The sequence below is a fragment of the Virgibacillus sp. Bac330 genome (assembly GCF_003667845.1).
Classification (GTDB): domain Bacteria; phylum Bacillota; class Bacilli; order Bacillales; family Amphibacillaceae; genus Virgibacillus; species Virgibacillus chiguensis.
Genome location: NZ_CP033048.1, coordinates 2,941,240 through 3,056,582, shown reverse-complemented (window position 1 = coordinate 3,056,582; position 115,343 = coordinate 2,941,240). Strand labels below are relative to the sequence as shown.

Genomic DNA, 115,343 nt, shown 5'->3' with positions numbered 1-115,343 from the left:
ATAACGTTCCTGTGGGCTAACGCTCTTTAGGTCGCGTTCGATATCGAATAATTGATTACAAAAGTCTAAGCCTTCTTTCGCTTTTACCGCTGTAGTGGTCGAAGATTCGGGAAGCGATTGTAATGCTTCTGTGAATTTACGACGTGCATGCGCCCAGCAACCAATCAGTACGACATTCTTTATTCCATTATAACCAGGGTAACCGTCTACTGTTAAGTAGCCCTGATATCCCTGTAGGAATCGTCGTGGATGTTTGGATGCTCTTGTTTGCTGGTACTCATACAAAATGATTGGCACATCCGTGTGTCCAGAGCGATACAGCCACATATACGAATTGGAAGTAGCTTTTCTACCTGGTTCAGATAAAACTTGTACAACTGTTTCATCTGCATGTATGGTATCCAATTCTAATAGGGCGGTATGCATCTCTTTGTAAATGAGTGTAAGCCAAGTGGTCGCACCATATATGACCCAATTAGCTAGTGTTTGACGTGGAATAAAGACGCCAAATCGTTCGAATTGCTTCTCTTGGCGATACAACGGCATTCCTTCCACGTATTTTTGCGACATCGTATAGGCCATGGCGGAAGGAGAGGCTAAACTCCCTGGAAACACAGGCGCTGGCATTTTAGCTGTTTGAATAGGCGTTTGTATCTCATGTTGTTCACAATGACGACAGCTATAGACGTACTGGACATGTTCCACCACTTTCACCTGCGCAGGAATAACCTTTAATTCTTTACGCACTTGCGTGCTCATTTCATGCAGTTCACCAGCGCAACACGAACACACCTGTTCCTCAGCAGGTAAACGGTATTCTACCGTTTCCGTAGGCAGGTTGTCTAATTGCTCCTTGCGTTGCCCTTTTTGCTTCTTGCGTTTATATGTAATCGTCTCCACCGTAGGCTCTTCATGGTTGGAATCCGAAGTGTCCTCTACCTCGTTAAAAAGAGACAGTTGGTCAGAATTGGTCTTCTCGCTAGAAGAGCCGAATTTTTGTTGTTGAAGCAATCTAAATTGTTCTTCATACCATTTTAATTTTGCTTCTAACTCTTCTTTTTCCAACTCTAGCTTTTCGTTGAGCTCTTGATAATATTCCATTGTTTTCTTGTTTGTTTCCGCTGTTTTATCCATAAAATTAGTATACGAAAAAGAACCCGACTTGCCTAGTCGAATTCCCGTATTTCTATATTTCAATTTTTTATAGAATCGTGCGCGCTAGTACTTCTCTGTGTGCTTGGTGCTGGTTCATCGACATACCATCCAACAACCAGCGAAATTGACATGGGCTAATAGATATAGGCGTTAAGTCTTTATCGGATGGCCATTGAAATGTTCCTTTTTCAAGCCGACGATAATACAGCCAAAATCCGTTGACTTCCCATTGCAGTATTTTTAACTTATCACGCTTTCGGTTACAAAATACAAACAGGCAAGGAGAAAAAGGGTCTAAATCGAAGCATTCTATCACAATGGCAGCAAGTCCATCAATCGATTTACGCATATCTGTGCTACCGCAAGCTAAATACACTTTTTCAAATGGCATATTCATGAACGTGATTACTTCCCTAAAACATGAATAATATCCGAGAGTAAGTTCATATCCGTTCCTGATCGCACTTCAATGGAGGTAGAACCAACGTGAATAAAGATCGGTTCTTTCTCGTGAGGTGGTACAAGTGGAGAATCACCCATTTGAACGGTTAGCCATTGTGTTTCCCTGGATGCGCTTTTCTTGATGGAAGTTTTGCCGTGCTCACGAAATTGTTGCACCCAATAATACATCTGATGCGTTTTAATTTCTTTCCCTCGGCACCATTCAGATATACTTTGTCCGCTTTCTTTCCAGGCATCATACCGCGCTTTCCATTCTATTCGCTTGTCTTTTAGGGTCATCGCATAACCTCCTAATTTATTTTCTAAGAAGATTATCACATAGATGCCCTGTGATTGTTATGTGTATTTTATTTTACGCTTACGTATAAAAGAATTACAAGATATTGTGGAGCGTTCAAACACATATATTTATAATTTTAACACTGTGGAAGGCGTTTCTGGCTATATGGAAAAATCCACACAAGAATCAGTTAGTATATTTTTATTTTTATCAATATTAATTATTATTTTTGCTTCATCATTAGTAATTATTAATACTTTGGGATTTATTAGAAGGAATATAAGAAATTTTAGTATTCATATTTTTTGCGGGGCGACCAAGAAAGATATTGCACTACGGATTTTTTTACAAATATTTATTGTTTGGTTACTTTCTTTTATTATTTCTCTAATAATATCCAATCAAACTTTTATTGTATTAGGTGTTTCAGGAGTGATTTTATTACTTTGCTTAGGAGCATGTCTGCCTAGCTTTATTACACTTTTTAAACTTCAAATAAGCGATATATTAAGGAGAAAAGAATAAATGATTGAGCTAAAAGGTATTTCAAAGGTATATAACAAATCTAAACCTAACGAAGTGAATGCTCTACAAAACATTAATTTAAAAATAGAGGCAGAAAGCATGCTAGCAATTATGGGCCCATCAGGTTCGGGGAAATCTACGCTACTTAATATATTAGGTTGCCTAGACGTTCCAACCGCAGGCACATATAAGTTAAATGATCAAGAAATACAATCTTTAAGTCAAGGGAAATTAGCTGCTAAACGAAATCGGCATTTCGGTTTTGTCGTACAGGACTTTGCACTAATAGAAGAATATACAGTTATAAAAAACGTGGAAATTCCGCTTCATTATAGTAAAAACAAAGCCAATAAAAAAGAAAGAATATTAACTTTGCTTGATACGCTTGGTATGAAGGAAAAAGCGTCTGAATATGCATATGATTTATCGGGTGGACAACGGCAGCGTGTAGCAATTGCGCGCGCATTAATTAATAATCCAGATATTATTTTAGCAGATGAGCCGACAGGTGCATTAGATCAAGAAATGGGCGAGCAAGTATTATCTATTTTTAAAAGGATAAATAAAGAACAGAATAAAACTGTTTTAATCGTAACACATGACGACAAGATTGCGAAACAATGTGAGGGAATAGTAAATATAGTAGACGGAAAAATATATTGAAGTTTATGCAAAGCTTAGGTTTCTCACCCGAAAAGGTGTGAAATCATTTTATGCACGACATTTCAATTATTAGAGAAATCACTGTGTCTATTATTGAGTAGGAGTAGTAGGAGGAGAGCTAGAAACCTTTTCGTATCAAGGGTTTTTGGCTCTCTTTGATTTTTCATTGCACACCGTAAAATGAACAACATCAACAGTATATTTAGAAAAAAAACCGTCAACCAATGCATAATATGCAGTTGAAGACAGTTCAATGTGATTTATATCTATGATTCTGCTGTTTGTCAGTCTGTAAGTGATATATTATTTTTGGAGTGCAATAAGCGAAGTCCATTTAAAATGACGACTAAAGTACTGCCTTCATGGATGATGACACTGATTGCGATATCCGTTAATCCAAGAAAACTCACCACAACTAAAAAGGCAACAACGGACATGGAAAATATAATGTTTTGCCAAATCACCCGGTTCATTTTTCTAGAAATGCGGTGAGCATTTACGAGTTTCGATAGATCGTTTTTCATTAAAGCTAAATCAGATACTTCTACTGCAACATCCGTCCCATCGCCCATCGCAATACCAACATCGGCGTTAACTAAAGCAGGCGCATCATTCACACCGTCACCAACCATACCGACAATTCCATAGTTTTCTTTCTGCGAATTAATGATGTTTGCTTTATCATCTGGCATAACATTCGCAATGACTTCATCTATACCTAGCTTTTTCGCAACGGCTTTACCTGTCATTTCAGAATCACCCGTAATAAGAGTGGTGTGGATATGGAGGCTTTTGAAGTAATCAATTGTTTTTTTCGCTTCTTTATTAGGAATATCCATTAAAGCAATAATCCCAATTACCTTTTCATTTTCAGCTACATATACCACTGTCTTACCTTCAGAGGCCCATTCATCATTTAAATCTGCGATGTCATTTGGTACATTATGAAAAGAAGTTGGTTTCCCAATGCGATAATTATTTTGATTATAATCTCCGGTTAACCCTTTACCAATTTGATTTGTGATGTCAATGTCTAGTTTATTTTGAACAGTAAATTTATCTAAAATTGCGTTAGCTAAAGGGTGGTTAGATCCTCTTTCTAGAGCAACTACAATATCAATGATATATGCTTTATCTATGGAGTCTGAGAAGAAGTAATTGGTAACTTGCGGTTTTCCTCTTGTTAAAGTGCCTGTTTTATCAAAAGCGATGGCATTAATATTTGCGAGTTGTGAGAGATAAGACGCTCCTTTTGAAAGTACACCACGTTTGGCGAGGTTTGACGTAGCGGACAGTGTGACTGACACAGTTGCAGCAGCAAGTGCGCACGGTGCTGATGCTACTAATAAGACAAGTCCTCGATAGGTACTTTCATACCATGACCAATCCAATAGGAATGGTGCCATTACTATAACTAACAGTATGGCAATTAAAACGAAATTAACATACTTTGGCTCGAATTTTTGAATAATGCTAGCAGCTTTTGTTTGATTATTTTGGTTTTGATTTACGAGTTGCAGAATTTTTGAGAAAACCGTGTCTTTCTCTTCTTTTGTTACTTCCATAGTAAAAGTTCCTGTACCGTTGATGGTACTGCCGAATACTTCGTCACCTTTTGACTTTTCTTTAGGTATACTTTCACCGTTTATGGATGATTCATCAATAGAAGTGCTACCAGATAATATTTTTCCATCAATAGGTACTTGATCCCCATTTAATACTTGTAAACGGTCTCCAACTTTTAAGTCGCTAACTTCAACGAAGGTGGTATTCCCACTATCATCCATTAATCGCGCAGTGGTTGGGTTCATTTCAAGTAATTTGGTGATTTCTCTTTTACTCCGTCCTTCAGCATAATCTTCTAGAAAATGCGCACCAGAGAAAATAAGAATCAATAATGTCCCTTCCCAAAATTCGCCCAATAAGGATGCACCTAAAGCAGCTAAACCCATGAGGATGTGGGAATTCGGTGTAAATCTTCTTTTACGTTTCGTATTTTCAATTGTCTCACCGATACCTTCAATAATAACGACATGGTACCCTGCGATGATTGTCGCAGTCGAAAAAAGAATATTTTGCAGCAATAGATAATCATCGTTTAGAAATAAAGGGATAACTGCCACGATCAAGCCAATAAAATAAAGAATAATTGGTGCTTTCCCGTGATCATGATCGTGAGTGTGGCTGTGTTCATCGTTATGATGATGATGTGCGTGATTTTTTTTCATTTAAAATTCCTCCTTCTGCCTCTCGTTAAAAATAAATCAATCGCTTTTTGCATAAATAATTTTAGATTGTTGAAGGTGCATTCATATGATTAATCATTCATATGAATGTAATTACATATTAACACATGCACGAATCATGTCAATACAAGTTTATAAAAAAACCTTATACGATAATCAAATATCGTATAAGGGAGGGTTCTTCATGGTTAAATTTTATTTTTGAATCGTTTTTTGGTGATTTTTTATAGCGTAAGAAAGCATAGGCCTAATATAACAACGTGACAGAATAAGCCACGTCCGACTCGAGCGCCCAGTAACTAGGCGACTTCACTAATCGCTTTAAGATAGGTCATCATCGGTTCGTGCCACTAAAACAGGGGGTGTGCCGCCAACGTCACCATTTCCCTATTTTTAGTCGCTTGATTTGATTCCTAAATCTTCTCACGCTATGTTGCTAACCGGGCACTTGCGCTTTTACCAAGCTTACAATTATTCAGTATCCGTATCTTCTTTAATATGAGCGAATACTTGATCTAAAATTTCATAAATGTGATTATCGTCTGGAAAATAAACGACTGATTTTCCTTCTCTTCTTGATTGGATTAATCGATGGTCTTTTAATATTTTTAATTGATGAGAAGCATTTGATTGTTCAATACCAATATGGTTTACAATGGTTGAAACATTAGCTTCTGCTTTAGAAAGTAAATGAAGTATAGAGAGCCTTGTTTCGTCTCCTAAGATTTTAAACAAACGAGCGGAGTTGTGGATCATTTCTTTATCGTCCATGGTTATATCCCTTCTTATCATACATAATATGGATTATACTTTTTATACTATCATGTTTGAAAAAATAATAGAAATAATGGAACTACACATTGTTTCCTCTTCTTCATATTAATCATCTTCCGGGATATGCTGGAAGAATAGAGTAGGGAGTAGTAACACAATGAATAAAAAAAAGCTTCTCATTTAGAAGAATAACGTATCAAACCCCACTTATCATGGGGCAGGAAGAAGCATAATAATAGTAAAGTTTATCATATACAATATGGAAAAGCCAATGTTGCATTGTTGTATATAAGAATTTAAGAGGGAAGTAATATATGATTCAATAGCAGTATAAAAAATAAAACGTAATAATTACTATTTACAAATCGAAATCGTTACGATATAATCGCTAATGAATTTAAAGGAGGAGAAGAAATGTTTAAAAAGTATAAAGGTTTATTCATCCTATTTTTGCTAATTTTCGTAATAACTGCATGTTCCCAAGGCGAGGAAGGCAAAAAAAGTAAAGCAAGTGATGACTCCAAGAGTTCAGAAAAAGATATAACTTTGTTTACTACTGTGTACCCTCTTCAGTATTTTGCTGAACAAATTGCAGGGGATGAAGCTATCGTTGAATCTATTTTACCGCCGGGGTCAAATCCTCATCATTATGAACCAAGCTCAAAAGAAATAGTACAAATTGCTGAAGCAGATGCTTTTATCTATAACGGAGCAGGCTTAGAACCTTATGCCAAACAAATCTCAGATACGATACAATCGGAAGACATAAAAATAGTGGAAGCTTCCAAAGGGATAGATTTTATAGAGCATGCTCACGAACATGGAGAAGAAGATAGTCATGCTCATGATCATGAAGGTGATGTAGAAAGTGATCATGCGCATGAACATGAGGGGGAAGATGACCACACGGATGGAGACGGACATGTTGAACATGACCACGGAGATAAAGATCCGCATGTTTGGTTAGATCCAATCCGCTCTATCCAGTTAGCTGAGAAGATAAAGGATGTCCTTGTAGAACTTCAACCTGATTCTAAAGAGACATTTAATAGAAACTTTTCTGAGCTAAAAGAAAAACTTGAAAACCTAGATAAAGCGTTTCGAGACAAACTTCAGGATTTACCAGGAAATGAGATTATTGTATCGCATGCTGCTTATGGATACTGGGAGCATTCTTATCATCTTAAGCAAATTCCTATATCTGGCTTAAGTCCAACAAATGAGCCGTCACAAAAAGAGTTGAAACATATTGTAGAAACTGCGGAGAACCATGGATTGAAATATGTGTTCTTTGAGCAGAATGTAACGCCTAAAGTAGCAGATGTTGTTCGCGAGGAAGTGAATGCGGAAGCTTTACGTATCCATAATTTATCTGTTTTAACAGAAGAAGATTTACAAAATGATGAGGATTACTTTACACTCATGCAATCTAATTTAGAGGCCTTAACAAAAGCATTATCGGATTCTACGGCAGTTTCTGATGAACCTGGCAAAGTGGAAGAGAACGAACATGAGCATCACGATCATAGTCATGCTCATGATGAATAAATGTTGAAGGGAATTATTACTTGTTGATAAAAAAATAACCTTTTTTCAATCACCATGTATTTCAGTATGCTTAACTATATAAAACAAAAAGGATAAAAGCATGTAAAAGTTGTTTTATAATTTAGATTGTGTCTTTGCTCTAAATGGAAATAGAGTGTAAAATACCTTATGCAAGAGAAAGCATATCATACCGCGAACGAAAGAAATTGTCTTAAATCGTGATAGAACAATAAAAAGCAATGAATGTTATGAAGAATGTTAAATGTTAACTAGAAGCAACGTTGCTGGCATTACGCCAGCAACGTTGCTTCTTTTAACCACTATAGGAAAGAAAAAACTGTTCGATCAACAACTTTACAGACATTCATTGGTTAATTTTCGTAACTAGATGTAAATAGGTAGCGAATGTAGGTGCTGTTATTATTTAGTTGGATTTCTTAACCACACCTTCTATTAGCAGTGGAAGGATACAGCACCTTATTTCATTGTAGATATATATTAATCCGTTTTTCCGTTTTCTTTTCGAAAAAACTGCCAATAAGCTGAGTAAGGAATCATCGTTCCAATGAGCAAAAAATATTTATTAACGATAATATCTGCTTCTCCTTGCGCGTTAAAATGAATGGGAATTTCTTGAGGTAAAAACAAACAAATAACGAATATAACGATAAACATGCTTAGAAAAACGACAATATCTTTTAATTTCATCCTATTTCCCATCCTTTCATTTAAATATATGTTGCTTTGCAAGCTTTTTGATACATAATGGCTGAGGCGACGATCATAACAACGGCAATTCCCCATAACAGAGGTTGTAGAGGGAAGGGTAAAATCCAGTGAAGCATAATAGGTCCGACAACTGTTAACATGCTAATTAAACTAGTTATAATTACTGGTAGGCTCTGTTTTACAATGATCATCTCATTGTCCCAAGTGAAGTTCGGGTATTTTTTATTCACAAAGAGCCCCAGTGTAATTGAAAATAGAGAAAATGCTATAGGAATAAGTAATGTGCTAATGATTTGCAATGTGTCCATTTGGACCCGGGTTGTAAAAGCTAGAATGGCAAGACAATATGCAATAGCATGCAATGTTAGATTCATAGCCAGCTTACTATTTAAAATCTTTTTAATAGATACGGGTGAACTTTGCACGATCCAAATGTTTCTCCCCTCCAAAGAAATAGCGAATGCAGCAGGACAACTTAGTGAGAGCATAGCGGATATAATTATTGGTCCATATATAGAAAGAAAGTGATGTATATTATCCATACGGATATATTTTCCTAATTGCTCGGGGGATGCAAAGATTAGAAAAATGCTGAAAACGGACAGCAATATAACACCAAGCCCAGCGTTTAGTACAGCTGTGTAAGAATGGAAAAATTGTGAGACTTCTTTTCGATAAAGCGCAACGAAAGGCGACCTATGTTTTAGCACTTTTTTCTCGTTTGACCTATATTTGGAAGATGTGCTTGCAATGTCGTTGAGCGACCTGAACTGTGCTGAAACAAATTTTATAAACAGGTAGAATACAACAGTTGATATTCCAATAAAGCTCGCCAAACGAATGGGGGCGGAAATGCTTGAATGATCTAGAAAAAAAACTGCTGGAGGATACAGTTTGGTAATTTGATTTGCAAGCATAACTCCTATATTTGTAATTCCTTCTCCCGAATGCATATTAACATTCGCCACATATACTATTAGTCCAAGGCTTATAAAGGAGAATAGAACGGCAAAAATGTTACGGTTTTTAAAAAAAGAGCCGATGTATACCATGCATAATCCAAGCAATGAAGCAATGCACATTGGAATGAAAGGAACAAAGAACAAGGAAATAACATATAGCGTAAAGGGAAAAATATCAAAAGGTGTGTGTAACATCCACACAACGCCGCCAGAAGTCATAAATGCAAAAGCAACTAAGAAGTTGAGTACATACATAAAAAGGAATTTACTACTAATAATTTCACTGTGTTTGATAGGTGCTGCTAACAATAAATCTAAATCGTGACTTCCGTATAAAATCCCATTCGAACGAAGAGCGGTTAAAAATAATATGGCAAAACTTGATACAGAAACCATATAAGCAGGTATGAAATCTTGCTTTCCTAATTCTACTAAGGCGAGCGCAGTAAACCAATTGTACGTACAGAGTAAAAACAGGAGGGTTACAACACCAAATGCTAATGTGATCGCTGTCTTCTTTTTCTGTCCGGATTGTTTCATTTCATTAAGCGCTAAATAGTTAATGATTTGAATTCGGAATAGCAAATAAGTTTTACTCATATGTTTTGTACCTCCATAAAGAAAGCTTCTAATGATTGATTGCCTTTAACAGTTTCAGTAGGACCGCTTGCTATTAATTTACCATGATGAATAAGGGCAATTTTGTTACATAGTTTTTCTGCAACATCAAGAACATGCGTTGAGAAGAAGATTGCTCCACCGTTTGCTACACATTCTTGCATAACTTGTTTTAATAAGTAAGATGCTTTTGGGTCCAGTCCAATAAATGGTTCATCTAAAATGAAAAGTTTTGGTTGATGAACTAAAGCAGAAATAATGGCAGTTCGTTGCTTCATCCCGTGTGAATAGGAAGATATAACATGGTTAAGGGCTGGTGTCATTGCAAATAAATCACTATATTTTTGAACTCGTTGTTTTCGCTTAGAAGTGGGTACGTTGTATAAATCGGCAATGAAGTTAATGTATTGATACCCAGTTAGATGTTCATATAAATTTGGATGATCAGGAATATATGCAATTTTAGATTTGCAGGTCAGCGGTTCTTTTATAATAGAATGCCCATCGATGAAGATTTCTCCTTGGTTAATATTGTGAATGCCTACTACTGCTTTAATCGTTGTCGTTTTCCCTGATCCGTTGCCTCCGATAAAACCAAAAATATCCCCTTTGTCCACTGTAAGTGTTAATTGATTAACGGCCTTCTTCTTACTTTTATAGATTTTCGTGAGATTTTTTATTTCTAAGATAGCCATAAATTTTGCTCCTCCTTATACTGACACTTTGTCAGTTTGGTTGTAAAGAATAACCAATGGTAGGGAACCATTGGTTTCTAACACTATAGTAAAGTAACATCTTTTTTAGGGTTATTATAAGAATAACTACGGCAATTGTCATAAAGACGGGCGTTTTAGACTAAAAAATCTTTGTTTTCGCCCCTAATGTTTGCTCTAATAAATTTTTGTATGCTTCCAAGTACAGCAATTTTTTATCGTTAGGCAACGTACTTGTGTCGATGGAAACGAATACATATCCATTGATAAGAAAAGAGGCTGTTTCCTTTGGTTGGGGTACATGAAAAACCCCTTCTGACATTCCTTGCTCCATAATATGAGTTAAATAAGTTGTGAGTATCTCAGAAATTTTATGAGCAAAACGATCCATCAAATAGCGATTTTGTTCCAAATCGATGATACTTTGTAATGCAATCATATCAACTGTTGCTTTGTCTGGCGTAATTAAAGTAGCTTGTATAAAGGAGCGAATCTTTTCAATTGCTGATGTGTCACTATAAGTGACCTTATATAATTGTCCTACCATTGGTTCTGAATATCTTTCTACTAAGTGATAAAGGATAGCTTCTTTGTCTTTGAAGTGATAGTATAGTAACCCTCTAGATATGTTAGCTTTGTCTATAATGTCTTGTGTTGTCGTTTTTAAAAACCCTTTTTTCACAAAAAGATGCAATGCAGCTTCCATGATCTCTGCTTTGCGAATTTCAGGATCTTTAACATCTCGCATTTTTTCACCTCTTTGATGGTTAGTATACGGATTAACTGACAAATTGTCAATTGTGTTTTTTTGAAAGATCCTTGGTGCCATAGTCTGGCTTGGCAGGATCAGTTTCAATTAGATGAGGAAAAATTTTAGGTTGTAACGGTGTTGCTACCGAAATACGTTAGTAATTACCTTGCTTGGTTTCAGGCATTAGAAAGCATTCAACATCACAAAATGAAGTTATTATGAATGACTTAATGATCAGAGTGTATTTAATGAAAAATCGGAAAAATATGATACGATTAGATAAACTAAATTTGTGATGAAACATGTAACGGCAGGGAATAGAATAAAGAAGATGAAAGGAATTTAAGAAAAGAGGAGGGGGAAGCGTTGGATGTATTACGCTGGGCGGGTATTGGTTTTATAATAATCGGCTTTGTTGTTCTCATGTCTATGAAAAAAGGTATGGAAAGTAAGCTCGCTTTTATAACAGCAAATAAGGAAAACGAGGAAAGTTCAACAAAAGCTCAATCCATCATTTGGTGGATAGTGAGTACGACAGTTTGGGGAGTAGTAAGTATAATTGTTGTTGTTTGGTCGTTTCATAATTACGTTGGGTAACGATCGGTTTCCAATGTACGTAAACGAACGAATAAAATGAAGAAAATGATACGAAGAATTATTCGCAGATATAACTTGATAACTACTAAACGCTTACCTACGAAGGAAGAAAATCAATTTGCTCTTGCAGCAATTAAATGAAAAAGAGTACATCATATTTTGTTTTATCGAACAAAAAACAAAAATAATAATATAATGTTCGTGTTTGGTTGACATGTGTCGGAAAAAATCGTATGATAATCCTGTGTTAATTAAATAGAGGCGTATAATTTGAGGATATGGCTCAAAGTTTCTACCAGACTGCCGTAAATAGTCTGACTACGCAAGAGATATATGTGATCACAGGATAAGCAAATGGATGGTTCTATTTGAATATCTCTGTGAATGAAACAAGCTCTTGGGTGCAGACCTGAGGGCTTTTTTCGTTTTTATGTCTATTTTATGCATATTTTATTGGATTAAAGTCAATGGAAACTTATCAAATGGATATAAGTTGCTGGCAGACTACCATTTTAAGAAATAGAAAGCTAGAAACTGAACAAGTCGTTTAAGCCCAATTTTCGTCGTCTAGGAAATTATAAAATTTTGCAGCTGTAAATAAACTTACTAAGTTATTTAGCCACGTCCGGCGCAAGCGCCCAGCAACTAGGCGACTTCACTCCATTGCCTTATGATAAGTCATCATTGGTTCGTTCTAAATAGGAAGGCCGACTAAAGACGGGCTTGCCGGAGGGCACCGGCATACTCCTGTTGCAGGAGCATGTTTCCTAAAACTTTCGTTGCTTCGTTCCAGTCGCTACGTTGCTAAACGGGCGCCCCGAGCTTTTGTTCTAAGAGATCTATAGGTCGTATCCAAGAAGTACTAGCACTCAGTGGAGGATAAAATAACTTCTACTAATTCAAGACGCACTTTATGGAAAGTTCATCTAGTAGTAATAAGGTAATCAACTTAACGTATTGCGCAGTTGGCATTACTACAACAAATGCTTGCAGTACGAGCAGACAAAATGAGAGGGGAAACATCATGAAAAAGTATTTTAGATTTGACGAACTGGGTACGAATTACCGTACGGAGTTTATGGCGGGGTTAACAACCTTTCTAGCAATGGCTTATATTTTATTCGTTAATCCGTCCACATTAGCATTAGTCGGAATTGAAGACTTGCCTAGTGGAGTGACTCGTATGGATCAGGACGCTGTATTTGCCGCAACAGCAATTGCTGCAGCGATTGGTTCTTTATTTATGGGTCTGATTGCAAAATATCCGATTGCACTAGCTCCGGGAATGGGATTAAATGCATTTTTTGCTTATACAGTAGTATTAGGATATGGCATACCTTGGGAAACAGCCCTAAGTGGTGTATTGGCCTCAGGACTTATTTTTATTGTGTTAACACTAACTGGGCTACGTGAAAAAATTATTAATGCTATTCCAGCGAATTTAAAAATGGCTGTAGGTGCAGGGATTGGCTTTTTCATCGCTTTTATCGGTTTTCAAAACTCGGGTATCATTGTAGCTAATGAAGCGACATTACTTGGGTTAGGTGATTTAACTTCACCAACCGTACTTTTAGCTGTTTTTGGCTTAGTGATATCGATTATTTTAATGACGATTGGCATTCGTGGTGGTATTTTTTACGGAATGATTATTACTGCTATCGTCGGAATGGTTGTTGGTTTAATTACCCCACCATCAGGCGTGGATGGGATTGTAAGCAATGTTCCTAGCTTGGCACCTACCTTTGGACAAGCGTTTGTGAATTTTGGTGATATTTTTACATTGCAAATGCTGGTCGTTATTTTAACGTTCTTATTTGTTGATTTCTTTGATACGGCAGGTACATTAGTTGCCGTTGCGAACCAAGCAGGGCTTATGAAGGATAATAAGCTACCACGGGCTGGGAAAGCCTTGTTTGCTGACTCGGCAGCTACAGTAGCGGGTGCAACATTAGGCACCTCGACAACGACAGCTTATGTGGAATCAACGGCTGGTGTTGGAGCTGGTGGACGAACAGGGTTTACAGCCGTAGTTACCGCTATGTTTTTCTTACTCGCACTATTCTTTTCACCATTATTAAGTGTCGTAACAGCAGAAGTAACGGCTCCTGCATTAATCATCGTTGGTGTATTAATGTCTTCTGCATTAAAGAATATTGAATGGGATCAATTTGAAATTGCTGTTCCGGCATTTTTGATTGTCATTGCGATGCCATTGACATATAGTATCGCGACAGGAATTGCCATTGGATTTATCTTCTACCCAATTACGATGCTGTTAAAAGGGCGAGCTAAAGAAGTTCATCCTGTCATGTATTTCTTATTTGTGATATTTGTATTATATTTTATGTTCTTAAGTTAGAAAATTAGAGAAGAAAGAGAAAATGCCTTTCCACTTGGGAAAGGCATTTTCTACATCGATAGGAAACACGGAATGATCTGCTACCATTATGAAAATCATTACCTCAACTAAGCGCGTTTTGTAGATAACAAATCATTAAATTGTTTCAAGCTAGCAAGCTTACACCTAAAAGAATAGAAGTGTCAAATTGCTTGTTCTAGTAGTGTTAAAAGACGTAAAACTTCATCGGAAGCAGTAGCAAGTTGCTTGAAATAGCTTTTCGCTTCTGTGCGTTCTCCTTGTTCATAGCTTTGCACGGCTAACTTTGCATAATGATGTACTTGGCGATGTGGTTCCTCCAACTGGTGGAAGATAGAATTTTCTTTAAGATAGGACGGTAAATTTCCATAATACCACTCACCAAGCCGGCATGCTTGATGCGAAGCGACTTGGTTAGAATCAATTTCTTCTAAATCAAGTAGCATGTTATATACACGCCATTTCCAAAGCAAATGATCGGTTTTTGCTGCTTTTAATATATCTTTTGCGTGAAAACGAATACTATCAAAAAATGTCAGGCGATATGCATCCATCTGTTTGCTTAACTCTAAAATGATTTTAGCTGTTTCTTTGGCGACACCTTGGGTTGCATTCCCCATGTCAAACATAGCCGCGTTTCGATCAGCAATTTCGGTTACTGCTGATGTTTGTTCTTCTGTCATCGCCGCAATTTGTGAGGTGGAACCGTTAATGGCCTGTATAGCTGCTATAATATGTTCCAGTTCTTGCTCGCCAGCTTGTGATTCTGACACTGTAAGTTGCATACGTGTTTCCGTGTTATCCATTTCTGTTGTAACATCGCTAGCTACTTGTTGTAGTGACTCCATATTTTGCTTAATTTGTATTGTTTGTTCTTTTGTATGTTCTGCCAGTTTGCGAACCTCTTGAGCGACGACGGAAAAACCTTTCCCATGTTCACCTGCGCGTGCAGCTTCGATACTTGCATTTAAAGCGAGTAAGTTTGTTTGCTCTGTAATATCTTCAATGACATTTACAAAAGAATGAGTTTGCTTTATTTCTTCATTTAAACTTCTTATTTGCGTGGCTACCTCTTTATAAACCTCGCCCATTTGGTTCATATCTTCAAGTGCTCCATGGATTACTTGTTTACTTTTATTTACAGAAACAACCGCTTCATCTGTTTCTTCAGCTACTTTGGTAGCATGTTCAGCTACTTCATTAACAGAAGCACTGACTTCTTCGGTAGCAGATGTTACATTGTGGCTTTCTTCGACAATGCTTTCCATTTGGTTAATTAATTGCTCTGTCGAATCTAACGTCGTCACACCATGAAGTAACTCTGAAATTTGACCTAGAAAGGATTTAAATGTTTCTTCGATATGTGCTTGTACGATAAGTTGCTGATCGAAGGCAGTCAATTTTTGTATAGCGAGCGACAATGGTATGGTTTGTTTTTGTTTGCGGCGTGGTTGTTCTAGTAATAAAGAAATGATGTGATGAGTGAGTAAATGGTGGACAGCGATGTATTGTTCCACAGGTATATGTAACTGACTGAGTTGTTTACCTATTTCCATACGAGAGCGTATGTAATTATCATCCACAGTTGCTTTTAACAGTTCTTCTACATACGTTTCAACAATGGTTTCTAATTGTTGCTGTGAAATGGATTGCTTATTTTGGTCTGAAATAGATTCAAAATAATTGTAAACGACAGAAATACATTCTTGCTTATGTGGTGATAGGATGGGTGCGGCTTGTCTTACTAAATCTAGTGTCTCTTCTGTTATTCCCATTAGCTTTCTATGTATAGAGCTGTTTTCCAGCTGATTTGTTTTATTCGGTATCGTTTTTGTATGCAAAGCTGTTCCTCCTATTGGTAATGAAATTTTGCCACATGTTTACGTTTAGTTAGCCTCATTAAATTTTTTTGCACATAGGAAAGCATAGAAGCTTAAAGGTTTATAGTATAAGAAAAACTGCGCCTTTCGCCATAAGGACTTTGGCGACAAGCCAAGTTTTTCAAATGGAAATAGCTAATTTATGAAGCTGGTAAGCGATAACAAACTGTAAAAAATTCAATAAAATCGGGCTTTCAACCCGTGGGTATTTTTCCTCCCTCGTTCCTGGTATCTAATTGAGTATGTTCTAAAGGCTGTTCAAAGTAGCTGTTATCTTCCATTTAGAATGGAGCTAACTTGTGTGGAGTAGAGTAATATTTTGGTAACATGTAGGTCTTAACAAAAATAATAGTTCTTATTACCTTAAATGTCAACAAAAAATAGACATTTAGAACTAGTTAATACGAAATAGGGTGGAGTCTAATAATGAAAACAGATTGCCATACTTTTTTTAACGAGTATGGCAATCTGTTTTGCGCTTTAGGATGCATAAAATGGACAGGCTTATCGTATAAGAAAAACGTAACTTTCCTCATAGGAACCTGGCGATAAGCTAAGTTTTTCTAAGCTTTGTCATGTATATACGTTTCTTTTCCGTATGGAAGCAAGTGGTAAATTGTAATTAAAATGGTACCAATGAAAGCAATGATTCCCATGAAATTGTATAAGGCATTTCCACTAAAGGTATCAATCATGGCACCTCCAATTAAGGAACCAATAATCCCTGATACACCAAAGAATGTTGCAAAGAAAACAAGATGTCCCGTTGATTGTAATATTTTAGGAACAAGTCGTGATATATAGTTAAATGAAGCTAAATAGAACGTACCAAAAGTTAATCCGTGCATAAACTGTAAACTAATGATGTGCCAAGGGTTATCTGCTGCCCCATAAATAAACCAGCGAATACTATATAAAATCCCAGCAATAATAACGAATACGAGTGGGTGATATTTTCTGAACCAGTAGCCAGCGGTAGCAAAGACAAGCGCCTCGGTAAGTACGCCGACAAACCAAGCCACTCCAACTAAACCTTCACTTCCACCTAGTTGCTCAATATACAAACCAATAAAACTATCATTTGCTCGGTGCGTCACACTTAAAAACATGATGAAGAAAAGAAAAATAAGAAAAGGTTTACTCTTAATGAGCAAACTGACATCCCTTAATTTTACAGGCTCTGACGTTACGTTAACGTCCACTAGCTTAAAACTAACAATAAATGCCAATACCCCGAAAAATAAGTAAGGAATAATCATATACTGAATGCCGGCTCTTGTAAGGATTTCTCCAATAACAAGCGAAGAAGTAGCAAAACCAATTGAACCCCATAAACGTATCGTTCCGAATGAAACGCCAAGATCATGGGCTCTTCGTTGTGCAAGACTATCCCCTAGTGCACCAATAGGAGTTACGAAAAAATAAAATATAGCTCCAACAATGAGTATTGGTAGTAGTGTATTCATTTGAAAAAAGATCACACTCATGACTAGTAAGCCGATGAGACAGACTTGAATAACACGTTTTACCGTTTTATATTTATCACTCATATATCCCCAAAACGGTTGCGCTACAATAGAAGCTAAAGGACCAACTGCTAGTACATATCCAATTTCTGTACCATCCAGTCCTTTGTATTTTAAATACAAAGGTAAATAACTAAGAATAATCGTATTCGTAGCATGGAAAGCAAATAACAACATTTTTAAAGGTGTTAACGATGGTTGATTTGACAAATATCTCTCTCCTAACTTTAGAAAAAAAATTGGCTTATCGCCCAGTCTTATGGCCACATAAACCCAAAAAATCATATACTTCTCTATCGTGTAAATTGTAATGCCATACAAATAGAACTTCCAAAAATGAAATAGAAAACAGGGAAGTTATCGTCGATTACTGGCTTAGCGGTATGTTAGATCGAGTGGGTGATCACACATGTGAAAATAATGAAGAACTACTAAAATGTGCTACCGTTACCGTGTGAATAGTAGGACATATTTTATCTGTTTGTTCATTGCCTATGATCTCCACACTTGGTTAATAAATGCATCCCTACCAGATTTGGCGCGATCTTCTTCGTAGGCAACTGTATTTTTTCGATAAAAGTTTTGATGGTATGCTTCAGCTGGATAAAAAGCCGTAGCTGGCAAAATTTGCGTAACAATCGGGTTAGAAAATTTTCCGCTCTCTTCAAGATGTAATTTGGAGGATTCTGCTGCTATTTTTTGGTTTTCATTATGATAAAAAATAGCAGTTCGATAGGAGTCACCTCGATCATGGAATTGTCCTCCGTCATCGGTAGGGTCAATTTGCTGCCAGTATATGTTCAATATGGTTTCATAGGATAAAACATTTGGATCGTAAATAATTTCAACTGCTTCATAGTGCCCCGTTTTGCCTTGTTTTACTTCTTCATATGTCGGGTTTTCCGTATGACCACCTGTATATCCAGAAATAACACTGTCTACGCCATTCCATTGGTCAAACGGCTTTACCATACACCAAAAGCATCCGCCAGCAAAGGTTGCTCGTTGTTTTTTCTTCATGAAAGAATCCCTCGCTTTTCATAAGGAAGTTTGCAAGTTAGTTTATTTTTATTAGAATAAAGATACTATAACATATTTTGCTAGTAGGTGACAGAATGGCAGAACCATATATTCATAAATTATTTCATAGGAAAAAACTAGATCAGCAAAATCAAGAAGAAAAGGGGGCTATGGCTTATGTAAATGAAGAGGTGAACGGTTCTATTTATGTAACAGATCAAGGGTTAACGCTGGAGAAAGACGGAGATAAAGCATTGTTTGTTTACCCGTGGAAACATTATTATGATTGGGCTGACGTCTATGAATTAGACACGATGCAAATAGGAGATATTGGGGAAAATCTATCTGTCTTAGAGATGGATGAGTACGCGGTGTCCATCGGAGATACCTATCGACTAGGGGAGGCGATCGTTCAAGTTAGCCAACCTTATTTACCATCTTGGAAGTTAGCGAGGCATTTGCAAATAGATGATTTTGCATTACAAATGCAACAAAGTGGTCGTACAGGGTGGTATTTTCGCATTCTTCAAGCAGGGAACATACAAGCAGAACAAGATATGGAATTAATTGATCGTCCCTACCCGCAATGGTCGATTGCTGCATGCAATGAGGCAATGCACAAGTTTAAAGAAGATTTACGTTTAGCAGACGATTTATTACAGTGTGACGTGCTAGGGAGTATGTGGAAAAATATGCTAAAAAAAAGATTGCGGGGCATTCCGTTACGAACTAAAAGGCGTCTATTTGGCCCTGAATAAGAGTAAGCTTGGCGGTGTTTCGTTTACAGCTTAGAAAGCTTAGCTCTTCTCGGCGGGAAAAGCGCCGTCGCTTTTCTAATCCGATCGTATCGTGTAAACAAATTGAATTTTACTATTGATACGTTCATTTGAGGCTATATATCTATAAAACCGCTAATCAGTGGGTAATGCATTCCATACTGAAAAGCGGTTTTTTCCGTAATTCGTACATTTAGGAATTTTCCAATACATGAACATGAACGCGATTTTTTCTGCTTGTTTCGGAAATAAGGCGATGCAATTGGATATAGACAAGGCCATTTTTGTAAGTTGCTTTTATTTTATCGGAACGAACTGGAAAGGGAAGGGTTATTTTTCTTTCAAATACACCGTGTAGAATTTCTTCTTTCACTACTGTTCCATAAGAATGGTCAATATCAATGGAACCTTTTAATTCCAATGTAGTATAGTCTACGTAAACATCGAGCTTTTCCAAATCACTTAGTCCGGGAACACTTGCAATACAAAATAATTCATGGTCAGTTTGATAAATGTTTATTTGTGGTATTGTAGGTTTTATAAGTCCTTCAAACTCGTTCCAAAAACTATCACCGAAAAAATGATCCATATTCTTTTTCCAATCGGACATTTGCTGAAAAGGATCCATACACGTATCACCTCGTTTTATCCTGGCCATCTACGTATGTAATGGATAGCCAAATTTTTTTAGCGGATATAAGGTGCTGTAAGACTTTTGCTTCAAGAAAAGGAAGGTATAATGGAAATAGGGAAAACAGCACCTACATCTTCCATTCATTTAGAGGCGCCTTTAGGACGTCCCCGTAGTTGCTTAACAACCTATGGGGATAGGGGAGGAAACCACACCCTCACGGATGGAAGGTCCGCTTTATTTGTTACTAAATGAGTAGTAAGGGACAGTTTGCAGCCTGAAAAATCCTAGGTTCAAGTCACTACATGATAGCCTATGCTGTCGTTAGTTCGATGTGCATGTCATGTTTGTAAAATACGCATGAAAATAAAAATATTTCATAAATATGAGAAATGAGGTAAGCTTAAAGAGTGAGTTGAAAAAGGGTTGATGAGTTGATATGTATACTGTTGTCAATGGATTAGTCTCATTGGCTTCAAGCAAACAGATGAGACCATAAGTACATGTAAATCATCGAACTTTGAAACATCCTCTTAAATCAAGGTATGGGAGGGCTTGATGTTGTTAAGTAATGCCATCGTTATGGTTGTTATTATTTTAGTTATTAATATCGTATACGTATCCTTATCTACTGTACGCATGATTTTAACATTAAAAGGAAGGCGTTACATTGCTGCCTTCGTTAGTATGTTTGAAATTGTTATTTATGTACTTGGTCTCGGGCTTGTACTAGATAACTTAAATGAAATTCAAAATTTAATTGCTTATGCCATCGGTTTTGGAATAGGTGTTATTTGTGGTTCCATGATTGAAGAAAAGCTAGCGCTAGGATATATTACCGTCAATGTGATTTCATCAAATCCAGATATCGCTTTTACGAAACAATTACGGGATAAAGGCTATGGTGTTACAAGCTGGTTTGCTTACGGGATGGAAGGTGATCGTTTATCCATGCAAATCTTAACCCCTCGTAAGTATGAGTTGAAACTCTATGAAACCATTAAACAAATTGATCCGAAAGCGTTTATCATTGCTTATGAACCGAAGCAAATACATGGCGGATTTTGGGTGAAACAAGTGCGAAAAGGTCGGTTAATGAATCCGAAAAAACGTACGGAAGAAGAGAGAAAACACCAGCAGGTAAAAGCAGATGACCAAGGAGAATTACACAAATAAAGCAAAGAATAATGTATAATCGTAAAATAATGGTAAAAACCGAACGTTATTTTTGTTTTAATAAGTAATGTTCGTTATTTTATTGACAGTAAGACAATATATTGTTATTCTTAAATCGACAATAAAACAACGGAACCTCATATAAAACTGAGAATATGGCTCAGAAGTCTCTACCCAGCACCGTAAATGACTGGACTATGAGGGAAGTAGGATCGTGCTATGCTTAACGAAGGCACGTCTGTTTCCATATATATTGAAACAGATTTATTCTCTTCTCTTATAACTATGAGAGTAGAAATAAATCTGTTTTTTGTTTTACATTATAGGGAGTATACGCTCTCTAACGTTTTGCAGGATAACAAAAATGGTCGCTGTCGATAAAGACTTGGTAACGGTTTTTAGGAAATTAGTTGACGCAAAGATCATTACATGTAATTGGTTTATGTTATTTATTCAAGGAATTATCGCATAAGAAATTAGAAACAAGGTGGTTGAAATCATGATAGGGGTAATTATGGGCAGTATTTCTGATTGGGAAACGATGAAGCATGCTTGTGATGTATTAGATCAACTGCAACTTCCATATGAAAAGGAAATTATGTCCGCTCATCGGACACCAGACGATATGTTTACTTATGCCAAGTCAGCTAGGGAGCGAGGGATCAAAGTAATTATTGCTGGTGCTGGGGGTGCAGCTCATTTACCAGGAATGGTAGCATCACAAACGAATTTGCCTGTCATTGGAGTTCCGGTTCAGAGCAAAGCGTTACAAGGGCTTGATTCGCTTTTATCGATTGTACAAATGCCAGGTGGTGTTCCGACAGCAACGGTTGCGATTGGAAAAGCTGGAGCGAAAAATGCAGGGATACTTGCAGCGCAAATGATAGGTGCGTTTGATGATAAAGTAGCTAGTAGATTGGAAGATTTTCGCAATGATATGAAGCAGGCTGTTGCAGAAATGAGGGATGAACTTGCAAACAAATAACCTTATCTTACCTCCAAAAACGATTGGAATTATTGGTGGCGGACAACTTGGTCGCATGATGGCGATAGCAGCTAAATATATGGGATATCGTATTGCAGTGCTTGACCCAACTGCTGACTGTCCGACAGCGCAGGTTGCTGATCATTCGATTGTTGCCCACTATGACGATATGGATGCAATTAAAGAATTAGCGAATGTATCGGATGTTGTTACGTACGAGTTTGAAAATGTGAATTTACAAGCAGCGGCTTTTTTAGAACAACAAGGTAAGCTCCCACAAGGCGCTTATGCCTTAGAAGTGACGCAAAATCGCGAAAAAGAAAAAACAGTGATGCGCGAGCTTGATTTACCAGTAGCTGATTTTGTTATTGTGAGAAATGGAGAGGAATGTTTACGAGCGTTACAAGATATTTCCTTTCCTGTAGTGATTAAAACGTGTAGTGGGGGATATGATGGCAAAGGTCAGTTAAAAATAGAGGATGAATCAGACATTGATACAGCTTGTCAGTTTGCTGATAAGTACCGACATTGTATTATAGAGCAGTGGGTACGTTTTGATAAAGAGATATCCGTCATTTTTACTCGTTCGCAGGCTGGGGAAATTACTTTTTTCCCTATTGCAGAAAATGAACATCGCCAGCATATTTTATACCAGACATCTGTACCAGCTACGGTTTCGACAGAAGTAGAGAAGCTTGCGATCCAGGCGGTAGAAAAGCTAGCGCATCATATGCATATCGTTGGAACCTTTGCGGTGGAACTATTTGTTCAAGGTGATTCTATTTATATGAACGAATTGGCACCACGACCACATAATTCGGGACATTATACGATAGAAGCATGTAATGTTTCTCAATTTATGCAACATATTCGTGCGATTTGTGGTATGCCGTTACTAGAAGTAAACCTTCTACAATCTGCTATCATGGTCAATGTTTTAGGGCAAGATCTAGAGCATGTTATGCAGTGCTTACCGAAAGCAACAGCAGGCTTTGTTCATTTGTATGGAAAAGAAGCAGCGAAAGCCCAACGGAAAATGGGGCATATTACTTTTACTAGCGATACGTTACAGAACGTACACCAGCAAATGAAGACATTTTGGGAGGCAAAATAGATGATAGAACGTTATACAAGAGAAGAAATGGGAGCTATTTGGACGGAAGAAAATAAATTTAAAGCATGGTTAGAAGTTGAACTATTAGCGTGTGAAGCATGGAGTGAATTAGGTGTAATCCCAAAAGAGGATGTGCAACAATTACGTGCGAAAGCATCGTTTGATATGGACCGCATTTATGACATAGAACAAGAAACTCGCCACGATGTTGTTGCTTTTACAAGAGCAGTATCCGAAACATTAGGAACCGAGAAGAAATGGGTGCACTACGGTTTAACCTCTACCGACGTTGTTGATACGGCACTATCGTACTTAGTGAAGCAAGCAAATACGATTATTCGTCAAGATTTACATGCGTTTATTGAAATTTTGCAACAAAAAGCGATCGAACATAAACATACGGTTATGATGGGAAGAACGCACGGTGTTCATGCGGAGCCGACAACTTTTGGATTAAAACTAGCACTTTGGTACGAAGAAATGAAACGAAATTTGGACCGATTTGAAGCAGCAGCAACTTCCATCGAATTTGGTAAATTGTCTGGAGCTGTAGGTACATATGCAAATATTGATCCATATGTGGAACAGTATGTATGTAAAAAATTAGGTTTAGCGCCTGCACCTGTGTCTACACAGACATTGCAGCGAGACCGTCATGCTGCTTATATCGCTACATTGGCTTTAATTGCTACATCCATTGAAAAGTTTGCAACAGAAATTCGTGGTTTACAAAAAACGGAAACACGAGAAGTAGAGGAGCGTTTTGCAAAAGGTCAAAAAGGTTCTTCCGCAATGCCGCATAAGCGAAACCCGATCGGTTCCGAAAATATGACTGGTATGGCAAGAGTGCTTCGTGGATATGTGACAACAGCTTATGAAAATGTTGCATTGTGGCATGAACGAGATATTTCCCACTCTTCTGCGGAAAGAGTTATTTTACCAGACGCGACCATTGCACTTAACTATATGCTCAACCGCTTTAGTACGATCGTAAAAAATTTAACGGTCTTCCCTGAAAACATGAAGCGTAACATCGACAAAACGCATGGCGTTATATTTTCACAGCGTGTATTACTTATTTTAATTGACAAAGGAATGAGTCGAGAAGCTGCTTACGATACAGTACAGCCAAAAGCGATGCAAGCATGGGAGACAGGAACACATTTTAAGCAGCTTGTGCAGGAAGATAAAACAATTACGGCGCATTTATCGCAACCTGAGATAGAGAATTGCTTTGATTATACGTACCATTTAAAGAATGTGGATCAAATCTTTGAAAAAATTGGCTTAGCGTGAGGTGGATAACATGAAGGGTGCCTTACTTTATGAAGGGAAGGCAAAGCAAGTATATGAAGCAAAAGATGCAACTGGAAAGCTCATCCTTTCCTATAAAAATGATGCAACGGCATTTAATGGTGAAAAAAAATCAGTATTTCCAGGTAAAGGTCGCTTGAACAACGAAATAGCAGCACATATTTTCTCTATGCTACAGGATCAAGGAGTAAAGACACATTTCATCGAGCGTTTAAATGAAACAGAACAGCTCGTTTGGCAAACGGAAATTATTCCGCTTGAGATTGTCGTTCGTAATGTTGCCGCTGGCAGCATTACGAAGCGCCTTGGGATTGAAGAAAAAACGGTCTTGGAACCGCCAATTGTGGAATTGTTTTATAAAGATGATGCGCTAGGTGATCCGTTAATTAATGATGAGCATGCATTACTCGTTGGGTCTATTACACAAGCTGAATTGCAGGAAATTAAAACAAAAGCGCTAGCGATTAACATCCATTTGCAGCATATTTTTCAAGCTATTCGTATTCAATTAGTGGATTTTAAGTTAGAATTTGGCAGGCTCGCATGTGGCTCCATCGTGCTTGCAGATGAAGTTTCCCCAGATACGTGTAGACTTTGGGATGTCGCAACATTTGAAAAATTGGATAAAGATGTCTTTCGTCAAGGAACGGGTGACCTGCTCACTGTTTATGAAGAAATATTAAACCGACTGGAGGAGCAAAAATGAAAAAAATAAAGGTGCATATTACGCTTAAAGAAGGGGTGCTGGACCCACAAGGAAAAGCTATTCAACAATCTTTACATGCGTTAGGTTACGAAGAAGTAGAGGAAGCGCGAGTGGGGAAAATGATTGAGCTACAAGTAGAGGAAGGACCTCATATAGAAGCTCGTATTAAAGAAATGTGCGATAAATTATTAGCGAATCCGGTCATTGAAAATTATCAAGTTACGTTGGAGGAGGCTGTTCAGTCGTGAAATTTGCTGTCATCGCCTTTCCTGGTTCAAACTGCGATCGAGATATGTACAGGGCAGTAGCAAACGTTTTAGGAGCAGATGCTGATCTATTATGGTATGAAACTGCTAATCTAGATAACTATGATGCCATTCTTCTTCCTGGCGGCTTTTCTTATGGAGACTACTTGCGTACAGGGGCAATTGCAGCAACGTCAAATGTGATGCAACAAGTGAAAAAACACGCCGCAAAAGGTAAGCCTGTACTAGGTGTTTGTAACGGTTTCCAAATTTTAACAGAATCTGAGTTGCTTCCGGGGGCATTATTGCGCAATAAAAATCTTTCGTTTATGTGTCATCAAGAAGTGCTAACGGTAAAGAACAATCAAACGATGTTTACAACGGCATATAATGAAGGAGAAACAATTCAATTACCCATTGCGCACGGGGAAGGAAATTATTACTGTGATGAAACGACATTGCAAGAATTAATAGAACATAAGCAAATTGTGTTTACCTATCAAAATAATCCCAATGGCTCTATAGAGAATATTGCTGGAATTGTCAATAGAGAAGGGAATGTTCTTGGAATGATGCCGCACCCAGAGCGTGCTGTGGAACAATTGTTAGGCAGTGCGGATGGCTTACGTTTATTTCAGTCATTGATTCATAATTGGAGGGAAACTTATGTTGCAAACGCATGAAATAAGCCCAGAGCAAATTGAAAATGAAGCGCTTTATAAAGAAATGGGTTTAAATGATGAAGAATACAAGATGGTGAAGCATATTTTACAGCGCAGACCGAATTATACGGAAACAGGGGTTTTTTCCGTCATGTGGTCCGAGCATTGTAGCTATAAATCGTCTAAACCATTATTGAAAAAGTTCCCAACGAAAGCCCCGCATGTGTTGCAAGGTCCTGGAGAGGGAGCAGGGATTATTGATATTGGCGATGAGCAGGCTGTTGTTTTTAAAGTTGAAAGTCATAATCACCCGTCTGCAGTCGAACCGTATCAGGGTGCCGCAACAGGCGTTGGTGGCATTATTCGTGATGTCTTCTCTATGGGCGCACGTCCGATTGCTCTCTTGAATTCGCTGCGGTTTGGTCCATTAACAAATGAACGGACGAAATACTTATTTTCCGGTGTTGTTGACGGTATCGCAGGATATGGGAATTGTGTCGGTGTTCCAACAGTTGGTGGGGAAGTGCAATTTGATGACTGTTATCAGGAGAATCCATTAGTAAATGCCATGTGTGTCGGTTTAATAAAGCATGACGATATTCAAAAAGGGGTTGCCGCTGGTGTGGGGAATACGGTCCTTTATGCTGGAGCGCCAACAGGTCGGGATGGTATTCATGGTGCGACATTTGCCTCCGATGATTTGGCAGAGGATTCATTAAAAGATCGTCCTGCAGTACAAGTTGGCGATCCATTTATGGAAAAATTACTGATTGAAGCATGTTTAGAAGTAATCCAGTCAGATGCGCTCGTAGGCATGCAAGATATGGGTGCTGCTGGTTTAACCTCTTCTGCTAGTGAAATGGCTAGTAAAGCTGGGACAGGTTTGGAGATGAATTTAGATCATGTACCACAAAGAGAAGCAAATATGACAGCGTATGAACTAATGCTTTCTGAATCACAAGAACGGATGTTGCTCGTGGTTAAAAAAGGACGTGAACAGGAAATTATCGAAGTATTCCGAAAATATGGCTTGCAGGCAGTAGCAGTTGGTGAAGTCATTGAGGAAAAGACCTTTCGTATTTTCCAACATGGCAAATTGATGGCTAATATTCCAGTTGACGCATTAGCGGAAGAAGCTCCAGTGTATCATTTACCTGCTAAAGAAGCTGCTTATTTCCAAGCTTTTCAACAAATGAAGCAAGAAGTGCCAGTTGTTAAAGATCATGCACACATGTTCAAGCAACTGTTACAGCAACCGACGATCGCTTCTAAAGAATGGGTTTATGATCAGTACGATTCTATGGTGCAAACAAATACAGTCGTTTCACCAGGTTCTGATGCAGCGGTAGTGCGTATTCAAGGTACGAATAAATCGTTAGCAATAACAACGGATTGTAATTCTCGATACATTTATTTAGATCCTGAAACAGGTGGAAAAATTGCCGTTGCAGAAGCGGCTCGTAACATTATTTGTTCAGGTGCTAAGCCACTCGGGTTAACAGATGGATTGAACTTTGGCAACCCAACGAATCCTGAAGTGTTTTGGCAAATGGAAAAAAGCGTGGAAGGCATGGTAGCTGCTTGTGAAACGTTAGATACGCCTGTAATTAGTGGAAATGTATCCTTGTATAACCAGTCAGGCGGAAAGGCGATTTTTCCGACTCCTGTGGTAGGGATGGTTGGGCTACATGAATCACTGGATCATATTACGTCGAGTTTCTTTCAACAAGCAGGAGATCGTATTTATGTTATTGGAGAAACGGCGTGCGATTTTGGGGGTAGTGAGCTACAGCGACTTATGCAAGGAAAGTATGCAGGAAAAGCACCGCAAATAAACTTAGACGTCGAGAAAAAACGGCAAGATCAGCTATTAACAGCAATCCAACAAGGGGTCGTATCATCAGCACATGACGTTGCTGAAGGTGGTTTGGCGGTCGCTTTAGCGGAAAGCCTGTTTGCTGAGCATACATTGGGGGCGACTGTACAGTTATCTGGTGACCCGACAGTGATGTTATTTAGTGAAACACAGTCTCGATTCCTTGTAACTGTTCCAGAAAATAAACAAGAAAATTTTGTGCATATCGTGGAAGATGCCGTTGAGATTGGGGAAGTTACAACGGATGAGCAGCTTACGATTTCTATCAATGAGCAGGAATATGTGTCTGAATCTGTTGCTTTATTACAAGCACAATGGAAAGGAGCCATTCCATGCATGCTGAAGACAAAGGCATAAGGGAAGAATGTGGCGTGTTCGGTATCTGGGGGCATGAAAAAGCGGCAGAACTGACGTATTACGGGTTACATTCCATGCAACATCGTGGTCAAGAAGGTGCTGGTATCGTTGTCAGTGATGGACAGCAATTAAAAGTGCATAAAGATGTCGGATTAGTGAATGATGTTTTTAAGCATGCAGATTTTTCAATGTTACAAGGTGATGTAGCGATTGGACATGTCCGTTATTCGACACAAGGTGCTAAAACGGTAGAGAATGTGCAACCCTTATTGTTCCATTCCCAAAAAGGGAGTATGGCGCTTGCGCATAATGGCAATCTAATGAATGCCTATGCTTTGCGAGCAGAATTAGAAGAAGAAGGAAGCATATTGCAAACTTCATCCGATACAGAAGTATTGGCACATTTAATCAAACGTAATGGGAACCAAGTGTCGAAGGTTTCCATTACAGAAGCATTAAATCAAGTACAAGGTGCCTATGCCTATTTAATTTTGACGGAAAAGCAGCTGTTTGTTGCGCTAGACCCGCACGGGATTCGTCCATTATCGATTGGTAGATTAGGAGATGCTTATGTCGTTGCTTCGGAAACATGCGCATTCGGGCAGATTGGCGCCACATTTGAACGGGAAGTATTACCAGGTGAGCTCATTACGATTGACGATCATGGTCTTACGTCGACACGATTTGCTATGCGAGAACAACGAAAAATGTGTGCCATGGAATATGTGTATTTATCCCGACCAGATAGCGATGTAAATTTAGTAAATGTGCATGCGTCAAGGAAAAACATGGGTATGGAGCTTGCCAAAGAAGCTCCGGCAGATGCAGATATCGTTGTTGGCGTGCCTGACTCTAGTACATCAGCTGCGATTGGTTACGCTGAGGAAAGTGGGCTTCCATATGAGATGGGGATTATTAAAAACCGTTATGTTGGTAGAACTTTTATTCAACCTTCCCAAGAATTACGAGAGCAAGGGGTGAAGCTTAAGCTATCCCCAGTTCGAAGTATTATTGAAGGAAAACGAGTCGTTATGATTGATGATTCCATCGTCCGTGGCACAACGAGTAAGCGGATTGTGCATATGTTAAAAGACGCTGGTGCAAAAGAAGTGCATGTGCGAATTGCTTCACCGTCTATTCAACATCCTTGCTACTACGGGATTGACATGTCGACAAGAAAAGAGTTAATTGCAGCAAATTATGAACAAGATAAAATAAGAGAAATCATTGGCGGAGATAGTCTAGCGTATTTGTCAGAGGCAGGTATGGAAAAAGCAATCTTAAAAGATAAGACGATCCATCAAGGCGTTTGTACAGCGTGTATGACTGGTAAATATCCGCTCTCCATAGAATCGGACAAACAAGTGTCTCCTTTTATTTCCCTATAGGAAAGTATAGGTTTAAAGGTTTAGAGGATAAGAAAAAAGATAGCCTCTGTCATGAAATAATTAAGGTTAGAGTGAAGGCTTATGCAGCATTAACTTTAGATGATAGAAAAGGAGAAGTGACCATAGTGGCAAATGTATATAAACAAGCTGGCGTAGACGTTGAGAAAGGCTACGAAGCTGTGGAACGAATGAAAAAGCATATCGAGCGAACGAATAAAAAGGAAGTGCTAGGTGGGATTGGTGCATTTGCCGGTCTGTTTGATCTGTCAGGCTTTTCCTACGAACAGCCAGTACTTGTATCAGGAACAGATGGGGTAGGAACAAAATTGAAGCTTGCGTTTGCTATGGATCAGCATCGTACCATTGGAATTGATGTTGTGGCGATGTGCGTCAATGATATTGTTGCTCAAGGGGCAAAACCACTCTTTTTCCTTGATTATATTGCTTGTGGAAAAAATGATCCGAAGCAAATAGAACAAATTGTAGCTGGGATTGCAGAAGGTTGTGTTCAGGCAGATGCAGCTTTAATCGGTGGAGAGACAGCTGAAATGCCAGGGATGTATCAAGCTGGTGAATATGATTTAGCTGGCTTTACCGTTGGCATTGCCGAGAAAAAAGAACTCATTACAGGAGAAAACATCCAATCCGGAGACGCTATTATCGGATTGCTATCAAGTGGTATACATTCTAATGGCTATTCGCTCGTGCGTAAGTTAACGACCGATTTAGCTTTTGATCAATCTTATAGTTTACGTGAACCTCTAGGAGAAGCATTACTTACGCCAACACGTATTTATGCGAAGTCGATACAAAGCGTTTTAAAAACAGGGTATATCAAAGGTGTAGCTCATATTACAGGTGGAGGTTTTTACGAAAACTTCCCACGCATGGTACCAGAAAATCTAGGAGTGGATATTGATACAAAGGCGTGGGACATACCAGAAATTTTTCCGTTTTTACAACAACAAGGAAAGATTGCGACAGAGGAAATGTTCGGTGTGTTTAATATGGGAATCGGGATGGCAATCGTTGTTGCAAAACAGCATGTGTCAGAAGTTATGGATCACTTAGAAACAGCAGGGGAGAAGGCCTCTATTATTGGTTCGGTGACGGAACAAAAAGGAGTGCACATACGTTTATGAGTCGGGTGAAGGCAGCCGTATTTGCTTCCGGGGCAGGCAGTAATTTTCAAGCCATGCTTGACGAAAGTGACTTGGCTTGTGAGATCGTTTTATTAATCTGTGACAGACCTGGGGCAGCCGTCATAGAAAGAGCAAGGCAACATCAAATTCCTGTCTATCAGTTCGACCCGAAGCAATATGCCACGAAAGAAGCGTATGAAAGAGAATTGGTGACTGTATTAAAAAAAGCGCGTGTAGAGTGGATTTTTTTAGCAGGATATATGCGTATTGTAGGTTCCTATTTACTACATGCGTATCAAGGTAAAATCGTGAATATCCACCCTTCGTTGTTGCCCGATTTCCCTGGGAAAGATGCGATTACGCAAGCTTTTGCAGCGAAAGTGGACAAAACAGGGGTAACCATTCATTTTATCGATGAAGGTATTGATACAGGACCGATCATCGCTCAACAAACAGTCAATATGTATCCAGATGATACGATTCGTTCATTAACAAAACGCATCCAGCAAGTCGAGCATAAGCTATATCCAAAAATAATTAGACAATTAGTACAAAATGAGGGAGAACTATGAAAAAACGAGCATTAATAAGTGTATATGACAAAGAAGGAATTACATCGTTTGCAAATGAATTAGTCCAGGCAGGATATGAGATTATTTCAACAGGTGGAACGCTCCATACATTACAAGCAGCTCATATTCCAGCAACTGCTGTGGAAAATATAACTGCTTTTCCAGAAATATTAGATGGTCGGGTTAAAACATTGCATCCAAACATTCATGGTGGATTACTTGCAAAACGGGGGAACAAAGCACATCTGCAAGAGCTTGAAGTGAATGCTATTACGCCAATTGATCTTGTTGTTGTTAACCTTTACCCCTTTAAGGAGACGGTAACGAACGAAGCTGCTTCTCATGAGGAAATCATTGAAAATATTGATATTGGTGGCCCTTCAATGTTGCGATCAGCGGCTAAAAATTATCAGGCGGTAACCGTGGTTGTTGATCCAACCGATTACGAAAGCGTACTCCAAGCATTGCAAACTGGTGAAGTTACGTTAGAACAACGTCAGCAGTTAGCTGCGAAAGTATTCCAACATACAGCAGCATATGATGCACTTATTGCCTCATACTTTACAGAAAGCACTGGAGAAGCATTTCCAGAACAGTATACGATTACATATGAAAAGGTACAGACGCTACGTTACGGAGAAAATCCACACCAAGCAGCTGCTTTTTATAAGCAACCGGTTACGAAACAGCAAGGATTGGCTACAAGTGAACAATTGCATGGGAAGGAGCTTTCCTATAACAACATCCAAGATGCGAATGCGGCTTTAGAGATTTTGGCAGAATACAACGCACCTACAGCTGTTGCGGTAAAACATATGAACCCATGTGGAATTGGAACGGCAGATACGCTTGCAAAAGCATTTGCACATGCGTATGCGGCAGACCCTGTTTCCATATTTGGAGGAATTGTTGCTTGCAATCAAATAGTAGATAAGGAAACGGCGCTGCAGTTAAGCGACATCTTTTTAGAAATTGTCATCGCACCAGATTTTACAGAAGAAGCACTACAAATATTAACAGAGAAGAAAAATATTCGTCTGATGAAATTACCTCGACAAGCAGATAAAGTAATCGAAAACAAATATACATCGGTTGTTGGTGGTATGTTAATTCAAACGAAAGATGAGGAACAAATTACAGCCTCCGATGTTACTGTTGCTACGAAACGAGAGCCCACGGAAAAAGAGAAGGAGCAATTACTCTTGGCGTGGAAGGCAGTCAAACATGTGAAATCCAATGCGATTGTGTTGGCAAAAGAGAATCGAACGGTCGGTATTGGTGCAGGACAAATGAATCGAGTTGGCGCTGCAAACATTGCCATTGAGCAAGCGAAAGAGCATGCAGTAGGAGCAGTTATGGCTTCGGATGCATTTTTTCCTATGCCAGACACGGTGGAAGCCGCTGCAAAAGCAGGAATTACTGCTATTATTCAGCCAGGCGGTTCCAAGCGCGATCAAGATTCTATTGATGTATGTAACCAATATGGGATTGCAATGATTTTTACGGGCATACGTCATTTCAAACATTAATTTTGGAGAGGAGCTTTTCGTTTCATGAACATTCTAGTCATTGGTCGTGGCGGTAGAGAGCATAGTATTGTAATGAAATTAAGGGAAAGTGGACAGGTTACTCAATTATATGTAGCTCCAGGAAATGGCGGAATGGTAGAGCAAGCTACTTGTGTCTCTATTGATGAAATGGATACCCAAGGGTTAATCGATTTTGCTAAGGAAAAGGCAATTGATTTAACAATTGTCGGTCCCGAAAATCCATTAAATAAAGGCATTGCGAACGCTTTTCAAAGAGAAGGATTACGTATCTTTGCTCCAACAAAAGAAGCTGCTCTCCTTGAAGGAAGCAAGCAATTTGCGAAACAATTTATGGACAAATATCATATACCAACTGCTGTTCACGAAACATTTACAGATGTAAATAAAGCAAAAGCATATATTGAATTAAAAGGAGCCCCTATTGTCATTAAAGCGGATGGGCTTGCTGCCGGTAAGGGAGTTGTTGTAGCTGAAACGAAACAAGCTGCATTTGCCGCTGTAGAAGAAATGTTAGTCGAAAAAACGTTTGCCGACGCAGGGACAACCATTGTTATAGAAGAATTTTTACAAGGAAAAGAATTCTCCTTAATGGCTTTTGTTTATCACGATCAAGTGTATCCGATGGTTCCTGCTCGTGATCATAAACGCGCCTTTGATTTTGATCAAGGACCGAATACTGGCGGAATGGGTGCTTTTGCGCCGGTACCAGACGTAACGCAAGCAGACTTGGACTATACGTATAAACATGTTTTACAGCCTACAGTGAACGGACTTATAGAAGAAGGAAGGCCATTTATCGGTGTGCTTTATGCAGGACTCATGAAAACGGAAACTGGCCCAAAAGTGATTGAATTTAACACTCGATTTGGTGATCCAGAAACGCAAGTTGTTTTGCCATTGTTAAAAAATGATTTGGCACAAGTATGTGTAGATGTAATAGATGGTATGGATCCGAAGCTTGAATGGGAGCAAAAAGCTTGTGTCGGTGTCGTCGTAGCTGCTAGTGGTTATCCAAATGAGTATGAAAAAGGAATAGACATTCCCGCATTGCCAGCTACGCCTGCGGAGATTGTCCATGCAGGCACAAAACAAATTGGTGAACGGATGGTGACAAACGGTGGTCGTATTTTAGTATCGGCAGCTGTAGCGGATACCCTTGATGAAGCGGCTTCGTTTGCTTATGAGCCTCTCCAAGTGTTCAAAGATAGAGATGAATTCTTTTATCGAACGGACATTGGGAAATAGATAGCTGGTCATGTTGAAGAATGGTTCTACACATCAGAAATGATGGTGGAGCCTTTTCTTTTTTCTTTTCACTATAGGAAAGGTAAGATTCATATTTTATAGTATAAGCAAAACGATGAGTGCTTTTCATCAGAAAGACTTTGGGTATTCTTTGCGCTTTATGCCTAAGGCTATTTTATTACAACACTTAAATAATAATGAACGTTTACAAAATTGAAACAATATAGCATGTGAAAATATGGTAAAATGAAGTGCAGTTAACCATCTTTGTGTAAGGTAAGAAGTTCGTCAGTTAAAGGCGTATGTGTCTGTCACGGATTTAGAAGTAGTTATCTAAGCTAACATCAACCGAAAGTAAGGCGTTACCAATGAATCATGGTATTTTTTTCCTTTTTACTTGTTCCTATACTAGATACATGTTAATGTACAAGAAAGCGTGTGTCACTTTTTTATACTATAGAAAAGCAAAGGCTTTCTCCAAGACACGTAGCGATACGCCAAGTTGTTCTAATCGTATAAGCAAAAAGCAGACTCGTTATGGAGAATGAACGACAAAAAATCTTTGCTTCATGCTGAAAATACAAACACTTAAATAACTTATTGGTTTACAACAGATGAAATGATACTGCCTGGTGTTTAAATAACCACGCATTGAAACTTCAGATAATAAAAGCAAATGTTACGTTTATGGGGGAGATGTTCATGTTACGAAATGGATTTTATTGGAGGAACCGTGAGATGAGGCAGCATGTCAGAGTCGTCGATGGAGAAGTAGCTCCAACGATCGTGCTAGAAAACGCGACTTACTTGAATGCGTATACGAAACAATGGGTAGAATCCAATATTTGGATGTATGAAGATCGGATTGTTTATGTTGGGGAGCAAATGCCAGCTAATTTACACGATACAGAGATTGTAGATTGTACAGGGAAGTATGTCGTTTCAGGTTATATTGAGCCACATGCCCACCCCTTTCAATTGTATAATCCGGAACAATTGGCATGGCACGCAGCTAAGACAGGCACAACAACATTAATCAATGACAATTTATTATGGTTATTTATGTTGAATAAAAAGAAAGCGTTTTCGATTTTGGAGGAGTTTAGCAAGCACCCTGTGTCTATGTATTGGTGGGCTCGATTTGATCCGCAGACGGAGTTGCAGGGGGAGCATGGTTTATTTCAGACAGAAGATGTTTTATCGTGGGTAAAACATCCTGCCGTCGTTCAGGGTGGCGAACTCACTTCCTGGCCAGACCTTCTAGCAGGTGACGATATTTTATTATATTGGATTCAAGAAACGAAAAATCAGCGTAAGCCTGTGGAAGGACATTTCCCAGGGGCTTCTGAACGGACCTTAACAAAAATGAAACTACTTGGTGTTAATGCGGATCATGAATCGATTTCTGGAGAAGAGATTTTACGGCGTCTACGACTAGGCTATCATGTAGGGTTGCGTTATTCATCGATTCGCCCCGATTTACCAAATTTAATAGAGGAAATGCTTGCAGCAGGGTTGACAACCTTTGAAAATTTAACCTTTACAACAGATGGAGCGACACCTGCTTTTTATGAAACAGGGCTTATTAATCAGTGTATCGACATTGCTATAAAAAAAGGAATACCTATTGAAGAAGCTTATTTAATGGGCAGTTTCTACGCTGCCAAGCATTTACGAATGGAAGAACAGCTAGGAAGTATTACACCGGGTCGATTTGCCCATATTAATATTTTAACAGAAAAAGATAATCCTCATCCAGAGAGTGTGCTGTCAAAAGGAAAATGGATTGTAAAACATGGCGAACAGCAAAAAATGCAAGCCCAAATCCCGTGGTCAAAATATCACATCAAGCCACTAGATTTAGATTGGGAAATAAGCTATAAAGAATTACAATTTTCCGTTCCAATCGGTTTGGAAATGGTCAACGATGTAATTATGACGCCATATCCAATTGAAGTGGATATAACCGTTGAAGAACTTCCTGCCGAAACAACGGATTCTTTTTTAGTTTTACTTGATCGACATGGCAAATGGCGTGTGAATACGACGTTACGGGGGTTTACGAATGAGCTAGGTGCTATCGCAAGCTCTTATTCCGTGTCTGGTGATTTTGTATTTATTGGAAAACGAAAAAGCGATTTGTTACTTGCTGGTAAACGTATAAAAGAGTTAGGCGGGGGGATTGTTATTGCTCATCATGGAGAAATATTATTAGAAATTCCGCTCCAACTTGGTGGGATGATGTATGCTGGAGCGATGGACGAACTGATTAAACAGGAAAAAGAATTAAAACAGATTTTACAATCATTTGGGTATCCATTTTCTGACCCTGTGTATTCGATATTTTTCTTATCCTCTACGCATTTACCTTATGTGCGTATTACGCCGCAGGGAATTATAGATGTGAAGCAAAAGGAACTCCTATTCCCTGCAACGATGTGTTAGCGTATAATCAACGAGGCAGCTTGTCAGGTAAAAGAAGCAGTGTCTACGTATTAAAAATTAGAAAAAATCATAAACAAACGCACTGCGGTAAGCTCGGGACTTCATTTTACTGTAGGAAAGCAAAAAAGTTTAAAGGTTTATAGTATAAGAAAAACTGCGGCTTCCGCCATAAGACATGGCGATAAGCCAAGTTTTTCTTATAAGTGTAATACAGTGCTGACCAAACTTTTTATAGGGTAAGAAGTGGCATTACTCGTATTGGGAGCATATGATAAGGCCCTTCCAAGTATGTAATATGAAAAAGGCAATCGAAGGAGGAAATAGTATGCGAAAAGTTTTATTCATAGTAGTTATCATAGCAATTGTTTTTATTGCAGGTTGTAAAGATGAAGGGGATGTGGGGAAGGACAACGAAAAAGATGATGATAAAAATGCTGCATATGCTTTGACGGGTCTTTCTGCCGATGGATCAACAGATAACAGAATGGTTGCTGTCATGGTAAATAATCATCCGAAAGCAAGGCCGCAAACGGGTTTATCACAAGCAGATATTGTTTTCGAAATGCTAGCTGAAGGGAATATTACGCGGTTTCTAGCGCTTTACCAAAGTGAGCTACCTGATGTTATTGGCCCTGTTCGCAGTGCGCGGGAGTATTATTTTGATTTAGCCCAAGGGTATAATGCTATTTACGTGCATCACGGCGCTGCTGATTTTATTAATCAAAAGATAAAAGATAAAGGAATTGACCATCTGAATGGCTCGCTTTATGATAATGATGGTAACTTATTTAAACGAGAGACTTTTCGTAAAGCGCCTCATAACTCGTATTTACAAACCGATGCGATATATGAAATAGCGGAAGATAAAGGGTATGATGTAACTGCTACATATGAATCATTGCCATTTCTAGAAACGGATGCTGAAATTGCTGGTTCTCCTGCACCAAAGGTTACCGTTAGTTATGCAAATAATTCAAATGAAATGATACAATATATATTTAAAGAGGACAGTGGAACGTATAAGCGCTATAATGGAGAGCAGCAAACTGTAGAAATGGATACGGAAGAGCCAATTGAAATAAATAATGTATTCATTATCGAAGCAAGTCATCAAGTAATTGACCAAGAGGGACGCCGCGCAATTGATTTAGAATCCGGCGGTGAGGCTTATTTATTACAAAATGGTGTGATGCAAGAGGTACAATGGGAAAATCGAGCGGGCAGAATCATCCCCGTAAAGAATAGTAAGGAAGTACCGTTTGTTCCGGGGAAAACATGGATTAATGTTATTCCTCAACAACCTGGATTGCAAGACATTGTAACGATATCAAGTGATTAATGGGGAGGAGGCCGAGATGTGCAAATTGATAAATTACGTGGACAACATTTAGATGAACTATTTGAAGCTATCCTATCATTAAAAGATAAAGAAGAATGCTACCGCTTTTTTGATGATATAGCAACAATGTCTGAAATTCAATCGCTGTCACAGCGCCTGCAAGTAGCTAAAATGTTAACACAAGGTGCTACGTATAATGCGATTGAAGAAAAGACAAATGCTTCAACGGCTACTATTTCACGCGTACGGAGATGTATTAATTACGGAAGTGATGGTTATAAAATCGTGCTTGATCGGATCATGGAAGATAAATAGGTACCATTTTATAGAAAAATTCGTCACCATTTTTTGGTGGCGTCTTTTATTGCGCTTTAGGAAAAAACAGCCCTCTTTCCAAATAGGATAAGTACGTATAATAAATTTCATGCTATGGGATAACCAAATAACCGAATAAGCCCCGTCCGGCTCCAAAGCCCAGCAACTAGGCGACTTCACTCCATTGCCCTAAGCGAAGTCATCATCGGTTCGTTCTAAATAGGAAGGCCGACTAAAGACGGGCTTGCCGGAGGGCGCCGGCATACTCCTGTTGCAGGAGCATGAATCCTAAAACTTTCGTTGCTTCGTTTCAGTCGCTACGTTGCTAAACGGGCGCTTGCGCCTTTGTTCATTCCATAAAGGTTTTTTGGTATAATGAACTAACGGATAAACAATATGGAGGATTTGAATCGTGACTACGTTATTAAAGCAATGGAAACACATATTTAAGCTTGATCCAGCAAAAGAAATAACGGATGAGGATTTAGAGAAAATATGCGAGTCTGGTACAGATGCAATTATCGTTGGTGGTACGGATAATATTACCTTAGACAACGTATTAGATTTACTATCCCGCATTCGTCGATATACAGTGCCTTGTATTTTAGAAATATCATCCATGGATGCCATTACGCCAGGATTTGATTATTATTATATTCCCATGGTGCTCAATTCAAAAGAGAAAAAATGGATGATGGATATGCAACATCAGGCCATTAAAGATTATGTAGATATGATGGAGTTTAGCGAAATTTTCTTTGAAGGGTATTGCATTTTGAACGAGGACGCAAAAGCCTTTGCGTATACGAATAGTTATTTACCAGATGAGGAAGATGTCATCGCTTATGCGTACATGGTGGATAAAGTATTTCACTTGCCTATATTTTACATGGAGTATAGCGGGAAATATGGCGATCCAGCCTTAGTTGCTAAGGTGAAAACGCAATTACAGCATGCCACTCTTTTTTACGGTGGAGGTATAGAAACTGCTGCCCAAGCGAAGGAAATGAAACAGTACGCTGATGTCATCGTTGTTGGCAACAGTATATATACGAATATGAAGCAAGCTTTACAAACCGTTTCTGCGGTAAAAGAGTAATCAGTTAGGCGGTGATAGAATGAGTCAAACAAAGGAAACATTATTAAAAGGATTGAATCAACAACAGCGAGAAGCTGTGATGCATACAGACGGCCCACTGCTCATTATGGCTGGTGCTGGAAGTGGAAAGACACGTGTATTGACGCATCGAATTGCTTATTTATTAGCAGAGAAGGACGTTTCTGCTCGTAATGTGTTAGCTATTACATTTACAAATAAAGCAGCTAGAGAAATGAGAGAACGTGTGAAAAGGTTAGTTGGACCTGAAAGTGAGTATATGTGGGTATCGACTTTTCACTCGATGTGTGTACGCATTTTACGTAGGGACATTGACCGCGTTGGCTATAACAGTAATTTTACCATTTTAGATAGCAGTGATCAGCTATCGGTCGTCAAGCAAGTGCTTAAAAATTTGAATATAGATCCGAAAAAAATGGAACCAAGGGCTATGCTTGGTCAAATTAGTGCTGCCAAAAACGAACTCATTACACCAGAAGAATATAATAAACGTGTAGGTAACTTTTTTGAACGGCAAGTAGGACAAGTATATGAAGCGTATCAAAAGATGATTGTAAAAAACCAATCGCTTGATTTTGATGATTTGATTATGCAAACCATTCATTTATTTAAACGTGTGCCAGAAGTGTTGGAATACTACCAACGTCGTTTTCAATATATTCATGTTGATGAGTATCAAGATACGAACCACGCACAATATGCACTTGTAAAAATGCTAGCGAGTCGTTATCAAAACTTATGTGTTGTAGGTGATTCCGATCAGTCCATTTACCGCTGGCGAGGTGCTGATATTGCAAATATCCTAACCTTTGAAAAGGATTATCCGACCTCAAGAACCATTATGTTGGAACAGAATTATCGCTCTACAAAGTCTATTTTAGCGGCTGCGAACCATGTGATTGATAATAACACAAGCAGGAAGCCGAAAAAACTATGGACAGAAAATGAGGATGGCAAACAAATTCATTACTTTCAAGGTGCAACGGAACAAGAGGAAGCTTTATTTGTCACGGAAAAAATCCAGCAATTAACTCGAGAAGGGGAATACTCCCCAAGTGATGTGGCGATACTATATCGAACGAATGCGCAATCTCGTGCTATTGAGGATACCTTGGTGAAATCGAATATGGCGTATCAAATGGTAGGCGGTACGAAATTCTATGAGCGCAAAGAGATTAAGGACATTATTGCGTACTTGCGTTTAATTGCCAATCCTAATGATGATTTAAGCTTTGAGCGTGTTGTCAATGTGCCGAAACGAGGAATCGGGAAAACGTCGGTGGAACGTTTACGCGAATATGCTGCTCTTCACGATATTTCTTTCCACGAAGCAGTGAAGGAAGTCGATTTTACGGGCGTATCTAAAAAAGCAGCTAACGCGCTTGCTGCATTCTCAAGCCTCATTGAATCTCTGTCGCAACAACAAGAGTTTTTGACAGCTACAGATATGGTAGAGGCTGTATTAACGCGAACCGGCTATGAAACGATGTTAAAAAACGAGCGATCCATCGAGGCGCAAAGTCGTTTGGAAAACTTAGAAGAATTTATGACGGTTACGCAAGACTTTGAAGCAGGTAGTGAGGATAAAACACTTGTTGCCTTTTTAACAGATTTAGCCTTAATTGCTGATATTGATCAAGTAGATGAAGAGGAAACAGAAGCAGAAGCTAAAATTACATTAATGACGTTACATGCAGCAAAAGGATTAGAATTTCCAGTTGTATTTTTGATCGGTATGGAAGAAAATGTTTTTCCACATAGCCGTTCCATGTTCGATGAGGAAGAAATGGAAGAAGAACGCCGATTAGCTTATGTCGGTATTACGCGTGCTGAAAAAGAGCTTTATCTCACCCATGCGCGTATGCGAACCTTGTTTGGACGAACGAATATGAATCCTATTAGCCGGTTTATTAATGAAATACCGGAAGAATTAATAGCAGGTATCGAAGTAGCTAACGATACGATGTTTGGCAGAAGCACAGAACCGAAGCCGAGCAGAGCACAATCGATGAAGCGTAAAGCACAGCAAATGCAGAAAACATCCGGTGCTGAAAATGAGACGTGGTCACCTGGCGATAAAGCGAACCATAAAAAATGGGGCGTGGGTACGGTTGTAAAAGTAAGTGGAGAAGGTGAAGCAATGGAGCTTGATATTGCTTTCCCTGCACCAGTCGGCATTAAACGTGTATTAGCAAAATTTGCACCAATTACGAAACAATAAGGGAGGTGCTTGGATGGACAAACAACAAGCACAAGAGAAAATAAAACAGCTTACGGCGATTTTAAATCAGTATAACTATGAGTATCATGTGCTAGATAAGCCATCTGTGGAAGATGCGGTTTATGACCAAAAAATGCGCGAGCTTCGTGAACTAGAAGAAGCATATCCAGATTTTCAAGAGCCAGATTCTCCTACACAGCGTGTTGGTGGAGAGCCGCTGGAAGAATTTCATAAAGTAGAGCACCGCATCCCTATGCTTAGCTTGGCAAATGCTTTTAATGAACAGGATATTCGCGATTTTGTTAAAAGGGTGAGTCAAGGAACGGAGGAGCCAATAAGCTTCGTTTGTGAGTTAAAAATTGATGGATTAGCAGTTTCTTTAACATACGAAGATGGCAAGTTTGTTCGTGGAGCAACACGTGGTGACGGAACAATAGGGGAAGATATTACAAGTAATTTACGAACAATCCGTAGCATTCCATTAACGATTAGAGAAAATGAAACATTGGAAATACGTGGAGAAGCGTTTATGCCACATAAATCCTTTTTAGCTTTAAATAAAGAACGAGAAGCGAAGGGGGAAGAACCGTTTGCCAACCCGCGGAACGCAGCGGCTGGTTCTTTACGCCAGCTTGATCCGAAAATTGCCGCGAAACGAAACCTCGACATTTTTTTGTATGGGGTTGGCGAATGGGAGAATAGCAATGTAACGAAACATAGTGAACGGCTAGAACGGTTAAAAGAATTAGGTTTAAAGGTTAACCCAGAATGGAGAAAATGTGACTCCGTAGAAGAAGTGATGGCGTATGTGCAATATTGGACGACAGAACGACCACACCTAAATTATGAAATTGATGGGATCGTTATTAAAGTAGATGACATTAACCAGCAAGAAAAATTAGGTTATACTGCAAAAAGCCCGCGTTGGGCAATTGCTTATAAATTTCCGGCTGAAGAAGCGGTAACGAAACTGACTGATATTGAATTAAGTGTTGGTAGGACAGGTGTAGTTACACCGACAGCGATTTTAAATCCAGTAAAAGTTGCTGGCACAACTGTTCAACGTGCTTCTCTTCATAATGAAGATTTAATAAGGGAACAGGATATTCGTATTGGCGACACGGTCGTGATTAAAAAAGCGGGAGATATTATTCCTAAAGTAGTCCGAGCTGTGGTAGAAGAACGAACAGGAGAAGAGCGAGAATTTCATATGCCAGAGGAGTGCCCTGCATGTGGCAGTGAATTAGTCCGCTTAGAGGAAGAGGTTGCTTTACGTTGTATTAACCCAAATTGCCCTGCGCAACTAAAAGAAGGGCTTATCCATTTTGTATCTAGGAATGCTATGAATATTGATGGGCTTGGAGAGAAAGTAATTGTTCAACTATTCCAAGCAGATTTGGTGAAAACAATTGCTGATATTTACCGTCTGGAAAGAACAGAACTCTTAAAACTTGAACGAATGGGAGAAAAATCAGTTACCAATTTATTAGAAGCAATTGAAGCTTCAAAAGCAAATTCACTGGAAAAATTATTATTCGGTCTTGGCATTCGTTTTGTTGGAGCAAAAGCTGCCAAAACATTAGCAATGGAATTTGAAACGATGGAAAAGCTACAACAAGCAACATATGATGATTTAGTTGCGATTAATGAAATTGGCGAAAAAATGGCTGACTCTATCGTACAATATTTTCAAGAACAACAAGTGATGGATCTTTTAGAAGAATTGCGTAGCCTTGGTGTTAACATGTCTTATTTAGGAGTGAAACCTACAGAAACAGCTCAAACAAGTGTATTTAGCGGGAAAACAGTTGTGTTAACAGGAAAAATGGAAATTTATACACGAACCGAAGCAAAGCAATTGATTGAAGACTTAGGTGGGAATGTAACCGGGAGCGTCAGTAAAAAGACAGATTTAGTCATTGCTGGTGTCGATGCAGGTTCCAAGTTAGCGAAAGCAGAGGATCTTGGAATTGAAGTCTGGGATGAATCCCAATTTCAACACGTCGTGAAAAACGAGGGAGTGGAATCGTGAAAAAGACAATGATTTGGTTCATAGGTGCACTATTGCTGCTCACGAGCTGCGCCCCCAATATGAACAAAGATGAAGTGGTACAGGAAAAAGAATCAAATTCAAATGAAGAGCAGGCGATTGTTCCTAGCTATCAGCTTTCAGAGGATAACTATAAAATGATTCTCCCGTTTAAACCTGGTAAAGCAAGAGGTGTGATCGTAACGCAAGTGGCTAATCGTCTTGATATAGATGAAGTGGAGGAAGGCTTACGGCGACATTCTAAATCGGTGTTCGATCCAAAAAAGCATTTATTTCAAGAAGGGCAATACATTGATGAAGAAACAGTTAACAAATGGATTGATGGATTAAATCCAAAGAAGAAAGAAGGGGCGCCGGAGAAGTATTATAGGGATAACCCCCGCTACCTATCTCATATTCTAGAGCAAAATTATTTAGTCAAAAAGGACAATAAGGTATCACTAGCAGGTATTTCGATCGGGATTGCAATGAAATCCACCTACCAATTTCAAACGGAAACGGGCGGTCCAACGTACGAAGAGGATATTAGCAAATCAGAAATGATGAAACAAGCAAATAAAATTGCTAATAAGCTTCTTGAAGATATACGTAAAATCGAAGGATTAGAAAATGTTCCGATTATGATGGCAATTTATCGTGAAGAGGACCAATCTTCTCCTGTTCCAGGTAATTTTGTCGCTAAAACAAATATACCAGCAGACAGTTCTTCTGTTGGAGAGTGGGATTCCATTAAAGAAAAGTATGTATTATTCCCGTCAGAAGAAGGAAAAGAAGATTATTTTGAAGATCATGAACTAGTGACGAATTTCGGTAAGGAAATCGCTAGTTATTTTCCGAATTATGTCGGTGTTGTCGGTGAAGGATTCTACGTAAATGATGAATTGCAAAAGATGACGCTTGAGATCCCAATTGAGTTTTATGGGAAAGGAGAAGTCGTTGGCTTTACTCAATATGCTTACGGCTTAGTCCAGGAAATGTTTTCAGACCATTACGGCTTAGAAGTCAAAATAACATCCAGTGATAAACTAGAAAGTATCATCTATCGAAATCCTGGTTCGAAAAAGCCAACAGTAAATATTTTATAATTGTTAGGTAAAAGCACTCCTTGATAATAGATGACGAGCGTTTAGTCATGCCGTTTTGTATGATAGACCTTCGCGTGTACGATTAATTCCTAACCCAAGCAATTACGGTTCTTATGAAATTACCCAAGGTAAACCTGCATGGAAGAGGTTTCTCCCATGCAGGTTTTTAACAGTTTGCCAGATAAGAATGGTATTCGTAACTAACGATTGATAAAAGCCAACGTGCATCCCGGCCCAACTGTAATTTGAAGGGAATTGGAAAAAGAAGAAAGTGGATTACTTCTCAATTTAGACTAGGGGAAACGCTTGCTACATAAAGTTTTTTTTGATGACGTGCATTTTTTTAAGGTCTTATTTCCTAAAAAATTTAATTTGAAGGTAAACAATGGACGGACAATATCATTTTTTCTACGCATAAAGTATTACTTCCTATTACGTTGTTTTTTACAACTTTATACAACAACTATACAGACTTTCTTAAATGAAGAAAAAGAAGAAAGATTTCAGCCTATTTTACAGTAGTAACCCCCGCAAAAACGAACTATTTTCCCAATATGAATTATCTGAATTTATGTTATAATGAAACTATACAAAGTTGAAAATCTAAGGAGATGGTGGGTGGGAATTTGGTAGACGTTGGTCCTTTCATCAAATTACAACGAACGAAGCGACAAATGACGCAAGAAGAATTGTCGGAAGGAATCGTTTCATTGTCTTATTTATCCAAGATTGAAAATAAAAAGACGAAGGCAAGCCCAGAAATCATTCAATTACTTTGTAATCGATTAGGAATTGAATTTGCAGAAGAAACGAATTCCCACATCGAAGAGAAATGTCAACAATGGTATGAAATGCTCTTTGACCACTGTGATAAACAAGAAATGACCGACCGTTATGAAGAATTGCAAGTAATCATGAATCAGAGTATTAATGAAAGTTTTATTATGTTTGAAATACATCAAATCCGTTATTATAGTGTTTTACGTGATTTTAATAAAGCGCTAGCAAAAATTAATGAGCTACATGAGTTAGTAGATTCTTTTAACCATAAACATGAATATTACTGGTACAAGTTTAAGGGCGGTTATTATTCGCTTCAAGACAAGCATGCTAAAGCGATGAAATTGTTTAAGCAGGCTCAAGAAAAAATCCCGCTTGCCAATTTAAATGAGGTAGAAATAGCTGACCTAAAATATGGATTAGCTGTCACTCATAGTCAACTATGGCAACAGTTGGAGTGTTTGGATTATACACAAGAAGCAATGGAAGTATTTCAACGCGAATATAATTTTGATCGCTGTGGTCAATGCCATATTTTATTTGGCATCTCTTACCAAAGGTTTAAGAAATATGAAAAAGCAATTAAAAACTTTCAATTAGCAAAACATCTAGGCGAACTGTGTGATAACAAAGACGTGATTAGTTTAGCACATCAAAATTTAGGTTATCTGTATTCGACTACTGGAAATTCGGAAGAAGCAATCAAAAATTATTTGTTAGCTATTGAGGATAAAGATGTAGATACTGATAACCTACTATCCACTTATACTTGTTTAATTGAAGAATATTATCATGTTAAACAATATGAGAAAGTGGAGCAAAACTTACGAGAAGCTAAAGAATTATTATCAAAAGTCACGTATTCTGATTTGTGGAATCTTTATGATTATATTATTAAAGTGTATACACACTTAATAAATGAAGAATTTGATAAGTTTAAAGTGGTATTAACAGATCACTTTATACCGTACCTTAAACAAGCAGGCGAACATAGTTACTTGGTGTTTTATTCTAAGTTACTAGCCAACCTTTTAGAGGAATGGGGAAAGTATAAAGAATCTGTTCAATATTATAAGTTAGCAAGCTTAAGCTATGAGGAATTTGTCAACATGTAATTTAAATAAGGGGGGATAAATTGAAAAAAGGATTACTATCCGTACTATGTGGTGCCTTACTTGTTGGCAGCCTTTTCTTTACAGAGCAGCAATTTTCAGAAAGTGCTGGGAAGGGCTCGCATCCTGGAGTGTCCAACCATAACGAGCAGTTTTAATTGATTTATATTCTTTTCAATCTATTTTAACTTTTTTACCCTATTATGATAGAATCTTTCCCAGAGTGGCGTGGAACCCGTTCTGGGCCTTTTTTTGTGTGAGCGTTTATTTCAACCGCCCGCGTTCATCGTAAATGCGCTCGTGCTCGTCCCGAACTCGCTCCTGTTCTCGCCAATGCGCTCGTGCTCGTCCGTATTCGCTCCCGTTCCTCGGAAAATCGCTCGTGCTCGTCCGGTATTCGCTCCCGTTCCTCGGAAAATCGCTCGTGCTCGTCCGGTATTCGCTCCCGTTCCTCGGAAAATCGCTCGTGCTCGTCCGGTATTCGCTCCCGTTCCTCGGAAAATCGCTCGTGCTCGTCCCGAACTCGCTCCCGTTCATCGCAAATGCGCTCCTGTTCGTCCGTATTTGCTCCCGTTCCTCGTAAATGCGCTCGTGCTCGTTCGGTATTCGCTCCTGTTCCTCGCCAGATCGCTCGTGCTCGCCCCGAACTCGCTCCCGTTCATCGCAAATGCGCTCCTGTTCGTCCGTATTTGCTCCCGTTCCTCGTAAATGCGCTCGTGCTCGTTCGGTATTCGCTCCCGTTCATCGCAAATCGCTCGTGCTCGTCCGTATTCGCTCCCGTTCATCGCAAATGCGCTCGTGCTCGTCCCGAACTCGCTCTCGTTCCTCGCCAGATCGCTCGTGCTCGTCCGGTATTCGCTCTCGTTCCTCGCCAGATCGCTCGTGCTCGTCCGGTATTCGCTCCCGTTCCTCGGAAAATCGCTCGTGCTCGTCCCGAACTCGCTCTCGTTCCTCGCCAGATCGCTCGTGCTCGTCCGTATTCGCTCCCGTTCCTCGGAAAATCGCTCGTGCTCGTCCGTATTCGCTCTCGTTCCTCGCCAAATCGCTCGTGCTCGTCCCAGATTCGCTCCCGTTCCTCGGAAAATCGCTCGTGCTCGCCCCGAACTCGCTCTCGTTCCTCGTCAGATCGCTCGTGCTCGTCCGAACTCGCTCTCGTTCCTCGCAAATCGCTCGTGCTCGTCCCGAACTCGCTCTCGTTCCTCGTCAGATCGCTCGTGCTCGTCCGGTATTCGCTCTCGTTCCTCGCCAATTCGCCTGCTCGTCCGAACTCGCTCCTGTTTCTCGTAAATCGCTCGTGCTCGTCCGTATTCGCTCCCGTTCCTCGCCAATTCGCTCCCGCTCGTCCGGGGTTTGCTCTCGTTCCTCGCAAATGCGCTCGTGCTCGCCCCGAACTCGCTCTCGTTCCTCGTCAGATCGCTCGTGCTCGTCCGGTATTCGCTCCCGTTCCTCGGAAAATCGCTCCTGCTCGTCCCAGATTCGCTCCCGTTCCTCGGAAAATCGCTCGTGCTCGTCCCGAACTCGCTCTCGTTCCTCGGAAATGCGCTCGTGCTCGTCCGTATTCGCTCTCGTTCCTCGCCAAATCGCTCGTGCTCGCCCCGAACTCGCTCCCGTTCATCGCAAATCGCTCGTGCTCGTTCGGGATTCGCTCCCGTTCATCGCAAATCCGCTCGTGCTCGTCCGGTATTCGCTCCCGTTCATCGCAAATGCGCTCGTGCTCGTCCCGAACTCGCTCCTGTTCCTCGTAAGTTCGCTCGTGCTCGTCCCGAACTCGCTCCTGTTCCTCGCCAATTCGCCTGCTCGTCCGAACTCGCTCCCGTTTGTCGTAAATTCGCTCCTACCCGCTGGAAATCGCTCCCGTTCGTCGTAACCTCGCTCCTGCTTGCGTGTAAATCCGCTCCCGTTTGTCGTAACTTCGCTCATCCCCGAGCAGAAACCGCTCATGTTCGTCGTAAATTCGCTCATCCCCGCGCAGAACTCGCTCCCGTTCGTTGTAACCTCGCTCGTGCTCGTCCCGAATTCGCTCATGTTCCTCGCCAACTCGCTCCCCCCGTCGAAAATTTTCGAAATAAGGTGTCCTTTTGTTTACAGTTTTGTCAAAAATGGTACTATATTATTACAATATTCTTTTATGAAAGAATATTTGATGTATTGGGGAGTTGTTTTTCATATTATAAAGGTAAAAGTACAAAGGGGGAGATAGAAATGGAATACGCTATTCAAGGGGCGACTTGGTTTTGGTTATTTGTTCCTATGCCTGTAATACTTATTTTATCTTTTATTACTTTATTTACAGAAGGGAGAAAATAACCGTTGACTACAGCGACGCTTATCACATTTATTGTTTATTTAGCAGGAATGCTACTTATTGGTATTATGATGTACTATCGCACGAATAATTTATCGGATTATGTATTAGGAGGTAGAGGGTTAGGCCCAGGGGTTGCTGCTCTAAGTGCAGGGGCTTCCGATATGAGTGGTTGGCTGCTACTCGGTCTGCCTGGGGCTATTTATGCTTCTGGTATGTCAGAAGCGTGGATGGCGATTGGCCTTGCTACTGGTGCATATTTAAATTGGCAATTTGTCGCAAAAAGGTTACGTGTTTATACGGAAGTTAGTAATAATTCCATTACAATTCCAGATTTTCTAGCCAATCGTTTTAAAGATCAATCACATATTTTACGTGTGATTGCTGCGTTAGTCATTCTATTATTTTTTACGTTTTACACTTCATCTGGGATGGTTGGTGGTGCAAAACTCTTTGAAGCGTCGTTTGGGCTTTCGTATGAAACAGCACTATGGATTGGTGGTATTATTGTTATCTCTTATACATTATTGGGAGGTTTCTTAGCTGTGGCTTGGACTGATTTTGTGCAAGGGTTACTCATGTTTCTTGCATTGCTAGTAGTCCCCATTGTCGCGCTAACACAAATGGGAGGATGGGATGCGGCTGTGCAAGCGGTCGGCGAGATTGATCCATCTCACTTAAATATGGTGGAAGGTGTTGGGATAATGGCGATTATTTCTTCCCTTGCATGGGGTCTCGGTTATTTTGGTCAGCCGCATATATTAGTTCGGTTTATGGCTTTACGCTCGCATAAAGATGTCCCAAAAGCGAGATTTATTGGAACTGCATGGATGGTGCTCGGGTTATATGGCGCTATTTTTACAGGGTTTGTTGGACTTGCATTTATAAGCACCCAAGAAGTGCCGATATTATCTGAATTTGGCATTCAAGTTGTAAATGAAAATGGAATACAAATGCTAGCTGATTCGGAGAAAATTTTCATTGCGTTTTCGCAAATTCTATTTCATCCAGTTGTTGCTGGAATTTTATTAGCAGCTATTTTATCAGCTATTATGAGTACGATAGATTCCCAATTACTTGTGTCTTCTTCGGCAGTCGCGGAGGATTTTTATAAAGCTATTTTCCGCAAGCAAGCGACAGACAAGGAACTCGTATGGGTTGGTAGACTTGCTACGGTAGTTATTGCATTCATTGCCCTTATGATTGCCCTGAATCCTGAAAGCTCTGTGTTGGAATTAGTTAGCTATGCGTGGGCTGGGTTTGGTGCAGCTTTTGGTCCTATTATTCTATTATCATTATTTTGGAGTCGAATTACACGGAATGGTGCGCTTGCTGGTATAGTAGTTGGTGCTGCAACGGTCATTATTTGGGGAGAATTTTTATCTGGGGGGATTTTTGATCTTTATGAAATTGTTCCCGGGTTTCTATTCAATTTAGTTACGACGATTGTAGTTAGTTTATTACAAAAGCCAAATGAGGATCTTATTGCTGATTATGATGAAACGGTGAAGCAATTGAAAACGTAATCACGTTCATGCAAAAAAATAAATGAGGTAAGTCATATGGATGAAACCATACATGGCATATGGCTTATCTTGTTATTTAAGTTGGAGATGAAAAATCGGAAAACGAGCTTGTATTCTCCAAAAAGTTTGCTATGCACCTTTTTTTACAGGTCTATATGTATCCATTGCACTCATTCTCACTGTACTACTCTACTTTAGTTGCTTAGTCATAGGGTATTCTGCTATTATCAATAGTGTTACGAGCGTTTCATTTGCGTACGAAGATTGTGAATTTTAGCTAAGCAATAGCAACATTTATATTTAATAAAAACGTAGCCGTTGTATTATCCTATATATGGTTGCCCTTTCGCTTTACGCGTTTCTACAGGGAGGATTTTCTTTCATTCGTAAGTTAGGAGCTTTTAGAAAAACTTGGCTTGTCACCAAGTCCTATGGAGGAAAAACGAAGCTTTCTAATAGGACAAAACTGGATTTAGTTGCTGTTAGCTCTTGTTTTGACTGATCCAGCAACATCTTCCATGCTCGAAGTCACTTTATAGTTGTAAAGCGGTTGTTGGTAAAAGCCGTCTTGGAAAGAAAGTACGATGGTAAATTTAAATCATGCATACCTTTGAAGTGTGCAAGCTATATATGTAGTTTGGAGGGAAATAAATGGAAAAAATATCAAAAGATCAAGTGAAGCATGTTGCCCATTTAGCGCGTTTACATGTATCAGAAGAAGAAGCTGCCATGTTTACGGAGCATTTAAGCTCTATCATCACTTACGCAGAACAGCTCAATGAACTGGACACAACGAATGTAGAACCGACGACACATGTACTGGATATAAAAAATGTGATGCGTAAAGATGAGCCAAAGCAATGGATTACACAAGAAGAAGCACTGAAAAATGCTCCAGATCACAAAGATGGTCATTTCCGTGTACCATCCATATTGGAGTAAGGAGGGAACAACATGGCGCTATTTGATTACACAATCAAGCAGTTAGAAGAAAAGGTACATAATGGTGAAATTACGGTAGAAGAGTTAGTAAATGCTTCGTATGAACGCATTCATGAAGTGGATGATGAGGTTCATGCATTTTTAACGTTAAATGAAGAAAATGCGAGAGCCCAAGCAAAAGAACTGGACAAACAAGCGGATAAAACAGCTGCATTATTTGGAATGCCGAGTGGTATTAAGGATAATATCGTAACAAAATCGCTGCGTACGACATGCGCAAGTCAGTTTTTGGATAACTTCCATGATCCTTTATATAATGCAACAGTCGTTCAAAAATTGAGCGAACAAAAAGCAGTTACAATTGGTAAATTAAACATGGATGAATTTGCGATGGGTTCATCAAATGAAAATTCAAGCTATGAACCGACACGTAATCCTTGGAATACGGATTATGTTCCTGGGGGCTCTAGTGGTGGTTCAGCAGCAGCTGTGGCTGCCGGTGAAGTGTTATTCGCATTAGGCTCAGATACAGGTGGATCGATTCGTCAACCAGCTGCATTTTGTGGTGTAGTAGGATTAAAGCCAACATACGGTAGAGTATCCCGATTTGGTTTAGTCGCTTTTGCGTCTTCTTTAGACCAAATTGGACCATTAACACGAACAGTAGAAGATAATGCTCGCGTGCTAGAAGTAATTGCAGGTCACGATGCGATGGATTCAACGAGTGCAGATATAGAAGTTCCTGCGTATACGGCAGCATTAACAAATGATGTAAAGGGACTAAAAATTGCGGTACCGAAAGAATATTTAAGTGAAGGTGTTGCTCCAGAGGTAAAAGCGTCGGTCATGGAAGCATTAAAGGTATATGAATCTTTAGGCGCTACGTGGGAAGAAGTTTCCCTACCACATTCTAAATATGCTGTTGCGACTTACTACTTGTTATCTTCATCGGAGGCGTCGGCTAACCTTGCTCGCTTTGACGGTGTTCGTTACGGTGTTCGTTCGGAGAATGCAGATAATATGATTGATATGTTCAAAAAATCACGCAGCGAAGGTTTTGGTGAGGAAGTAAAACGCAGAATCATGCTTGGTACATTTGCTCTTAGCTCGGGGTATTATGATGCGTATTATAAAAAAGCGCAAAAAGTACGTACCTTAATCAAACAAGATTTCGAGCAAATTCTCCAAGATTACGATGTAGTTATTGGGCCAACAACACCTACACCAGCGTTTAAAGTTGGAGAAAAGGTAGACGATCCATTAACGATGTATGCAAATGATATTTTAACGATTCCCGTTAATTTAGCTGGCGTCCCTGGTATCTCCATTCCGTGTGGTTTCGCAAAAGAAGGATTACCAATTGGCTTGCAAATTATCGGAAAACACTTTGACGAAGCAACGGTTTATCGCACCGCACATGCGTATGAACAAGCGACCGATCATCATAAACAACGCCCTCAGCTAGGAGGTGCCAAGTAATGAACTTTGAAACAATTATTGGCTTAGAGGTACATGTTGAGTTAAAGACACAGTCAAAAATATTCAGTCCTAGTGTGAATGCTTTTGGTACAGCACCGAATACAAATGTTAATCCAATTGACCTCGGTTATCCAGGTGTATTACCGGTACTAAACGAAGAAGCAGTTAACTTTGCGATGAAAGCAGCGATGGCTTTAAATTGTGACATTGCAACAAATACGAAATTTGACCGAAAAAATTATTTCTATCCAGACAATCCAAAAGCGTATCAGATTTCCCAATTTGATCAACCAATTGGTGAGAATGGTTGGATTGAAATTGAAGTACATGGAAAGAAAAAACGGATTGGTATTACCCGCCTTCACTTAGAAGAAGATGCTGGGAAGCTAACCCATGGTGATGATGGTTACTCTCTCGTCGATTTTAATCGTCAAGGAACGCCTTTAATTGAAATTGTTTCCGAACCAGATATGCGCTCTCCAGAAGAAGCGTATGCCTATTTAGAAAAACTAAAAAATATTATTCAATATACTGGTGTATCTGATGTGAAAATGCAGGAAGGTTCTTTACGTTGCGATGCGAACATTTCTTTGCGACCAATTGGACAAGAAGAATTTGGTACAAAAACGGAACTAAAGAATTTAAACTCCTTTAGCTTTGTACAAAAAGGGTTAGAATTTGAAGAAAAACGTCAGGAAAAAGTGTTACTTTCAGGAGGGCAAATTCTGCAAGAAACACGCCGTTATGATGAAAAAACGAAGGAAACGATTCTTATGCGTGTGAAAGAAGGCTCGGATGATTATCGTTATTTCCCAGAACCGGATCTTGTTCCGCTTTATATTGATGATGCTTGGAAGGAACGCATTCGCAAGGAAATTCCTGAACTTCCAGATGCGCGTAAAAAACGTTATATGGAAGAATTAGACTTATCAGAGTATGATGCTACGGTAATGACCAATTCCAAACAGATGGCTGATTTCTTTGAAGAAGCGATCGCTCACGGTGCAGATATGAAGCAAGTTTCTAACTGGTTGATGGGTGAGATTTCTGCTTATATGAATAAACACCTAAAAGAGCTAGATGAATTAGCGATTACGCCAGAAGCACTTGCCAAAATGATTCAGCTCATTGCTGATGGTACAATTTCTTCAAAGATTGCGAAGAAGGTATTCGCAGAGCTAGTTGAACACGGCGGCGATCCAGAGAAGATTGTTAAAGAGAAAGGTCTCGTGCAAATCTCTGACGAAGGTCAGTTGAAAGAGATCATTTCCAACGTGCTTGATGAAAATGAACAGTCCATTATTGATTACAAAAATGGGAAAAATAAAGCGGTTGGCTTCTTAGTTGGTCAAGTGATGAAAGCAACGAAAGGGCAAGCCAACCCGCCAATGGTTAATAAAATTTTATTAGAAGAAATCAACAAACGATAAGCTAGCACCTGGGCTATTCAGATTTTAATGAATAGCCCAGACTTATATATGGAAGATGATCGTGCTGTAAGTCGTCCACGAAATGGGAAGCACGCTTGCTCCATACATGGCAGTGCAGATAAGAGAGAAAGAAAATCCTTCTTCTAATGTACATAAAGTGCTGTAAGGTTAATACATCCTGTAAGCTGAAGGGAATAACAGGCTTTGTTAAGAGAAGAGTCAAAGCCCTTGTGAAAGAAACCTACTCAAGGATTTAGTTTCTCTTTATAAAGAATAAACTAACTTGAGAAAAGAACTATTTACAATGTACAGTTTTGGTGAAGAGAGGTTTGTCATACAATTGTTCATAAAAAGTTTCCTAAACAGCTCTTTTCAAAATGTTGGAAAACGGCTATGATAAAGATTGGACTTATTAATGAATTACGTTTGATCATTTTAAAATAAATCATGTTAACACGCCTAATTTGGAGAGAGATAAGTAGGAATAACGTTTCTTAGGTCTTTAAACGATGCCTTTGCATGATACGAAGGTAGGAAAACTTCACCATAAAAGTGGTAATTAGCCATCTTTGTACAAGTCATATGGTGGAGCTCCTATTTTAAAATTTTTCTAATCACATGCTTTTGTCATGATTGAATTTGAATGCACGATAGGGAAATATGAAAGTTGAGTTTATCGTATTACAAAGCGAAGGCTTAAGCAATACGAATTTACCGATAAGCGAAGCTATTGTAAGCGTCTTTTAAAATGAAATGGCATGGATAAATGTTATGAAGGTCCTGTATACTGGTGCCAAGCGGAGGGAAAGCAATGAATAAAGCACGTATTATCTATAATCCTACGTCCGGTAGAGAAGCCTTTAAAAAGGAGCTACCAGCAGTATTAGAAAAGCTAGAAGTAGCCGGTTATGAAGCATCTGCTCACGCAACGACTTGTGAAGGAGATGCCATTCAAGCTGCGCAATTAGCTGTTGAACGAGGGCATGACCTTGTGATTGCTGCTGGTGGAGATGGAACGATCAATGAAGTCATCAATGGTTTAGCAGAGCGAGAGAATCGTCCCAAACTTGGAATTATACCTGTGGGGACGACGAATGATTTTGCTAGAGCTTTGCATATTCCACGGGATATCCAAAAAGCTGTTGATGTAATTGTGGCTGGACAATCGATGTATTTAGATATCGGCAAAGTAAACGATCATTATTTTATGAACATTGCTGGTGGAGGTAAACTTACTGAACTGACTTATGAAGTGCCAAGCAAACTAAAGACGATGCTTGGGCAGTTAGCTTATTATATGAAAGGTATTGAAATGTTGCCTTCCTTAAAGCCATCCAAAGCAAAAATTGAATATGATGGCAATGTCATTGATGATGACATTATGCTTTTTCTTATTTCCAATACAAATTCCGTTGGTGGTTTTGAAAAACTAGCGCCCGATGCAGATATGCAAGACGGATATTTTGATTTAATCATATTAAGAAAAACGAATTTGGCCGAGTTTATTCGAATTGCCACTTTAGCATTGCGCGGAGCACATTTAGAGGATAGTCATGTTATTTATGTGAAGGCGAAACATATCAAGGTGACAACGGATGAAAAAATGCAATTAAATATTGACGGGGAATATGGCGGATTGCTTCCTGGAGAATTTGAAAATCTGCAACAACATATTGAATTTTTCGTTCCAGCGGAATTTATAGAAAAAAATTAACGACTGCTTTTTTGAGTTACACGACAAAGTTTAGATGAAAACGTCTAACTTTTTAGTGTGCCTCTTGGAAGCAGTTTTTTATGTGTAGAAAATTATTGTAATTTAATTATAGTATAGAAAACAAAGGCCTTCGGAACGATTGAGTCTGTTTTTATGTTGCTTGATGAGCTGATGTTGAGATTACTGGAAAATGGAGCGCTCCATATGTTTTAGTCGAATATAAAGATAATGCGAATGGAAAGTGGCAAGTTGTAACAATTAATATTTACACCAATAACTTTCAGCCACAAGTGTGTGAATTTCTGCCGGAGAAATTGTGAACATTAGCGAAAAAGTTGTGAACTTCGGCGTAAAAAATGTAAACTTCAGCGACTTTCGTGAAAACTCAGGCGAATTTCTAGTGAACTCTTTCTTTAAAAAGAATAGAAGGAATGATAATATAGTGAATATTAGAAAATTTTAGGGGGATTTTTGTGGAGGAAGAATTTTATGTTGGTTGGGGAACATTGGCATTGATTAATGCTGGATTAGCTCAAGGAAAGAATCGTACAGGGTTCAATTGGTTTGTGCTGTCTTTATTCATAGGACCTATTGCAACACTAAGTTTGTTGCTCGTTGAGAAGTATCCAGAAGACGAATAAATGGTGTGCTGGCTTTACTTCTATGATAAGATAGGAACACAAACTAGTGTATAAAGGAAGAGAAGCATGGCAAAAAAAGCAGTACCCGTAAAAAAGAATGAAACGTTGACGCTCACATTTGAAGATTTGACCCACGAAGGAAACGGCGTGGCGAAAGTGAATGGCTATCCTTTATTTGTACCGTATGGATTGCCAGGCGAAAAAGCGCTTGTGAAAGTCGTTAAAGCGAATAAAAATTTTGGCTTTGGAAAAATTTTAGAGGTAAAGCAAGCGAGCGCGGAGCGAGTTGAAGCGCCTTGTAACGTCTATTATAAATGTGGTGGCTGTCAATTACAGCATATGAGCTATTCATTACAATTAGAGATGAAGCGAAACCAAGTGAAAAATGTAATGCGGAAAATAGCGCATATGGATCATGTTCCTGTTCATCCTACATTAGGTATGACCGATCCATGGCGTTATCGTAATAAAGTCCAAATTCCAGTGGGGGAAAAAGAAGGCGCGATAATTACCGGCTTTTATCAAAAACGCAGTCATCGTATCATAGATGATATGGATACTTGTGTCATACAGGATGAAGTGAATGATCGCATGGTAGAAGCAGTGCGCAGAATTGCCTCGCAGTTAGGAATTTCTGCTTATGATGAATCGACACATCGCGGAGTATTACGTCATATTATGGTGCGTACAGGAAGAGAGACGAAGGATACAATGATCGTCCTAATAACGAGGACGGAAAATCTGCCGCATCAAGAGGCACTCATTCAAGCTTTGACAGAAACGTATCCTCACGTCAAATCCATTATTCATAATGTGAATAAAGAAAAAACGAATGTGATCTTTGGCAAGAAGTCAAAAATTATTTGGGGAGACGCTTATATTTACGATACAATCGGCGACATTCGATTCGCTATTTCCGCCAAATCATTTTACCAAGTTAATCCGCCTCAAACAAAAGTCCTTTACGAAAAAGCGTTGGAATATGCCAAACTGAGCTCATCCGATGTGGTGATTGATGCATATTGTGGTATTGGTACGATTTCCTTATTTTTGGCACAACAAGCGAAAAAAGTTTATGGAATAGAAGTTGTTCCAGAAGCAATTAGCGATGCTAAGAGGAATGCGGAACTAAACGGAATTACCAATGTCGAATTCGTTGTAGGTGAAGCGGAAAAAGTAATGCCATGGTGGAAAGCACAAGGATTGCGCCCCGATGTTATTATCGTTGATCCGCCACGCAAAGGCTGCGACGAAGCGTTTCTTAAAGCGATGATCGAGATGGAACCAAAACGGATTGTGTACGTTTCCTGTAACCCATCTACATTAGCTCGGGATTTAAACATATTAGATGCAGGCGGCTATGAAACGAAAGAAGTGCAACCAGTTGACATGTTTCCACAGACGAATCATGTGGAGTGTGTGGCGGTTTTACAAAGAGAAGTTGTCTAACTAATTTAGATAATCCCGAAACAAAATAAACATTACCGATTCCGACATCATGTTAATATTTCAGCGAAGTAAGATGTATGAAGAATGCTTGCATACAAGCAAATAATAAAATGTATACCAATAACGGCTGATATACAGAAGTTGCTTACGCTAATAAAATACCTGAAAACTATGTTCACTTTTCTTGCCATCGAAGATTATTAAAGCTTTTGCGTACAAGGAACTGCTTTTCTATACCTAATTGAAGTATTAAAGATTATGTAAAGAAGCTGCTTCAAGATTAGCAACTGAATGAATACGGTATAAAAATACGAGGAGGTAATGAAATGGAACAGAGAATTAATTATTATAACGTTGCACCAGAAGCGCTTAATATCATGATGGAAATGGAGAAGTATACGAAAACTACAGGTATAGACCGTAAACTTCGTGAACTGATTAAAATTCGAGCTTCTCAAATCAATGGCTGTGCCTATTGTATTAGCACGCATACAGCAGATGCACGGAAAATGGGGGAAACAGAACAGCGTTTATATTGTATTAGTGCTTGGAAAGAGTGCACATTTTACACAGATGCGGAAAAAGCAGCTCTTGAGTTGACAGAGTACGTAACTTTAATTTCATCAAAACGGGTGCCAGATGAGCTTTATCACCGAGTACGTGAATATTTTGATGAAAGACAATATGTTAACCTTGTTCTAATAATAAATCTAATCAACAGTTGGAATAGAATTGCTATTGCAATGGGAAATACAGCAACTGAAAAATAATAACTGTAAGTGAACATCTTATATTTTTCATTTTAAATACATGGAATACTATTTATATTCAACAATTGGATGTCGATTGTTGAAGTTTGGGCAAATAAAAAATAACGATATTTCCCGTCGAGCTAGAAATTAGCGGTAACTTTTTTATTAACATCATATGGCGGCTTTAACTATGTTGGATAACTAAATATGTTTAAAATGATGAAACAGTCTGTTTATATGCAGGCTGTTTAAATTATTTATCCATGTAATAAATGCATTGTATTTACCTATGATAGCTATAGGCAATTTGGTATTGCTTACTTTTTGGTAGTTCCTATAATAGAAGTTAAGTAGCCATAGCCATGCTACGAAAAATGAAGGGGATGAAGAAAATGTCAAAAACAATTTTTTATCATGCTGGTTGTCCAATTTGTGTAGATGCGGAGCAAATGGTTCTTGATTACCTTGACAAGTCAAAGACTACGACAGAAGCGGTACATCTTGGCACGGATCGAAATCGAATTGAAGAAGCAGAAAAGGTAGGAGTAAAATCAGTTCCAGCATTGGTAATCGGCAAAGATGTATATCATATCAATTATGGAGCAAGTTTGGAAGATGTTAAGGGGTAAATTCTAAAACAAGATGCTGTATACCAATTGGCACCTATGTCAAGGACACTTATAAAAAAGCTTATGCAGATAAAAGATGATTCCTATATTGAATAGGGGTCATCTTTTTAGGTCCCGCTGATTGTTATCGTCAGCATGCACCTTCCCCTTTTTTTCAATAAGATTTTTAAAACATGCCTTTAATTGAAATTTTTACCATTTATAATTAATAGGGAAAAAAAGTTTGTTTCTCAGCATGATCAATGGTCAGTTAATACAAAAATACTTCCCCCATGAAACTTCACTTAAAGAGTATCCTGAGCATACAGATGCTAAAGGATGAAAAAGGATAGAAATAATGAGAATTTTATTAAGTGAATGTTGTAACCGTGGCATCTATATAATTTATGGCTATTATAAAAACATTATCTTAGGATGAAGCTATGAAAATATTCTATGACCTTTTAGTGGTACTACTATTTATATTTTAATTCTAAATCTGTACTTAAAATAGCAGGTCTAAAATAATGATAGGTAAAACCAATCATTATGAGTAAAATATAGAGATTGAACATATGATTCAAGGTGGGTAATATGGAATATAACGTAGTAAACGTATCTTTGGGAGTATAGCCAAAGTGGAAAGGCGAAGGTCTGCAAAACCTTATATTCTGGTTCGAGTCCAGATACTCCCTCCTAACAAATTCCTTTTAAAGAAATGAGGAGTAAAATGAATGCTGGTTGGATTGAGGACAACTTGAAATTTGTTAGAGAAAAAATAAATGCGACATGTCAAGCTGCAGGGAGAGACCCGAACAACGTAAAGTTACTGTTGGCAACGAAAACGGTTTCGGAATACAAGATAAAGCAGGCTCTTGAAGCTGGTGAAACGTTGATTGGAGAAAATAAAGTTCAAGAATTACAGGAGAAGTATTCTTTATTACAAAATGAAACGGTGGAATGGCACTTCATAGGTCATTTACAAACAAATAAAGTGAAGCAAGTTTTAAAATTTGTAACTTGCATTCATTCAGTAGACCGTTTGAAGTTGGGAAGAGTATTACATAGGGAACTTACAAAAGAAAATAGAAAGTTAGATATCCTTGTACAGGTAAACACTTCATATGAAGAAAGCAAATTTGGAGTTGCACCTGAGGACACTTTAAATCTGATAAAACAACTTGCTGAATTAGATACCTTGAATATTAAAGGTCTAATGACTATTGGAAAATTGACTACGGATGATAAAGAGACTAGAGAATGTTTTCGTCTCTTAAAGTCAATTCAGCAACAGGTTATTGAGCAAAATGATCCGAGAGTTGAAATGGATATATTATCCATGGGTATGTCAGGTGATTTCTCTATAGCTATAGAAGAAGGAGCAACTCTTGTTCGAGTAGGAACTGCAATATTTGGAGAAAGAGAGTATCCTGACAGTTATTATTGGAATGAACAATTCAGTATAAGAGATGAATGAATAAAGTAGTGAAGTAAGGCTATGAAATATGTAACAAATAAATTTCTGAAGATGTCACGCCCGCTGTTAAGAATAACAATGAGATTTTTTTCGGAGATGAGCAAGTATAAAACGAGATGCTCGTGTATAACGGAGTAGCAACGTCGCATGCGCTAAGCAACTAGGTGAATTGACGAAATCTCCCTACGTATAAGCCATCATCGGTTCGTAGCTAAGGGGGAGGGGGGGTAAAAACGGAATTGCTACCCGACGTTGGCATCCCCCTGTTTTAGTGGCATGATTCCTTAATATCGGTTCATTCGTTCCACTCGCTACGCTGTTAATAGGGCATCTGTTCCTTTGTCTTACAAGCATAATTGATAGAATTTTTCTGAAAAAGAAAAACTGTCTCAGAAAGTTATAATTAGGGAGGAAATGTGATGGAGAATTTGCTTCAAGAAGATCCTGTTATAGCAAAAGCAATTCAACAGGAGCTATCTCGACAGCGCGATAAAATTGAATTGATTGCTTCAGAAAACTTTGTTAGTGAAGCTGTTATGGAGGCAATGGGAACCGTATTAACAAATAAATATGCGGAAGGTTATCCAGGTGATAGATATTATGGAGGCTGTGCGTATGTTGACATGGTAGAAGCATTGGCTAGAGAAAGAGTTAAAACTCTATTTGATGCAGAACATGCCAATGTACAGCCACACTCAGGTTCGCAGGCTAATGCAGCAGTTTATTTTGCAGCTGTAAATCCGGGAGATACGATTTTAGGTATGAATTTATCACATGGTGGTCATTTAACACATGGAAGTCCTGTTAATTTTTCTGGTCGACTGTATCATTTTGTTTCTTATGGTGTGGATGAACAAACCCATTTACTAGATTATGATGAAGTAAGGAAACTTGCCCATGAACATAAACCTCGAATGATTGTAGTGGGAGCCAGTGCTTATCCACGTACGATTGATTTCGAAGCTATTTCTAACATTGCAAAAGAAGTAGGTGCGTTATTTCTTGTAGATATGGCTCATATTGCTGGAATTGTTGCAACTAATTTACATCCAAATCCTGTGCCATATGCTGATTTTGTAACAACGACAACCCATAAAACACTGCGAGGCCCAAGAGGAGGAGTGATTTTATGTAAGAAATCTTGGGCACAAGCAATAGATAAAGCAGTATTTCCAGCTATTCAGGGTGGGCCGCATATGCATATGATTGCTGCCAAAGCGATAGCATTGAAAGAAAATTCCTCCTCTGAATTCAAACAATATATGAAACATGTACTACAGAATGCAGAAGTTTTAGCTAAAGCATTGATGGCAGAGGGGTTAGATGTTGTTTCTGGAGGCACTGATAATCATCTCATCCTTTTAGATTTGCGAAATATTGCTATCACTGGAATGGATGCACAGTTGCTCCTTGATGGGATTGGAATTACGGTAAACAAAAATGCCATCCCGTTTGATTCGACAAGTCCACAGATAACAAGTGGAATACGTCTTGGTACACCCGCCTTAACTACAAGAGGAATGGAACCAGAAGAGATGATAGAGATAGCACGTATTATTTCACAAGCATTAAAAAATAAGCATGATTCACGATTAATGAATCAGCTTCGTGATGAGGTCCAAAAAATAACTTCGAGGTTTACCTTATATGAGCGAAAAATTCGTTGAGAGGGGCAAATAGATGAATACAAAAAGAGTAGATTCGTACTCGGAAGCATTATTCCAACAAGCAAAAAATGTAATTCCTGGGGGAGTGAATAGCCCAGTACGTGCGTTTTCGCTGGTTGGATCTTCTCCTGTTTTCATTAAAAAAGGTCAAGGATCTCACGTAGTTGATGTTGATGGGAAGAAATATATTGATTATATATGTTCATGGGGGCCTTTGATACTTGGCCATGCGCATCCAGCAGTGGAAAAAGAGATAGAGAAAGCAGTATGCAATGGATCAAGCTTTGGGTTGTCTACTGAGATAGAAGTAAAAATGGCTAAATTAATATGTGAAATTGTTCCCTCTATTGAAATGGTACGTATGGTGAACTCTGGAACAGAAGCCGTAATGAGCGCATTACGTTTAGCGAGGGGATATACGAAGCGGCAAAAAATCATTAAATTTCAAGGGGGTTATCATGGACATGCTGATGCTTTGTTAATCAAAGCAGGTTCAGGTGTCGCCACATTAGGATTACCTGATAGCCCGGGCATCTCCAAAACAATCGCTGCTGACACTATTACATTACCTTATAATTGTATGGAAAGTATTCGTCATACTTTTGAACAATTTGGTGAACAAATTGCAGCCGTTATTGTTGAGCCAGTTGCAGGAAATATGGGAGTCGTGCCGCCAAATACTGGCTTTCTTCAAGGGTTACGTGCAATTACCGAACAGTACGGTAGCTTGCTTATCTTTGATGAAGTAATGACGGGTTTTCGCGTAAACTATCATGGGGCACAGAGTATGTACGGAGTCCATCCTGATATTACTTGTTTGGGAAAGATCATTGGAGGAGGATTGCCAGTGGGAGCTTATGGAGGCAAACATGAAATCATGGAACAGATCGCCCCTGCCGGACCAATTTATCAAGCGGGAACATTATCGGGGAATCCACTTGCCATGTCAGCCGGATATAAAACGCTTCAGTTATTGGAGAAAATCGAGATCTATGATGAATTGGAAAGAAAAGCTGCAAGGTTAGAAGAAGGTTTCAAACAAAACGCTGAAATGACAAATGTAGCATTAAAAATAAATAGGGTAGGTTCCATGCTTTCTGTTTTTTTTACAGAACAAGACGTTGTTGATTATGAAACAGCGAAGAGTTCAGATATGCAAGTTTTTAAAAAGTATTATATGAGTATGCTGGATTTGGGGATTTTGACAGCCCCTACGCCTTATGAAGTGATGTTTCTATCTGCAGCACACTCCGATGAAGATATTGAAGAGACAATTAAGGCCCATTATCAGGCGCTTAGTAATGTCAAAAATGTAGAAGGAGTTTGTAATAAAATCAATTAAAATAGGAAAACAATTTTCGGTATTGAATGAAGAAAGTTGTGGGAAAATACCGGTTAGCTTGGATGAAGCAACATCAACATAGAAACAGCTTCAAGGCATTGAATTATTGCAATACGATAAACCACAAAGTAAAATATTAAGGAAATATAGATTTATAAAGAAGGGAGGACTTGAGCATATGTGGGTACCTAGAGCTTTATCAATTGCGGGCTCTGCTGCAAGGGGAGGTGCTGGGATTCAAGCTGATATAAAAACTTTTCAGGAGTTAGGTGTGTTTGGTCTAAGTTCTGTTACTGGTATTGTTGCGTACCATCCAGATACGAATCAGAATGTATTCCCTATAGACTTAAGTGCTATTGAAGCACAGGTATATACAGCGCTTCGTGACGTCGGGGTAGATGCAATAAAAACAGGCATGCTCTATACAAAGGAGAATATTTGCCATGTAGCCAAGTGGATGGAAGAGGCTGACACGCCCCATCTTGTTGTGGACCCGGTCATGGTTGGTAAAATGGATACACCTCTGTTAAAAGTCGATGCTATTAATACGCTTAAAACAAAACTAATACCTTTAGCAACAATTATTACACCAAATATGCCAGAAGCCGCATTATTACTAAAAGCGAATCAACCACTTACAACGGTTGATGACTTAAAACTAGCAGCAATAGAATTAAAAAAATTAGGTGCAAAATATGTCCTTGTCAAAGGAGGTCGCCTCAAAGGTCCAGCTGTTGATGTGCTATATGATGGTGATAAATTACATATGTTCGAAGTGCAGCGGATTGATACAATTCATACAAACGGAGCAGGATGTAGCTACTCTGCAGCAATTACAGCCCAGCTAGCAAAAGGTAAACCTGTCCAAGAAGCTGTAAAAGAAGCGAAAAAGTTTATTACTGCAGCTATTCGACATTCCATTGCATTTAAGCAAGGCGTAGGCCCTCCAGACTTTGCTGCATATCATAGGTTTGGTGGAGAAGCAGTCAAAGAAAAGATTGTAGAATATAAGAATGAAGAATACTAGATAAAAGAAATGTATATATAGTGGTTTAAAATATTTCCAACCAAATGGCGGGAAGAAGAGAACAAGTAAAATATTTATTGCGAAATAAGTTCTTGGCGTAATGCTTTAAATACAAGATGAACTTCTGGATTGTACGTTTTTAAAGGAAACGTATAGACGATAGATCAAGACAAAGTAAAGGAAGGTTTTCTTCCTTTACCTGCTTAAATACGCACATTAAAATGAGCATTAATCGATGAAACTGTAGCAATTATGATGGTATTAATCCAAGGTGAGAATAAATTTATCCAGCAGAGCAAGAATTGTACATGAACTATCTATCTCATTACTGATAATAAGCTCTAGTTAAATCGTCCATCTTTAACTGTTGTAATTAACTGATCCATAAAAACGCGACTAGCAGCACATAGATGTTTGTTCTTTCGATAGGCAATGCCAATCTGTGTGGTAATTACCGGATCTTGAATAGGGATCGTTTTAATATGTACATTATCAATATATTGTAAGTAAGCTTTTGGCAGTATCGTAACACCGACCCCCTTACTGACCATTTGAATAATAGATTCCATCGTCGTCATTTCAAGTACTGGCTTTGGGGAGAAATTCATTAAGCGGCACTGTTCGTTAACAACTTGCCGTAGAAAATAGGTTTCAGGTAATAAAATAGTTGGGGTCTCTTTTAAAACTTGAAGTGATACAGACGCTTCTTTGGCTATGATGTGATCTCTAGGTGCAGCAAAAGCAAGGTCTTCTTTATAGAGCGGAATAGCTTCTAGGTCTTCATGTTCCAATGGTAAAAAAACAATCCCCAAATCCAATTCATTTTTTAATAGCTTTTCGTAAATATCTCCAGTTCGTAAGCCTTGTACAGAAAGTTCTATATTAGGGTAAGCGTTGTGAAAGTCGATAACTGTTGGTGAAAGTAAGTAATTAACAACTGTGAGTAGGGCGCCTATGTTGAGCGTCCCTCTCCCTAATCCTTGAAGTTCGCTAATTGCAGCACGTGCCTGAGAAATTTCATGAAATACATTGTAACTGTGATCTAGTAATGTTTTCCCTGCATCAGTAAGTATATTTTTTTTTCCAATACGATCAAACAAAGGCATCCCTACCTCATGCTCTAACAAGCGAATTTGTTGACTGAGAGAAGGTTGAGCAATACCTAATTTCTCAGCAGCTCGTGTAAAGTGAAGCTCTTGACATAATACAATAAAGTATTCCAATTGCTTTAGTTCCATCGCATTTCCCCCAAGCATGATATATTTAAAACAATGGTTTATAGCTATCATTTTATACTAAATCATTATAAATATCTTTTATTAGATAAACTTAACAGAGGGGAATGGTTTAAGTATTATACGATAGTGTTTTAAAATGACAAAAAGATGAAGTGTAAAATAAAATAATTTATAAAAGCAAAATGAGGGCCTATGTAGAAGTAGCTCGAAAATGGAACTACGTCTGCCTTTTTTCGACCTTTTTAATCGAGAAATCATTGGATATAGAGCAGGAGCAAACAAAGAACATCGATTGTTGATGAAAGTTTTAGCTAGTATTCCAGCAACCTACAAGAGGTCGCTATTTTTCACACCGATCGTGGTAAAGAGTTCGATAATCAAGTCGTTGATGAAGCATTAGCTGCATTTCAAATCGAACGTTCTCTTAGCTCAAAAAGGTTGCCCTTACGATAACGCTGTCACTGGATCTACGTTTAAATCATTTTACACAGAGCTTGTGAATGGTAGAAGCCTTTAAGCCGTATGCAGCAATTACAACTGGAGTTAGCTGATTATGTGCATTGGTTTAACCTAAACTATTTTAAAGAAAACACCTTAAAAAATGTCTAATTAAGTGTTGACGTACCAAAAGAATATGATAAAGTGTACTTAAATTAACGGGGCAGTTTCATGGTGCGAAATGTTCCTAGTTTACCAACATCATTCTCTGGAATTGAAGGGCTATATTGAAGAATCGAATAAAGACGTAACGCTTGAAGGGTTCTCTCTTAGTCTTAGTTAGTAAGAAAGACAGTGCTAAAAGCTCGTGAAGAGGCGTAAGAATTTACCGTAACAGTGAAATTCACCTCTGACGAAAACCTACCCAACGGGGTGGTGTAGATTATGATCCTTGGGTTGAATGAATATGGTACGTTTGCAAACAAATCTAAAAGGAAAAGACTATGCTTTCGAACACAATGTCATAAACAAGCAATTTAATTTTAGAAGTAAGCAAAGTCAAATGTAACAATACATAGAATGGAATAAATTGGATTTTTTTTGGAACGCCATAGGAGTGAAAGCTTCACGTACGATGTGAACAGGGGAAAAAGGAGAGATAACTTCAAACCCTTACCTATTTGTATGAAATAGAGTTTACCTTTTTTGTGTGGTTTGACTATTTATAATCCTGAAGGGGCAGGTGATTATTGTGAAAGTAGCACTTATTCATATGGGTTATTTCATTGCCCTTATTATCCTCTCTTTCTTATCTATTTTCACAATATTTGGTGCGGGATTTGTAGGAGGGGTTGACTTACTTGCTTTATTTATTCCTTTTGTTTTTAGTGTGTTGTGGCTTTGTGACTACATATGGCGTATTTTTAGCATGAGTCCAAATAAGATACAATTAATTTATCCGACTAAAAATTGGACATTTATCAGTTTATTGCTTTCAGGAATATTTACAGTGTATAGTTTATTTCTAACAACGTGGATGCTCCCAGTAGCATCCGTCATCTCCGTCATATTGCTTCTTAGTTGGTACTTCCTACTTTATGGATACACAAATAAAAAAAGTAAGGATGCTCTAAGGGCTTTAGGTTCGATTCTGTTTATTATTTCTTTAGTGTATGCTTATCTAATTTGCGCCTATTATATTACAATGTAAGATTAATTACAAATAGCGAATTTACACCTGTACAGTGAAGCTGTACCAATAATAAATAAAATGGTTCTAAGTGTGTTGGAAAAACAAAGCAAAGAATAAGAGCTAAAACAAAAACAATAGATAGTAGTCTGAAATTTCGTAATGATATAAAATGTCAAATGCGTAATAAAAATACGAGGAGGTAATGAAATGGAACAGAGAATTAATTATTATAACGTTGCACCAGAAGCGCTTAATATCATGATGGAAATGGAGAAGTATACGAAAACTACAGGTATAGATCGTAAGCTTCGCGAACTGATTAAAATTCGAGCTTCTCAAATCAATGGCTGTGCCTATTGTATGAACATGCATACAGCAGATGCACGGAAAATGGGGGAAACAGAACAGCGTTTATATTGTATTAGTGCTTGGAAAGAGTGCACATTTTACACAGATGCGGAAAAAGCAGCTCTTGAGTTGACAGAGTACGTAACTTTAATTTCATCAAAACGGGTGCCAGATGAGCTTTATCACCGAGTACGTGAATATTTTGATGAAAGACAATATGTTAACCTTGTTCTAATAATAAATCAAATCAACAGTTGGAATAGGATTGCTATTGCAATGGGAAATACAGCAACTGAAAAATAATAACTGTAAGTGAACATCATCTAATAATTTTCGTTTGAATACATGGAATACTGTATAACGCAACTAGAAATTTAAATTTTATAGTATGATTAGGAAGTCAAAAATATAGACAAAGAAAAAATATAACCCCACTTTTAAAAAGTGAGGTTATATTTATATATTTTTCATGTACGAATTAACGAAGTAATTGAAGTACGCCTTGTGGTTGTTGGTTAGCTTGCGCAAGCATAGATTGAGCAGCTTGAGTAAGAATGTTGTTCTTCGTAAAGTTCATCATTTCTTTCGCCATATCCACATCACGGATTCGTGATTCAGCTGCGGTTAAGTTTTCTGCAGACGTACCTAGATTATTGATGGTATGTTGCAAACGGTTTTGTACCGCACCAATTTTAGAACGTTCAGAAGATACGTTGTCAATTGCTGTTTGAATAGTAGTAATTGCTGCATCTGCTTTACCTTGCTCAGTAATATCGATTTCATTAACATTTAATTCTTCAGAACTCATGTTTCCAATTTCTAAAGAAAGGTTTTGCCCTTCGTTAGCACCTACGTGGAATGTTGCCTCAAATGAACCATCAAGCAACTTTTGTGTGTTGAATTCTGTGTCTGTAGAAATGTCATCTAATGCACTTTTTAACTGATCTACTTCTTTTTGTAATTCCGCACGGTCTTTATCTGTATTCGTGTCGTTAGAAGATTGTACGGCTAATTCACGCATACGTTGAAGGATAGCATGCGTTTCATTCATTGCACCTTCAGCAGTTTGCGCTAAAGAAATACCGTCTTGAGCGTTCTTTTGTGCCATTTCCAAACCGCGGATTTGGCCACGCATTTTTTCAGAGATTGCTAGACCTGCAGCGTCATCTCCTGCTTTGTTAATTTTAAGACCTGAAGAAAGTTTCTCCAATGAGTTTTGTACAGCGCCGTTGTTGTTAGAAAGTTGACGATGAGTGTTTAACGCTGCAATGTTGTGATTAATAATCATAATTTTTCTACCTCCGTGTGTTTGATTTTTATACTAGCGGTCCTTATCCTTTTGAGTTGCTAGTATGTAATATATAATAATCTCCTATTAATAGGAGTTATTATCCAAATACCCTAATAGTTCGAGCCAATTTATATCATCTTTCTTGATGATCTATTATTTATATCGACCATTGTTTTTTAATGTGAAGAGAAAAAATGATTTTTTAATAAAAAAATATTAGTTTGAATTATCCTTTTGGAAGTATTTAATGATATATAAATGCTGACTATGTTTAAAAACAAAAACTGTAAGCAATTACACAAGAATCACGATACTACGCCTCGCAAATGGAATGTAAGAATCTAATTTGTGGAACCTTTTTCAACTCATAAATCTATCAACTATAGGAAACTATAAAATTTTTTGATCTAGTCAATTACAAGCTATCCACCATTCTAAGAAATGGTTCAAGAATACACATGTTACATTTTTTAAAAAACGTCTTACACTTTCCATTTATCCCGATAAAAGTGTATAATAGTCGAGGTTTATTATCATTTGATACAACCAATAAAGCATGGTATAAGTGTAACAGAAGCAAGAGTGATTTCCCTGCTGCATACGGATGTTTTACAACGCTTGTAGCAACAAAATGCAGACCTAATCTCTTAATAAGATGCTGTAAGACAGCATTTCAATAATTAGAAACTGCCAGCGCTGGGAAAGTCTAAGTGAGAGAAACAGAGTCAGTGGTCTTTAAGTCAACCCTTAGATTCCCAACAATCAGTGAATGATGCAGAAAATGCACCTTGTCTACCAAAGCTACGCGGTGGGAGGTAGTACCTAAATGCTCTATAACATGTTGGGCCTTAATTAGGCTATGATATAGCTAGAGCCTCTGCGGGCAAAATTTCTGGATCAATAAAGTAAGGTACAACAAATCTGGTCAGTTATCAAGGCTAGCAGAACCGCTCCCTCAAAAAATACAGGGTAAAGCTTTATTTTTTTAAAATAGCAAACGAGAGATTTCTCCGTTTTTTTATAGTGAAAGGATTTGTTTGAATATGACAGATAATTTTTGGCGCAATTTACCGAAGCCGTTTTTTGTATTAGCACCAATGGAAGATGTGACGGATGTTGTATTTCGTCATGTTGTTAGCGAAGCTGGAAGACCAGACGTTTTCTTTACAGAATTTACAAACTCGGAGAGCTATTGCCATCCCGAGGGGAAATTTAGTGTACGTGGACGCCTAACTTTCACAGAAGATGAACAGCCTATTGTAGCTCATATATGGGGGGATAAACCAGAACATTTTCGCCAAATGAGTATTGGTATGGCGGAAGAAGGATTTAAGGGGCTTGATATTAATATGGGCTGCCCTGCTCCTAATGTTGCAGCGAACGGGAAAGGCTGCGGGCTTATCCGACGTCCAGAAGTTGCTGCAGAGCTGATTCAAGCAGCAAAAGCAGGTGGACTTCCCGTAAGTGTGAAGACAAGGCTTGGCTACACCCAAGTGGAAGAGTGGCGAATTTGGTTACGTCACATCTTACAACAAGATATTGCAAATCTTTCTATTCACTTACGTACGAAAAAAGAAATGAGTAAAGTAGCTGCCCATTGGGAGCTTATCCCAGAAATAAAGAAACTTCGTGATGAAGTAGCACCAAATACTTTATTAACCATTAATGGAGATATTCCTGACCGTCAGACTGGTTTGGAACTTGCCCATCAATATGGTGTAGATGGGATTATGATTGGACGAGGTGTATTTAAGAATCCATTTGCGTTTGAAAAAGAGCCGAAAGAACATACCAGCGAAGAGTTGCTTGACCTTTTAAGATTGCATCTGGATCTTTTCGATAAGTATACAAAGTTGGAGCCACGTCCATTTAAGCCGCTTCGTCGCTTTTTTAAGATATACGTCCGTGACTTTCACGGGGCGAGCGAGTTAAGGAATCAATTAATGAGTACAGAAACGACAGATGAAGTACGTACATTGCTGGATAACTTTGAGCATTGCTAACAACCAGATGCCCCAATATTTAGGGGATCTGGTTGTTTGTTACCTATTTCGTTTATGCGGTAAAGTTATATAGCTAAACGAGCGTTATTTCTCGGGAAAAGCTTAGACACTTCGGCAACAAGCCTTTGTCTATAATAGAATCAACTTGTGCACTCGCAGAACAACTTAACAAAGCAATGCCAAGCCATCCTATAGGAGTTGAAAGAAAATGAAATATATAAAATCTGCGAAATATGATAAAGCACTTGTTAAAGAAAACTTGATGGATCCAAATAGTATGAAAATACTTGATGAACTAATGCAAGATGTTCCATTAAAAAGCGGTATGCGAGTATTAGACTTAGGTTGTGGGAATGGATTAACGTCTATATAGTAAGATTTGATGGTAAGCCAAGCGTTTCTAAGAGGTGCTACTACTTGTATTTCTAAAAGCTTACATATATTACGTATACTTATTTTTTCTTTCATTCAAGTAATGCATTATATATGGTATGTAATAATTATTTATTGATATTCAATAAATAAAGAATTATAATAGAGATAACGATAAAAAGTGAGGTGTTCCTATGAGACGTGTAGCAGTACAAATCTTGAAGATTGCTATTTTTGTAATTGGCATCGTGGTATTAGGCTTATGTATTTTCGCCTTGCCTCCGTTAGCAAGCAGTTCAGCAGAGATGTTTCCGGAGTTTTCTTATTTACAATATCCTATTTTAATAGGCTTGTATGCGACAACGATCCCTTTTTTCTATGCGTTATATCAAGCGCTTAATTTATTGAATTATATGGAGAAGCAGCTTGCTTTTTCAACGTTTGCGGTGCGGTCATTAGCGCGTATTAAGTACAGCGCGATTGTTATCAGTCTATGTTATATAAGTGGAATGATTTATCTTCTAACGCAAAGCGCGCTTCATCCTAGTATTGCAATTGTAGGATTGGCGATTCTTTTTTCTGCCATCGTTATCATGTTGTTCGCCGCGGTTTTACAAGAACTTTTGAAAAATGCAATGAAGATTCAGTCAGAAAATGAGTTGACGATTTGAGGTGAGTACATGGCAATTATAGTTCACATTGATGTAATGTTAGCAAAAAGAAAAATGAGTGTAACGGAGCTTTCGGAAAAAGTAGGTATCACGATGGCGAACTTATCTATTTTAAAAAATGGCAAGGCGAAAGCAGTTCGTTTTTCTACGTTAGAAGCCATCTGTAAAGCGTTAGATTGTCAGCCAGGGGATATTTTAGAATATCAAGCTGACTTGGAGACAGAAATTAAAGAAGAGAATCATCGGCAAGTGCAATAGAAATGACGTTGTACGGAGGTCGTGTTACAGGCCGCTGCCTCCGCATATTTTATCAATTAGTCGAGCGTTTTATCAATCTCATTGTAAATAAATGAGTTGCGATGAAAGCATGGATTTTGCAAAGTTAACGAACCGACATATTTGAAAGCCAAACCATCTCATTCGTGTTTTAGTCATGAGAGGCTCCATGAAATTGAAATAGTCCGTGCACTTCCCTTTTCTAATGCTTCTTTAGAAGTATTGGCATCCCCTGCAAATGAAAGGGGATCCTTTGTTTTTTAAATCAACTTCTACATTCACACGGTCATACTCGTTCTTGTCAAATATATATAAATTTATCAGCTCCATCGCATGCTGTAATCTTAGTTCTTGCTTATTGCTCCGTTTAATGCTAAGGAAAATGTATCGGAAAGGTCATACGCTTCTAGTTTGTTTTCCATTGTTGTTACAAATTCATGTTGATTAATCTGATCATCAATATCAAAGAAAACATCTGCACTATCGATATAAGTAGTGAAAATATTATAATCATCTCGAGCATAGTCCATCACTTTCCCTATTCGCTCCTCTTTACTGATTTCAGGCTCTTTTTCTTTTAGGATGTTTACACTGAACAGCAATCCAATAGATAAAACAATAACCAAAAATAGGACGATTTTTTTCATCTTCCCCCTCTTTTCTCTTTTCCTGCTTTTGTTTACCAGCGTACGCCAATTAACTTTACTATACTATGTCATAAATATTCGTTGCAATTTTTTCAAAATGGTCATAAAGTCACTCCGAATCAGAATGGTGGACAGAGGTGAAAAATCTATTTACGATAGAAATAGAAGAAACAATAAGGATGAAAGGATGGTTACTTTGAAAATTCTTGTTGTAGGAGCAAACGGACAAATTGGTAAACATCTGGTGAAACAAATTCAAGATAGTGGGAAACACACAGCAAGAGCGATGATTCGTAAACAAGAGCAAGCGAGCTATTTTAACGAATTAGGTGCAGAGACAGTCATTGTGGATCTTGAAGATGAGGTAGCAGCGATTACGAAAGCGGCTGACGGTGTTGACGCTGTCGTGTTTACAGCTGGTTCAGGGCCTAAAACTGGAAAAGACAAAACATTAATGGTGGATTTAGATGGTGCAGTCAAAACGATGGAAGCAACGAAAGCAGCTGGGGTAAAGCGTTTTGTGATGGTAAGCTCATTTGACACGAGCAGGGAAGCTATCCAACAATCATCAGCTTCTTTTGCCCCATATGTCGTTGCTAAGCATTATGCAGATGAGTGGCTAAGAAGCACCGATTTAGATTATACAATTGTCCATCCTGGATTATTAACGAATGATTCAGGAACGGGCAAAGTGCAGGCAGCAACGAAAGTGGATCGGGGAGAAATACCTCGTGAAGATGTGGCAAGCGTTATTTTTGGCTGTTTAGAAGATGAAACAACCATTGGTAAAGAATTTCAAGTTGTAACAGGGGAAACAGAAATCAAGCAGGTGTTACAACAGTTATAAGTAACTCTCCAATCAGTAAGGGAATCTGGGTACCCTTTGCTGATTGGAGTTTTTTTACATTATAGGAAAGTATAGAGTTTTAAAGATTATAGGATAAGAAAGACGACAGTGTTTTTAGCTAGCAAGATTTTCCTAATAAGCCAAGTATTTCTAACAATAGAAGATTTATAGTACAAGCAAGCTACAGCGATAGCCAACTTTTTCTAATAACTAGTGATAGTATGCAATTTTAGCCATGGCTACAATAGAGAAGTCACCATCTAATTTGAAAAAAGCACTTGCAGGCGATTTTTACCTACAAAAAATACAAACTTTCTCCCTTAAACTTGGCGATAAGCCAAGTTTTTAATCTACTAATATTCCATTTATACGATAAAAAAACCCTCAAATGAAGACTACTACATCATATGTATTTTAGCAAAGACAATTTAATGCTTTTATCGATAAAAGCATTCATCGATTTATTAATAAACTAAACAATGCGTCACCTCGTTAAATAACAAGATTTTGTAAACATTAAATAAACCCTTTTAAATCAACGTTAAATTATGTATTGACAAAACAAAAAAACAGGCGTAAACTTAGGATTGCAAGTTAACTTGTGAGTGCTTTCACTAAACAGCAATCGATGAGATATCTTTTTTACGTACGATAAAAAATGCGTATTGGAGAGGCATGATGACTGAACTTTAATTCACGTTTTGAATTATATGTGAAACATCAAACATTTGCTGTTTCCGTGTGTAGTTGTTAGTCAGAGATAACGGGGAATGATTTTGTTCATCCGTTCTCTAAGTAGAAATTCTTTCATTTTGATATGAACTTCCTAGGTATACAGTCATATGAAAATGAGATGCATCTTTAAGTAACAAGTTGAAATAGGAAAGAAGGAAAATTTATGGCTAAAACAAAAAGCCTAACACTTTTTGGGCTAATCGGTATTACGATGGCTTTTTTTGGTACGGTACGTAGTGTGCCAACACTTTCTATAACTGGGTGGACACAAATTTTTTATATGTTAATTGCGGCAGTTCTATTCGCATTGCCTATCGCCTTGATGTCGGCGGAACTTTCTACAGGTTGGCCGGAGGAAGGCGGGCCTACAGTTTGGGTGAAGAACGCATTAGGTGAGAAATGGGGATTTGTTACCTCATGGTTACTATGGGTTCAAATGTTTTTTGGTATGGTCATGGTTGCGTCTACAGTAGGTGTGTTATTTGGATATGTTGTTAATACACCAGAGCTATCTTCAAACAATTACTTTATTTTTGCAGTTATTTTAATCTCCTACTGGAGTGTGACGTTACTAAATCTGAAATTTGACATGGTAAAAATAGCTGGTAACTGGGGAGCCATTATCGGTGTTTATATCCCATTTGTTCTCCTAGTTGGTCTAGGTGTTATCTATATGATTAAGAATGGTATTCAGCCAAATAGTTATTTAGGGGATTTTAAACCGAGTGACCTTGTTCCGAATTTTAAAGACTTAGGTAGCTTAACTTATTTATCTGGAATTATCTTTATTTTTGCAGGTGTAGAAATCTCATCTGTGCATGCAAATAATATCCAAAACCCTAAACGTAATTATCCAATTGCGGTTATAGCATCTGTTGTTTTGTTGGTTTTCTTTAATATTGTCGCTGGGTTAACAGTTTCCAACGCAGTACCAGTAGGTGAATTGGAATTAGCTAATATTACACAACCATACAAGATTTTCTCTGAGAACTTGGGTATTCCATCTATTTTCGTGAATATCATTTCATTGATGATTTTAATTGGGGTGTTAGTACAGTTAAGTGCATGGGTACTTGGCCCAAGTAAAGCAATGATAAAAATTGCCGATGAAGGTAACTTGCCTAGATTCTTTCAAAAAAGAACGGAAAAAGACATTCCAATAACCTTTGTATTAATTCAAGCAATTGTTATTTCTCTCGTATCTTTCTTGTATGTAGTTGTTCCTGATGTAAATAGTGCCTTTTTAATTATTACAATTACTACTACTATTTTATATTGTATCGTGTATGCATTAATTGCTATTTCAGCAATTCGCTTACGCTATAAAATGCCAGAAGTTGTGCGACCATTTAAATTAGGCAATAAAGGTAATGGATTAATGTGGTTTGTTTCCATGCTGTCTTTAATTAGTGTAGTAATTACGCTTACTGTCAGTCTTATACCACCATCTATTTTACAACCTAGTCAGTACACAGGTTACATTATTTATCAAGTAGCGGCTACAGTAATAATGGTTGGTATAGCACTTATTATTCACAAATGTAAAAAACCAGAATGGAAGAAAGAAACAACAACCAATCATAAAAAATGTAGCTAAAGAGAAAATAGTTGATTTCGTGACGATAATTGGAGGATTAGAAAATGAAAACTGAATTACAAGACCACAATTTAAAAGCTTTATTTTTAGGAAGTAAAGGGGAAAACGTAGACTTATTTAAAGAACTATTATTAAAAATGATTGATGAACATGTGGGATGGCGTCAAAACTATCAGCCACAAGACTTACCAGTAATTACGCCACAAGATAAAAGTTCAAAAAGCTTCCAAGAAACTGCTGATCATGTACGTAGTGTACTGAATGTTTTATCTTCTAAGCTTCGTACGAACTCCCTTCCGTGGCATACAGCGGGTCGTTTTTGGGGACATATGAATTCAGAAACATTAATGCCATCTATTATTGCTTATACAACTGCGATGTTATGGAATGGAAATAACGTAGCATATGAATCATCCCCAGGTACTTCACAAATGGAAGAAGAGGTTGGTCATGAGTTTGCTGCTCTTATGGGATATAAAAAAGGAGAAAGCTGGGGACATATTTGTGCTGATGGTTCTATTGCCAACCTTGAAGGGCTTTGGTACGCAAGAAATATGAAATCTCTTCCTTTAGCTATTAAAGAAGTTGCTCCTGAATTTGTAGCAGGTAAAACAGAATGGGAATTGTTAAACATGTCTACAGAAGAGATTCTAGATATTTTAGATCAAATTCCTGAAAAAATAGACGAAGTGAAAGAGCATTCTGCACGCAGTGGGAAAAACTTGCAAAAACTAGGTAAATGGTTAATTCCTCAAACTAAACATTATTCTTGGTTGAAAGCTGCTGATATTATCGGTGTGGGTCTTGACTGTGTTGAAGCGATTGATGTGGATGATCATTATCGAATGGATATTGATAAATTAGAAGCAAAAATCCGTGAATTGGCAGCTGAAGAAATTCCAGTTCTTGGTGTGGTTGGGGTAATTGGAACAACCGAAGAAGGACAAGTCGATCGTATTGATAAAATGGTAGCATTGCGAGAAAAATTAGCTAAAGAAGGCATTTATTTCTATATTCATGTAGACGCTGCTTATGGTGGTTATGCCCGTGCGATATTCTTGGATGAAGATAATAACTTTATAGATTACGCGAAAATGGAAGAAGTACATGAGAAATATAACGTTTTCACAGAGAAAAACGAATGGCTTACCGAAGATATTTATCATTCTTTCAAAGCGATGAGTGAAGCGGAAACCATTACCATTGATCCACATAAAATGGGGTATATTCCTTATTCTGCTGGTGGTATTGTTGTTAAAGATACGAGAATGCGTGACGTAATTTCTTACTTTGCCACTTATGTATTTGAAAAAGGTGCCGATATTCCAGCTTTACTTGGTGCTTATATGCTAGAAGGATCGAAAGCAGGTGCTACTGCGGCTGCAGTATGGACAGCCCATCAGGTGTTACCATTAAATGTAACGGGATATGGTAAATTAATTGGTGCAAGTATTGAAGGTGCTTATCGTTTCTATCATTTCTTACAAGGAAAACAATTCAAAGTTGGCGATAAAACCATTCATGTTTATCCATTAACAAAACCTGACTTTAACATGGTTGACTATGTATTTAATGAAGAAGGAAATACAGACTTAGAAAAAATGAATCAACTTAATCATGATTTTTATGAACAGGCTTCTTATGTTAAAGGTGGACTATACAATAACGAGTTCATTACTTCACATACAGATTTTGCGATTCCAGACTATGGGAACAGCCCATTGTCATATGTTAAAAGTTTAGGATTCAGCGAAGAAGAGTGGGATCGTGAAGGGAAGGTTACGATACTTCGTGCTTGTGCTTTATCACCGTATGCATATGACAAAGATGTGTTTGAAGAATATGCTAGCAAGATAGAGCAAGCAATTCAAGAAAAACTTGAAAAAATTTATGCTGTTGTAAATGAATGAACTTCTATTAAAGAATCAGTTTATAAATAGTAAATAGGTTGTGGGAGGCTAGAGGGGATGATTTTATCATGCTATTAATCATCCCTCGGCTCCAATTGATTTGGAAATGTTCTTTTCTTACACTATAAGCAAGTATAAAGTTGTAAGGTTTACATCCACAGTGTTTTCCGCCATAAAGATTTGGTGGTAAATTTCTTCAATGATTATTGATGATAGCTAAAAATGTAAATGTTTACCTTTAAAGTAAATGACAAGTACTAGACTACCTTCTGTAAACAAGGTAATCTCAATAATGGGAAATAATAATAGTGCTTACGATCTTTGACAACCATGATATATAATTTTAATACCTTTACGTTTATAGTATAAGAAAAGTTTGGTGACAAGCCAAGTTTTTCTAAATAGGTTGTTCTAAGTATTGTTAATAAACCTTGCTATTTGCAAATATATGGGTCTGTTTGTGAATTGTTTAACAATTACATGTAACGCGTTCGGCATATCGAAAATCTCTATGAAAAGTTACAAGATACGATATGCAGAAAGCTGTTAAGGAAGTGAAAAAATGACAATTAAAAAAGTATTAACGATTGCAGGTTCTGATTCAAGTGGTGGTGCAGGTTTGCAAGCCGACCTGAAAACATTTCAAGAATACGGAACTTTTGGCTGTACTGCTATCACGAATATCGTCACGATGGATCCGAAAAATAATTGGAACCATCGGGTGTATCCCGTTGATGAGACCACAGTTCGGGAACAATTGGAAACAATCTTCTCTGGTAGTCCGCTACATGCTATGAAAACGGGGATGTTAGGCTCTACAAGTATGATAAAGCTGGTAAGTGAAATGATTGATCAATATGAAATGAAGAATGTTGTCATTGATCCGGTAATGGTTTGTAAAGGAGAAGATGAGCCTTTGCACCCGGAAAATGGGGTTGCTATTCGCGATTATCTTTTACCGAAAGCAACGATCATAACGCCTAATTTATTTGAAGCTGCTCAACTATCTAGTATGTCTACAATCCGTACAGTTGCTGATATGAAAGAAGCAGCGAAAAAGCTGATAAACATTGGCCCAGAATATGTTGTTATTAAAGGCGGAAAAAGTTTAGATGGCAATAAAGCAATTGATTTACTTTATGATGGGTCTGCTTTCACTTTTTATGAAGTAGAGAAAATGAATACGAATTATAATCACGGTGCTGGATGTACATTTGCAGCTGCTATCACAGCAGGATTGGCAAAAGGCTTCTCTGTAAAAGAATCGGTAGCAAAAGCAAAAACATTTACGACCGAAGGAATTAAGGCTGGATTTGCCTTTAATACTTTCATTGGACCAGTTTGGCATGGAGCCTATAATAGAGCAGGTCTATCTGAGTAGTTCTATGATTTTACTGGAGGATTTAGAAGGGGAAAGAATTTCGTCTTGCTTACTAAACTATCTCCTGCATATATCAAGCTGTAGAACAGTTGCCTCTTAAGTTGAAAAAACGCTGTTTAAGTAAGAGATACCAGTGCTTCCATCAGCTAAAGTAGATTCGGCGTTGGAGGCAAATGTCTATGGACTGATACGTTACATTATCATCCTCTTTTGTTAGGCCATGTTCTATGAACATGGCATCTATCGTTCGCAATAGGAAAGTGTGCAATTTTAGAGTTTACATTATAAGTAAAACTGCAAATTTCGGAAGACTTAACTAGAAACTAAGTTCTAGCCTGTTTATGTGAACTAGATAGCTTCCGATAGTGTAGGGTATTACTCATGGGGTAAATTCAATGCTTTTTACTTTAATCAATCAACGTGCCAATGTCTTTAAATGTAAAAGAAAACAGGATTGTGCTAGTACTAATTAAATGATTAAAAGGAGTAATTCTCAGATCTTAAGGTCGTAAGGAGTTTATCATATGAAAAGAGATATAACATTAAAAGAAAGTATCTTTCTATTAGTAGTATTATTATTGGTTATAGGTATTAGTATAATAGGCTTGGATTTGCCTCCGCAAATTCCGATTTTATTCGCAGTAGGAATTGTTATCCTTTTTGCTAAGATGAAAGGTGCTTCATGGGAAGTTGTTCATAAGGGAATTGAAAATGGAATTATACCAGGTCTGATACCCATCATTATCTTTATGCTTATTGGTGTTTTAATAAGTGTTTGGATTTCAGCAGGAACCATTCCAACTATTATGGTTTATGGGTTAGGAATTTTATCAGCGAAATTTTTCTTACCTTCTGTGTTTGTTATTTGTGCACTTGTTGGTATTTTAGTAGGTAGTTCGTTTACAACCATTTCAACTATAGGTATTGCGTTTTTAGGTATGGGACAAATGATGGAATTTAATATGGCAATGACTGCTGGCGCTATAGTGTCAGGAGCTTATGTCGGGAATAATATATCTCCTTTATCTGATACAGCCAATTTGGCTTCTGCTATAGCCGAAGTGGATTTATTTGATCATATTAAAAATATGTTGCGAAAAATTGTTCCTGCTTTTGTTATTTCACTTATCTTTTTTATTATAATTGGACAAACAAAAGCGGGAGCAACGGAAAGTAATATTAATGAATTAGTAGATACATTATATTCTAATTTCAATATTTCTATGGTGTCACTAATACCAGCGCTTATTTTATTTTTGTGTGCGTGGAAAAAGATACCTGCTATTCCAACACTTCTAATGAGTATTGCGGTTACCGTTGTTATTCAATATATATATTATCCACATACCAGTTTTTCTAAAATCGCTAGCCTTATGCAGGATGGATTTGTTTCGAATACAGGAACAGAAACGGTAGATGTTTTGCTTACCAGGGGTGGTATGCAAAGTATGATGTGGTCTGTTTCGCTAATTATCCTTGCTTTGACGTTAGGAGGATTGTTAGTAGAATTAAAAATTGTTGAAACGTTAATATCAAAAGTTCAAGGTCTTGTTAGTACAAAAGGAAAATTAATTTTAATGGCTGGATTAAGTGCTATAGGTATAAATATCGTTCTTGGAGAACAGTATTTATCCATTATTTTGCCAGGTAAAGCATTTAAATCGCAAGTGGAGGCAATAAACCTTGATCCTAAAAAACTCTCAGCTATTTTGGCAGATGCTGGGGCAGTAGTTAACTCACTAATTCCATGGGGAGTAAGTGGTGTGTTTATTACTGGAACATTGGGGGTTTCTACACTAGAATATGCACCATTTGCTATCTTTTGCATAGTTGCTCCAATTATAAATGTATTATTTGGTTTTTTTGAAAAAGAGAAAGGATTACCTTCTCTCTCTTGAAAAGCTATGGAGCAGAATTGTTACAAGATTTATATTTTGCTCCATACTTAACCTATAATATCATAAGCCCCATTTACGCTTTTCTTGTATGATAGAATGGCAAAGGTTTTATAGTAGAAGCAAAACAAAGGCTTTTGCCGAGCCAAGAGTGCCTTGAGAGGGCAAGAAGAATAAATTAATTCGTAAAGGGTTGAATGGGAATAAAATATAGAAAAAATTACCAGTGTATTTTAGTGCTTAAAATAAATCCAAATACCCTAAATGGTGTTATAATTAAATGTCGTTTTCTTTTATTATATCATCATAATTGACTCTAATCATACCTATTTAAACTGGGAAATCTCTTTGGCGTTATTATAGGTAGCCATGAAGAATGATATGTAGTGAACTATTAGTCATTTTGAAATGTTTTTCTAACACTATAGGAAAGCATAAAATTTTAAGGATTATAGTATAAGAAAAATTAATTCATCCGCTATGAAACTTGGCGGCAAGCCGAGTTTTTCTAAGCTGCTAAACTGTTGCTTTTAATCAATAGGTTGAAAGCGTGAAATGGTTTACACCATAGGAAAGAATAAATTTCTAAGCTTTATAAGTGAAACGAAGGCGTTTTTTTCGCCATAAAGAGTGACGATAAGCCGGTTTTTTTGCACTATAGAAAAGAATAAGTTTTTAATCGTTTATAGTATAAGCGAAACGATGGCTACCGTCATAAAGGCTTGACGATAGCTAAGTTTTGTTAAAAGTTTTTCTTTAATCCTTTGACGTGTTAATGATATTGGGAAAGATATAAACGGAGGTAAAAAAATATGCTTATAGATGAAATACGTGGAGAAGAATTAGATGATTTTTTTTGTTCGTTTTTAGAACTTCAAACAATAGAAGAATGTTATTGTTTTTTTGATGATTTATGTACAGTCAATGAAATAAAGGCAATGCTTCAACGATTTAGAGTAGCAAAAATGCTTTATAATGATCACACATATTGTCAAATTGAGGATGAAACAGGGGCAAGTACAGCAACTATCTCTCGTACAAAGCGTTCATTATATCATGGGAATAATATGTATGATATTCTTTTCAGTCGGATGAAGAAAAGTATAGAGACTTAATAGAATTAGCGTTAAATGGTTGCCACATGAAACGAAAATATAAATAATTACCGTACCATTTTATAGACAAAGATAATTATTTATATTATGCTTAGAATGAGTTATGATGATATACTTACTTGTGAACGTATGAACAAATGATGCCTTTTAATTTTAACGGGTTATATTCATTGCTATTTTTTTAGGGAAGTATAAGCGTTTACACGTAAAAGTAGGAGGAAAACGATAATCGGCAAGGTTTGGAGGTACGTCCAATTCTTCTGATCAAAGGTAGACAATAGCGAGGTCTCGTGTACGTATGAAACAAAAAACAAAAACGTTGACAAATAAATTTTTATTCACTATAATGTTTTTAATCTTATACGATGCATACGATGAAGGAGCCTAGTAGCAAGCTTGTCACTGTTATTTAGAAAGCTAGGGGTGATGTGACCTAGTACAAACAATCTTGTGAATTACACTTTGGAGTATCTTAGCTTAACACTAAGCGGATTAGCAAACGATATCATTGCTGAGAGAGGTATCAATAGTTACGTGTATTACTATTGATGCAATTTGGGTGGTAACACGGTTAGAATCGTCCCTATGTCTTTATGAGGCATAGGGCGTTTTTTATTTTTTAAGCTTATATTAAGAAACTACAACTAAAGGAGTGGAAAAGCATGAATCTTATTGATGAGTTAGAATGGCGTGGAGCTATAAATCAACAAACAGATGCGGAAGGATTAAAAGATTTAATTGAAGAGAAAAAGATTTCTTTATATTGCGGTGTTGATCCAACTGGTGACAGTATGCATATTGGTCATTTAATTCCATTTATTATGATGAAACGGTTTCAATTACACGGTCATCAACCGGTTATTTTAATTGGAGGAGCAACAGGAACCATTGGTGATCCTAGTGGACGCCAAACAGAACGGCAATTACAAACGTTAGAGAAGGTACAAGACAATGTTGATAAGCTAACGAAGCAAATGAAGAAATTATTCTTTGATGGTGATAGTGAACTTAGGATCGTAAACAACTACGATTGGACACATAACTTAAGCATATTAGATTTCTTACGAGATTACGGTAAAAACTTTAGTGTGAATAATATGTTGGCAAAAGATATTGTCGCTAGCCGATTAGATAGTGGGATATCGTTCACGGAGTTCTCTTACCAAATTTTACAATCTATGGACTTTCATCACCTATTTAAAGAAGAAAATGTACAATTACAAATTGGTGGTAGCGATCAATGGGGAAATATTACAAGCGGATTAGACCTTATACGTAAAAAAGAAGGTCAGGACGCGAAAGTCTTTGGTCTAACCATTCCACTTTTATTAAAAGCAGATGGAACAAAGTTTGGCAAAACAGCTGGTGGAGCAATTTGGTTAGACGCAGAAAAAACGACACCATACGAATTTTACCAGTTTTGGATTAACGCAGATGATAAAGACGTCATAAAATACTTGAAATTCTTTACGTTCTTAGGGAAAGAGGAAATTGATGAATTAGAGGATAAAGTGAAAACAGAACCACATAAACGTGAAGCGCAAAAAGTGTTAGCAAAAGAAATGACAAAGTTTGTTCATGGTGAAAAAGCATTAACGCAAGCAATGAAAATTACGGAAGCACTTTTTAGTGGAAATGTTAAATCATTAACAGCAGATGAAATTGAACAAGGATTTAAAGACATGCCTACTTTTCACGCTTCCAAAGAAACAAAAAATATTGTCGACTGGTTAGTTGAGTTAGGTATCGAACCATCTAAACGCCAAGCGAGAGAAGATATTAACAATGGAGCTATTTCCATGAATGGAGAACGAATAACGGATGTTAATACAGATGTAACTGCAGAAAACGCATTCGATGGAAAGTTTATCATTATTCGTAAAGGGAAGAAAAAATACAGCTTGGTAAAATTAGCTTAATGCATTTCAAGCCTACTTCTGTTGTATAAAGGAAGTTTGTCGGCTAATACAATCACTGCATATATAGATAAAAGAACAAACATACAAACATCTTCCCAAAAATCTAAACAGGTTCTAGGGAAGATGTTTCTATATCATCAATCAATAAAATGGAACAATTTGAATGATAACAAGCTTCATTGGATGATTTCGATGATTATATTTTGTTAAGTAAAGGAATTCAGATGGATGAAAGGGATGTTTCAGGATGCCTTCTTCATGGAAAAGGTCATTAGAACTAGCGTATACGAATCATTACATTATTACGAAAGTGAATGAACAGAAACCAGTTAATTGGTTACTACTAGATGTAGGTTTAGAAAATGTGACAGAAGAGCATATTAATCAATCCTTAGATAATTTGCTCATTGGATTTAATCGATTGTTTAAGTATAAAAGTGTAAAGCAAGCTACATTAGGTTATTTTCGTATGCTGGATATAGTTAAACAAAATGATAGGTACCATCCTAAAATTCATGTGTTGCTGCCAACGATGAAAAGTTATTTTCAAGGAAGATACTATATTAAACGTGATAAATGGTTAGAAATGTGGGCGAAAGCTTTAGGAGTTAATACGGATCTATATGTAAAGGTAAAAGTGATCCAACCTGAGGATAATAGTCAGCAAATGGTAGAGAAAATGGAACAAGGTTTAGCAGTACTTTTGGATGTACAAGAAACAAATAGGCCTAAAAAAGACAAGAAAATTATTGAGACACGAAGGTTAATTGGGTACAGTAGATTATTAAAAAAGGAAGCAGACCAACTACCTCCTGATTCAGATTTTTTCCTAGATATAGCTCATTTATGTACAGACGATAGGATTGCAAATGTTGCTTTTGCCAACATGCTCACCTGGCACCCTGGCTTAAGAACAGAAAAAGAAAATCCTTTTATTTGAAGGTAATGTCATAAGATAGCGGCTGCCTTCAATCTTTCTTGTTGGCTAGGAATTTATAAAATTTTGCAGCTGTGGATAAACTAACTAATTAAGTTATTTAGCCACGTCCGGCTCCAGCGCCCAGCAACTAGGCGACTTCACTCCATTGTCCTAAGCTAAGTCGTCATCGGTTCGTTCTAAATAGGAAGGCCGACTAAAGACGGGCTTGCCGGAGGGCGCCGGCATACTCCTGTTGCAGGAGCAGGCTTCCTAAAACTTTCGTTGATTTGTTCCACTCGCTACGTTGCTAACTGGGCGCCCCGAGCCTTTGTTCCGCTAAGAAGAAGGCATAAAATTTTACGGTTTATTTTGGATATAAGGTGCTGTAAGACTAGCCACTTTTGGGAGGTGAAAAGTGGAAAGGCCTTAGTGATAGATAACAGCACCTAAAACCTCGATTTGTTAACTTCATAATTAGTGGAAGAAGAGTTGGCATGGGTGAAATGATACCGCACTATCTACCAACAATACTAATTTATCCTTCCATATTGGAATATAAATGTCCCCTTGAAAAATAATAAATGAGTAAAATATCAATATAAAGTAATGAAAGGCTTGTAGGGAATTCCTCGCTGTTTTAATGCCCATCACCTAAGAATGTAAATCTTTACCTACATACCTTGTGTTACGATGTATTGTGTGTTACATTATATTTGAATAATAAGATAAAAAAAGAAGGTGCTGAAATGGATAAAGAAATTATGAAAGGAAGTATTGATATCCTGCTATTGTCTCTCCTCCAGAATCGTGATATGTACGGCTATGAGATGGTTAAGGCGTTGAAAAAAAATAGTAATGAATTGTATAACATGAGTGAAGGAACCTTGTACCCTGCTTTAAAGCGACTTGAGAAAAAAGGCTGGCTTCAATCTTATTGGGGAGATTCGGAAAGTGGAGGCAGACGGAAGTATTATCAAATTACCCAGCAGGGAAAAAACGAGCTAGGTAAAAAATTGCAAGAATGGAATCAAATTAGCCATTTAATTAAAGTATGTTCGGAGGGATTAGGTTGGAGTCAACAATCGAAGCCTACATTCACAAAATTGTAAGTGAGTTACACTGTGGAGAAGAAGAAAAAAAGGACATGATAGATGAAATAAAAGATCATTTGTATTTGTTGATACAAGAATATAAGGAAGATGGGTATTCAAATGAAGTAGCCATAAATAAAGCGTTAGAAACGTTTGGCGAACAAAAGCAATTAGCAAGAGGCTTACAGACATCTATTTCTCCTTTTCATAAAATATGCAAAATAACGACAGGCATATTTTTCGGATTATATGTCCTTATTCTATTTTTTAAATTCTTTTTGGAGCGCATGATTTTGACAGCGACTATAGCTAAAAGTGGTGACTTTTTCAACCCACATGTGGCTATTCCGGAAAATTTTACAGGCGTATTCGATATCGAGTACATTCATTTAAATGCTAATTTTTTGCCCTTTAAAACGACGTTACAATACATCATGAATGCAGATTCATATAACGTATCCATTATTATTGAAAACACGATTGGGAATGCCCTTGTTTTTTTGCCGTTAGGAATCTTTCTGCCGCTATTATTCTCGAAGTGCCATTCCTTATTAAAAGTTTCTATAACTGTAACGATCATTATCTTGGTGATTGAAAGCTTGCAATTATTGTTATGCGTTGGTCAATTTGATGTGGATGACATTATCTTAGGAATGATTGGGAGTAGCATAGGATTTTTTTGTTTCCTATTTTTCCGGCGCATAAAGAATGAAATAACTGCCATACGACGTATAGAAAAAGAATTATAATATAAAGAATAGTGAGTTGTAGATGATGAAAGCCATTATAAAAATAGGTTTATTTCTAGTATTATGTGTGTACGTAGTCATATTATCAAAACTTGTCTTGTTTAAGTACCTTTCTTTGCATGAAATTTTAGCTCACTTTGCATTTCGTTATGAAGGTCCTACTTGGAATGAGCATAATTTAATTCCTTTTCAAACGATATTTTTCTATCTATTTTCTACAGATATTAATTTTTCTATAAGGGTTGAAAACTTGGTTGGCAATATTATAGGTTTTGCGCCTTTTGGTTTCCTCCTACCATTTATTTGGCGGAAATTTCACAAGTTAACCAACATTGTCCTTGCAACATTATGCTTAAGCTTTACGTTCGAGTTCGTACAACTGATGTTCAAATTTGGTAGCTTTGATGTCGATGATTTGCTGTTAAATACACTTGGAGGAGTAATTGGCTATCTACCTATTTTAATATGTAAAGTGGTCATCCAGAATAGACAACAGCATAAGCTTATGGGAAGGGGAATTAAATAAGTGTAGTGAAGTATACTGCACACCAAAGAGGAAAGTAGGCAATTCTTGTTGAAGGATAAAATGAAAGCATTTTTATTCGTCTCATTCATGAGCCTTTATAAAAGATTTAATTTCCAATCGTAGAAACATAAATATCACCTATTAAATAAGATTAAGATCGCAAATATTTTTGATAGATGGGCAGAATGAAGAACATGGAAATGCCAGGACGTAATATAAAAACGAATCGTCTACCAGATGTAGAAGAGGGGGCTAGCGATGAGAAGATTAGTAGTCATAACTGTCGGTAAAACGCATAGTGGAAAATCAACATTTGCTAGGGAGTTAGAAAAACAGTTGAGCAATTCGCTTATTATGGATCAGGATAACCACGCAGCATTTATTCATACATATTATCCGAAACTGCAACCAACAATAGGGTCAAATAAGCTTAAATATGCAATATCGCAATTAATTGTTGACTACACAAAAGAGAATACGAATTTTCATCTTATTATATGTAACTCAAACCGAAGTAAGGCAGGAAGGAAATACTTGCTTGAAGAACTGTTTCCTAAGGGGCAATTTATTCGTATAGTAATTCATTTTCATATTCCAGATGAGGTACTGCAAAAGCGAATAAAAAGCACTCAGCGAAGTACGAATATATTAAGAAGTGCAAAAGATTTTGCAGAAGTACTTGCTCGTCAAAACGCTCTTTCTATTTATGAGGATACAGCTGCCCCTACAGCAGATGAAGCAGATTATCTCTTTACAATGAAAAATAATGAAGAAGTTGATGCTATCATCAAGCGCATTGTTCAGCTTGCTTCTGGTTAAAAGGAAAAATGAAAAGAGAACAAACAGATAAAAGCTTTTTAAAATCTGCATGCATTCAAAGGTGTTAGACTGAAAGCTGTATGGAACAATCATTAATAATCATCGCATAGGTAAATGGTTATGTTCTATCCTATTTTCGTCTCTTCATTCACTGGCATAAGCTAGTTGCTCATTTCGAGGAGAATACTATGGATTATCCCGATATAATTGGTGTTTCTCCAAATAGTAATTGCTTTTAGTTCAGGATATTTTCTCATTAAAAAGTGAAGGAGTTCATAGCCAATAAAATATCCTAAACGAGAGTAACCAAATTGAGTTCCGCCATATATCGAAAACCATTCCCGATATATTCGGTCTTCATGACATGTTTGCATATCTGACAAAAAGGCGCGAATGATTTCTCGCTTATGTTGTTTTGAAAAAGCTAACCACCTTTCTCCAGTATCATCATATGTGAAATAAGCGCCTTGATTCTTGGGAATTTCTAGTTGCTTCGATAAATAGGTTGCACTTCCTTCTTGAAATAAAGTTGTATATGGATGGAACCACGGTATAGTCCCCCAGTCTACCTCTCTTTGCTCTGATAACATATGATGTAGTACATGACCGAATTCATGGGCAATAATAACTTTTAAGTGTTCATCAACTGGTGATAATTTCTCTAAGCAAAAGGTGACATCTGGTATAGGTTGACGATGGGTAAATGCATTAGAACCGTATAATCCAACAATAATATGTACGTTATTGTTAAAAATAATAGGATATTTTTGTTCATACGCAGACGTGATCGTGTACAGATGTTTTTCTATGTTTTGATTGGCTATTTTCATTGTATTCATATGACTTGGGTACTTTTGCAGGGCTGTTTTTCTTTTTTGTTCCGGGTTCTTACAATGATATAAAAAATATTCCTTAAATTGTAGCGGATAGGTAGCATGATATGTATGTAAAAATGATACATTTGGTTGATAATTATTTATGAAATATGGCGCTGTATTATAAATGTTCATGATAACATCCTCCCTACAATTTTTTGGCTTAAAGGATAGGAAAAAAAGGCTGTCGCCATAAGCCCTGGCAACAAGGGATGTCTTCTAAAATTTTCATCCCGCTAGTCCTCCAATTAAAGTGTAAAGTGTCCTCACTAGATTGCCTTTACACATGATTTCGACTTTTATTTCCATTATCCTGCCTGTTAGTAAAAAGTAGTTTTCCTGTGCGTTGTAAACCGGAAATAAATTCGTTAGTATAGACATGTACTTTTTTAGTATGCAATGAAAAAAATAATTGCTGTTAGAAAAGGTATAGTACATATGGAAGATGCGACGTGGGTGCCTGGGAATACGCTGTAGAAACTTGGACATTAGGGATCGATTCAGCTGATCGAGAGGAATTTGAAGATAAATTAAATGAATACGAAAAACAAGGTTGGGAATTAGTAAACGTTTTTCCTCAAATTGGAGGTAGTATGAGGGATATTAGTGTGAACTTTAACCAAATCTCTTTAAATGAAAAGCGATATAAAGAATGTAAAATGTAGAAAGATGTTCAAATTATATTTAAAGGAACTCCCCGTCATTGCTCTGATGGGAGTTCCTCTCTAAATTAAAACTTGTCAGCGGATGATATTTTTAAAAATGCTTATCCAACAACCCTCTAAGCCTTGGAGCGGTATTCTAGATTATGTTTTTTCAACGTTTTGTCAGTACCAAATAAAAAGTGCTTTTCCATATTTGGCGAGTATTTGGAATTAACCGTTTCTTTACCGACAGCTTCTGCAACAGCACGTAACATTGCAGGCGATGCGCCACAGCATAGACCAATATAGTTCACACCGATGTCTTTTGCTTTTTTCGCCCAAGCTGCTAATTCGTAGCGGTTGTGGTAAAGTGGATCAAGTGCCGTTGGGAACGTCGTTTCTGTAGGTAAATGGCAACTGCAACCTCCATCCGGCAAATTGAAAAAGGTTGGGTGTGCCTCTGTTGTTCGATAAGGTATTGGTAATGCCCCAATATAACCTTTGACTGCCTCTCTTATTTTAGCTACAAAGGGCTGGATGGTATCAGGGCCACGGAAGCAATTCATTCCGACGACGAGCGCTCCTTTTTCAGATAGTAATTGGCAAGCTTCCTCCACGGTATACCCGTCCCTTAGAATGTTTTCGCCCATAAGACCAAAAGTGATGACGGCTGGGAGTTCTTGTTTCGTAATTTCTTCTAAAGCGATTAGAGCTTCTTCATAATAATAAAATGTTTCTCCGTTTACGAAATCAACACCTTCTTCTTTACACCATTGCACCATCTCGGCGAAAATACTCCTTACTTGCTCTTTGGAAGCTGGGTCATTCGGATCGAAAATATTCGTGTTAGAAATATTTCCAGCAACGAGTGCTTCTTCTACAGGATGTTCTTTGGCGACTTCTTTTGCTAGCTGAATGGCGTTCCTGTTTAACGGCTCGAGCAATTCTTCCTTACCAATGATTCGCATCTTCTCTCGGTTTCCGTTGTAAGTAAATGCGAGTACGACGTCTGAGCCTGCATTCATAAAATCGCGATAAGCTTGTTTCAGAGCTTGCGGATTATCTAATGCGACTTCTGGTACAAAAGAACCTGCTTGTAAATATCCTCTGCGCTCTAATTCAAATAAATAACCTTCCCCAACAATAACCGTACCTTCCTGTAATCTTTGTTGTAAGCTGCGTTTCATGTTAAACTCCTCCTTTTATTTTGAAAGCTTTGCTTCGTAAAAAATGTGGTACAAAGTATATAGCAAGAGCCACCACTTCGATATTTACTTCATGGTAAAATTACCTCCCCCTTTCATTAAAAAATCGTTTTTTTAGTTGCTTCACCTATGTGAGCTTCCATCGCGAATTATTGGAACATAAAAACCCCCTTCTTATGAATAAGAAGAGGATAGATTCCAAATGGCGACTCTTCTTATCTTCAAGCGTTACGCTTCTGGAATTAGCACAGTGCAAAAGATGCCTGTTGCTGAGGTATCAAAGGGCCAGTCCCTCCACCTCTCTGGATAAGATAAATCCTATAAAGTTGTGGAATAATAAAGATTTACAGTTGACGGTTAAAGAAACCATTAAATTGAAGTTTGTAAATTATTATTATTCTGAATGTAAGTTATACTATAAACGGAAAAAAATTCAATGTCAACCTATTTCGAAAAAATAGTTATGGTTAGCTTTGGGTGAGAGCTAGCACCCTATTTATTATGAATTAAATAAAACTTAGTTATAAAGCCCCGTCAAGCCCAAATTTAAAATGCCTGTAATGCGTTCTGCAAATCATGTTTTAAATCATTCACATGCTCTATTCCGACAGAAAAGCGTAATAAACAGTCATCAATGCCACGCTTAGTACGTTTATTAATGGGAATATCCGCATGTGTTTGTGTTGATGGATACGTGATAAAACTTTCCACACCACCTAGACTTTCAGCGAAGGTAATCAGTTGTAATTGCTGTAAAAAAGGATCTACACACTTGTTATCATGTAAACGAAAAGATAACATACCACCTTTGCCAGGATAAAGCACCTCTTTTACTGCTTGATGGTTGTTTAAAAAATGGGCTAACTCTTGGGCATTTGTTTCGTGCTTTTCCATACGCAAGGATAGCGTTTTTAATCCTCTAATTAACAACCAACTGTCAAATGGAGAGAGTACTGCCCCAGATGTATTATGCATTATAGCAAGTTGTTCACAGATCGGTTCATCGTCGGTAACTACTAAACCAGCTAATACGTCATTGTGCCCACCAATATACTTTGTTGCACTATGAATAACAATATCAGCGCCAAGTTCTAAAGGGCGTTGCAAATAGGGTGTAAGGAATGTGTTGTCAACAATAAGCAATAGATCATGTTTTTTAGTTAGATGAGCAATAGAGGTAATATCTATTTCCTGCATTAATGGATTTGTCGGTGTTTCAATAAATATTGCTTTTGTTTTATTCGTTATATTTGTTTCCGTTTCTTTGAAATTGGTAAAGGGATCATAACAGATGTTAAAATGGTATGCTCTTGTGTACTGTTCCAACAAACGATACGTCCCACCATAAATATCTTCTGAAGCAATGATTTCATCACCAGCTTGAAAAAGGGAAAGAACAAGCTGTATAGCTGCCATGCCTGAACTACAAGCAAAAGCTTGCTTACCAGATTCTAACTTCGCAACACCTTCTTCTAACAGGGATCGAGTTGGATTTTTCGTGCGACTGTAATCATACCCGGTTGACTGTCCAATGCCATCATGTTTGAATGCAGTTGATAAATAAATAGGTGGATTAACTGCTCCAGTACGAAGATCACTTCGGTTTCCTAGTTGCACCATGCTAGTTTCACGTGTTTGTTGTAACACTTTATCATCTCCTTAAAAATGGTTACAAGGAGAGGATGCAAAAAACCTCTCCTTGAAATAAGAAGAGGTTTCCTAATATGTTGAAAAGGATCTTCTTCTTATCTTCAAGCGCTATGCTTCTGGAATTGGCACAGTACCGCATGCGGTCTGTTGCCGAGGTATCAAAGGGCCAGTCCCTCCACCTCTCTGGATAAGAAAATTTTTATTAAATTTTAAAAGATTGAATTTTAGAATACAATGAAGTTCCATAAAAGTCAAGGGGATTTTGTCTCCACAATTTAAGGGTTCGGCTTCTTCCAACTGTGGTGAATCTTTTTTGTGCTCGAAACGTAGCCAGAATAATATAGTTTTTGCGGAAGGTTCTCATCGTGGTAATCATTCACCAAAAGATTATGAAAGATGTATAATTGGAGGAATGAACTTGCGTAGCCAATGTATTTGCTCGTAGAATAAAAATAAAAAGGTTATGCTCGTCGCAAATCCGCACGCCCCCGCGCTTGAAATCGCTCATGCTCGCATGAAATACGCTCGCTCCTGTCCGGAATGCGCTCATGCTCGTCGCAAATCCGCACGCCCCGCGTTGAAATCGCTCATGTTCGTCGCAATCTGCACGCCCCGCGCAGAAATCGCTCATGTTCGTCGTAATTCCGCTCTCTTCTGCGCTGAAATCGCTCATACTCGCATGAAATACGCTCGCTCCTGTCCGTAATGCGCTCATGTTCGTTGCAAATCCGCACGCCCCGCGCTTAAAATCGCTCATGTTCGTCGTAATCTCGCTCGCTCCGCGTTGAAATCGCTCCTGCTCGTCACAATCCGCTCTCTCCCGCGCAGAAATCGCTCATGTTCGTCACAATTACGCTCTCTCGCACTGAAATCCGCTCATGTTCGTCGTAATTCCGCACGCCCCGCGTTGAAATCGCTCATGTTCGTCGTAATTCCGCACGCTCCGCGCTTAAACTCGCTCATGCTCGTCGCAAATTCGCACGCCCCGCGCTTAAACTCGCTCATGCTCGTCGCAAATTCGCACGCCCCGCGCTTAAACTCGCTCATGCTCGTCGTAATTCCGCACGCCCCGCGCTTAAACTCGCTCATGCTCGTCGCAAATCCGCACGCCCCGCGCAGAAACCGCTCATGTTCGTCGTAATTCCGCACGCCCTGCGCTGAACTCGCTCATGCTCGTCGCAAATCCGCACGCCCCCCGTAGAAATCGCTCCTGCTCGCATGAAATAGATGTAAGTTCTACATAAATATTGTATGATGAACTCCGTAAACACTACGGAGTTCATCATACTTACATGTTTTCCATTAACCGTTTAGCAATTTTTTGATAATCATCTTTATCAATGCCAGGTGCAAATTGTTCAGGAAGATCTTCTAAATTAGGGATAGGGCCTCCTTTTGGTATTCCTTCCTTGACGATTAGCTTCTCTCCATTCTCTGGATTGTCTCCTTTCCAAATTTGTCGGATATCGTTATAATCTCCCACATCATTCCACGTGTATAAAACATTTGCTAACCCTTGTTCTTCAAATTTTCGAGCATGATCAAACTTCGTGTTCGATAAATCAGGGATTGGGATAAGCTTTTTAACGTCAACCCCTGTTGCGATTTCTAAGGCTTTCGCATAGGCTAGCACATGTGTACCTCCACGAACTAATAAGTAACCAATCATCTCTCGTGCTGTTTCATGTTCTGTCATTTCGTAAACGCGCATTTTATGTGTACGAGCGCCGACTTCAAGAAAGAAATTGTGTAGTAAATCTAAGACAAGATTGCCGCTACTAAAGACATTATCTCCTGTCCATGCTCGACCCATGGAGTCACCTACAAGTGCTGTTTGAGCAGTGGCGATAAATTGATACGTATTGCGGCTGTCTTTTCCTTCGCGTAACGGGGTGACATCTGGGTTTCCAGTGTAAAAGGTGTTTCCTTTTGAAAGGAGATTAATTGTGTTCGTAACAAGTTCGACATGGCCGAATTCTTCAGCTGTTATACTTGCTACAAGATCGTAAAATGGTTTAAGCTTATCTTTTTGGCGGAAATTGAATGATTGAAACATATAATTATTTAATGTAGACATTTCGCCAAATTTCCCACCTAATAATTCTTGAACCGCTGCTGCAGCATTAGGGTCGCCGTGTTCAGGAACAGGCAGTTCAATTAACATGCGGTTTTCACGTTTAAACATGATAAGCCTCCTTCTTTAGCTTTTCGGAATCACCCAAACAATCTGTTGAATACGAATATAGAATGAAGATCCGCCCGATTCTAAAACGATATGGTCAGGCATTACTGTTTTTAAGCTACCTGTCACTGTTCCTTGTGTTGTTTGTACAATGAGCGTGGCACCTGTTATTGACTGTAAAGTTTGGTATACGTAAGGGTCAAAAGCACTTGTAAATGATGGTGTTTGTGCGTTCATTTTTCAGCCTCCCTTTATGATGGATACTCACTACAACTAGGCTATGACGACAAAAAGTAGGTTATTCGTTGGACAAGTTGAAAAGTTGCTGGAGTTTATTAAAAATTGCTTGAATTTCATGAAAAGTCGCTGAAGTTCACAGGGAGGTTACTTGAAGTTCACAATAAAGTCGCTGGAGTTCACAATTATCCACGAGTTGCTACAGTTTAAGCAAATCCAGCACGAATTACCCTATGATAAGTCATCATTGGTTCTTGGCTAAAAAGAATGAAGGCAGACTAAACAAGGGCTTGCCGCTCGACATCGGCATACCCTTGTTTTAGTGGTATGATACCTTTATCACCGTTGATGCTTTCCGGTCGCTACGTTGCTAAATGGGCACTTGCGCCTTTGTTCCACTATAGGAAAGCATAGAATTACTATTGATTATAGTATAAGAAAAACTAAGTCTACCTCTAAATGGATTGGCAGTAAGCCAAGTTTTTCTAAATGAACTTAATTTGTGAAATCTTTTGCCATAGTGACAAACTCACGCACGGCATACGGCAAATATTTATCTTTTTTCCAAATAAGTGCCAACTCCAGATGAAGCCTTGGTTGTTTGAAAGGAATAGCTTGAACATCGTGATGGAGCAGTTGTTTACAAATTTTACTAGGGAAAAGAGCGATGCCTAAGTTTGCTTCCACCATTTCGATCATGAAGTCTCGCTGCGAACTTTTACAGACGGCATTTGGCATAAAATCGTATTGTTGGCAGGCTTCTATAATCCGGTCATGTAAAGAGAAATCTTGCTGATATAAAATAAATGGTTCATCCTGTAAATCTGGCAATGCAACAGATTTTTTAGAAGCAAGAGGGTGATTGTTTTGGACAACGACCATTAAAGGGTCTTTTAACAGGTTTATGGTAGAAAAGTGGTGTTTTTCTACTGGTAGATTACAAATGAGGCCAACATCTAACTCTCCTTCTTTTACCCCATGTTGAATTAAATTACTACCCACTTCGTTTAGTTCAATATGAAAGGAGGGGTGCGCTGCTTTGTATTGACTAATTAATTTTGAAAAAAAAGTAGCGCCAATAATGGGAGGGATGCCAATTTTTATTTGTCCTTTTTTTAATTGCACCACGTCATACATTTCCGTTGTTAGATTTTCATAAGCTTCGATAAATTGTTTGGCGTTCCCTAAAAACGCAGCGCCCGCATCTGTCAGTTCAATCTTTTTTCCACCTCGATAAAATAAAGTAACACCGAGCTGATTTTCTAAATTTTTAATTGCTTTACTTAAGGAAGGCTGGGAGATGTGAAGCGTGGAGGCAGCTTTGGTGAAATTTTGTTTATTGGCTACAGCAATGAAATACTCAACTTGACGAATGTCCATATAATCCGACCTTCCGTTTGTTAAATTCCTGTTTTTCATTATTATACTAAAATCAATAGCTAAAAGGAATAACACTTATGCAAAACGGATATTTCAATTTTATGATTTTTAACTTTACAATAGAGTAAATAAAGGATTACAGAGGGGGATAACATTGACAGCGTATATAACGAAAGGCAATCTGCAAATTGCTACAGAACTTTATGAATTTGTTAACAAGGAAGCATTACCAGATACGGGATTGAATCAAGAGAAGTTTTGGCAAGATTTTGATGAACTTGTTACCGATTTGGCACCTAAGAACAAAGCATTATTGGTTGAAAGAGAGAAAATGCAACAAAGAATAAATGATTGGCTTCAAACAAATGATTTTGAAGATCAAGAAGCGTATACGTCATTTTTAAAGGAGATTGGCTATCTAGAGCCAGAAGTGGATGATTTTACGATTACGACCGAACATGTCGATGATACGATTACAAAGCAAGCAGGGCCGCAATTAGTTGTCCCTATTGATAATGAACGTTATGCGCTAAATGCTGCCAATGCGAGATGGGGGTCGCTTTACGACGCATTGTACGGTTCAGATGTGATCTCTGAAGAAGATGGCGCGGAAAAGGGGACGTCGTATAATCCCATTCGCGGTCAACGGGTAATCGAATTTGGGAAAAAGTTCTTAAACGATCATTTTCCACTGCAAACAGGGTCTCATGCAGAAGTGACTCGGTATTTTGTAAGGGAAGCGAATTTGCATATTAGCTTAGAAAATGGTGCAACAACGGCATTAAAACATACGGCGCAATTTGTTGGTTATCAAGGTGATGTAGCATCGCCAACAGCTATTCTTTTCGTTCATAACGGCTTACACGTTGAAGTGCAAATAGATCCGTCGCATCCAATAGGTAAAACAGATGTTGCTGGGATGAAAGATATTGTATTAGAAGCAGCGACAACGACAATTATGGACTGTGAGGATTCTGTAGCCGCTGTGGATGCAGAAGATAAAACGCTTGTTTACCGAAATTGGTTAGGGTTAAATAAAGGTAACTTATCTGCCACATTCACCAAAAATGAAAAAGAAATCACCAGAACGTTGCATGCGGATCGTACGTATAAAGGTCCAAATGGAGAAGCGATTACATTGCCTGGACGAGTGCTGATGTTTGTGCGAAATGTAGGGCACTTAATGACAACGAATGTGATTCTCACGAAAAACGGAGAAGAAATCCCCGAGGGGATCATGGATGGCGTGTTCACTTCACTTATGGCAAAACACGATTTATTAGGAAGCGGGCGTTATCGAAATTCACCAGCAGGTTCGATTTATATTGTAAAACCAAAAATGCATGGCTCAAAAGAAGTTGCATTTGCGAATGAATTGTTTCATCGAATTGAAGATATGTTAGATTTAGAGCGATATATGATTAAAATCGGGGTTATGGATGAAGAACGAAGAACATCATTAAATTTAAAAAACTGTATTTATCAAGTAAAAGAACGCGTCGTATTTATTAATACGGGATTTTTAGATCGAACAGGTGATGAAATTCATACATCTATGGAAGCGGGTCCAATGATTCGTAAAGGGGAAATGAAGACATCGGCTTGGTTACAGGCATACGAAAAAAATAATGTGCAAACAGGGCTGCAAGCAGGGTTACGAGGGAAGGCGCAAATTGGTAAAGGAATGTGGGCGATGCCAGATTTAATGGCTGATATGCTTAAACAAAAAATTAGTCACCTTACAGCAGGTGGGAACACGGCTTGGGTACCGTCGCCAACAGCAGCGACATTACATGCATTGCATTATCATGAAGTGGACGTAAAAGCAGTTCAAGATCAGCTTGCCAAAGAGAAGCAAAGTTATCAGACTGATATGTTGCAAGTGCCAATTGCTAAGCAACCAAATTGGTCGCATGAGGAAATACAAAATGAGTTAGATAATAGCTGTCAAACATTGCTTGGCTATGTCGTTCGTTGGGTGGACCAAGGCGTAGGATGCTCGAAAGTTCCTGATATTCATCATATTGGTTTAATGGAGGATCGAGCAACGTTACGAATTTCCAGCCAAATGTTAACTAATTGGTTGTATCATGGTGTTTGCACAGAAGAACAAATGATGGATTCCTTAAAAAGAATGGCAAAAATGGTGGATAAGCAAAACGAAGGCGATAAAAATTATCATCCGATGGCTCAAGATTTCGATCGTTCGATTGCCTTTCAAGCAGCTTGTGACCTTATATTTAAAGGAAAAGAACAGCCTAATGGATACACCGAGCCTATTTTGCACCGTAGACGTCTTGAAGTGAAACAAAGCGAATTACTATCCAAACAATAAAAAGAAATGGTTTTCATAAAGAGAGGAAAGGTGATTTTTTGCCTTTCCTTTTTTCATGGTCTAGCAAATTTATGGAAATATTAAAATTTGCAGCTGTAGATAAATGAACTAAGTTATTTAGCCACGCCCGGCTCCAGCGCCCAGCAACTAGGCGACTTCACGAAAATCGCCCTAAGCTAAGTCATCATCAGTTCGTTCTAAATAGGAAGGCCGACTAAAGACGGGCTTGCCGCCCTACCCGGCATACTTCTGTTGCAGGAGCATGACCCCTAAAACTTTCGTTGCTTCGTTCCACTCGCTACGTTGCTAAACGGGCGCCCCGAGCATTTGTTCCTATTTCACGGTTTATCGTATAAGTAAAACGGTGGCATCCCCTTTTGTAACTATAGAAAATTCGCTGGTAATGAAAGAACAGCATATGTATACCTTGAGCGTGTACTATCCTTTACGTAACAAGAAAAATTAAAAGAGTCTACGTATGTTTTCTTGCAGCAATTTTTTCGTAGCCTTGAATATGGAATAACCAATAAGAGGCAAAGAATAAAAATAGAAAGATAAAAAAGTCATAAAATGTGGACCAGTTTTTTGGATTGTAAAATTCTAATGCGTTGAAAAGGTTCATTCCACCAAAAGCCGCAATAGCTGCAAAAATACTCCCTTTTATAAGGGCATTCGCTTTTGGTTTGATTTGCAACACAAACATAACAGCAACAGGAGCTAAAGCTAAATGATAAGGGAGAAAAAGAATCGGTGAGATAGGTGAAAATTTCATAGGATAAGACCATAATCCGTAAGATAATGAGACTAAATCAATTAGTAAAGATAGCGCAATGGTTAGAAAGGCGCAACCTAACAAACGTCCTGTACTATGTTTCGTTCTAAATATAACCCAAAGTATCCAGGGAACGACAAATAAAATAATGCCTAACCACCACTGCCATGAGAATAGAAAAGCTTGGAACACGGCATCTGTAATTATTCGATTAATTTCAATTAATTTTTCTGCTGCTGCATCTGATTGTTCTAAACCCTCTTTAACTGTCATAGAATACTCCTTATCATTTAAGCTGTTTTTATTATTTGTTTATAGGAAAAAAATATGTATGGGGGAGGGAGAAGCGTCTCTTTTAATCAAGACTCCCAATTATCTCCAACTGATTAAAGATTCTTTTTATCCGCTTTCTGCAATAATAGCTTCTTCTCCACGTATAAAAAACCATACAAAAAAAACCAACAAAAAACTAACGATCCCCATGGTTATATAACTGAAATGAATATAGTGGCGCATTGCTAAAGATATAACTGGGGGACCTAAAGCGACACCGATAAAACGTGAAGAACTATAGAAGGCCGTGATCGTTCCACGTTCTTCTTTATCAATTCCTTGGGTAATCAGTGCGTCTAATGTAGGCAGTACAGCGCCAATAGCAATTCCTAAAATAGAAGAAACGCTTAACAATAGATACAAGTTATTACTTGAAAAGCCAATGAACACGACAGTTACTGCGACAATAGGTAAACTAACTAATAACACACGTTTCATCGTTGCTAAGTCACCCTTTATTTTCCGCCCAGTAATAAACGATGCGAGGCAAAGTCCAAACAACGGAATAGCTAATACAAACCCTTTTGTCACTCCAAATAGTTGATGCTGTTTTTCGAAGATATCAGAGAGAAAAAACAAAACACCGAATAGGATAAGCATGAAATGAATTCCAATTAAAAACACGGTATATAGCCATTTACCTTCTGTTTTAAAGGTGTTTTTTGTTCTCTGGATAAATTTTCGCAGAGGTTCTACTTCGTCTGCTTGTTTTGGTACTTTAATAAAAAAATAAATGAGCACAGTAGAAATAATACTAAAAACAGAAATAGAGAAAAAAGGTATATACCATAAAAAAGCGGCAAATAGTGCGCCGAGTATAGGGCTTAGTACTTTTCCGAGCGTGTTCGATGTTTCAACAATACCTAAGCAAGCGCTTGTTTTCTCATCATCGCCTTTAAATAAATCTCCTACTAAAGGCAGTACAATAGGGAAGGCCCCGGCTGCTCCTATGCCTTGGAGAATACGACCAATAATAATCCATGTGAAAGGTTCTATTAGTTTCCACGAGGCAAAACCGGCAATTAAACCACCAATAAAAGCGAAAATTAAACTGATTAAAATAACGATTTTTCTACTGTAGCGATCCGATAAATAGCCTGCTACTGGAATAAGAAAAATGGCAGCTATCGAGTAGCTTGTTATGACCATACTTGATTGAAAGGAGGTAATCCCTACTTCTTTTTCAAAAATTGGTAGTACAGGGATAAGCATTGAATTTCCTAGTGTCATTACAAGCGGTATGGAGGCAATGCTAATAATACTCCATGTTTTAGGTTGGTTTGTCATGATTACATGCTCCATTCATTGCACTTTTTCTCTTATCATGCCAAAAGCAAATTTTCTTATACAGAAAATACGTTGGAGCATATAGGTTATAAAACTTTGTTTCTATAATGGATGAGGCATATAGAAAAGGAAGGGGAGTAAATAATTGTAGAGGGTTTTATCCCAAAACTCAAAGAATGGGGGAAAAGACTATTTGGAGTTTAGAAAAATCAGAAAAAAGTCACGTCCGGCTCCATCGCCCAGCAACTAGGCGGAATCACGAAATCGCCTTAAGCTAAGTTATCATCGGTTCGTTCGTGAAAAGAGGAAGGCCGACTAAAAACGGGCTTCAACTCGATGTCGGCATACCTCTGTTTTAATGGCAGGATTTCATTATCTCCGTTAATTCGTTCCACTCGCTACGTTACTAAACACAGGTGCTTGCATCTTTGTTCATCCTTAACTTATGCTCGAATTGCTAAAGGGAATCGGTTATATGTTTCAAAGCAGATTGATAAACACGAAAGTCAGCTTCGGAAAAGAGCACGATTTTAACTTGACCAAATGTTGTTGTCTGCAAATAGTTCGTAACTGTTCTTATAGCTATTTCTGCTGCTAATTTAATAGGAAAACGATATACACCAGTAGAAATAGATGGAAATGCAATGCTTGATAGATGATGTTCTTGAGCAAGTTTAAGTGCATGCAGGTAGCAGCTTGCTAACTGCTTGTCTTGATTTGGATGATGGTCATCCCAAATGGGTCCTACCGTATGGATTACATAGCTTGCAGGTAAATGATACCCAGCAGTTATGACAGCTTCTCCAGTTCCTAAAGGCTCGCCTTTTAGCTGTTGTTTACGGATTTTACGACAAGCTTGCAATAATTCTGGTCCTGCTGCTTGATGAATTGCTCCATCAACACCACCGCCACCCATCAGCGAGCCATTTGCTGCATTAACGATTGCCTCTGTTTTTTCTTTCGTTATATCTCCAATGGTTAGCTCCAACCTATTTTCACCAATTAAGATGTGCAATCCAACTCCCTCCTTTAATTTAGAGAACTCCCACTTTTATTCTGGTTGAAAAAGACGGTATTGTCCACCTAAGTGATCGCTTCATTTACATGATGGGTAATTATAAGTAAATGAAAGCGTTTTATCGCGATAAAGACGCGATGACCGTAGTTTTTCAATTTATAAATCGTTAACAATAAACTATTACACGAAAATGTTTAATAGTAAGATGAAGACAAGACCACTTATAGAGATAACAGTTTCTAACATCGTCCACGTTAAAAATGTTTCTTTTATTGTTAAACCAAAGGACTCTTTAATAATCCAAAAGCCAGTATCATTGACATGGGATGCGATAAGACTACCAGCTCCTGTAGCTAAGACCATTAGTGCCAAATTAACATCTGACCCTGCCATTAAAGGAATAACTAGCCCTGCTGTCGTTAATGCAGCGACGGTAGCTGACCCCTGAGCAATTCTTAAGACTGCTGCAATTAACCAAGCTAAAATAATCGGCGAGATGGAACTACCGTCAAATAAAACAGCAACATAATCCCCAACGCCACCATCAATTAAAACTTGTTTTAAAGCTCCACCTGCGCCAATAATTAATAGCATCATCGCAATAGAGCGTATAGAACTTTCTGCAGCACTCATTAGCTCTTTCATGGGAATATTACGTGCTAATCCCATCGTATAGATGGCTAATAAGACAGACAAAAGCATCACGGTCGTCGGTGAACCAACCATTGTGAAAAAATCAAATATAAAACCTGATTTATCGCCTTGGAATAAAGAGATTATGGTAGATAACATCATTAATAAAACTGGAAATAAAGCTGTAAATGCGCTAATACCAAACCCTGGTGTTTCTTCTAATTTAAATTGCTTCGCTTCTCCAATTTCTGCTAGGCTACCGCTTTCTAATTTATCAAAAGCAGTAGGAGCCCATTTTTTTGCAAATCTAGCAAAAAACGGTCCGGAAATGAATGTAGTTGGTATAGCAACAATGATTCCATAAAGTAAAACCATGCCTATATTTGCATTATATTCTTGTGCAATGACGGTTGGCCCCGGATGTGGTGGTAAAAAACCATGTGTAACAGACAATGCTGCCACCATTGGTAGACCAAGGGATAAGAAAGAAACCTTTGTTTGCTTGGCAATTTGATACACAATCGGAATAAGTAATACTAATCCTACTTCAAAAAATAATGCTATACCAAGAATGAAAGAAGCAATGACGACTGCCCATTGAATTTGTTTTTCGCCAAATTTTTCAATCAGTGTAATAGCAATTCGTTGGGCACCTCCTGCATTGGCTATTAACTTACCAAGTATGGCGCCTAATCCAAAGACAAATGCGATACTTCCTAGCGTTCCTCCCATCCCGCTTTCAATAGATGCAACAATATTTTTAAGAGGCATTCCTAGAGATAAGGCAATCAAAAAAGCAACGATAATTAAAGAGATAAAGGTATGTATATTCCATTTCATAATCAGTATCAGTAGTACGATAATTCCTAAAGCGACAATAAATAATGGCATAGATTTCTCCTTCTTTCTAGTTTAGTATAGGTATCTTCAAGTTTGCAGGAGATTAATGATGATGTTTTCTTTCTTTTTCAAGCATATGGTGCGTGTTAAAATTGTTTTCAACTGCTTTGGAAATAGAAACTTTATCCTTATCTTGAATCGATTTCAGCATGAGTTTATGATTTTGCACAATTCTATCAGCATCCTTTGGGGCGTCTTTAAACCTTCGTCTCATTGACAATAAAATAAAGCTTTCCATAGTTGGACGCATTTTTGACCACATGAGTAATATTCTCTTATGATTGATAGATCGAATGATTGTTTCATGGAAATCCAAATCTTGAGCAGTTAAACTCTCAGCATCTTTAAATTTAACTGCAATAGACATCATGTCGATAATTTTAATTAACTGTTGTTCGAGAGCATCCGTATCTAACTGAATGATGCGTTCAAGCACAAATTGTTCCATTATTTTTCTTATATCATAAAGTTCTTCAATATCTTTGTCTGAAAAGTCTAAGATGACAGCCCCCATCTTTTCAAGTTGAATGAAGCCTTCAGAAGCGAGAATTTTTAGAGCTTCTCGTACAGGGGACCGGCTCGTATCAAATTGTTTAGCAAGCTTATTTTCGGATATTATGGTATCGCTTCCAATTGTTTTGGAAATAATTTGCATGCGAACTTCGGCAGCTATTTTCTCTCCTGTTGACAAGTTATGTAACCATTGCTCTGGATAAAGCGCATTCATTTTCATCCTCCTTATACGCGTTTGATAGTATACTTGTATACAAGTATACTATCAAACGAGCTCTGTATATGTAAAGGCTTTAATATCGTATTCTATGAAAGAGACACGATCATTTGTAACGATTAACCAATTCCAACACAAAAAAGTAATCCATCCTGCCGGTCAAGTAGGAAGTAGATTACTTTTTATTTCACACTATAAAAAAGTACAGAATTTTTAGGGCTTATATAGTGTCTCATCGCTGTGTTGGGTTTTGCACGCAAAATCCGCTTTGTATCTAAGACGTTTTTAAAGTTTTCACACGTTATCATTTTACATCATGTTCTTTGTGTTTTTAGTTTCTATAATGCTTTTACATCAAGCGTTTCAATAAACTGGACGAATGCTTTTACAATGTTGAGCTTTAACGTTTCTTCATGATAGTACATCCAAGTTTTTCTGGTCACGGATTCACCCGACGGTAAATGAATGGGTTTAATGAATAAATCGGTGTGTGGACGAACGACAAGATTGGCTATAACGGCATAACCAAGTCCATGAATGACCATTTCTTTACATGTTTCCACTTGATTGACTTGAATATTTATATTTGGATTTTGTTTATAGGTGCTATACCACCATTGATCGACAATACTCCTCATTTTCTCATCTGTATGGTAATCAATCCGAGGTAAATGAGGAAGATCCTCCCATTGGAAATCCCACGGAGAAGCAATACAAATCTCTTCTTCATATAGTAAATGTTTATTTTCATTCCACATATAATCACCTTTGATAAAACCAATATGTACATCATGATTTAAAATAAGGCGGTGCATTTCACTACTCCATCCTGTGACTACCTGAAATTCTACATCTGGGTAACTTTGCTTAAATAAACGTAATAATTTCGGCATTTTATTCAATGCAAAAAAATTTGATACGCCGACTCGAATCGTGCCAGCAAACTGATCTTTCATATTATGAAGCTGTTCTTCAATCCTTCTTTGTTCATACAGCATTTTTTGTGCATGAAGAGCCAACTGTTCTCCTTCTGGTGTAAACGTAATTCCTCTCTGTTTACGTATGATAAGCTGGACATCATAATATGTTTCCATTTTTTTTAAACGAGATGTTAAGGTTGGTTGAGATAAAAACAGCCGTTGTGCAGCTTGTGTAATATTTTCCGTCCGATATAATTCCGCTAACATTTCCCAATCTTCCGTTCTCATAAAAAACACCCCGTTTTCTTTTGTTTTGATATTGAAAAAAATTATGTCTAGTAATTAAAATTATATATTTTCCTAATCTTCAATTCAATTCTATAATATAAATAGAGAAAATAAAGAAAATTAACGAATAATTTCAAGGAGGATGTTTATGAGTACGAATCAGCAGTTTGTCCCTGGTTTAGATGGCGTTATTGCAGCAGAGACGGCTATATCATTTCTTGACACAGAACAAGAAAAAATCATTATACGCGGGCATGAATTAATCGATTTGTCGCAAAACAACGACTATATTGATGTTGTACATCTTTTATTGGATGGTAACTTACCAACTGCTTCTGAAAAAACGGCTCTTGAAAAGAAGTTAACCTCTAATTACGATATACCGGATCAAGTGATGCAAATTTTATCTCTATTGCCAAAGCAAACACACCCGATGGATGGATTGCGGACAGGATTGTCAGCGCTTTCTGGATATGATGGAGATATAGATAATCGTTCTTTAGAAGCGAATAAAAGTAGAGCGTATGAGCTATTAGGCAAGTTGCCAGCTATTACGGTAAATAGCTTTCGTCTCATTCATGGGCAAGAGGTTGTCAAACCGGATCCAACACTTTCTTACAGTGCAAATTTTTTATACATGATTACAGGGGAGAAACCAGCAGCGTTTGAAGCGGAAATATTTGATCGTACATTACTACTTTATAGTGAGCACGAAATGCCAAATTCAACATTTACTGCTAGAGTTATCGCTTCGACAAATTCCGACCTTTATGGAGCCTTGACAGGGGGAGTTGCCTCCTTAAAAGGAAATTTACATGGTGGTGCGAATGAAGCGGTAATGTATATGCTAAATGAAGTGAAAACTGCCGCTGCTTTTGAAGAATTAATTCAAAGAAAGCTTGCCAATAAAGAAAAAGTAATGGGTTTTGGGCACAGAGTGTACATGAAGAAGATGGATCCAAGAGCGTTAGTGTTGAAAGACGCTTTAAAGCAACTATGTGAGAAAAAAGGAGACTACACATTATTAGAAATGTGTGAAGCTGGAGAAAAAGTAATGCGAGAGGAAAAAGGTTTATATCCTAATCTCGATTATTATGCAGCACCTGTATATTGGATGCTTGGCATTCCAATCGGTCTTTATACGCCGATTTTCTTTAGCGCACGTACAGCGGGATTAGCTGCACACGTCATAGAACAGCATAACAACAATCGCATATTCCGTCCGCGTGTTCATTACATCGGAGAAAGTTATTAATCTAGATTGAAGGAGCGATCATGCATGGTACAAGTGAAAGATGAAAGAAAGACAGATCAACTATTAGAAGACATAGCAGATTATGTGTTAAATAAAGAAGTTACTAGTGAAGAAGCTTTTTCTACCGCACATTATGTGTTAATCGATACATTAGGTTGTGGGATATTAGCTCTTAATTACCCTGAATGTACGAAACATCTTGGGCCGATTGTACCCGGGACAGTAGTACCAAATGGCGTGCGCGTTCCTGGCACTTCCCATACATTAGACCCTGTGCAAGGAGCGTTTAATATTGGTGCGATGATTCGTTGGCTCGATTATAATGATACATGGCTTGCTGCAGAGTGGGGGCATCCATCTGATAATCTTGGAGCTATTTTAGCAGTGGCTGATTTTATTAGCCGCCAGAATATAGCGAACGGAAAAGAGCCGCTTAAGGTGAAAGATGTATTAGAAATGACAATTAAGGCACATGAAATTCAAGGAATTCTTGCTTTAGAGAACAGCTTGAATCGTGTCGGACTTGATCATGTTTTATTTGTGAAAATCGCCTCTACCGCTGTCGTAACGAAAATGCTTGGTGGTACGAAAGAAGAGATTATACATGCATTATCCAATGCTTGGATTGATAATTCTAGTTTACGTACGTATCGTCATGCACCGAATACGGGCTCTCGTAAGTCTTGGGCTGCTGGTGATGCAACGAGCCGAGCTGTCCGATTAGCGTTAATGGCTTTAAAAGGGGAAATGGGTTACGCAACGGCGTTAAGTGCTCCAGGTTGGGGCTTTCAAGATGTGTTATTTAATAAACAAGAGCTTGTATTAAAACAGCCTTTAGATAGTTATGTCATGGAAAATGTACTTTTTAAAGTATCTTATCCTGCTGAATTCCATGCCCAAACAGCAGCAGAAGCGGCGATTGAGCTTCATCCTGAGATAAAGGAACGCTTAGATGAAATTGATCACATTACGATTTCTACCCATGAGTCAGCAATTCGCATTATTGATAAAAAAGGACCGTTGTATAATCCAGCTGACCGTGATCACTGTTTGCAATATATAACAGCTATCGGTTTATTAAAAGGAAATATTGTGGCAGAAGATTATGAGGATGATGTTGCTGCTGATCCAAGAGTGGATATGTTGCGTGATAAAATGGTTGTTACAGAAAATAAAGCATACACAGAGGATTATTTAGATCCAAATAAACGTTCTATTGCAAATGCCGTTCAAGTTCATTTCAAAGATGGCACGCAAACAGCAGCAATTGAACGTGAATATCCATTAGGACATCGTTTTCGCAGAGAAGAAGCAATTCCAAAGATACTAGACAAGTACGCAGCTAATTTGGCGACACAATTTGCTAGCAAACAGTTGCAGGAAATTGAATCCGTTAGTTATGATTATGGTAAGTTAGCGGAGATGGATGTAAACGAATTTATGGAATTATTTGCGAAGTAACGAGGAGGACATCAAAAGATGGCATGGATTGTCGATGAACCGAAAACACAAAAAGAGTTAGCAGAACAATTCAAAGCACTCATGTACGCAGAGGAGATTTTACAAATTCCTGGAGCCCATGACGCGATGGCAGCGCTCGTTGCTAAACAAACAGGTTTCCATGCGCTGTATCTATCTGGGGGAGCGTATACGGCTAGTAAAGGCTTACCAGATTTAGGAATGGTAACATCAACAGAAGTAGCTGAAAGGGCTAGAGACTTAGTTCGGGCTACGAACTTACCAGCTTTAGTAGATATTGACACTGGTTTTGGCGGTGTGTTAAATGTAGCTCGGACAGCTCAGGAGATGTTTGAAGCGAATGTTGCTGCAGTGCAGATAGAAGATCAGCAGCTACCAAAGAAATGCGGTCATTTGAACGGGAAACAGCTTGTCACAAAAGAAGAGATGGAACAAAAGATACAAGCAATTAAAAAAGTAGCTCCTTCGCTAGTAGTCGTCGCTCGGACCGATGCCCGAGCTAATGAAGGGTTAGACGCTGCCATTGAACGAGCGAATGCATACGTAGCCGCTGGAGCAGAAGCGATTTTTCCCGAAGCGTTACAAACGGATGAAGAGTTCCAAGCGTTTGCGCAGAAGGTCAATGCACCACTTTTAGCAAATATGACTGAATTTGGAAAAACACCTTATATCACTGCTGAAGAATTTCAACGTATGGGCTTTAAAATGGTGATTTATCCAGTAACTTCTTTACGTGTAGCAGCTAAAGCATATGAACGAATCTTCAAGCTAATTAAAGAAGAAGGTACACAAAAAAATGGTGTTACAGATATGCAAACGAGAAAAGAACTGTATGAAACCATTTCATATGATGACTTTGAAGCATTAGATAAAAATATTGCGAAAACGGTATTAGGAGAATAATTGAGAGCAGGCTTTACTGTGTTAACAGTAGAGTCTGTTTTAGTGTGGGAAGATTCTAAAAACGGTTAAGGCAGATAAACGATGGGAAATGATACATGTGATTTTTAAAGAAGAAGTAATGTTTATCTGCCTCATCTATATAGGGTAAAGAAACAATAGTGACATCTTTTTGTTTCACAATTAATGGAATCATCCATTCATAGATAACTTCGCCAATACAATGAGTGATTATTCATTCATTGTATGCATTAAGCTAGAAAATAAAGAAATGTAAAGCTAGCTACATAAAAAGGTCTTAAACTATTGTGTAAGTTTAATAGCTTGTCAAGCTGTTGACTGCATTTTACAGTTCTTCGATCAGTTAAGCCGTACTTTAAACCTAGTGTAATCATTTCTTGCTTTTTGTCATGAATACTTGCAGCCAATCTAGATGGATCTGGGTCAATCACTTTCATGGTTACAAATCTTCCTTTCTAATTTGAAAATTTTTAGGTGTTATGTCGGAAACACACAAAAATAAGTATGCTCATTTATTTGTTAAATTGCAATACTTTCCACAAAGGTTGTCAAAACATCTGAAAATATGACAAAATTATTTATAAAAACGATTCCTTATCACCCAATTTTTATAGCAATATCAATAGTAGGATTACTACCTAAAATGTCCTAGTAGTAATTTTTTAAAAGCTAATGAGGCTCATTTTCTAGTCGTGCAGCCTCGTTTATCATGCATCTAGTACATGATAAACGCTCCGTTCCAATAGATTAAATCACCACAGGATAACTACAGAAAGGATTCTTATACTTGTCTCCTTTTCCGCAGCGGTCACATTTGATTTTTAATAAATAGTCATGCCTCCTTCTACATTTTTAATGTTAAAAGACCAAGGGGTTCGTTGTCTAAAAATAGACAACGTTTTCTAAGGAGTGGAGTCATCTATTGCGAAAAAACTCACATGCTTTCTATTTTGTAACTTATTTTAATTCATAGCAGTACGTTTTCATGCATTCATTGGAATTTTGCTTCTTGGCTACTGTAAAATGCCTTACAGCTTCTAAGGGCAAAGGGTATCTATGTAATTATTTGTGTAAGCTGTTACAATAAAAGAGTGTAAAGATAAATGTAAATGAGGTTTCGATAATGAGTAAAATAAACGAAGTAAAAGCGGTGCTACGTACAGAATCAGGCAAACGGGAAGGAGTAACAGCAAAAGATGTCAGCGGGCTTTTGCATATTGATCGTTCTACGGCGAGTCGCTACTTAAATGAGTTAGTAAAGCAAAAGGATGCCGTAAAAGTACCAGGAAAACCAGTGAAATATATCGCAAATATGCACGCGGAAGAGACAGGCTTAAACGATGCAGATGGTATTGGCAAAAGTTTGCGTCCTATTTTAGAACAAGGGATGGCAGCTTTATTATATCCTTCGCGAAATATCCCGATTTTACTTACGGGGGAAACAGGTACGGGGAAAACGTATCTTGCAGAAACTTTATGCAAATTAGCTAGAAAACGGATGGGCGATCAAGGGGATGTCCCATTTGTAACATTTAACTGTGCAGATTACGCACAAAACGCAGAGTTATTAGTAGGACAAATTTTCGGGGTGAAAGAAGGCGCTTTTACGGGTGCAAATGAAGATCGAACTGGTCTTGTAGAGAAAGCTGATGGAGGTATCCTTTTTTTAGATGAAATTCACCGCTTGCCTCCTTCTGGTCAAGAGATGTTGTTTTATTTAATGGATAAAGGTGTTTATCGTGTGCTAGGAGAAGCGACGAAAGATCGGTATGCTACGATTACGATTATCGGAGCGACCACCGAAGATCCGCATAAGGCATTACTTCCTGCTTTAGTTCGGCGGTTTTCGATTAAATTGACATTACCGTCGTTAAAAGAGAGAACTTGGGAGGAAAGAGAAGAGCTTGTTAATTATTTCTTGCGCCAAGAAGCGAACAAAATGGATACGAGTTTAGCTATAACAGATCAAAGCCGTGAAGCGCTGCTCTTATATCCTTGTCCGGGAAATATAGGTCAATTAAAAAGTGACATTCAAATTGCTTGTGCACACGCTTATTTACGTTACTTAAATAAACAGAAGGAAAAAGTAACAATTCAAATAGCAGATTTACCAGATAATATTGCCAGCTTCGGTAGCTCTTCTTCTTTAGAACAACGAGAAGTAACTTCTACCATTGAAAGGGAAAAAGCGATTAGTGAGCATCTCCCTAATATTTATCAAAAAATAGCTAAACAAGCGGATCATCAATCAATTCATACAACCATTCAAAAATATATTGCTGATTTATCAAAGAAATATCGTCAGCCCGACTTTGTGCAGCAAGGGTGGCAACAATTAATTGATGAGGATTTGTTTCATGCTTTATTAGATGCTAAAAATCGACTATCTGATTTGCCTGTCCAGTTTAATAATAATCAATTGTACGTGATTGGTTTGCATTTACAAAATTATCGCAACCATCAACATGAAGCAAGGGAAGAACTCCCCATTGTTGTGCATCCTAACCCAGCATACCGAGAAGCGGCGCAACAGTTAGCTACCCATTTACATACAACGATAGGATTAGCATTACCAGAAGAAGAAATTGCCTTATTGGCTCACTTTTTAACGGCTAACGAAAGCAATGTGCTTCACGCTGAGCAATCGATAGCGGTTATTTTAGTTACACACGGGGAAGCTACTGCTTCTTCCATGGCAGAAGTGACAAATATGTTATTAGGAAATGAAGTCATTCAAGCGATTGATATGCCATTACATGTTTCAGCTACAGAAATATATCAGCAGGTAAAGCAAAAGATAAGTACGATGACACATATAAAAGGTGCGCTCTTACTTGTAGATATTGGCTCTTTAATAACGATGGGAGATGCGATAAAGCATGATTTGGATGTGGAAGTAAAAACCTTATCGAGTGTTAATTTACCAATGGTATTAGAAGCGGGGAGAAAGTCACTTATTTCCAATGTGCGTTTAGAAGAAATGTATCAAGCTACGAAAAAAGCAATGACTATTTTTGTGAAAGAGAAAACAAATTATTCCCCAGTAGAAAAAAAGCGTATGATTACTACCGTTTGTTTTACAGGAGAAGGGGCTGCGCAATTACTAGAATCGTGGATTGAGGATCAATTAGCAGAAGTAGATGAGGATGTTCTCATTCGTTCTGTGCGCATTGATCCGACTACAAAAGATGCCTCCATGTTGGAGGAGTTAAAACAACATTATGATATTGTCGCTATTATTGGAACAGTTCCTGTTACGATAGAAGGAGTGCCTTATATTCCTGCTTGGGAGCTTTTACAAGAAGAAGGCATTGCGAGAATGACTAAATTACTAGAAGTGACGCGAAAATCTCCGAAATTACGAGAAGGAGAAATAAAGCAGAATGAAGTCTTTCCACTTGTGTCTAAAGGGCTTGCGGAAATTGTCACTTTTATTAATCCGCAATCATTAGTAGCAATTTTAAATGATTATATGGAACCTATTGCAACCTACTATCATTGGGATGTAAATAGGAAGTTAGGGATGTGGATGCATCTTGGTAGCTTAATGGATCGTTTAGTATGTGCAAAATTGCAAAATAATATGGAGCAGTTGCTTGCTTCTGTACCAATTGATCGGCAGTTTACAGTAGCAGAAGGGGAAAAGGAAATTTGGGAGCCACTGTTTACCAAGTTAGAAGCAAAATACCATCTCCCAATTTATGAACCGATTCGCAATGCATTACAAAAATTGTCGCGTTAATGTGTGCAAGATTTCTGCACACATTTTTTTAATTGGCTGAAACCCTTGATTTGAAAGGGTTTATTTGTGTTGGCATGATTTTTGCATATATAGAAAATGAGAGGACACAAATCAGAGGGGAGGGAGGATAGTGAAGAAGTTTTTAACGATGTATGCCGTTTTATTTACAGCAATATGGGTTGGGTACGGCATATATGCACTATGGACGAATCAAGAATCTGCAAATCTCATTTTAGGATTTGGTATCGCTTTTTCAATCGTCATTTGTTTAGCTTCATGGTTTTCTTATTGGCTTATGCGCCACTATAAAAGAGTGGATAGCATGGCGAAGAACATTTTAAGTCATGCGAAAAACAAAACGAAATAATAGATGGGAGAAATGGAAAATGGAAAACAATCAAGAAATCAAATTAATTATTTTATGTAGTTGGGGAGCAACTTCCAGTCAATTAGCGAAAAAAGTGCAAGAGGCAGCAGAGAATCGAGGTCTGTCTGTAACGGTTGACGCAGGAGGGACAGGTGAATTTAAGCAAAAAGCGAGTAATTATAATGTAGCTTTACTCGAACCACAAGTTCGCCATTTGAGGAAAGAAGTGACCAAAACAGCAGAGCAATATGACATCCCAGTTGACCTAGTGGATCAACGTGCCTTCGCATTAATGGATGGCGATAAAGTATTGGATCAAGTTTTAAAATTGATGAATAAATAGGAGGCGTGAACAATGATTGAATGGTTAGAAAATCATTTAATGGAACCTTTAGGTAAAATCGCGCAAAACAAATATTTACAAGCAATTCGTGATGCTTTTGTTATTTTTGCTTTACCGGTTATTATAACAGGAGCTATTTTCTTAATTATTGCCAATCCACCATCAGCTATCGATTGGGGACCTATTCAAGCATGGGAAAGAGCAGTGTCACCGATTCAAGCCGAACTGTTATTTCCATTTAATTTAACATTTGGTTTAATGGCTTTAACGGTATCATTTGGTATTGGCTATAGTTTAGCAACGAGACATGATATGGATGCGGTGATGGCAGGGATACTTTCTATGTTGGCCTTTTTCATGACTGCTTTTCCTGTAACGGACATTACGAAAGTTCCTTTTGGCGATATTTTAAATTATTTAGGTGGACAAGGATTATTCGTTGCCATCATTTTAGGGATTGTTACGACAGAACTCATGCGT

The 115,343-nt window shown here is 38.0% G+C and carries 98 protein-coding genes, 1 tRNA gene, 1 pseudogene, 4 riboswitches and 1 other annotated feature (2 of these 105 only partly in view); of the genes and pseudogenes, 70 read left to right on the top strand and 30 right to left on the bottom strand.

All coding sequences use genetic code 11. The features are described from left to right. The 3 genes from D9780_RS14115 to D9780_RS14105 all read right to left on the bottom strand — a co-directional run. Window positions 1-1,134, bottom strand: partial view of an IS66 family transposase gene (locus D9780_RS14115; RefSeq protein WP_121640524.1) — the 5' portion only. Its footprint begins 444 nt before the window's first position; only the first 1,134 of its 1,578 coding nucleotides appear in the window; its start codon is at window positions 1,132-1,134; the stop codon falls past the left edge of the window. Between the two features lie 67 nt (window positions 1,135-1,201). After that, window positions 1,202-1,552, bottom strand: a complete 351-nt coding sequence (gene tnpB / locus D9780_RS14110) for an IS66 family insertion sequence element accessory protein TnpB (RefSeq protein WP_162985880.1) — start codon at window positions 1,550-1,552, stop codon at window positions 1,202-1,204. 8 nt (window positions 1,553-1,560) lie between these two features. After that, window positions 1,561-1,896, bottom strand: coding sequence for an IS66 family insertion sequence element accessory protein TnpA (locus tag D9780_RS14105; RefSeq protein ID WP_121640523.1), 336 nt, complete (start codon window positions 1,894-1,896; stop codon window positions 1,561-1,563). 61 nt (window positions 1,897-1,957) lie between these two features. Between D9780_RS14105 and D9780_RS14100 the strand changes: the two genes are divergently transcribed. Then, on the top strand, window positions 1,958-2,422 hold the full coding sequence (locus tag D9780_RS14100) for a hypothetical protein (RefSeq protein ID WP_240458696.1): 465 nt from the start codon (window positions 1,958-1,960) through the stop codon (window positions 2,420-2,422). After that, the gene (locus tag D9780_RS14095; protein ID WP_121640521.1) at window positions 2,423-3,085 is read left to right on the top strand and encodes an ABC transporter ATP-binding protein; all 663 of its coding nucleotides are present in this window, start codon (window positions 2,423-2,425) and stop codon (window positions 3,083-3,085) included. A 284-nt stretch (window positions 3,086-3,369) separates the two neighbouring features. On the opposite strand, the gene D9780_RS14090 is transcribed toward D9780_RS14095, so the two are convergent. Next, window positions 3,370-5,313 (bottom strand): heavy metal translocating P-type ATPase, encoded by a 1,944-nt coding sequence (locus tag D9780_RS14090; protein WP_121640520.1) that lies wholly within the window; start codon window positions 5,311-5,313, stop codon window positions 3,370-3,372. A 489-nt stretch (window positions 5,314-5,802) separates the two neighbouring features. Continuing rightward, window positions 5,803-6,102: an ArsR/SmtB family transcription factor gene (locus D9780_RS14085; RefSeq protein WP_077702599.1), complete on the bottom strand. Its 300-nt coding sequence runs from the start codon at window positions 6,100-6,102 to the stop codon at window positions 5,803-5,805. A 417-nt stretch (window positions 6,103-6,519) separates the two neighbouring features. On the opposite strand from D9780_RS14085, the gene D9780_RS14080 reads away from it, so the two are divergent. Continuing rightward, window positions 6,520-7,653, top strand: coding sequence for a metal ABC transporter solute-binding protein, Zn/Mn family (locus D9780_RS14080; protein WP_121640519.1), 1,134 nt, complete (start codon window positions 6,520-6,522; stop codon window positions 7,651-7,653). 498 nt (window positions 7,654-8,151) lie between these two features. Here the strand turns inward: D9780_RS14080 and D9780_RS14075 are convergent, their stop codons facing one another. From D9780_RS14075 to D9780_RS14060, 4 genes are all read right to left on the bottom strand, one after another. Continuing rightward, complete coding sequence (locus D9780_RS14075; protein ID WP_121640518.1) at window positions 8,152-8,361, bottom strand: DUF1648 domain-containing protein; 210 nt, start codon at window positions 8,359-8,361, stop codon at window positions 8,152-8,154. A gap of 20 nt (window positions 8,362-8,381) precedes the next feature. Next, a complete protein-coding gene (locus D9780_RS14070) occupies window positions 8,382-9,944 on the bottom strand; it encodes a putative ABC transporter permease subunit (RefSeq protein ID WP_121640517.1) in 1,563 nt (520 codons plus the stop codon). Further along, window positions 9,941-10,651 carry an ABC transporter ATP-binding protein gene (locus D9780_RS14065; protein WP_121641509.1) on the bottom strand — a complete coding sequence of 237 codons (711 nt, stop codon included), beginning with the start codon at window positions 10,649-10,651 and terminating at the stop codon, window positions 9,941-9,943. The genes D9780_RS14070 and D9780_RS14065 overlap by 4 nt, the downstream gene beginning before the upstream one ends. 166 nt (window positions 10,652-10,817) lie before the next feature. Then, window positions 10,818-11,423: a TetR/AcrR family transcriptional regulator gene (locus D9780_RS14060; protein ID WP_121640516.1), complete on the bottom strand. Its 606-nt coding sequence runs from the start codon at window positions 11,421-11,423 to the stop codon at window positions 10,818-10,820. Between the two features lie 116 nt (window positions 11,424-11,539). On the opposite strand from D9780_RS14060, the pseudogene D9780_RS14055 reads away from it, so the two are divergent. The 3 genes and pseudogenes from D9780_RS14055 to D9780_RS14045 form a co-directional block, all read left to right on the top strand. Continuing rightward, window positions 11,540-11,709: pseudogene (locus D9780_RS14055) on the top strand (IS1595 family transposase); the annotation flags it as partial. A gap of 83 nt (window positions 11,710-11,792) precedes the next feature. Next, entirely contained in the window at window positions 11,793-12,023 is a 231-nt protein-coding gene (locus D9780_RS14050) for a hypothetical protein (protein WP_121640515.1), read from the top strand. A 241-nt stretch (window positions 12,024-12,264) separates the two neighbouring features. Beyond that, a riboswitch (purine riboswitch) is annotated at window positions 12,265-12,364 on the top strand. A gap of 683 nt (window positions 12,365-13,047) precedes the next feature. Further along, window positions 13,048-14,382, top strand: coding sequence for an NCS2 family permease (locus tag D9780_RS14045; protein ID WP_121640514.1), 1,335 nt, complete (start codon window positions 13,048-13,050; stop codon window positions 14,380-14,382). A 182-nt stretch (window positions 14,383-14,564) separates the two neighbouring features. Here D9780_RS14045 and D9780_RS14040 read toward each other — a convergent pair whose 3' ends face one another. The 3 genes from D9780_RS14040 to msrA form a co-directional block, all read right to left on the bottom strand. Continuing rightward, a complete protein-coding gene (locus tag D9780_RS14040; RefSeq protein ID WP_121640513.1) occupies window positions 14,565-16,241 on the bottom strand; it encodes a methyl-accepting chemotaxis protein in 1,677 nt (558 codons plus the stop codon). Between the two features lie 602 nt (window positions 16,242-16,843). Then, window positions 16,844-18,016: an MFS transporter gene (locus D9780_RS14035; RefSeq protein WP_073011821.1), complete on the bottom strand. Its 1,173-nt coding sequence runs from the start codon at window positions 18,014-18,016 to the stop codon at window positions 16,844-16,846. A 282-nt stretch (window positions 18,017-18,298) separates the two neighbouring features. After that, the gene (gene msrA / locus D9780_RS14030; RefSeq protein ID WP_121640512.1) at window positions 18,299-18,826 is read right to left on the bottom strand and encodes a peptide-methionine (S)-S-oxide reductase MsrA; all 528 of its coding nucleotides are present in this window, start codon (window positions 18,824-18,826) and stop codon (window positions 18,299-18,301) included. 95 nt (window positions 18,827-18,921) lie between these two features. Between msrA and D9780_RS14025 the strand changes: the two genes are divergently transcribed. Continuing rightward, window positions 18,922-19,584, top strand: a complete 663-nt coding sequence (locus D9780_RS14025; protein ID WP_121640511.1) for an MOSC domain-containing protein — start codon at window positions 18,922-18,924, stop codon at window positions 19,582-19,584. Between the two features lie 211 nt (window positions 19,585-19,795). On the opposite strand, the gene D9780_RS14020 is transcribed toward D9780_RS14025, so the two are convergent. Further along, window positions 19,796-20,230 (bottom strand): Hsp20/alpha crystallin family protein, encoded by a 435-nt coding sequence (locus tag D9780_RS14020; protein ID WP_121640510.1) that lies wholly within the window; start codon window positions 20,228-20,230, stop codon window positions 19,796-19,798. 564 nt (window positions 20,231-20,794) lie between these two features. On the opposite strand from D9780_RS14020, the gene D9780_RS14015 reads away from it, so the two are divergent. From D9780_RS14015 to D9780_RS21505, 22 genes are all read left to right on the top strand, one after another. Further along, window positions 20,795-21,409 carry a DUF2179 domain-containing protein gene (locus D9780_RS14015; protein WP_121641508.1) on the top strand — a complete coding sequence of 205 codons (615 nt, stop codon included), beginning with the start codon at window positions 20,795-20,797 and terminating at the stop codon, window positions 21,407-21,409. 117 nt (window positions 21,410-21,526) lie between these two features. Further along, window positions 21,527-21,627: riboswitch (purine riboswitch) on the top strand. A 281-nt stretch (window positions 21,628-21,908) separates the two neighbouring features. Next, on the top strand, window positions 21,909-22,394 hold the full coding sequence (purE, locus tag D9780_RS14010) for a 5-(carboxyamino)imidazole ribonucleotide mutase (RefSeq protein WP_121640509.1): 486 nt from the start codon (window positions 21,909-21,911) through the stop codon (window positions 22,392-22,394). Next, window positions 22,381-23,508 (top strand): 5-(carboxyamino)imidazole ribonucleotide synthase, encoded by a 1,128-nt coding sequence (purK, locus tag D9780_RS14005; protein WP_121640508.1) that lies wholly within the window; start codon window positions 22,381-22,383, stop codon window positions 23,506-23,508. Before purE ends, purK begins: the two co-directional genes overlap by 14 nt. Further along, complete coding sequence (gene purB, locus D9780_RS14000; protein WP_121640507.1) at window positions 23,509-24,804, top strand: adenylosuccinate lyase; 1,296 nt, start codon at window positions 23,509-23,511, stop codon at window positions 24,802-24,804. It begins immediately after the preceding gene. Between the two features lie 10 nt (window positions 24,805-24,814). After that, window positions 24,815-25,528: a phosphoribosylaminoimidazolesuccinocarboxamide synthase gene (gene purC / locus D9780_RS13995; RefSeq protein WP_121640506.1), complete on the top strand. Its 714-nt coding sequence runs from the start codon at window positions 24,815-24,817 to the stop codon at window positions 25,526-25,528. Next, complete coding sequence (gene purS / locus D9780_RS13990) at window positions 25,525-25,776, top strand: phosphoribosylformylglycinamidine synthase subunit PurS (protein ID WP_121640505.1); 252 nt, start codon at window positions 25,525-25,527, stop codon at window positions 25,774-25,776. The genes purC and purS overlap by 4 nt, the downstream gene beginning before the upstream one ends. Next, complete coding sequence (gene purQ, locus D9780_RS13985; protein ID WP_121640504.1) at window positions 25,773-26,456, top strand: phosphoribosylformylglycinamidine synthase subunit PurQ; 684 nt, start codon at window positions 25,773-25,775, stop codon at window positions 26,454-26,456. The genes purS and purQ overlap by 4 nt, the downstream gene beginning before the upstream one ends. Next, window positions 26,440-28,668 (top strand): phosphoribosylformylglycinamidine synthase subunit PurL, encoded by a 2,229-nt coding sequence (purL, locus tag D9780_RS13980; RefSeq protein ID WP_121640503.1) that lies wholly within the window; start codon window positions 26,440-26,442, stop codon window positions 28,666-28,668. The genes purQ and purL overlap by 17 nt, the downstream gene beginning before the upstream one ends. Then, window positions 28,644-30,056 (top strand): amidophosphoribosyltransferase, encoded by a 1,413-nt coding sequence (gene purF / locus D9780_RS13975; protein ID WP_121640502.1) that lies wholly within the window; start codon window positions 28,644-28,646, stop codon window positions 30,054-30,056. Before purL ends, purF begins: the two co-directional genes overlap by 25 nt. 125 nt (window positions 30,057-30,181) lie before the next feature. Continuing rightward, the gene (gene purM, locus D9780_RS13970) at window positions 30,182-31,198 is read left to right on the top strand and encodes a phosphoribosylformylglycinamidine cyclo-ligase (protein WP_121640501.1); all 1,017 of its coding nucleotides are present in this window, start codon (window positions 30,182-30,184) and stop codon (window positions 31,196-31,198) included. Further along, window positions 31,195-31,770, top strand: coding sequence for a phosphoribosylglycinamide formyltransferase (purN, locus tag D9780_RS13965; RefSeq protein WP_121640500.1), 576 nt, complete (start codon window positions 31,195-31,197; stop codon window positions 31,768-31,770). The genes purM and purN overlap by 4 nt, the downstream gene beginning before the upstream one ends. Further along, window positions 31,767-33,299 (top strand): bifunctional phosphoribosylaminoimidazolecarboxamide formyltransferase/IMP cyclohydrolase, encoded by a 1,533-nt coding sequence (purH, locus tag D9780_RS13960; RefSeq protein ID WP_121640499.1) that lies wholly within the window; start codon window positions 31,767-31,769, stop codon window positions 33,297-33,299. The genes purN and purH overlap by 4 nt, the downstream gene beginning before the upstream one ends. A gap of 24 nt (window positions 33,300-33,323) precedes the next feature. Next, window positions 33,324-34,565 (top strand): phosphoribosylamine--glycine ligase, encoded by a 1,242-nt coding sequence (gene purD, locus D9780_RS13955; RefSeq protein ID WP_121640498.1) that lies wholly within the window; start codon window positions 33,324-33,326, stop codon window positions 34,563-34,565. A gap of 702 nt (window positions 34,566-35,267) precedes the next feature. After that, window positions 35,268-37,010, top strand: a complete 1,743-nt coding sequence (locus D9780_RS13950; RefSeq protein ID WP_121640497.1) for an adenine deaminase C-terminal domain-containing protein — start codon at window positions 35,268-35,270, stop codon at window positions 37,008-37,010. A gap of 325 nt (window positions 37,011-37,335) precedes the next feature. Further along, window positions 37,336-38,349: a DUF3048 domain-containing protein gene (locus tag D9780_RS13945; RefSeq protein ID WP_121640496.1), complete on the top strand. Its 1,014-nt coding sequence runs from the start codon at window positions 37,336-37,338 to the stop codon at window positions 38,347-38,349. Between the two features lie 18 nt (window positions 38,350-38,367). After that, window positions 38,368-38,664, top strand: a complete 297-nt coding sequence (locus tag D9780_RS13940; protein ID WP_073011871.1) for a YerC/YecD family TrpR-related protein — start codon at window positions 38,368-38,370, stop codon at window positions 38,662-38,664. A gap of 412 nt (window positions 38,665-39,076) precedes the next feature. Next, window positions 39,077-39,763, top strand: coding sequence for a heptaprenylglyceryl phosphate synthase (locus D9780_RS13935; protein ID WP_121640495.1), 687 nt, complete (start codon window positions 39,077-39,079; stop codon window positions 39,761-39,763). 19 nt (window positions 39,764-39,782) lie between these two features. Beyond that, complete coding sequence (gene pcrA, locus D9780_RS13930; protein WP_073011877.1) at window positions 39,783-42,002, top strand: DNA helicase PcrA; 2,220 nt, start codon at window positions 39,783-39,785, stop codon at window positions 42,000-42,002. A 13-nt stretch (window positions 42,003-42,015) separates the two neighbouring features. Next, window positions 42,016-44,034 carry an NAD-dependent DNA ligase LigA gene (ligA, locus tag D9780_RS13925; RefSeq protein ID WP_121640494.1) on the top strand — a complete coding sequence of 673 codons (2,019 nt, stop codon included), beginning with the start codon at window positions 42,016-42,018 and terminating at the stop codon, window positions 44,032-44,034. Then, window positions 44,031-45,137 carry a CamS family sex pheromone protein gene (locus tag D9780_RS13920; RefSeq protein ID WP_073011882.1) on the top strand — a complete coding sequence of 369 codons (1,107 nt, stop codon included), beginning with the start codon at window positions 44,031-44,033 and terminating at the stop codon, window positions 45,135-45,137. The genes ligA and D9780_RS13920 overlap by 4 nt, the downstream gene beginning before the upstream one ends. 626 nt (window positions 45,138-45,763) lie before the next feature. Then, window positions 45,764-47,032, top strand: coding sequence for a helix-turn-helix domain-containing protein (locus tag D9780_RS13910; protein WP_162985879.1), 1,269 nt, complete (start codon window positions 45,764-45,766; stop codon window positions 47,030-47,032). 20 nt (window positions 47,033-47,052) lie between these two features. Then, window positions 47,053-47,187, top strand: coding sequence for a hypothetical protein (locus tag D9780_RS21505; RefSeq protein WP_256359872.1), 135 nt, complete (start codon window positions 47,053-47,055; stop codon window positions 47,185-47,187). Window positions 47,188-48,437: 1,250 nt separating this feature from the next. Here D9780_RS21505 and D9780_RS13900 read toward each other — a convergent pair. Further along, window positions 48,438-48,644 (bottom strand): hypothetical protein, encoded by a 207-nt coding sequence (locus D9780_RS13900; protein ID WP_121640491.1) that lies wholly within the window; start codon window positions 48,642-48,644, stop codon window positions 48,438-48,440. A 695-nt stretch (window positions 48,645-49,339) separates the two neighbouring features. On the opposite strand from D9780_RS13900, the gene putP reads away from it, so the two are divergent. From putP to thiD, 14 genes are all read left to right on the top strand, one after another. Further along, entirely contained in the window at window positions 49,340-50,860 is a 1,521-nt protein-coding gene (putP, locus tag D9780_RS13890; protein WP_121640489.1) for a sodium/proline symporter PutP, read from the top strand. Window positions 50,861-51,511: 651 nt separating this feature from the next. After that, complete coding sequence (gene gatC, locus D9780_RS13885; protein ID WP_073011896.1) at window positions 51,512-51,802, top strand: Asp-tRNA(Asn)/Glu-tRNA(Gln) amidotransferase subunit GatC; 291 nt, start codon at window positions 51,512-51,514, stop codon at window positions 51,800-51,802. A 12-nt stretch (window positions 51,803-51,814) separates the two neighbouring features. Then, the gene (gene gatA, locus D9780_RS13880; protein ID WP_121640488.1) at window positions 51,815-53,281 is read left to right on the top strand and encodes an Asp-tRNA(Asn)/Glu-tRNA(Gln) amidotransferase subunit GatA; all 1,467 of its coding nucleotides are present in this window, start codon (window positions 51,815-51,817) and stop codon (window positions 53,279-53,281) included. Beyond that, on the top strand, window positions 53,281-54,711 hold the full coding sequence (gene gatB / locus D9780_RS13875) for an Asp-tRNA(Asn)/Glu-tRNA(Gln) amidotransferase subunit GatB (RefSeq protein ID WP_116278651.1): 1,431 nt from the start codon (window positions 53,281-53,283) through the stop codon (window positions 54,709-54,711). The genes gatA and gatB overlap by 1 nt, the downstream gene beginning before the upstream one ends. Before the next feature lie 811 nt (window positions 54,712-55,522). After that, on the top strand, window positions 55,523-56,425 hold the full coding sequence (locus D9780_RS13865; protein WP_073011905.1) for a diacylglycerol kinase: 903 nt from the start codon (window positions 55,523-55,525) through the stop codon (window positions 56,423-56,425). Between the two features lie 473 nt (window positions 56,426-56,898). Beyond that, complete coding sequence (locus tag D9780_RS21160) at window positions 56,899-57,066, top strand: hypothetical protein (protein ID WP_162985878.1); 168 nt, start codon at window positions 56,899-56,901, stop codon at window positions 57,064-57,066. 66 nt (window positions 57,067-57,132) lie between these two features. Continuing rightward, window positions 57,133-58,515: a 23S rRNA (uracil(1939)-C(5))-methyltransferase RlmD gene (rlmD, locus tag D9780_RS13860; protein WP_121640487.1), complete on the top strand. Its 1,383-nt coding sequence runs from the start codon at window positions 57,133-57,135 to the stop codon at window positions 58,513-58,515. Between the two features lie 326 nt (window positions 58,516-58,841). Next, window positions 58,842-59,285 carry a carboxymuconolactone decarboxylase family protein gene (locus D9780_RS13855; protein WP_121640486.1) on the top strand — a complete coding sequence of 148 codons (444 nt, stop codon included), beginning with the start codon at window positions 58,842-58,844 and terminating at the stop codon, window positions 59,283-59,285. A 374-nt stretch (window positions 59,286-59,659) separates the two neighbouring features. Then, complete coding sequence (locus D9780_RS13850) at window positions 59,660-59,896, top strand: thioredoxin family protein (RefSeq protein ID WP_121640485.1); 237 nt, start codon at window positions 59,660-59,662, stop codon at window positions 59,894-59,896. Between the two features lie 602 nt (window positions 59,897-60,498). Then, a tRNA-Cys gene (locus D9780_RS13845) sits at window positions 60,499-60,570 on the top strand. Between the two features lie 35 nt (window positions 60,571-60,605). Further along, a complete protein-coding gene (locus D9780_RS13840; protein WP_121640484.1) occupies window positions 60,606-61,352 on the top strand; it encodes a YggS family pyridoxal phosphate-dependent enzyme in 747 nt (248 codons plus the stop codon). Window positions 61,353-61,771: 419 nt separating this feature from the next. Beyond that, complete coding sequence (glyA, locus tag D9780_RS13835; protein WP_121640483.1) at window positions 61,772-63,019, top strand: serine hydroxymethyltransferase; 1,248 nt, start codon at window positions 61,772-61,774, stop codon at window positions 63,017-63,019. A 13-nt stretch (window positions 63,020-63,032) separates the two neighbouring features. Next, window positions 63,033-64,361, top strand: a complete 1,329-nt coding sequence (hemL, locus tag D9780_RS13830; protein ID WP_121640482.1) for a glutamate-1-semialdehyde 2,1-aminomutase — start codon at window positions 63,033-63,035, stop codon at window positions 64,359-64,361. Window positions 64,362-64,539: 178 nt separating this feature from the next. Beyond that, on the top strand, window positions 64,540-65,388 hold the full coding sequence (gene thiD, locus D9780_RS13825; RefSeq protein WP_121640481.1) for a bifunctional hydroxymethylpyrimidine kinase/phosphomethylpyrimidine kinase: 849 nt from the start codon (window positions 64,540-64,542) through the stop codon (window positions 65,386-65,388). A 341-nt stretch (window positions 65,389-65,729) separates the two neighbouring features. Here thiD and D9780_RS13820 read toward each other — a convergent pair whose 3' ends face one another. Then, window positions 65,730-66,626 carry a LysR family transcriptional regulator gene (locus D9780_RS13820; protein WP_121640480.1) on the bottom strand — a complete coding sequence of 299 codons (897 nt, stop codon included), beginning with the start codon at window positions 66,624-66,626 and terminating at the stop codon, window positions 65,730-65,732. Between the two features lie 1,180 nt (window positions 66,627-67,806). Here D9780_RS13820 and D9780_RS13815 point away from each other — a divergent pair. Then, window positions 67,807-68,274: a hypothetical protein gene (locus D9780_RS13815; RefSeq protein WP_162985877.1), complete on the top strand. Its 468-nt coding sequence runs from the start codon at window positions 67,807-67,809 to the stop codon at window positions 68,272-68,274. A gap of 189 nt (window positions 68,275-68,463) precedes the next feature. After that, the gene (locus D9780_RS13810; RefSeq protein ID WP_077702633.1) at window positions 68,464-68,907 is read left to right on the top strand and encodes a carboxymuconolactone decarboxylase family protein; all 444 of its coding nucleotides are present in this window, start codon (window positions 68,464-68,466) and stop codon (window positions 68,905-68,907) included. A 175-nt stretch (window positions 68,908-69,082) separates the two neighbouring features. Here D9780_RS13810 and hag read toward each other — a convergent pair whose 3' ends face one another. Next, window positions 69,083-69,892 (bottom strand): flagellin Hag, encoded by an 810-nt coding sequence (hag, locus tag D9780_RS13805; RefSeq protein ID WP_121640479.1) that lies wholly within the window; start codon window positions 69,890-69,892, stop codon window positions 69,083-69,085. 1,046 nt (window positions 69,893-70,938) lie between these two features. Here hag and D9780_RS13800 point away from each other — a divergent pair. From D9780_RS13800 to D9780_RS13785, 4 genes are all read left to right on the top strand, one after another. After that, entirely contained in the window at window positions 70,939-71,898 is a 960-nt protein-coding gene (locus D9780_RS13800; protein ID WP_121640478.1) for a tRNA dihydrouridine synthase, read from the top strand. A 208-nt stretch (window positions 71,899-72,106) separates the two neighbouring features. Beyond that, on the top strand, window positions 72,107-72,271 hold the full coding sequence (locus D9780_RS13795) for a class I SAM-dependent methyltransferase (RefSeq protein ID WP_205601080.1): 165 nt from the start codon (window positions 72,107-72,109) through the stop codon (window positions 72,269-72,271). Between the two features lie 193 nt (window positions 72,272-72,464). Then, a complete protein-coding gene (locus D9780_RS13790) occupies window positions 72,465-72,941 on the top strand; it encodes a DUF2975 domain-containing protein (protein ID WP_073012731.1) in 477 nt (158 codons plus the stop codon). A 9-nt stretch (window positions 72,942-72,950) separates the two neighbouring features. Beyond that, window positions 72,951-73,199 carry a helix-turn-helix domain-containing protein gene (locus D9780_RS13785; RefSeq protein ID WP_073012734.1) on the top strand — a complete coding sequence of 83 codons (249 nt, stop codon included), beginning with the start codon at window positions 72,951-72,953 and terminating at the stop codon, window positions 73,197-73,199. 362 nt (window positions 73,200-73,561) lie between these two features. Here the strand turns inward: D9780_RS13785 and D9780_RS13780 are convergent, their stop codons facing one another. Beyond that, on the bottom strand, window positions 73,562-73,864 hold the full coding sequence (locus D9780_RS13780; protein WP_121640477.1) for a YolC/YozM family protein: 303 nt from the start codon (window positions 73,862-73,864) through the stop codon (window positions 73,562-73,564). A gap of 187 nt (window positions 73,865-74,051) precedes the next feature. On the opposite strand from D9780_RS13780, the gene D9780_RS13775 reads away from it, so the two are divergent. The 12 genes from D9780_RS13775 (at window position 74,052) to D9780_RS13720 (ending at window position 89,367) form a co-directional block, all read left to right on the top strand. Then, the gene (locus tag D9780_RS13775; RefSeq protein ID WP_121640476.1) at window positions 74,052-74,711 is read left to right on the top strand and encodes an SDR family oxidoreductase; all 660 of its coding nucleotides are present in this window, start codon (window positions 74,052-74,054) and stop codon (window positions 74,709-74,711) included. Window positions 74,712-75,609: 898 nt separating this feature from the next. Then, complete coding sequence (tyrP, locus tag D9780_RS13770; protein WP_073012740.1) at window positions 75,610-77,043, top strand: tyrosine-tyramine antiporter; 1,434 nt, start codon at window positions 75,610-75,612, stop codon at window positions 77,041-77,043. Window positions 77,044-77,087: 44 nt separating this feature from the next. Next, a complete protein-coding gene (gene tdc, locus D9780_RS13765; protein ID WP_121640475.1) occupies window positions 77,088-78,953 on the top strand; it encodes a tyrosine decarboxylase in 1,866 nt (621 codons plus the stop codon). A gap of 562 nt (window positions 78,954-79,515) precedes the next feature. After that, window positions 79,516-80,334 carry a pyridoxine/pyridoxal/pyridoxamine kinase gene (gene pdxK, locus D9780_RS13760; RefSeq protein ID WP_121640474.1) on the top strand — a complete coding sequence of 273 codons (819 nt, stop codon included), beginning with the start codon at window positions 79,516-79,518 and terminating at the stop codon, window positions 80,332-80,334. A gap of 524 nt (window positions 80,335-80,858) precedes the next feature. Next, window positions 80,859-82,232: a Na+/H+ antiporter NhaC gene (nhaC, locus tag D9780_RS13755; RefSeq protein ID WP_121640473.1), complete on the top strand. Its 1,374-nt coding sequence runs from the start codon at window positions 80,859-80,861 to the stop codon at window positions 82,230-82,232. Between the two features lie 809 nt (window positions 82,233-83,041). Then, on the top strand, window positions 83,042-83,344 hold the full coding sequence (locus D9780_RS13750) for a YerC/YecD family TrpR-related protein (RefSeq protein ID WP_121640472.1): 303 nt from the start codon (window positions 83,042-83,044) through the stop codon (window positions 83,342-83,344). A gap of 365 nt (window positions 83,345-83,709) precedes the next feature. After that, window positions 83,710-83,932: a binding site (T-box leader), on the top strand. A 74-nt stretch (window positions 83,933-84,006) separates the two neighbouring features. Further along, complete coding sequence (tyrS, locus tag D9780_RS13745) at window positions 84,007-85,263, top strand: tyrosine--tRNA ligase (protein ID WP_073012772.1); 1,257 nt, start codon at window positions 84,007-84,009, stop codon at window positions 85,261-85,263. A gap of 247 nt (window positions 85,264-85,510) precedes the next feature. Next, window positions 85,511-86,203, top strand: a complete 693-nt coding sequence (locus tag D9780_RS13740) for a protein rep (RefSeq protein ID WP_121640471.1) — start codon at window positions 85,511-85,513, stop codon at window positions 86,201-86,203. A 725-nt stretch (window positions 86,204-86,928) separates the two neighbouring features. Continuing rightward, window positions 86,929-87,291 carry a PadR family transcriptional regulator gene (locus D9780_RS13735; RefSeq protein ID WP_073012779.1) on the top strand — a complete coding sequence of 121 codons (363 nt, stop codon included), beginning with the start codon at window positions 86,929-86,931 and terminating at the stop codon, window positions 87,289-87,291. Continuing rightward, window positions 87,252-88,022: a VanZ family protein gene (locus D9780_RS13730; protein ID WP_162985876.1), complete on the top strand. Its 771-nt coding sequence runs from the start codon at window positions 87,252-87,254 to the stop codon at window positions 88,020-88,022. Before D9780_RS13735 ends, D9780_RS13730 begins: the two co-directional genes overlap by 40 nt. Before the next feature lie 22 nt (window positions 88,023-88,044). After that, the gene (locus D9780_RS13725) at window positions 88,045-88,548 is read left to right on the top strand and encodes a VanZ family protein (protein WP_240458695.1); all 504 of its coding nucleotides are present in this window, start codon (window positions 88,045-88,047) and stop codon (window positions 88,546-88,548) included. A gap of 258 nt (window positions 88,549-88,806) precedes the next feature. After that, a complete protein-coding gene (locus D9780_RS13720) occupies window positions 88,807-89,367 on the top strand; it encodes an ATP-binding protein (protein ID WP_121640469.1) in 561 nt (186 codons plus the stop codon). 161 nt (window positions 89,368-89,528) lie between these two features. On the opposite strand, the gene D9780_RS13715 is transcribed toward D9780_RS13720, so the two are convergent. Further along, complete coding sequence (locus tag D9780_RS13715; protein WP_121640468.1) at window positions 89,529-90,377, bottom strand: DUF5700 domain-containing putative Zn-dependent protease; 849 nt, start codon at window positions 90,375-90,377, stop codon at window positions 89,529-89,531. Window positions 90,378-90,694: 317 nt separating this feature from the next. On the opposite strand from D9780_RS13715, the gene D9780_RS13710 reads away from it, so the two are divergent. Next, entirely contained in the window at window positions 90,695-90,907 is a 213-nt protein-coding gene (locus tag D9780_RS13710) for a DUF4177 domain-containing protein (RefSeq protein ID WP_121640467.1), read from the top strand. A gap of 116 nt (window positions 90,908-91,023) precedes the next feature. Here D9780_RS13710 and D9780_RS13705 read toward each other — a convergent pair whose 3' ends face one another. The 5 genes from D9780_RS13705 to D9780_RS13680 all read right to left on the bottom strand — a co-directional run bounded on the left by D9780_RS13705 (window position 91,024) and on the right by D9780_RS13680 (window position 97,540). Beyond that, on the bottom strand, window positions 91,024-92,073 hold the full coding sequence (locus tag D9780_RS13705; protein ID WP_121640466.1) for a homocysteine S-methyltransferase family protein: 1,050 nt from the start codon (window positions 92,071-92,073) through the stop codon (window positions 91,024-91,026). A 230-nt stretch (window positions 92,074-92,303) separates the two neighbouring features. Next, a riboswitch (SAM riboswitch) is annotated at window positions 92,304-92,404 on the bottom strand. Window positions 92,405-92,637: 233 nt separating this feature from the next. Then, on the bottom strand, window positions 92,638-93,738 hold the full coding sequence (locus D9780_RS13700; RefSeq protein WP_121640465.1) for a methionine biosynthesis PLP-dependent protein: 1,101 nt from the start codon (window positions 93,736-93,738) through the stop codon (window positions 92,638-92,640). 95 nt (window positions 93,739-93,833) lie between these two features. After that, window positions 93,834-93,935: riboswitch (SAM riboswitch) on the bottom strand. Window positions 93,936-95,029: 1,094 nt separating this feature from the next. Continuing rightward, window positions 95,030-95,926, bottom strand: a complete 897-nt coding sequence (locus D9780_RS13690) for a manganese catalase family protein (RefSeq protein ID WP_073012800.1) — start codon at window positions 95,924-95,926, stop codon at window positions 95,030-95,032. 15 nt (window positions 95,927-95,941) lie between these two features. After that, complete coding sequence (locus D9780_RS13685) at window positions 95,942-96,160, bottom strand: YuzF family protein (protein ID WP_073012803.1); 219 nt, start codon at window positions 96,158-96,160, stop codon at window positions 95,942-95,944. 495 nt (window positions 96,161-96,655) lie between these two features. Beyond that, the gene (locus tag D9780_RS13680) at window positions 96,656-97,540 is read right to left on the bottom strand and encodes a LysR family transcriptional regulator (RefSeq protein WP_121640463.1); all 885 of its coding nucleotides are present in this window, start codon (window positions 97,538-97,540) and stop codon (window positions 96,656-96,658) included. A 154-nt stretch (window positions 97,541-97,694) separates the two neighbouring features. Between D9780_RS13680 and D9780_RS13675 the strand changes: the two genes are divergently transcribed. Further along, on the top strand, window positions 97,695-99,875 hold the full coding sequence (locus tag D9780_RS13675) for a malate synthase G (protein WP_121640462.1): 2,181 nt from the start codon (window positions 97,695-97,697) through the stop codon (window positions 99,873-99,875). A gap of 472 nt (window positions 99,876-100,347) precedes the next feature. Here the strand turns inward: D9780_RS13675 and D9780_RS13670 are convergent, their stop codons facing one another. The 6 genes from D9780_RS13670 to D9780_RS13645 form a co-directional block, all read right to left on the bottom strand. Continuing rightward, on the bottom strand, window positions 100,348-100,920 hold the full coding sequence (locus tag D9780_RS13670) for a CBO0543 family protein (RefSeq protein WP_073012811.1): 573 nt from the start codon (window positions 100,918-100,920) through the stop codon (window positions 100,348-100,350). Between the two features lie 126 nt (window positions 100,921-101,046). After that, window positions 101,047-102,267 carry an MFS transporter gene (locus D9780_RS13665; RefSeq protein ID WP_121640461.1) on the bottom strand — a complete coding sequence of 407 codons (1,221 nt, stop codon included), beginning with the start codon at window positions 102,265-102,267 and terminating at the stop codon, window positions 101,047-101,049. A 457-nt stretch (window positions 102,268-102,724) separates the two neighbouring features. After that, window positions 102,725-103,282 carry an O-acetyl-ADP-ribose deacetylase gene (locus D9780_RS13660; protein ID WP_121640460.1) on the bottom strand — a complete coding sequence of 186 codons (558 nt, stop codon included), beginning with the start codon at window positions 103,280-103,282 and terminating at the stop codon, window positions 102,725-102,727. Between the two features lie 183 nt (window positions 103,283-103,465). Beyond that, a complete protein-coding gene (locus tag D9780_RS13655; RefSeq protein WP_121640459.1) occupies window positions 103,466-104,809 on the bottom strand; it encodes a gluconate:H+ symporter in 1,344 nt (447 codons plus the stop codon). A gap of 52 nt (window positions 104,810-104,861) precedes the next feature. Next, window positions 104,862-105,545, bottom strand: a complete 684-nt coding sequence (locus tag D9780_RS13650) for a GntR family transcriptional regulator (RefSeq protein ID WP_162985875.1) — start codon at window positions 105,543-105,545, stop codon at window positions 104,862-104,864. A gap of 341 nt (window positions 105,546-105,886) precedes the next feature. Continuing rightward, window positions 105,887-106,756, bottom strand: a complete 870-nt coding sequence (locus D9780_RS13645; RefSeq protein ID WP_121640457.1) for a LysR family transcriptional regulator — start codon at window positions 106,754-106,756, stop codon at window positions 105,887-105,889. 148 nt (window positions 106,757-106,904) lie between these two features. Here D9780_RS13645 and mmgD point away from each other — a divergent pair, with 148 nt between their 5' ends. From mmgD to prpB, 3 genes are read left to right on the top strand one after another with little or no spacing between them, the layout of a single operon-like run. Then, the gene (gene mmgD, locus D9780_RS13640) at window positions 106,905-108,011 is read left to right on the top strand and encodes a citrate synthase (RefSeq protein WP_121640456.1); all 1,107 of its coding nucleotides are present in this window, start codon (window positions 106,905-106,907) and stop codon (window positions 108,009-108,011) included. Window positions 108,012-108,035: 24 nt separating this feature from the next. After that, window positions 108,036-109,472 carry a bifunctional 2-methylcitrate dehydratase/aconitate hydratase gene (locus D9780_RS13635; RefSeq protein ID WP_073012830.1) on the top strand — a complete coding sequence of 479 codons (1,437 nt, stop codon included), beginning with the start codon at window positions 108,036-108,038 and terminating at the stop codon, window positions 109,470-109,472. A gap of 18 nt (window positions 109,473-109,490) precedes the next feature. Further along, window positions 109,491-110,393, top strand: coding sequence for a methylisocitrate lyase (prpB, locus tag D9780_RS13630; protein ID WP_121640455.1), 903 nt, complete (start codon window positions 109,491-109,493; stop codon window positions 110,391-110,393). Window positions 110,394-110,641: 248 nt separating this feature from the next. On the opposite strand, the gene D9780_RS13625 is transcribed toward prpB, so the two are convergent. Then, complete coding sequence (locus D9780_RS13625; protein WP_073012835.1) at window positions 110,642-110,848, bottom strand: aspartyl-phosphate phosphatase Spo0E family protein; 207 nt, start codon at window positions 110,846-110,848, stop codon at window positions 110,642-110,644. 686 nt (window positions 110,849-111,534) lie between these two features. Here D9780_RS13625 and D9780_RS13620 point away from each other — a divergent pair. The 4 genes from D9780_RS13620 to D9780_RS13605 form a co-directional block, all read left to right on the top strand. Then, entirely contained in the window at window positions 111,535-114,153 is a 2,619-nt protein-coding gene (locus D9780_RS13620; protein WP_121640454.1) for a sigma 54-interacting transcriptional regulator, read from the top strand. A gap of 130 nt (window positions 114,154-114,283) precedes the next feature. Beyond that, the gene (locus D9780_RS13615; protein WP_073012839.1) at window positions 114,284-114,520 is read left to right on the top strand and encodes a hypothetical protein; all 237 of its coding nucleotides are present in this window, start codon (window positions 114,284-114,286) and stop codon (window positions 114,518-114,520) included. 19 nt (window positions 114,521-114,539) lie between these two features. Next, on the top strand, window positions 114,540-114,863 hold the full coding sequence (locus D9780_RS13610) for a PTS sugar transporter subunit IIB (RefSeq protein WP_073012841.1): 324 nt from the start codon (window positions 114,540-114,542) through the stop codon (window positions 114,861-114,863). Window positions 114,864-114,875: 12 nt separating this feature from the next. Then, on the top strand, window positions 114,876-115,343 hold the 5' end (the start) of the coding sequence (locus tag D9780_RS13605) for a PTS sugar transporter subunit IIC (protein WP_121640453.1). Its footprint extends 831 nt past the window's final position; the window shows 468 of its 1,299 coding nt (coding positions 1-468); the start codon lies at window positions 114,876-114,878; its stop codon lies off the right edge, out of view.

What these genes read in the sequence shown, in the direction of transcription:
- D9780_RS13685 (WP_073012803.1), bottom strand. Translation starts at nt 96,160, where the DNA reads ATGAACGCACAAACACCATCATTTACAAGTGCTTTTGACCCTTACGTA.
- D9780_RS13715 (WP_121640468.1), bottom strand. Translation starts at nt 90,377, where the DNA reads ATGAACATTTATAATACAGCGCCATATTTCATAAATAATTATCAACCA.
- D9780_RS13670 (WP_073012811.1), bottom strand. Translation starts at nt 100,920, where the DNA reads ATGACAGTTAAAGAGGGTTTAGAACAATCAGATGCAGCAGCAGAAAAA.
- D9780_RS13865 (WP_073011905.1), top strand. Translation starts at nt 55,523, where the DNA reads ATGAATAAAGCACGTATTATCTATAATCCTACGTCCGGTAGAGAAGCC.
- tyrP (WP_073012740.1), top strand. Translation starts at nt 75,610, where the DNA reads ATGGCTAAAACAAAAAGCCTAACACTTTTTGGGCTAATCGGTATTACG.
- tyrS (WP_073012772.1), top strand. Translation starts at nt 84,007, where the DNA reads ATGAATCTTATTGATGAGTTAGAATGGCGTGGAGCTATAAATCAACAA.
- D9780_RS13945 (WP_121640496.1), top strand. Translation starts at nt 37,336, where the DNA reads ATGCGAAAAGTTTTATTCATAGTAGTTATCATAGCAATTGTTTTTATT.
- D9780_RS13735 (WP_073012779.1), top strand. Translation starts at nt 86,929, where the DNA reads ATGGATAAAGAAATTATGAAAGGAAGTATTGATATCCTGCTATTGTCT.
- rlmD (WP_121640487.1), top strand. Translation starts at nt 57,133, where the DNA reads ATGGCAAAAAAAGCAGTACCCGTAAAAAAGAATGAAACGTTGACGCTC.
- D9780_RS13810 (WP_077702633.1), top strand. Translation starts at nt 68,464, where the DNA reads ATGGAACAGAGAATTAATTATTATAACGTTGCACCAGAAGCGCTTAAT.
- D9780_RS14095 (WP_121640521.1), top strand. Translation starts at nt 2,423, where the DNA reads ATGATTGAGCTAAAAGGTATTTCAAAGGTATATAACAAATCTAAACCT.
- purE (WP_121640509.1), top strand. Translation starts at nt 21,909, where the DNA reads ATGATAGGGGTAATTATGGGCAGTATTTCTGATTGGGAAACGATGAAG.
- D9780_RS14070 (WP_121640517.1), bottom strand. Translation starts at nt 9,944, where the DNA reads ATGAGTAAAACTTATTTGCTATTCCGAATTCAAATCATTAACTATTTA.
- D9780_RS14090 (WP_121640520.1), bottom strand. Translation starts at nt 5,313, where the DNA reads ATGAAAAAAAATCACGCACATCATCATCATAACGATGAACACAGCCAC.
- glyA (WP_121640483.1), top strand. Translation starts at nt 61,772, where the DNA reads ATGGAGAATTTGCTTCAAGAAGATCCTGTTATAGCAAAAGCAATTCAA.
- thiD (WP_121640481.1), top strand. Translation starts at nt 64,540, where the DNA reads ATGTGGGTACCTAGAGCTTTATCAATTGCGGGCTCTGCTGCAAGGGGA.
- purH (WP_121640499.1), top strand. Translation starts at nt 31,767, where the DNA reads ATGAAAAAACGAGCATTAATAAGTGTATATGACAAAGAAGGAATTACA.
- D9780_RS14020 (WP_121640510.1), bottom strand. Translation starts at nt 20,230, where the DNA reads ATGGATCCTTTTCAGCAAATGTCCGATTGGAAAAAGAATATGGATCAT.
- msrA (WP_121640512.1), bottom strand. Translation starts at nt 18,826, where the DNA reads ATGAAGAAAAAACAACGAGCAACCTTTGCTGGCGGATGCTTTTGGTGT.
- D9780_RS13620 (WP_121640454.1), top strand. Translation starts at nt 111,535, where the DNA reads ATGAGTAAAATAAACGAAGTAAAAGCGGTGCTACGTACAGAATCAGGC.
- gatB (WP_116278651.1), top strand. Translation starts at nt 53,281, where the DNA reads ATGAACTTTGAAACAATTATTGGCTTAGAGGTACATGTTGAGTTAAAG.
- tdc (WP_121640475.1), top strand. Translation starts at nt 77,088, where the DNA reads ATGAAAACTGAATTACAAGACCACAATTTAAAAGCTTTATTTTTAGGA.
- D9780_RS13665 (WP_121640461.1), bottom strand. Translation starts at nt 102,267, where the DNA reads ATGACAAACCAACCTAAAACATGGAGTATTATTAGCATTGCCTCCATA.
- pdxK (WP_121640474.1), top strand. Translation starts at nt 79,516, where the DNA reads ATGACAATTAAAAAAGTATTAACGATTGCAGGTTCTGATTCAAGTGGT.
- D9780_RS13750 (WP_121640472.1), top strand. Translation starts at nt 83,042, where the DNA reads ATGCTTATAGATGAAATACGTGGAGAAGAATTAGATGATTTTTTTTGT.
- D9780_RS13680 (WP_121640463.1), bottom strand. Translation starts at nt 97,540, where the DNA reads ATGGACATTCGTCAAGTTGAGTATTTCATTGCTGTAGCCAATAAACAA.
- D9780_RS13610 (WP_073012841.1), top strand. Translation starts at nt 114,540, where the DNA reads ATGGAAAACAATCAAGAAATCAAATTAATTATTTTATGTAGTTGGGGA.
- D9780_RS13790 (WP_073012731.1), top strand. Translation starts at nt 72,465, where the DNA reads ATGAGACGTGTAGCAGTACAAATCTTGAAGATTGCTATTTTTGTAATT.
- D9780_RS14045 (WP_121640514.1), top strand. Translation starts at nt 13,048, where the DNA reads ATGAAAAAGTATTTTAGATTTGACGAACTGGGTACGAATTACCGTACG.
- purF (WP_121640502.1), top strand. Translation starts at nt 28,644, where the DNA reads ATGCATGCTGAAGACAAAGGCATAAGGGAAGAATGTGGCGTGTTCGGT.
- mmgD (WP_121640456.1), top strand. Translation starts at nt 106,905, where the DNA reads ATGAGTACGAATCAGCAGTTTGTCCCTGGTTTAGATGGCGTTATTGCA.
- D9780_RS13655 (WP_121640459.1), bottom strand. Translation starts at nt 104,809, where the DNA reads ATGCCATTATTTATTGTCGCTTTAGGAATTATCGTACTACTGATACTG.
- pcrA (WP_073011877.1), top strand. Translation starts at nt 39,783, where the DNA reads ATGAGTCAAACAAAGGAAACATTATTAAAAGGATTGAATCAACAACAG.
- purS (WP_121640505.1), top strand. Translation starts at nt 25,525, where the DNA reads ATGAAAAAAATAAAGGTGCATATTACGCTTAAAGAAGGGGTGCTGGAC.
- purC (WP_121640506.1), top strand. Translation starts at nt 24,815, where the DNA reads ATGAAGGGTGCCTTACTTTATGAAGGGAAGGCAAAGCAAGTATATGAA.
- tnpB (WP_162985880.1), bottom strand. Translation starts at nt 1,552, where the DNA reads ATGAATATGCCATTTGAAAAAGTGTATTTAGCTTGCGGTAGCACAGAT.
- hemL (WP_121640482.1), top strand. Translation starts at nt 63,033, where the DNA reads ATGAATACAAAAAGAGTAGATTCGTACTCGGAAGCATTATTCCAACAA.
- hag (WP_121640479.1), bottom strand. Translation starts at nt 69,892, where the DNA reads ATGATTATTAATCACAACATTGCAGCGTTAAACACTCATCGTCAACTT.
- D9780_RS13800 (WP_121640478.1), top strand. Translation starts at nt 70,939, where the DNA reads ATGACAGATAATTTTTGGCGCAATTTACCGAAGCCGTTTTTTGTATTA.
- D9780_RS13855 (WP_121640486.1), top strand. Translation starts at nt 58,842, where the DNA reads ATGGAACAGAGAATTAATTATTATAACGTTGCACCAGAAGCGCTTAAT.
- D9780_RS13645 (WP_121640457.1), bottom strand. Translation starts at nt 106,756, where the DNA reads ATGAGAACGGAAGATTGGGAAATGTTAGCGGAATTATATCGGACGGAA.
- ligA (WP_121640494.1), top strand. Translation starts at nt 42,016, where the DNA reads ATGGACAAACAACAAGCACAAGAGAAAATAAAACAGCTTACGGCGATT.
- nhaC (WP_121640473.1), top strand. Translation starts at nt 80,859, where the DNA reads ATGAAAAGAGATATAACATTAAAAGAAAGTATCTTTCTATTAGTAGTA.
- D9780_RS14075 (WP_121640518.1), bottom strand. Translation starts at nt 8,361, where the DNA reads ATGAAATTAAAAGATATTGTCGTTTTTCTAAGCATGTTTATCGTTATA.
- D9780_RS13850 (WP_121640485.1), top strand. Translation starts at nt 59,660, where the DNA reads ATGTCAAAAACAATTTTTTATCATGCTGGTTGTCCAATTTGTGTAGAT.
- D9780_RS13795 (WP_205601080.1), top strand. Translation starts at nt 72,107, where the DNA reads ATGAAATATATAAAATCTGCGAAATATGATAAAGCACTTGTTAAAGAA.
- D9780_RS13690 (WP_073012800.1), bottom strand. Translation starts at nt 95,926, where the DNA reads ATGTTTAAACGTGAAAACCGCATGTTAATTGAACTGCCTGTTCCTGAA.
- D9780_RS14085 (WP_077702599.1), bottom strand. Translation starts at nt 6,102, where the DNA reads ATGGACGATAAAGAAATGATCCACAACTCCGCTCGTTTGTTTAAAATC.
- D9780_RS13720 (WP_121640469.1), top strand. Translation starts at nt 88,807, where the DNA reads ATGAGAAGATTAGTAGTCATAACTGTCGGTAAAACGCATAGTGGAAAA.
- purD (WP_121640498.1), top strand. Translation starts at nt 33,324, where the DNA reads ATGAACATTCTAGTCATTGGTCGTGGCGGTAGAGAGCATAGTATTGTA.
- D9780_RS13650 (WP_162985875.1), bottom strand. Translation starts at nt 105,545, where the DNA reads ATGAATGCGCTTTATCCAGAGCAATGGTTACATAACTTGTCAACAGGA.
- purB (WP_121640507.1), top strand. Translation starts at nt 23,509, where the DNA reads ATGATAGAACGTTATACAAGAGAAGAAATGGGAGCTATTTGGACGGAA.
- purN (WP_121640500.1), top strand. Translation starts at nt 31,195, where the DNA reads ATGAGTCGGGTGAAGGCAGCCGTATTTGCTTCCGGGGCAGGCAGTAAT.
- D9780_RS13900 (WP_121640491.1), bottom strand. Translation starts at nt 48,644, where the DNA reads ATGAACGGGAGCGAGTTCGGGGCGAGCACGAGCGATTTGGCGAGGAAC.
- D9780_RS14060 (WP_121640516.1), bottom strand. Translation starts at nt 11,423, where the DNA reads ATGCGAGATGTTAAAGATCCTGAAATTCGCAAAGCAGAGATCATGGAA.
- D9780_RS14105 (WP_121640523.1), bottom strand. Translation starts at nt 1,896, where the DNA reads ATGACCCTAAAAGACAAGCGAATAGAATGGAAAGCGCGGTATGATGCC.
- D9780_RS13785 (WP_073012734.1), top strand. Translation starts at nt 72,951, where the DNA reads ATGGCAATTATAGTTCACATTGATGTAATGTTAGCAAAAAGAAAAATG.
- gatC (WP_073011896.1), top strand. Translation starts at nt 51,512, where the DNA reads ATGGAAAAAATATCAAAAGATCAAGTGAAGCATGTTGCCCATTTAGCG.
- purL (WP_121640503.1), top strand. Translation starts at nt 26,440, where the DNA reads ATGTTGCAAACGCATGAAATAAGCCCAGAGCAAATTGAAAATGAAGCG.
- D9780_RS13635 (WP_073012830.1), top strand. Translation starts at nt 108,036, where the DNA reads ATGGTACAAGTGAAAGATGAAAGAAAGACAGATCAACTATTAGAAGAC.
- D9780_RS13625 (WP_073012835.1), bottom strand. Translation starts at nt 110,848, where the DNA reads ATGAAAGTGATTGACCCAGATCCATCTAGATTGGCTGCAAGTATTCAT.
- D9780_RS14025 (WP_121640511.1), top strand. Translation starts at nt 18,922, where the DNA reads ATGGCAGAACCATATATTCATAAATTATTTCATAGGAAAAAACTAGAT.
- D9780_RS13840 (WP_121640484.1), top strand. Translation starts at nt 60,606, where the DNA reads ATGAATGCTGGTTGGATTGAGGACAACTTGAAATTTGTTAGAGAAAAA.
- gatA (WP_121640488.1), top strand. Translation starts at nt 51,815, where the DNA reads ATGGCGCTATTTGATTACACAATCAAGCAGTTAGAAGAAAAGGTACAT.
- prpB (WP_121640455.1), top strand. Translation starts at nt 109,491, where the DNA reads ATGGCATGGATTGTCGATGAACCGAAAACACAAAAAGAGTTAGCAGAA.
- D9780_RS13740 (WP_121640471.1), top strand. Translation starts at nt 85,511, where the DNA reads ATGCCTTCTTCATGGAAAAGGTCATTAGAACTAGCGTATACGAATCAT.
- D9780_RS13705 (WP_121640466.1), bottom strand. Translation starts at nt 92,073, where the DNA reads ATGAAACGCAGCTTACAACAAAGATTACAGGAAGGTACGGTTATTGTT.
- D9780_RS13950 (WP_121640497.1), top strand. Translation starts at nt 35,268, where the DNA reads ATGTTACGAAATGGATTTTATTGGAGGAACCGTGAGATGAGGCAGCAT.
- D9780_RS13725 (WP_240458695.1), top strand. Translation starts at nt 88,045, where the DNA reads ATGATGAAAGCCATTATAAAAATAGGTTTATTTCTAGTATTATGTGTG.
- D9780_RS13775 (WP_121640476.1), top strand. Translation starts at nt 74,052, where the DNA reads ATGGTTACTTTGAAAATTCTTGTTGTAGGAGCAAACGGACAAATTGGT.
- D9780_RS13820 (WP_121640480.1), bottom strand. Translation starts at nt 66,626, where the DNA reads ATGGAACTAAAGCAATTGGAATACTTTATTGTATTATGTCAAGAGCTT.
- D9780_RS14080 (WP_121640519.1), top strand. Translation starts at nt 6,520, where the DNA reads ATGTTTAAAAAGTATAAAGGTTTATTCATCCTATTTTTGCTAATTTTC.
- D9780_RS13780 (WP_121640477.1), bottom strand. Translation starts at nt 73,864, where the DNA reads ATGAAAAAAATCGTCCTATTTTTGGTTATTGTTTTATCTATTGGATTG.